Source organism: Nostoc sp. DSM 114160 (assembly GCF_053470305.1).
The window spans coordinates 3,488,102-3,603,444 of sequence record NZ_JBPFGO010000001.1 but is presented as its reverse complement, the minus strand read 5'-3'; the positions used below and the strand labels follow the sequence as shown (position 1 = coordinate 3,603,444).

82 protein-coding genes and 7 pseudogenes (2 of these 89 running past the window's edge) are annotated in these 115,343 nt (G+C 41.3%); 46 read left to right on the top strand and 43 right to left on the bottom strand.

The features are described 5' to 3' along the window. The 3 genes from NSTCB13_RS15885 to NSTCB13_RS15875 form a co-directional block, all read right to left on the bottom strand. Positions 1–668: the start of a KR domain-containing protein gene (locus NSTCB13_RS15885; RefSeq protein WP_448272934.1), read on the bottom strand. It extends 1,822 nt beyond the left edge of the window; the window shows 668 of its 2,490 coding nt (coding positions 1–668); the start codon lies at positions 666–668; its stop codon lies beyond the left edge, outside the window. Further along, positions 595–2,175 carry an AMP-binding protein gene (locus tag NSTCB13_RS15880; protein ID WP_448272933.1) on the bottom strand — a complete coding sequence of 527 codons (1,581 nt, stop codon included), beginning with the start codon at positions 2,173–2,175 and terminating at the stop codon, positions 595–597. Before NSTCB13_RS15880 ends, NSTCB13_RS15885 begins: the two co-directional genes overlap by 74 nt. 212 nt (positions 2,176–2,387) lie before the next feature. Beyond that, complete coding sequence (locus tag NSTCB13_RS15875) at positions 2,388–2,528, bottom strand: hypothetical protein (protein ID WP_448265463.1); 141 nt, start codon at positions 2,526–2,528, stop codon at positions 2,388–2,390. An 852-nt stretch (positions 2,529–3,380) separates the two neighbouring features. On the opposite strand from NSTCB13_RS15875, the gene NSTCB13_RS15870 reads away from it, so the two are divergent. The 21 genes and pseudogenes from NSTCB13_RS15870 (at position 3,381) to NSTCB13_RS15770 (ending at position 42,588) form a co-directional block, all read left to right on the top strand. Further along, the gene (locus tag NSTCB13_RS15870; RefSeq protein ID WP_448272932.1) at positions 3,381–5,507 is read left to right on the top strand and encodes a patatin-like phospholipase family protein; all 2,127 of its coding nucleotides are present in this window, start codon (positions 3,381–3,383) and stop codon (positions 5,505–5,507) included. A 287-nt stretch (positions 5,508–5,794) separates the two neighbouring features. Beyond that, complete coding sequence (locus tag NSTCB13_RS15865; protein ID WP_445627746.1) at positions 5,795–6,190, top strand: hypothetical protein; 396 nt, start codon at positions 5,795–5,797, stop codon at positions 6,188–6,190. Between the two features lie 266 nt (positions 6,191–6,456). Further along, complete coding sequence (locus NSTCB13_RS15860) at positions 6,457–10,686, top strand: SDR family NAD(P)-dependent oxidoreductase (protein WP_448272931.1); 4,230 nt, start codon at positions 6,457–6,459, stop codon at positions 10,684–10,686. Next, a pseudogene (locus NSTCB13_RS15855) lies at positions 10,687–15,584 on the top strand (amino acid adenylation domain-containing protein). A gap of 143 nt (positions 15,585–15,727) precedes the next feature. Further along, positions 15,728–16,336, top strand: a complete 609-nt coding sequence (locus NSTCB13_RS15850) for a LysR family transcriptional regulator (RefSeq protein ID WP_445627749.1) — start codon at positions 15,728–15,730, stop codon at positions 16,334–16,336. Beyond that, on the top strand, positions 16,329–17,027 hold the full coding sequence (locus tag NSTCB13_RS15845) for a cupin domain-containing protein (protein WP_445627750.1): 699 nt from the start codon (positions 16,329–16,331) through the stop codon (positions 17,025–17,027). Before NSTCB13_RS15850 ends, NSTCB13_RS15845 begins: the two co-directional genes overlap by 8 nt. A gap of 10 nt (positions 17,028–17,037) precedes the next feature. After that, positions 17,038–17,832 (top strand): SDR family oxidoreductase, encoded by a 795-nt coding sequence (locus NSTCB13_RS15840; RefSeq protein WP_448272929.1) that lies wholly within the window; start codon positions 17,038–17,040, stop codon positions 17,830–17,832. A 229-nt stretch (positions 17,833–18,061) separates the two neighbouring features. Continuing rightward, positions 18,062–21,505, top strand: coding sequence for a non-ribosomal peptide synthetase (locus NSTCB13_RS15835; protein WP_448272928.1), 3,444 nt, complete (start codon positions 18,062–18,064; stop codon positions 21,503–21,505). Next, the gene (locus NSTCB13_RS15830; RefSeq protein WP_448272927.1) at positions 21,435–23,033 is read left to right on the top strand and encodes a condensation domain-containing protein; all 1,599 of its coding nucleotides are present in this window, start codon (positions 21,435–21,437) and stop codon (positions 23,031–23,033) included. The genes NSTCB13_RS15835 and NSTCB13_RS15830 overlap by 71 nt, the downstream gene beginning before the upstream one ends. 505 nt (positions 23,034–23,538) lie before the next feature. After that, complete coding sequence (locus NSTCB13_RS15825) at positions 23,539–24,705, top strand: aldo/keto reductase (RefSeq protein WP_448273217.1); 1,167 nt, start codon at positions 23,539–23,541, stop codon at positions 24,703–24,705. 22 nt (positions 24,706–24,727) lie between these two features. After that, on the top strand, positions 24,728–26,521 hold the full coding sequence (locus NSTCB13_RS15820) for an ABC transporter substrate-binding protein (protein ID WP_448272926.1): 1,794 nt from the start codon (positions 24,728–24,730) through the stop codon (positions 26,519–26,521). Positions 26,522–26,537: 16 nt separating this feature from the next. Then, positions 26,538–27,473 (top strand): isopenicillin N synthase family dioxygenase, encoded by a 936-nt coding sequence (locus NSTCB13_RS15815; RefSeq protein ID WP_445627754.1) that lies wholly within the window; start codon positions 26,538–26,540, stop codon positions 27,471–27,473. Between the two features lie 71 nt (positions 27,474–27,544). Next, complete coding sequence (locus NSTCB13_RS15810; protein WP_448272924.1) at positions 27,545–29,170, top strand: glycosyltransferase family 39 protein; 1,626 nt, start codon at positions 27,545–27,547, stop codon at positions 29,168–29,170. 53 nt (positions 29,171–29,223) lie between these two features. Continuing rightward, positions 29,224–29,718: a GtrA family protein gene (locus NSTCB13_RS15805; RefSeq protein ID WP_448272923.1), complete on the top strand. Its 495-nt coding sequence runs from the start codon at positions 29,224–29,226 to the stop codon at positions 29,716–29,718. Positions 29,719–29,727: 9 nt separating this feature from the next. Continuing rightward, positions 29,728–30,867: a hypothetical protein gene (locus tag NSTCB13_RS15800; RefSeq protein WP_448265450.1), complete on the top strand. Its 1,140-nt coding sequence runs from the start codon at positions 29,728–29,730 to the stop codon at positions 30,865–30,867. Between the two features lie 234 nt (positions 30,868–31,101). Next, the gene (locus tag NSTCB13_RS15795; protein ID WP_448265449.1) at positions 31,102–32,433 is read left to right on the top strand and encodes an MBOAT family O-acyltransferase; all 1,332 of its coding nucleotides are present in this window, start codon (positions 31,102–31,104) and stop codon (positions 32,431–32,433) included. Positions 32,434–32,550: 117 nt separating this feature from the next. Next, complete coding sequence (locus tag NSTCB13_RS15790) at positions 32,551–37,176, top strand: amino acid adenylation domain-containing protein (protein WP_448272922.1); 4,626 nt, start codon at positions 32,551–32,553, stop codon at positions 37,174–37,176. 105 nt (positions 37,177–37,281) lie between these two features. Next, positions 37,282–38,034: an MFS transporter gene (locus tag NSTCB13_RS15785; RefSeq protein WP_448272921.1), complete on the top strand. Its 753-nt coding sequence runs from the start codon at positions 37,282–37,284 to the stop codon at positions 38,032–38,034. A gap of 19 nt (positions 38,035–38,053) precedes the next feature. After that, positions 38,054–38,677 (top strand): hypothetical protein, encoded by a 624-nt coding sequence (locus tag NSTCB13_RS15780; protein WP_448272920.1) that lies wholly within the window; start codon positions 38,054–38,056, stop codon positions 38,675–38,677. A gap of 188 nt (positions 38,678–38,865) precedes the next feature. Further along, positions 38,866–40,875, top strand: a complete 2,010-nt coding sequence (locus tag NSTCB13_RS15775; protein ID WP_448272918.1) for an ABC transporter ATP-binding protein/permease — start codon at positions 38,866–38,868, stop codon at positions 40,873–40,875. A gap of 30 nt (positions 40,876–40,905) precedes the next feature. Further along, positions 40,906–42,588, top strand: coding sequence for a GUN4 domain-containing protein (locus tag NSTCB13_RS15770; RefSeq protein ID WP_448272916.1), 1,683 nt, complete (start codon positions 40,906–40,908; stop codon positions 42,586–42,588). A 303-nt stretch (positions 42,589–42,891) separates the two neighbouring features. Here NSTCB13_RS15770 and NSTCB13_RS15765 read toward each other — a convergent pair whose 3' ends face one another. Further along, the gene (locus tag NSTCB13_RS15765) at positions 42,892–43,320 is read right to left on the bottom strand and encodes a hypothetical protein (protein WP_292777668.1); all 429 of its coding nucleotides are present in this window, start codon (positions 43,318–43,320) and stop codon (positions 42,892–42,894) included. A gap of 360 nt (positions 43,321–43,680) precedes the next feature. Here NSTCB13_RS15765 and psbQ point away from each other — a divergent pair, with 360 nt between their 5' ends. The 4 genes from psbQ to hemJ all read left to right on the top strand — a co-directional run bounded on the left by psbQ (position 43,681) and on the right by hemJ (position 47,444). Then, positions 43,681–44,136, top strand: a complete 456-nt coding sequence (gene psbQ / locus NSTCB13_RS15760; RefSeq protein WP_448265444.1) for a photosystem II protein PsbQ — start codon at positions 43,681–43,683, stop codon at positions 44,134–44,136. 81 nt (positions 44,137–44,217) lie between these two features. Next, on the top strand, positions 44,218–45,321 hold the full coding sequence (locus tag NSTCB13_RS15755; RefSeq protein ID WP_448272914.1) for an NAD(P)/FAD-dependent oxidoreductase: 1,104 nt from the start codon (positions 44,218–44,220) through the stop codon (positions 45,319–45,321). A gap of 221 nt (positions 45,322–45,542) precedes the next feature. Continuing rightward, positions 45,543–46,394 (top strand): alpha/beta fold hydrolase, encoded by an 852-nt coding sequence (locus NSTCB13_RS15750; RefSeq protein WP_445627765.1) that lies wholly within the window; start codon positions 45,543–45,545, stop codon positions 46,392–46,394. A gap of 468 nt (positions 46,395–46,862) precedes the next feature. Then, positions 46,863–47,444 carry a protoporphyrinogen oxidase HemJ gene (gene hemJ, locus NSTCB13_RS15745; RefSeq protein ID WP_448265441.1) on the top strand — a complete coding sequence of 194 codons (582 nt, stop codon included), beginning with the start codon at positions 46,863–46,865 and terminating at the stop codon, positions 47,442–47,444. A gap of 265 nt (positions 47,445–47,709) precedes the next feature. On the opposite strand, the gene NSTCB13_RS15740 is transcribed toward hemJ, so the two are convergent. Further along, a complete protein-coding gene (locus NSTCB13_RS15740; RefSeq protein WP_448272912.1) occupies positions 47,710–48,603 on the bottom strand; it encodes a peptidoglycan-binding domain-containing protein in 894 nt (297 codons plus the stop codon). Between the two features lie 367 nt (positions 48,604–48,970). On the opposite strand from NSTCB13_RS15740, the gene NSTCB13_RS15735 reads away from it, so the two are divergent. Together NSTCB13_RS15735 and NSTCB13_RS15730 are read left to right on the top strand one after the other, a co-directional pair. Next, a complete protein-coding gene (locus tag NSTCB13_RS15735; protein ID WP_448272911.1) occupies positions 48,971–49,531 on the top strand; it encodes a leucine-rich repeat domain-containing protein in 561 nt (186 codons plus the stop codon). Further along, positions 49,488–52,043 (top strand): COR domain-containing protein, encoded by a 2,556-nt coding sequence (locus NSTCB13_RS15730; RefSeq protein WP_448272909.1) that lies wholly within the window; start codon positions 49,488–49,490, stop codon positions 52,041–52,043. Before NSTCB13_RS15735 ends, NSTCB13_RS15730 begins: the two co-directional genes overlap by 44 nt. A gap of 84 nt (positions 52,044–52,127) precedes the next feature. On the opposite strand, the gene NSTCB13_RS15725 is transcribed toward NSTCB13_RS15730, so the two are convergent. The 7 genes and pseudogenes from NSTCB13_RS15725 to NSTCB13_RS15695 all read right to left on the bottom strand — a co-directional run bounded on the left by NSTCB13_RS15725 (position 52,128) and on the right by NSTCB13_RS15695 (position 58,175). Next, the gene (locus NSTCB13_RS15725) at positions 52,128–52,445 is read right to left on the bottom strand and encodes a hypothetical protein (protein ID WP_448272907.1); all 318 of its coding nucleotides are present in this window, start codon (positions 52,443–52,445) and stop codon (positions 52,128–52,130) included. Positions 52,446–52,483: 38 nt separating this feature from the next. Beyond that, positions 52,484–52,900: a retroviral-like aspartic protease gene (locus tag NSTCB13_RS15720; RefSeq protein ID WP_448272905.1), complete on the bottom strand. Its 417-nt coding sequence runs from the start codon at positions 52,898–52,900 to the stop codon at positions 52,484–52,486. Further along, positions 52,893–53,111 (bottom strand): hypothetical protein, encoded by a 219-nt coding sequence (locus NSTCB13_RS15715; protein ID WP_448272903.1) that lies wholly within the window; start codon positions 53,109–53,111, stop codon positions 52,893–52,895. The genes NSTCB13_RS15720 and NSTCB13_RS15715 overlap by 8 nt, the downstream gene beginning before the upstream one ends. 304 nt (positions 53,112–53,415) lie before the next feature. Beyond that, positions 53,416–55,128, bottom strand: a complete 1,713-nt coding sequence (locus NSTCB13_RS15710) for an NAD+ synthase (RefSeq protein ID WP_448273216.1) — start codon at positions 55,126–55,128, stop codon at positions 53,416–53,418. Between the two features lie 127 nt (positions 55,129–55,255). Next, positions 55,256–56,003, bottom strand: a pseudogene (locus NSTCB13_RS15705) (NUDIX hydrolase). Continuing rightward, positions 55,964–56,563 (bottom strand): nicotinate-nucleotide adenylyltransferase, encoded by a 600-nt coding sequence (locus NSTCB13_RS15700; RefSeq protein WP_445627771.1) that lies wholly within the window; start codon positions 56,561–56,563, stop codon positions 55,964–55,966. Before NSTCB13_RS15700 ends, NSTCB13_RS15705 begins: the two are co-directional and overlap by 40 nt. A 201-nt stretch (positions 56,564–56,764) precedes the next feature. After that, positions 56,765–58,175 (bottom strand): annotated as a pseudogene (locus tag NSTCB13_RS15695) (nicotinate phosphoribosyltransferase). 454 nt (positions 58,176–58,629) lie between these two features. Between NSTCB13_RS15695 and NSTCB13_RS15690 the strand changes: the two are divergent. After that, positions 58,630–58,782, top strand: a complete 153-nt coding sequence (locus tag NSTCB13_RS15690; RefSeq protein WP_194041182.1) for a hypothetical protein — start codon at positions 58,630–58,632, stop codon at positions 58,780–58,782. A gap of 814 nt (positions 58,783–59,596) precedes the next feature. Here the strand turns inward: NSTCB13_RS15690 and NSTCB13_RS15685 are convergent. From NSTCB13_RS15685 to NSTCB13_RS15660, 6 genes and pseudogenes are all read right to left on the bottom strand, one after another. Continuing rightward, on the bottom strand, positions 59,597–59,758 hold the full coding sequence (locus tag NSTCB13_RS15685) for a hypothetical protein (protein WP_448272901.1): 162 nt from the start codon (positions 59,756–59,758) through the stop codon (positions 59,597–59,599). A 226-nt stretch (positions 59,759–59,984) separates the two neighbouring features. Then, entirely contained in the window at positions 59,985–61,439 is a 1,455-nt protein-coding gene (locus tag NSTCB13_RS15680) for a trehalase family glycosidase (RefSeq protein WP_448272899.1), read from the bottom strand. A 233-nt stretch (positions 61,440–61,672) separates the two neighbouring features. Further along, on the bottom strand, positions 61,673–64,471 hold the full coding sequence (gene treY, locus NSTCB13_RS15675; protein WP_448272897.1) for a malto-oligosyltrehalose synthase: 2,799 nt from the start codon (positions 64,469–64,471) through the stop codon (positions 61,673–61,675). A gap of 532 nt (positions 64,472–65,003) precedes the next feature. Beyond that, positions 65,004–66,852 (bottom strand): annotated as a pseudogene (gene treZ / locus NSTCB13_RS15670) (malto-oligosyltrehalose trehalohydrolase). A 14-nt stretch (positions 66,853–66,866) separates the two neighbouring features. Then, complete coding sequence (locus tag NSTCB13_RS15665; RefSeq protein WP_445627777.1) at positions 66,867–67,049, bottom strand: hypothetical protein; 183 nt, start codon at positions 67,047–67,049, stop codon at positions 66,867–66,869. 207 nt (positions 67,050–67,256) lie between these two features. Then, positions 67,257–67,664 (bottom strand): thiol-disulfide oxidoreductase DCC family protein, encoded by a 408-nt coding sequence (locus NSTCB13_RS15660; RefSeq protein WP_445627778.1) that lies wholly within the window; start codon positions 67,662–67,664, stop codon positions 67,257–67,259. A gap of 526 nt (positions 67,665–68,190) precedes the next feature. Here NSTCB13_RS15660 and NSTCB13_RS15655 point away from each other — a divergent pair. From NSTCB13_RS15655 to NSTCB13_RS15630, 6 genes are all read left to right on the top strand, one after another. After that, positions 68,191–68,715, top strand: a complete 525-nt coding sequence (locus NSTCB13_RS15655) for a calcium-binding protein (RefSeq protein WP_448272896.1) — start codon at positions 68,191–68,193, stop codon at positions 68,713–68,715. A 384-nt stretch (positions 68,716–69,099) separates the two neighbouring features. Continuing rightward, the gene (locus NSTCB13_RS15650) at positions 69,100–70,149 is read left to right on the top strand and encodes an aldo/keto reductase (RefSeq protein ID WP_448272895.1); all 1,050 of its coding nucleotides are present in this window, start codon (positions 69,100–69,102) and stop codon (positions 70,147–70,149) included. 116 nt (positions 70,150–70,265) lie between these two features. Further along, positions 70,266–70,838 (top strand): DNA starvation/stationary phase protection protein Dps, encoded by a 573-nt coding sequence (dps, locus tag NSTCB13_RS15645; RefSeq protein WP_445627781.1) that lies wholly within the window; start codon positions 70,266–70,268, stop codon positions 70,836–70,838. A gap of 564 nt (positions 70,839–71,402) precedes the next feature. Next, complete coding sequence (locus NSTCB13_RS15640; RefSeq protein ID WP_448272894.1) at positions 71,403–72,119, top strand: pirin family protein; 717 nt, start codon at positions 71,403–71,405, stop codon at positions 72,117–72,119. Positions 72,120–72,378: 259 nt separating this feature from the next. Then, complete coding sequence (locus NSTCB13_RS15635; protein ID WP_322638385.1) at positions 72,379–73,083, top strand: mobilization protein; 705 nt, start codon at positions 72,379–72,381, stop codon at positions 73,081–73,083. Between the two features lie 155 nt (positions 73,084–73,238). Continuing rightward, the gene (locus NSTCB13_RS15630) at positions 73,239–73,961 is read left to right on the top strand and encodes a class I SAM-dependent methyltransferase (protein ID WP_448272893.1); all 723 of its coding nucleotides are present in this window, start codon (positions 73,239–73,241) and stop codon (positions 73,959–73,961) included. A gap of 8 nt (positions 73,962–73,969) precedes the next feature. Here the strand turns inward: NSTCB13_RS15630 and NSTCB13_RS15625 are convergent, their stop codons facing one another. From NSTCB13_RS15625 to NSTCB13_RS15615, 3 genes are all read right to left on the bottom strand, one after another. Next, on the bottom strand, positions 73,970–74,398 hold the full coding sequence (locus NSTCB13_RS15625; RefSeq protein WP_322698679.1) for a YidH family protein: 429 nt from the start codon (positions 74,396–74,398) through the stop codon (positions 73,970–73,972). Between the two features lie 321 nt (positions 74,399–74,719). Then, positions 74,720–75,382 carry a hypothetical protein gene (locus NSTCB13_RS15620; RefSeq protein WP_448272892.1) on the bottom strand — a complete coding sequence of 221 codons (663 nt, stop codon included), beginning with the start codon at positions 75,380–75,382 and terminating at the stop codon, positions 74,720–74,722. A gap of 80 nt (positions 75,383–75,462) precedes the next feature. After that, positions 75,463–76,173: a cadmium resistance transporter gene (locus tag NSTCB13_RS15615; protein ID WP_448272891.1), complete on the bottom strand. Its 711-nt coding sequence runs from the start codon at positions 76,171–76,173 to the stop codon at positions 75,463–75,465. A 325-nt stretch (positions 76,174–76,498) separates the two neighbouring features. Between NSTCB13_RS15615 and NSTCB13_RS15610 the strand changes: the two genes are divergently transcribed. Next, a complete protein-coding gene (locus NSTCB13_RS15610; RefSeq protein ID WP_448272890.1) occupies positions 76,499–77,485 on the top strand; it encodes a LysR substrate-binding domain-containing protein in 987 nt (328 codons plus the stop codon). A 162-nt stretch (positions 77,486–77,647) separates the two neighbouring features. Here the strand turns inward: NSTCB13_RS15610 and NSTCB13_RS15605 are convergent, their stop codons facing one another. From NSTCB13_RS15605 to NSTCB13_RS15595, 3 genes are all read right to left on the bottom strand, one after another. After that, positions 77,648–78,016 (bottom strand): pentapeptide repeat-containing protein, encoded by a 369-nt coding sequence (locus tag NSTCB13_RS15605; RefSeq protein WP_322714827.1) that lies wholly within the window; start codon positions 78,014–78,016, stop codon positions 77,648–77,650. Continuing rightward, on the bottom strand, positions 78,006–78,320 hold the full coding sequence (locus NSTCB13_RS15600) for a hypothetical protein (protein WP_448272889.1): 315 nt from the start codon (positions 78,318–78,320) through the stop codon (positions 78,006–78,008). The genes NSTCB13_RS15605 and NSTCB13_RS15600 overlap by 11 nt, the downstream gene beginning before the upstream one ends. A 213-nt stretch (positions 78,321–78,533) precedes the next feature. Next, on the bottom strand, positions 78,534–79,064 hold the full coding sequence (locus tag NSTCB13_RS15595; RefSeq protein ID WP_334935277.1) for a hypothetical protein: 531 nt from the start codon (positions 79,062–79,064) through the stop codon (positions 78,534–78,536). A 425-nt stretch (positions 79,065–79,489) separates the two neighbouring features. On the opposite strand from NSTCB13_RS15595, the gene NSTCB13_RS15590 reads away from it, so the two are divergent. From NSTCB13_RS15590 to NSTCB13_RS15575, 4 genes are all read left to right on the top strand, one after another. Next, the gene (locus tag NSTCB13_RS15590) at positions 79,490–83,113 is read left to right on the top strand and encodes a WD40 domain-containing protein (RefSeq protein ID WP_448265423.1); all 3,624 of its coding nucleotides are present in this window, start codon (positions 79,490–79,492) and stop codon (positions 83,111–83,113) included. A gap of 200 nt (positions 83,114–83,313) precedes the next feature. After that, positions 83,314–84,291 (top strand): ABC transporter substrate-binding protein, encoded by a 978-nt coding sequence (locus NSTCB13_RS15585; RefSeq protein ID WP_448265422.1) that lies wholly within the window; start codon positions 83,314–83,316, stop codon positions 84,289–84,291. Positions 84,292–84,300: 9 nt separating this feature from the next. Next, a complete protein-coding gene (locus NSTCB13_RS15580; RefSeq protein ID WP_448265421.1) occupies positions 84,301–86,964 on the top strand; it encodes an ATP-binding protein in 2,664 nt (887 codons plus the stop codon). Further along, positions 86,954–88,321 (top strand): diguanylate cyclase domain-containing protein, encoded by a 1,368-nt coding sequence (locus NSTCB13_RS15575; protein ID WP_448272888.1) that lies wholly within the window; start codon positions 86,954–86,956, stop codon positions 88,319–88,321. Before NSTCB13_RS15580 ends, NSTCB13_RS15575 begins: the two co-directional genes overlap by 11 nt. 70 nt (positions 88,322–88,391) lie before the next feature. Here NSTCB13_RS15575 and NSTCB13_RS15570 read toward each other — a convergent pair whose 3' ends face one another. Together NSTCB13_RS15570 and aat are read right to left on the bottom strand one after the other, a co-directional pair. Then, positions 88,392–88,865: a hypothetical protein gene (locus tag NSTCB13_RS15570; RefSeq protein WP_448272887.1), complete on the bottom strand. Its 474-nt coding sequence runs from the start codon at positions 88,863–88,865 to the stop codon at positions 88,392–88,394. Positions 88,866–89,053: 188 nt separating this feature from the next. Next, positions 89,054–89,629, bottom strand: a complete 576-nt coding sequence (aat, locus tag NSTCB13_RS15565) for a leucyl/phenylalanyl-tRNA--protein transferase (protein WP_448272886.1) — start codon at positions 89,627–89,629, stop codon at positions 89,054–89,056. A 104-nt stretch (positions 89,630–89,733) separates the two neighbouring features. Here aat and NSTCB13_RS15560 point away from each other — a divergent pair, with 104 nt between their 5' ends. Continuing rightward, complete coding sequence (locus tag NSTCB13_RS15560) at positions 89,734–90,063, top strand: hypothetical protein (protein ID WP_012410384.1); 330 nt, start codon at positions 89,734–89,736, stop codon at positions 90,061–90,063. A gap of 99 nt (positions 90,064–90,162) precedes the next feature. Here NSTCB13_RS15560 and rpsN read toward each other — a convergent pair whose 3' ends face one another. The 6 genes and pseudogenes from rpsN to NSTCB13_RS15530 form a co-directional block, all read right to left on the bottom strand. After that, the gene (gene rpsN / locus NSTCB13_RS15555) at positions 90,163–90,465 is read right to left on the bottom strand and encodes a 30S ribosomal protein S14 (RefSeq protein ID WP_335037693.1); all 303 of its coding nucleotides are present in this window, start codon (positions 90,463–90,465) and stop codon (positions 90,163–90,165) included. Positions 90,466–90,541: 76 nt separating this feature from the next. Next, positions 90,542–91,232: pseudogene (nth, locus tag NSTCB13_RS15550) on the bottom strand (endonuclease III). After that, a pseudogene (gene rseP / locus NSTCB13_RS15545) lies at positions 91,208–92,309 on the bottom strand (RIP metalloprotease RseP). The pseudogenes nth and rseP overlap by 25 nt, the downstream one beginning before the upstream one ends. A gap of 311 nt (positions 92,310–92,620) precedes the next feature. Then, positions 92,621–93,901, bottom strand: coding sequence for a serine--tRNA ligase (serS, locus tag NSTCB13_RS15540; protein WP_448272885.1), 1,281 nt, complete (start codon positions 93,899–93,901; stop codon positions 92,621–92,623). 193 nt (positions 93,902–94,094) lie between these two features. Next, complete coding sequence (locus NSTCB13_RS15535; protein ID WP_448272883.1) at positions 94,095–94,424, bottom strand: hypothetical protein; 330 nt, start codon at positions 94,422–94,424, stop codon at positions 94,095–94,097. Positions 94,425–94,650: 226 nt separating this feature from the next. After that, positions 94,651–95,229, bottom strand: a complete 579-nt coding sequence (locus tag NSTCB13_RS15530) for a DUF3611 family protein (RefSeq protein WP_448272881.1) — start codon at positions 95,227–95,229, stop codon at positions 94,651–94,653. Positions 95,230–95,826: 597 nt separating this feature from the next. On the opposite strand from NSTCB13_RS15530, the gene NSTCB13_RS15525 reads away from it, so the two are divergent. Both NSTCB13_RS15525 and NSTCB13_RS15520 read left to right on the top strand, forming a co-directional pair. After that, a complete protein-coding gene (locus tag NSTCB13_RS15525) occupies positions 95,827–96,174 on the top strand; it encodes a PadR family transcriptional regulator (protein WP_445627801.1) in 348 nt (115 codons plus the stop codon). A gap of 52 nt (positions 96,175–96,226) precedes the next feature. Further along, complete coding sequence (locus NSTCB13_RS15520; RefSeq protein WP_322698287.1) at positions 96,227–96,757, top strand: cofactor assembly of complex C subunit B; 531 nt, start codon at positions 96,227–96,229, stop codon at positions 96,755–96,757. Between the two features lie 448 nt (positions 96,758–97,205). On the opposite strand, the gene NSTCB13_RS15515 is transcribed toward NSTCB13_RS15520, so the two are convergent. Beyond that, positions 97,206–97,523, bottom strand: coding sequence for a DUF3155 domain-containing protein (locus NSTCB13_RS15515; protein WP_041566316.1), 318 nt, complete (start codon positions 97,521–97,523; stop codon positions 97,206–97,208). A gap of 287 nt (positions 97,524–97,810) precedes the next feature. Here NSTCB13_RS15515 and NSTCB13_RS15510 point away from each other — a divergent pair, with 287 nt between their 5' ends. Next, a complete protein-coding gene (locus NSTCB13_RS15510; protein WP_445627802.1) occupies positions 97,811–99,166 on the top strand; it encodes a GAF domain-containing sensor histidine kinase in 1,356 nt (451 codons plus the stop codon). A gap of 39 nt (positions 99,167–99,205) precedes the next feature. Here the strand turns inward: NSTCB13_RS15510 and NSTCB13_RS15505 are convergent, their stop codons facing one another. From NSTCB13_RS15505 to NSTCB13_RS15495, 3 genes are all read right to left on the bottom strand, one after another. Next, complete coding sequence (locus NSTCB13_RS15505) at positions 99,206–100,093, bottom strand: aldo/keto reductase family oxidoreductase (protein ID WP_448265415.1); 888 nt, start codon at positions 100,091–100,093, stop codon at positions 99,206–99,208. Between the two features lie 125 nt (positions 100,094–100,218). Continuing rightward, entirely contained in the window at positions 100,219–101,043 is an 825-nt protein-coding gene (locus NSTCB13_RS15500) for an SDR family oxidoreductase (protein ID WP_448265414.1), read from the bottom strand. 7 nt (positions 101,044–101,050) lie between these two features. Then, positions 101,051–102,016 carry a quinone oxidoreductase family protein gene (locus NSTCB13_RS15495; RefSeq protein WP_448272880.1) on the bottom strand — a complete coding sequence of 322 codons (966 nt, stop codon included), beginning with the start codon at positions 102,014–102,016 and terminating at the stop codon, positions 101,051–101,053. A 411-nt stretch (positions 102,017–102,427) separates the two neighbouring features. On the opposite strand from NSTCB13_RS15495, the gene NSTCB13_RS15490 reads away from it, so the two are divergent. Further along, a complete protein-coding gene (locus NSTCB13_RS15490) occupies positions 102,428–103,348 on the top strand; it encodes an AraC family transcriptional regulator (protein WP_448272879.1) in 921 nt (306 codons plus the stop codon). A 318-nt stretch (positions 103,349–103,666) separates the two neighbouring features. Here the strand turns inward: NSTCB13_RS15490 and NSTCB13_RS15485 are convergent, their stop codons facing one another. The 6 genes and pseudogenes from NSTCB13_RS15485 to NSTCB13_RS15460 all read right to left on the bottom strand — a co-directional run bounded on the left by NSTCB13_RS15485 (position 103,667) and on the right by NSTCB13_RS15460 (position 111,122). Beyond that, entirely contained in the window at positions 103,667–104,908 is a 1,242-nt protein-coding gene (locus NSTCB13_RS15485; RefSeq protein WP_445627807.1) for an S-layer homology domain-containing protein, read from the bottom strand. Positions 104,909–105,467: 559 nt separating this feature from the next. After that, positions 105,468–106,097, bottom strand: a pseudogene (locus tag NSTCB13_RS15480) (S-layer homology domain-containing protein); the annotation flags it as partial. A 1,643-nt stretch (positions 106,098–107,740) separates the two neighbouring features. After that, a complete protein-coding gene (locus NSTCB13_RS15475; protein ID WP_448265412.1) occupies positions 107,741–108,454 on the bottom strand; it encodes a conjugal transfer protein TrbI in 714 nt (237 codons plus the stop codon). Positions 108,455–108,554: 100 nt separating this feature from the next. Further along, on the bottom strand, positions 108,555–108,698 hold the full coding sequence (locus NSTCB13_RS15470) for a hypothetical protein (RefSeq protein ID WP_448272878.1): 144 nt from the start codon (positions 108,696–108,698) through the stop codon (positions 108,555–108,557). Between the two features lie 157 nt (positions 108,699–108,855). Beyond that, positions 108,856–110,586 carry an NACHT domain-containing protein gene (locus NSTCB13_RS15465; RefSeq protein WP_448265409.1) on the bottom strand — a complete coding sequence of 577 codons (1,731 nt, stop codon included), beginning with the start codon at positions 110,584–110,586 and terminating at the stop codon, positions 108,856–108,858. A 116-nt stretch (positions 110,587–110,702) separates the two neighbouring features. Then, on the bottom strand, positions 110,703–111,122 hold the full coding sequence (locus NSTCB13_RS15460) for a hypothetical protein (RefSeq protein WP_448272876.1): 420 nt from the start codon (positions 111,120–111,122) through the stop codon (positions 110,703–110,705). A 162-nt stretch (positions 111,123–111,284) separates the two neighbouring features. Here NSTCB13_RS15460 and NSTCB13_RS15455 point away from each other — a divergent pair, with 162 nt between their 5' ends. Together NSTCB13_RS15455 and sbcC are read left to right on the top strand one after the other, a co-directional pair. Further along, complete coding sequence (locus NSTCB13_RS15455) at positions 111,285–111,479, top strand: hypothetical protein (RefSeq protein WP_448272874.1); 195 nt, start codon at positions 111,285–111,287, stop codon at positions 111,477–111,479. Positions 111,480–111,821: 342 nt separating this feature from the next. After that, entirely contained in the window at positions 111,822–114,848 is a 3,027-nt protein-coding gene (gene sbcC, locus NSTCB13_RS15450) for an exonuclease subunit SbcC (RefSeq protein WP_448272873.1), read from the top strand. A gap of 11 nt (positions 114,849–114,859) precedes the next feature. Here sbcC and NSTCB13_RS15445 read toward each other — a convergent pair whose 3' ends face one another. Then, positions 114,860–115,343 carry the 3' portion of a peptidoglycan-binding protein gene (locus tag NSTCB13_RS15445; protein ID WP_445627814.1) on the bottom strand. The gene runs 938 nt beyond the window's last position, so 484 of the gene's 1,422 nt are visible here — the last part of the coding sequence; its start codon lies off the right edge, out of view; it ends in the stop codon at positions 114,860–114,862.

Sequence of the window (115,343 nt, the reverse complement as noted above, 5' to 3'; positions counted from 1 at the left end):
ACAAACATCTTGCTTAATTGGGTGCGCTGAATCTTGCCAATAGCAGTCTTGGGTATCATCTCCTTTTTCAGAGGAATGATGTAATTTGGATTAACCCCAACATTTTTAACAACTGCTCCACGAATCTTCTTTATTAGTTCTTTTAACAAGGTCTGCTCGGAAATAGCAGAATTAAAAAAGATTGCTAATCCATCTGCGTTTTGCCCAGAGAATCGCACGGCACAAGCAGCCGTATAAGATATCTCTACACCCTCAACTTCTTCAACTACTGATTCAATTTCATGGCTGTAATAGTTGATGCCATTGATAATAATGTCATCTTTATCTCTGCCAGTCAGCACGATTCGTCCTGACTGTAAATAGCCGATATCTCCAGTATTAAACCATCCATCTTCGGTAAAAGCTTCGCGGTTGCGCTCTGGATTTTGATAGTAACCTCTTGTTACTGAAAGTCCTTTAACTTGGAATCTCCCAATCGCCCCTTCGGGAACGATTTGATTATTATCGTCAGTAATGCGAATTGATGCTCCCGGAATCGGCGGTCCAAGTTCTACAAATGACATATCATCTGATGAAGTTTCTAAAGAAAAACCATCAGACCCAAGTAATTCCTGAGCAAGTCTCAGACATCCCAAAGGCTGGATGAATGGCGTTAGGTGGTAAACCATGTTGTTGGAGGAGCTTAAGAAAACTACGTGCTGTTTTCGGTACGATTTGCTCTCCAGCGTTCACGAGAAAGCGCATAGAAGATAAATCCCATGACTGCTGATTTATTTCACTAGCGCGTTCGTTAAGTAAGGAAAAAGCGAAGTTTGGGGCCCAAGAAATTGACGCTTGGTGGCGTTGAATCAATTCCAACCAACGAATGGGATTTTGCAGTATATATTCTGTAGATGCATGGATTTGCTTGCAACCTAAATCAACTGCCATCAGTCCCAGAAATACAATTGCACCCACATGCTCTAATGGCATCCAGTTCAAAACAATTTCATCACTGAAAAAATTGTTCATTTGGGCTGTGCCAGCCGTCATACTTAAGAGATTGCGATGAGTTAACATCACACCTTTAGGAAAACCAGTACTACCTGAAGTAAGTAATAGTAGTGCTAAATCATCTTGGTCACTTTGATGAATATTTCTATCTGGTTGGTTTTGGCGTAAGTTATCTACTGTCTCAACTGGAAAATTTTCGATATTTAAAAGTGCTGGTAACTCCCGAAGGCTTTGAACTAATTTTGAGCTTGTCAGAACAATAGGTTGCTCTAACATCTGCCAAGCATTGTGTAATTTGTTAACAGCGCTGTTAAGTTGCTCGTAGGCAGGTGCGATAGAAACTGGTACGGGAATAAAACCGCCTAATATACAACCCCAAAACGCAGGTATGAAATCTTGACTGAGATCGATTTGAAATATTACTTTATCTAATGGTTTTAAACCTAGCTTTCTTAAACCAGCTAATATCTTTTGAGCATCTAATAGTAAATCTTTATAAGATTGAATAATTTCACAACCATCGGCTTGAATATAAACTAATTCTTTGTCTGGAAATTGAATAGCTGTTTTTTGCAGTGCTTCCCAAAGAAGTTTTGGAGCATTTTCTTCTTGTTTTAGTTCTTTGCCATGACTAACAGCTAGTTTGTTATTAGCAAAATCCTGATTGATAGTTGAACGAGAAAATTGAGGTGTAACTAAAGTATTGTTTTCTTCACCTGTGAGAGTTTTCCAATCATTTAGCAAGTCTGATATACGTAGCGATCGCTGCTGCTTGAGATGTTCTTGAACTACTACTGCTACTTGCTTAACTTCAGGTAATAACTGAATTTGCTCTGACCATTGCTGTATAAGATTTGTATCCCTTACTTCTAAATCATTTAAGACAGTTTCATCTATCTGTCCCGATGGAGTTAATGGTAAAGTGGAGACTGGCACAATCGCCTTCGGTATTAATTCGCTAGACAGAATTGTTTGCAAATAAGATAGCAATTGTTCTGGTACAAATAATCCTGATGGAACTACATAAGCAATTAAATCTTGTTTTGAATTTTCTGTCTGCCTCTCTATTACTACACAATCGTCAACAGCCAAACTCGACTTAATAGCATCTTCTACTTCTCTATATGGAAAAATTTTATTATTTGAATTTACTAAAAGCTGACTATGATTATCTAACTGCATTAGCTTGTATATCCTTTTTAAAGTCCGCTCTTCAATAATTAACATTACCTAACTAAACTTCTGCTAAAAGTGGGTTGACATTAGGTAACAGCTAGCCCTCAAAATCATTTCTTAACAATTTCAATTTTTTTTCATCTCTACGTCTTCAGCATTAATCCTTAATCAGCTAAGTCTATTGTAATCAGCAAATCTTTAATTTCTTTAAAGACCAATTAAACAAATTCAGTTTTGTTAGGTTCTTGATAAATATCTTTAACAACAGCTTCAAGTCCATATTCTGCTACAGCATCCCCTTCAACCGTTATTAAACCAAATAGCCCAATACCTCCGACGATATTAAATGGATTTCCCAATGGTATAAGAATAGCTGCAACCGCAGCAGAATTACCCTCGATCTAACTGATGATTTTACTCTTTTTTGATAAAAACTAATTTATAGGACTCATATTTGATTGCGTGAAAAAACTCAGTACACCTCTAACTTTTCTCTCCTGTTAAAAGTTCCCTCTCGATCGCGCTTGCGCCTCTCTAGGAGAGGCTTCTCTTTCAGAGATGCTAACGCGAACGCCAACGCGCACCACGCAAATAATTTCAGAAATAAAAGCAGATTTTTATATCGTTGAAACAAACTTACTTTCTTGAAAGTAACATACTGAAAATTTCAGTTAAAGAATCATCTCATTTTTCTCAATAAAATGCAACAGCATTTCAAACAATTCGTTGAAGACAGTTAAGACAGTTAAGACAGTTAAGACAGTTAAGACAGCAATCGTCAACAATTTATGTTGTTCGCCAAGATTTAAAGCAGAATAATTCTATAAATTTAAGTAAATATTTAAATAAATATCTTGACTTAAAAATCCAAATAAACTATGTTTTTGATACAATGAACATAAATTTTGAATATTTGAGCAATAATTAAAAAAATTGCAATGAATTATAATTTTAAATAAGTTATAAGTTGAGAAAGGTTTAGTAATATTATTTAATAGTTGCCAAGATTTGAATTGGAAAAATCTTAATGGTAAGTGAGATATGGGAACTAATAGGGAGCGCAGCCATACTGGTATAATCAGTCGTAGAGAGTGCGACGATGGACGATGATAGCAATCTGAGTACACCCCATTATTCAAGCGATCGCCATAAATTTTAATCGTCACTAAGGACTTTCTTCAGTTCTACTCTTATTTGGAGATTAAAATATCGTGACAACACAGGTATATAGCCAATCAGTTATAACATTTGATGGTCAAGATGATTATATAAATTTTGGCAGGAATGATATTGGTGGTGTTTTTGCTGAGGGTAGTTCAGCCTTTACGATTTCTGGATGGATTAATCCTCAAGAACTAAAAAATCAAGCCACTACATACGGAACGCACAATGTTTTTTTTGCGCGTTCCTCAGACCGATATAGTGATAACTTTGAGTTTGGCATCAATGAATCAGGAAACTTAGATATATATATTGATGAGAAGGTTGAGAAGGTTATCAGAACCTTTGGCAATGGAGAATTAACTGTCGGACAATGGCACTTCTTTGCTATTGTTTTTAATCGGGGTCAACTGACTATACACCTTGATGAGCATGAATATTTTGGCTATTTGACAGGTGACTCTTTAAACAAAGCAACTAGTCCTGTAACTCTGGGCGCGACTTTACACAACAGTATATACTTCACAGGTCAATTAGCTAACATTAGCGTCTGGAATTATCCCTGTCCGCCAGTGGAAATCCAAACACACCGCTCTGGGCCTCTAATCGGCAATGAACAAGGATTAGTTGCTTATTGGATGTTAAATGAAGGAGAAGGATCGACCGTCAAAGACCAGACTGAAAATACTCATAATGGAACTTTGCATGGTAATCCCAGTTGGGGTTTAGCACAAATTCCATTTGGAATTACCCAATCATCGAACCAGAGCCAGACAACAAGCAATTCCCCAGAAGAGAACCAGTCAGTTGCAGAGGTTTTCTCCACTGAACTAACTGCTGTTGGCCAAGCTGACTCGCAGCAATCCATTGAAGTTTCCCCAGATGTAGAAAACGACGTTCTTGCAACTCCCACTCCCGTAGCCTCGACTACAGGAAAGGGAAAAAAAGGGTCAAAGAAGCAGAGTGAAAATACCAACATTCAAACTTCCCAGCCAAAGCAAGAGGAGAAAGTCGAAATAGTTCAAGCAACTGAAAGTCAAGTTCCAACCGATATCCAACAGCCCAAAAGATCACAAAAATTAACTCAGGAGCGATCGCAAAAAACTATGATTACTACAGCCAATCCTAGATATAAAATTCTTTCCATTGATGGAGGCGGTATTCGAGGCATTATCCCAGCGCTAATATTAGCAGAAATTGAAAAGCGCACACAAAAACCGATTTTTAGTTTATTCGACTTAATTGCAGGCACTTCAACCGGAGGAATTCTGGCACTAGGATTGACTAAACCCCAATTAAGTTTAGATCCATCTATATCTGAAAGTGAGCCACAAGCTCAGTACAGTGCTGAACAGATGGTTAAATTATATGTCGAATATGGGGCTGAGATATTTTACGAGCCATTTTTTGAACATCTGCTCGGCCCTCTTGAAGATATGTTTACTCAGCCCAAATATGCGTCTGATGGCAGAGAGGAAATTATCAACAAATATTTTGGTAATACCCCTCTAGAAAATAATCTTAAAGAAGTTTTCGTCACTAGCTACGATATCGAACAGCGAATTCCAATATTCTTTACCAACAAAATCGAAAAACAACAGATAGAATCTAAAAAGTTTCGGAAGGTGAGTGTCGGTTTTACACTCAAAGATGCGGCAATGGCAACTAGTGCGACACCTACTTATTTTCCTCCCTATCGAGTTGCGACTTCTCATAATCCTAGTGGCTTTTATAATTTAGTAGATGGAGGATTGGTTGCTAATAATCCAGCAAGCTTGGCGATTACAGAAGCGAAAATCAGTAGACAAACTCAAAGAACAGCGCTACATACCAACGATATCTTATTAGTTTCCTTGGGTACAGGTTCACTGACGAGTGTCTACAAGTATAACGATGTCAAAAATTGGGGACAATTGCAATGGGTAAAACCTCTTTTAAACATTGTTATGGACGGTGGTAGTGAAGTTGTAGCCGGAGAATTAGAACACTTATTTGAGTCTACTGAAAAAGAAATCAGAGGCTCTTATTATAGATTTCAAACATTCCTCACAGGTGAGTTAGAAGACATAGATAATGTCAAATCAGAAAATATTCGTCAGCTACAAACTATAGCCCATCGACTGATTACAGAAAGAAGTCAACAAATCGATGAGTTATGTAGTATTTTGTCAGCCTAAAAAACAGGCAGGGGACGAGGAGATGAGGGAGACAAGGGGACAAGGGAGACAAGGGAGACAAGGGGGACAAGGGGACAAGGGAGACAAGGGAGACAAGGAGATAAATAAAACTCCTAACTCCTAACTCTTAACTCCTAACTCCTAACTCCTCACTCAGCACTCAATTTTGTACAAGGAAAAATTAGTCACCATCTCGATCAAGTACTAAGCTAGCAAGTAAGGGTGAATAAATTCTATTACCCTTAATCAAGATTTAACCAAGAATGTAAGGATTTAAGGTAATTCCAATGGATGAAGTCGTTAAAAAAATCGCTGCTTTGGGTCTTCCTGGCATACTTTTGGTAATTGCAGTTTCTGCATCAGGTTTGGCGGGTGGTTACGGCGTTGTAGCTGCCCTGGCGGGGTTGGGAGGCCCGTTTGGCATCATCGGCGGTCTAGGTGTGCTTGGTTTGACAACACTTGTAGGGGAAGCTATAGCGGGATTTGGAATTGAAGCAGTTCTCAAGAACATTTATACAGAACGTCGTAAAACCGAATCTGTGAGATATCTCCTCAAAGAAATTAAAGATTTACCGATTACAGAGGATCTAAAACTCAAACTAAAAAATGAACTGAACCCAACAATCACTGAGAATTTTGAAGATGTTCAGCCGCCAAAAACAATTGAAATCGTCGAGGAATAATTTTACTGTTACATTTGTTGAGACTACCAACAAAATGTTACTAAATTAAGTGCGATCGCGCTTAATTACTCTCAAATAATAAAATGGCCTCTGAGTCCGACTTCTATCGGATTAAACCCTCAAAGGCCATTATTCAAAATCATGCAATGCAGCCTGAAAATATATTTAAACAGGAACAGATTAAAACCTAAAAACTTGTTCTGCACTAATTCATTCAATTTATAGTTTTTAACCACCACTTGTATACAGTATGGGTTGATAATCAAATGAATTTTTCAGAAAAAAAAAGTTTAGATTTAGAGAAAATACAGCAAATTAAAAATGATTTTGAATTAGTTTTATTGGATAAAACTTCAATAAACGAATGTACAGTAATTATTAAAAAAATATTTTCCCTAGAAGTCATACTATATATTGTTTCAAGTTCAAATATTTCACTAGAACAAATTCGCTCTTATCTTCAAGATATATGCGATGAAGCATTACTACCAAGAGCTTTGGTATCAGTGTCTCATCTACCTTTAACTGCCACAGGAGATGTAGACGAATTAGCTTTGAGCAACATTCCTGTTATTGATGAAATTTTAATTGAGCGAGTAGAAAACCAACTTAATTTTGATCGCAGAATCGAACAGGCAGTGATAGTAGTGCAGGAGTTGAGAAAGCAGATCCCCTCACTCCATTTGTCAGATTTGCTCCCAGATTGGCAAAACAAAAATGCAATTGTTAACTTTTCCCCAGTTCCCAAAGACTCCCAACCCAGTACACAACAACATTTCTTTGAACTAAAACCACTTGCCATCAGCTACGGTGGTATTCTCCCTGACGATCCCAATGCACCTATTACCTTACCCGAAGTTTTGCAAAGAACTGCTCAACAGGCTACAGGTGGGGAAATTATTTACCTGTTGCCCGATGGAACAGAACTACGCCAATCCTACGCTGAGTTACTTGAAGTTGCAAAGCGAATTCTTACTGGTTTGAGAAAATTGGGACTCAAGCCAAAAAACAAAGTTATATTGCAAATGGAACTTAATTGTGACATTATTCCTACCTTTTGGGGCTGCCTACTGGGAGGCTTTGTACCCGTAATCATGGAAGTGTCACCAACTTATAGAGAATCAAACAAGGTGGTGGATAAGCTTTGTCATATTTGGCAGTTCTTAGATAGTCCAGTCATCTTAACTACGGAAGCTCTCAAACAAGAGGTAGAATTACTATCGCAATGGCTACCAGAAGAACGCCTAAAAATAGACACGATTGAAGCATTAAAAGACAACACTGCCAGCACACAATATCACCAGAGTCAACCAGATGAAGTAGCTCTTTTTAACTTAACTTCTGGTAGTACAGGAATTCCAAAATGCGTTCAATTGACTCATCAAAATCTCATTGCTCGCGCCAGAGGGGCCAATAAACTTAATCAACACGAGCCAGAAGATGTAATTTTGAATTGGCTACCGTTCGATCACATTGGCAGCATTTCCGACTGGCATATTCGTGGTGTAGAAATCGGTTGTACCCTAGTTTACGCACAAAAAGAATATATCTTAGGTCGCATCCTCAACTGGTTAGATTTAATCCATAAATACCGGATTACTCATAGCTGGGCCTCCAATTTTGCTTATGCCATAGTTAATGACTCTTTTAAACAAGAACCAGAACAAAACTGGAACTTATCTTGCGTAAAATTCCTACTAACAGCTGGTGAAGCAGTATCCAGTAAAGCTGTGGAGGATTTTCAAGAAAATTTAGTGACTTACGGACTCAAAGCAACGGCAATTAGACCAGCTTTTGGGATGGCAGAGATGGGTTCAGGGATTACATATTATCAGCCGCACCAAGAAGCACCTTTGTTGTTCCATAGGGTAGACAAATCTAGATTGCAAAGTACTATTAAACGAGTAGAAATAGACCATCTAAATCATCATATTTTTACTGATTTAGGTTCAGTTATTCCGGGAATTACCATTCGCATAGTAGATAATAACAACTCTGTATTAAAAGAAGACACCATAGGTCGTTTGCAAGTCAAAGGTGATGCAGTTTCTCCAGGATATTACAACAACCACGATGCCAACAGTCAATCATTTTTAAAAGAGGGCTGGTTTGATACTGGAGATTTAGGATTCATTGCCAACGGACAATTGGTGGTTACTGGTCGCGCGAAAGAAACTATTATCATCAATGGAGCTAACTACTACAGTCATGAAATTGAAGCAGTAGTTGAAGAAATTGGCGAAATTGAAGTGTCTTACACCGCCGCTTGTGCAGTCTGCGATGCTGATGATACAACGGAGAAACTAGCCATTTTCTTTAATTCGCCAATTACAGAAGACCAAAAACTATTAGAACTACTAACTAAAATTCGGCAGGCAGTCGTCAGTAAAATCGGGTTGAATCCTGATTATTTAATTTTATTACCTAAAGAAGATATACCCAAAACTGTTATTGGTAAAATCCAGCGATCGCAACTTCGCAATCGCTTTGGTGCAGGTGAGTTTAACCACATTATCAAACAAATTGATATATTACTAAATAATACTAATACTATTCCTGACTGGTTCTATCAAAAAGTCTGGCGACGTAAGAAAGCCAAGCTTCTAAAAGCTTTACCTCAAGGTTGTCTAACTATAGTCTTCCTCGACGAGTTAGGATTGGGGACATTTGTTTGTCAGCAATTAGAACAGCAAAACCTGCCATATTTGTGTGTTTCACCCGGCTCTGATTTTGCTAAAAAAAGTTCCCATCACTTCTTTTTAACTCCTGGAAATGCAGAGCATTATCAGCTCTTACTTGACACAATCAAGGCAGAGAAACAGACCATTGGTCAGATTCTCCATCTGTGGAATTATCAAGAGTATAGCGGAGAAATCAAAAGCCTAGCAGCTCTGGAAAAAGCGCAAGAACAGGGAATCTACAGTTTGTTATTTCTTGTCCAAGCCATAGCAAAAACTCAAATCCCAGATTTACAGTTATTGTTTGTTTCTAGCTATACCCAGTCTACGCAGCCAACAGACAAGATTGCTTATGAAAAATCTCCAGTTCTCGGTGTCATTAAAACTATTCCTCAAGAAATACCCTGGTTAAATTGCCGTCACATAGATTTGACACCAAATTTAATACAGGCAGATGGTAACTATGTTTTACAAGAACTCCAGGTTTTATCAAAAGACCAAGAGGTTGCTTACCGGGATGGAGAACGTTTAATTGCAGGTTTAGAAAAAGTTAATCTGCAAAAAAAAGCAAAGCAAGAACTTCCCTTAAAAGTGGGGGGAATGTATCTGATAAGTGGTGGGCTTGGAGGTGTTGCGGTTGAAACTGCTAAATATCTAATTCAGTTTTTTAATGCCAAATTATTATTAGTAGGTCGGACTCGTTTATCAAATGTCTCATTAGAAAAAGTCAAGGTTTATCAGGAATTAAAGCAGCTTGGCTCCGTGATTTATGAAGCAGTGGATATCTGCGACTTTCAAGCCGTGCAACAAGTGGTGGAAAAAGCCAAGGCTAACTGGGGATGCCAACTAGATGGCGTGATTCATCTGGCGGGAACTTATCACGAACAAATGCTAGTGAATGAAACACCACAGAGTTTAGCTGCAATTTTGCAACCTAAAGTGTTAGGCACTTGGGTGCTACATCAGGTACTTAAGAAGCAAGGACAGGGGATTTTCATTAGCTTTTCTTCTTTAGCAAGTTTCTTTGGTGGAGCGACAATTTCGGCTTATGCTGCTGCTAACAATTTTTTGGAAAGCTTTAATCAATATCAACGTTTTATTGGTGGGTTGCACAGCTATTGCTTTGCTTGGACAAATTGGCGTGATACAGGAATCAATAAAGGTTATCAGAGGCAAGAAATCACCCGCGCTCAAGGCTATTATGAGATGAGTTTGCAACAAGGATTATATTCCTTTTTGGCTGGTTTATATCACGACCAAGCCCAACTAATAGTCGGTTTAGATGGCAGCAATCCCAAAATTCGCCGTTTCACCTCTGAGTTTCCAGAATTACAGAAATTAACTGCCTATTTCACTACGAGTAACGGTTCTATCGTACCAGAGTTATCAGATTTGATGGTACGCGATCGCTTCGGAACAACCGTTAACTGTGACTTCGTGCAACTATCGCAAATGCCCCTCACCGCTAATGGTGAAATCAATCGAGAATTATTGACTAAGGGTATAACTCAAAAAGCGATCGCTCCCCGAAACGAAACGGAACGGCAAATAGCTCAAATCTGGCAAGAAATTTTAAAAATACCCCAGATTAGTGTTTACGACAACTTCTTTCAACTGGGAGGAAATTCTTTGCTAGCCTTCCAAGTCATTTCTCGCTTGCGCGAGGCTTTTTCTGTTGAATTGTCGCCAAATCGTTTTTTTGCATCCCCAACTGTAGCTGGTTTGGGAGAAAGTCTTGAGGCGCTGCTAACTGTCGTCAGCAAGTGGAATGTAGCTATTGATGACGCAGAAGAAGAATATGAGGGAGGCGTATTATAAATGACAACAATAGAATTTGTATCTTATTTAAATAGTTTAGGCATAAAAATTTGGTTGGAAGGCGACCAGTTAAACTATCGCGCTCCCAAGCAAGTGATGAACCCAGACCTGAAAAACCAACTGCTAGAGCGAAAATCAGAAATCCTGGCTTTTCTAGAAGAAGCTAAGACTGCAACAGACTCCTCCTTTGAACCAATACCATCTATGCAGCGTTCTGAGGAGTTGCCCTTATCCTTTGCCCAGCAGAGAATGTGGTTTCTCTATCAATTAGAGAGTCAAAGCCCATTTTATAATGAGAGTTGCCAGCTACGCCTTCAAGGTGTACTCAACACAGAAGCTCTTGAGCAGAGTATCAACGAAATCATCCGTCGTCACGAAATTCTGCGAACAACATTTCCAGCAGTAGATGGAAAACCTTTGCAGGTAATTTCTCCCAGCTTGGCGATCGCCATGCCAGTTCTAGACTTGCAAGGTTTAGAAGCATCAGAGGTACAACAGATTGTCAAAAAAGAAGCTGGCCAACCTTTTGATTTGAGTAATGGCCCTTTGTTGCGAATCGCTTTACTACGACTGGGGCCAGAGTCCCATATCCTGGTATTGACTATGCACCACATCATCACGGATGGCTGGTCAATGGGGATATTCATCAAAGAGTTGTCCAACCTCTACCGAGCTTTTACTCTTAGTTCCCCTTTGCTCCTTTCTGAGTTGCCTATCCAGTATGCTGATTTTGCAGTTTGGCAGCGACAGTGGTTAACTGAGTCAGTTCAAAAACAACAACTGAATTACTGGAAGCAACAGTTAGCTGGTGCTACACCCTTATTAGAACTACCCACAGACAAACCGCGTCCCCCCGTTCAGACTTTTTGTGGTGCTACCAAAGAATTTCAAATTGACCAGAATTTGAGCAAGCAAATCAAAACCTTCAGCCAACAGTCAGGAGCTACCTTATTTCATACCTTACTGGCGGCTTTTGTAGTTTTAATGTTTCGTTACAGTGGTCAGGATGATATCTGCATCGGTAGCGCGATCGCCAACCGCAACCGTAAAGATATAGAACCATTGATTGGCTTTTTTGTCAATACATTGGTACTGCGTCACCGGATTGAGGGAAATCCTAGTTTTTATGAGTTTCTCTCTCAAGCGCGACAAGTTGCAACCTCTGCTTACAGTCATCAGGATGTTCCTTTTGAACAAGTAGTAGAAGCGTTGCAACCAGAACGATCTCTGAGCTACAATCCCCTTTTCCAGGTGATGTTTGTCTTAGAGAATTTCTCGTTAGATACATTAGAGTTGCCTAATCTTACCTTGACTCCCCAACTGGTAAAAAGGGAGACATCTCAGTTTGATTTGAGCTTGGCAGTTTGGCAGACAAAAGCAGGATTGATGGGTTCGTGGGAATATAACAGCGACCTCTTTGAGCCAGATACCATTGCGAGGATGACAAGTCATTTCCAGACTTTGTTAGCAGCGATTATTGCTAATCCCAATCAACCTATTGCTGAGTTACCACTACTGACTGAGTGCGAACGTCATCAGTTGCTAGTGGAATGGAATGATACTTATACGCCTTATCCTGACAGCAAATGCATCCATCAGTTGTTTGAGGAGCAGGTTGAAAAAACGCCAAATGCATTAGCTGTGGGTCTATGAGGACGAGTCTCTGACATACCAACAGTTGAACCTCCGCGCCAATCAGTTGGCGCATCATCTGCAATCTTTAGGTGTTGGTGCAGAAGTACTGGTGGGAATTTGTGTTGAGCGTTCGCCCTTAATGATAGTAGGATTGCTGGGCATTCTCAAGGCTGGTGGGGCTTATGTACCGCTTGACCCAGCATATCCCCAAGAGCGGTTGGCGTTTATGCTAGAAGATGCCCAAGTTAAAGTACTGTTGACCCAGGAAAGCTTGGTCGCAACGCTACCGTCACATCAAGCGCAGGTGATTTGTCTGGATAGCGACACAGCAATCTTCAGCACCAGTGTAGAGAATTTACTCCACACAGCAACAACTGACAATCTGGCTTATGTGATTTACACTTCCGGTTCCACTGGCAAACCCAAAGGAGTGCAAATTGAACATCGAGGATTGTTAAATCTCGTCTTTTGGCATCAACAAGCTTTTGCAGTGTCGCCGCTTGACCGAGCAACACAAATTGCGGGAGTCGCATTTGACGCTTGTGGTTGGGAAATCTGGCCTTATCTGACTGCTGGAGCTAGCATTCACTTTCCCAATGATGAAACCCGGCTTTACCCTGAGCAACTACGAGATTGGTTGTTGTCAAAGGCAATAACCATTAGTTTCCTACCGACACCAATGGCCGAGAAAATTCTATCATTAAATTGGCCGGCGAATGCTGCTTTGCGGACTTTACTCACAGGTGGGGATCAACTTCATCAATATCCTTCGGCTGCTCATCCCTTTAAGGTGGTGAATAATTACGGCCCAACAGAGAATACTGTAGTCACAACATCTGGTACTGTTCCTAAAAGCCAACAAGACTATATACCACCTGCGATTGGGGGGGCGATCGCTAATACTCAAGTTTATATACTCGATTCCCTGTTGCAGCCTGTACCCATTGGTGTGACTGGAGAATTGTACATCGGTGGTGAGAGCTTGGCACGAGGCTACCTCCACCGTCCCGACTTGACGGCTGAAAGATTCATTCGTAATCCTTTCCAAAGAGGCAGAGGGGCAGGGGAGCAGGGAGCAGGGAGCAGGGGAGAAATAAAAGAGCGGCTTTATCGAACAGGCGATTTGGTTCGCTACCAAGCCGATGGCAATATAGAATTCTTGGGTCGCATTGATAACCAAGTTAAAATTCGTGGCTTTCGCATTGAACTTTCGGAAATTGAAGCGGCTTTGACTCAACACCCACAGGTACGCGATGCTGTTGTGCTTGCCAGAGAAGATAAACCTAGTATTAAGAGTTTGGCAGCATATATCATCCCAGAATTGACACAGCCAACCAGTAATGAGCTACGTCTGTTTCTCAAGTCAAAGCTCCCCAGTTACATGGTACCTGCATCCTTCACAGTTCTAGAAGCTTTGCCGATTACCCCCAACGGCAAAGTAGACCGTCGTGCATTACCAGTACCAGAGTTCGAGTTCGATGAATCTACTGGCTTTGTCTCCCCCCACACCCATACTCAAGAAGTCTTGGCAAAGATTTGGCGGGATGTTTTGGTACTTAAACAAGTCGGTATCCACGACAATTTCTTTGAATTGGGCGGGGATTCCATCATTAGTATGCAAATTATTGCTAAAGCTAATCAAGCCGGACTCAAGCTGACTCCGAAACAACTTTTTCAACACCAAACAATTGCTGAATTAGCTGCTGTTGCTGGTACAATTAACTTGGTTCAATCAGAACAAAGTTTAGTTACAGGGGTTGTCCCTCTAACACCGATTCAGCACTGGTTCTTTGGGCAAAATCTGCCGGAACCTCATCACTTTAACCAATCCTTCCTGCTAGAAGTTCCCGCAAATTTGCAACCGGAGTTATTAAAGCAGGCACTACAAAAATTACTGTACCATCACGATGCTTTACGCCTGCGGTTTGTGCAGCAGGAGGGGCAATGGCAGCAGTACAACAGTGATGTGAGCGATGGCGTATCGTTGGGTATTGCAGATTTGTCTGATCTGCCCCAAGCAGAACAGTTAAGGACAATAGAAGCAAGGGCAGACGCAGCACAAAGGACGCTGAACTTAGCAGATGGGCCGCTAATGCGGGTCGTTCTATTTCATTTAGGCAATTCTCCCGGACGTTTACTCATCGTCATCCATCACTTGGCTGTAGATGGGATCTCGTGGCGAATATTGTTAGAAGATTTATCTGGAGCATACAAACAATTAGAAACTGGCAAAAGTATCCAACTACCTGCAAAAACAACTTCCTTTAAGGATTGGGCAATTCGATTGCAGGATTATGCCCGCTCTCAAGAATACTCACAGCTAGATTACTGGCTGGACTCAATGCAGTTGCCAATTGCTCTTTTACCGTTGGATTATGCTGCTGTTGCCCAAGATAATACTGTAGCTTCCAGTCGGATTGTATCTGTATACCTGAGTGGAGAACAGACTCGCGCTCTATTACAGGATGTCCCTGGAGCTTACAATACTCAAATTAACGATGTGCTATTGACCGCGTTGGTGCAAACTTTCACTCGTTGGACGGGTTCTCACTCTTTATTGATTGACTTAGAAGGGTCATGGACGAGAGGACTTGTTTGAGGATGTGGACTTGTCTCGTACTGTAGGCTGGTTTACTAGTATATTCCCTGTGCTGTTAAAACTTGAGGATCGTTTCGATACCGGAGAGGTTCTCAAGTCGGTCAAAGAGCAACTGCGAAGTATTCCTAACCGGGGTATTGATTATGGCATCTGGCGCTATCTTAGGCTGGATGAGAGCGATCGCAGTGAAAAAGCAGGGGGCAGGGGGCAGGGAGCAGGGGAGCAGGGGAGCAGGGGAGCAGGGGAGCAGGGGAGCAGAGGAGCAGGGAGCAGGGGAGAAAAACTACCTATACCAGTCCTACCCCGAGCTGAGGTGAGCTTTAACTACTTGGGTCAATTTGACCAAACGCAGTTAGCAACCCTTGGCTGGAAATATGCTCAAGAGTCTTGCGGTTCCATTCACAGCCCTAAAGGACAACGCCGCCATTTGTTAACAGTGAATGGATTAGTCGTTGAAGGCAGGCTGAAACTGGAATGGCAATATAGCGAGCATTTCCATAGCCGGGCCACTGTAGAAAATCTGGCTAATGAGTATATAGAAACCTTAGAAACTATTATTGCCCACTGTTTATCCCCAGAGGCAGGTGGCTATACTCCTTCAGATTTCCCAGAAGTTGAGTTTAGCCAAGAAGCTTTGGACGAACTGCTAGCAGAAATTAATTAAAAATAAAGTCGTCTACATTTAAAACCAAATTTCTGTTTTAACAAGGTTTTCTGCAAATAAACTAAATTCTTGGAGGTGATTTATAACAAAGCTACTAATGACTCGCTACTAAAAAATATCATGATGATTACTCAGGAAAAACTATGCTGGAATTTCAGATTGAATTTAAACCTCGTATCCCTCCTGCCAAAAATTTAGTCATAGGTACTTTGGGGCCTGCTGCTACTAGTAGTGATTATGCTGCTAAACATATAACTAACCATCTGACTTCAGAACAAGTAACTGTATCAACTCAGTTATTTGATACTTTTACAGATGTTAGAGAAGCTTTGCTGCAAGACAAGGTGAATTTGGCTTTAGTTCCTCATGCTTACGACCGGATTAATGAGTTTTATATGGAGCCAAGTTTTGATTTAGGTTTCATTTTTATATATCCTACTCCAGTTTATGGATTGGCTAAGAAAAAAAATACAGAGGTAGTTTTCAACGGTTCTAGAATTGTTACTCATCCTGCTCCTTTACCTTTGTTGACAGAACTCTTGCCAGATTCTCAAGATCGAACACAAATACAAGTGGATTTGTCTCCTTCTACCAGCGATTCAGCAATTCAAGTAATGCAGGGTTTAGCTGATTTGGCTATTACTAATGAGAATGCTGTTAAAGCCTACGATTTAGAGTTTATTTCAACCTACGGAAATATCCAGATGAGTTGGTCAATTTTCCAGAAAAAATTAGCAGAAAATTATGTCTAAATATTTTCCTCAGCCAAAAACCATCAAAATTAATTCAGATGTAGAGTTAATTGCATTTCAATGTCAAGATACAGTTGTGCAATTAGTTTCTATTCCAGCAGGGGCTACGTTTGAATTACATCGGCATCCTGAAAGTCAAATTGGAATGCAAATAAAAGGGCGTTTAGAAATAAATATTAATGGTACTAAAGAAATTCTTGAACCCCTTGAGCAAGTTTATGTGGCAGGTTCTAATGTTCTTCATGGTTCTATAAACCCTTTCTCCGAAACAGCATTAGCATTTGATGTGAAACGCATCACTCATTCTGAGGAAGCTGAGGAAGCTATTTTGAAAGTTTCACCAACTCCAGATGAAATTACAGGTTTTGAGTGCCAGTCTGTTGTTGGTTCTTGGTTTAAAATTATTATTACTAAAATTCCTCCCAAAGGGATAATACCAATTCGCCAGTCTGCTAGTGAAACAATGGGAATAATTCTTAACGGTCAGTTGAGAATGATGGTGGAAGAACAACAGCAGCAGTTAGAATCTAATAGTGTTTATTATGCTCCGGCTGATGTTCTTTATGGAGGATATAATCTCTGTGACGAAATAGTATTTTTGGTTGAAATTTCAATTAAACCTCCCTCTCTTCTCTCAGTACAAGATACTGTTTCCAAGACATATATGGCGCGATCGCTAACTACTTCGTAAGGGAACAATCATGGATTTAGGATTAACACAGAAAGTAGCTTTAGTGACAGGAGCAAGTGCTGGTATAGGTTATAGCGTTGCCCAAAAGCTGGCAGCAGAAGGTTGTCAGTTAATAATTTGTGGGAGAAATTATGAGCGGTTAGAACAAGCTTATCAAGGTTTGGTTGGTTCTCAAGTTAAAATTATCCCGATTTGTGCTGATGTGCAAAATGCAAGTGATTCTCAAAAGTTAGTCCAAGAAGCTATCAGCCAGGTTGGCAAAATTGATATCTTAGTTAATAATTCCGAAGGGGCTAGTTTTTCTAATGAAGCAGTAGAAAATTTATCTGATGAAGATTGGATAACTGTGTTTGAAGGTAAGTTAATGGGCTATATTCGCATGACGAATTTAGTGCTACCGACAATGAAAAATCAGCGATGGGGGCGCATTATCAATATTGTTGGAACATCAGGAAAAGAACCTTCTAGTCGTCTTGTGAAATCGGGAGTGGCGAATGCTGGATTAATCAACTTTACTAAAACTGTTGCTTCGCAAGTTGCTAAGTGGAATGTTTTAGTTACCTGTGTCAATCCTGGTCTGATTGATACTCCAAGGCATAGAGAATATTTAGAAGTATTTGCCCAAGAGGAAGGTCGGACGGTTGATTCGATAATAGAAGGAACGAATAAGATGATTCCTCTTGGTCGTCGCGGTATTTCTAGTGAGGTTGCTAATTTGGTTGCTTTTCTAGCGTCAGAATGTGCTAGCTATATTACGGGTGTTACTATTCCGATAGATGGCGGATTATCAACGTCTGCTTTTTAAGAGATTGGGTAAGTTTTTAGTTTATATAAGTTCTATTTGATTTATGAAAATTACTTTTTTTCAACGAACCGCAGAGTCCCAGAAGTTCTTAATACATTGCTAAGAAAAATGGGCAAACCTCTGCGTACCTTTGCGCTTTACTCTGCGCCCCTCTGCGTTAAAAAACATTGATTCTGTACCTCAGTTAAATGGGAATTCCAATAACATAATTAATATCATATAAAAAACAATGGTAGTTGCACAAAAACAAAGTAAAAATAAAGATATTGAATCTATTTATCCCCTTTCACCTACGCAAGAGGGGATACTCTTTCATACTCTCTATGAGTCGGAATCGACAATCTATTTTGAGCAGTTTCAATTAACTATTCATGGCAATTTAGATTCAGGTATATTTGAACGAGCTTGGCAACTGTTGGTAGAGCGACATTCGGCTTTGCGGACTCTTTTTGTTTGGAAGAATCGCAAACAATCAGTTCAGGTGGTGCGTAAACAAGTGAATTTGCCTTGGTCTATTTTAGACTGGCGAATGTTTCCTCAGCAAGAGCAAGAAATACGTCTCAATTCTTTCTTAGATTCAGATAAAAAACAAGGTTTTGAACTTGACAAAGCTCCATTAATGCGCTTTGCTTTAATCCGAGTAGCCGATGAAACTTATGAGTTTGTTTGGAGTTTTCATCACCTATTAGTTGATGGCTGGAGTTGGCCGATTATCTTCAAAGAATTGTTTGCTTTATATGAGTCAATTCAGAACGGTCAACAGTTATATTTAGCTCCCAGTCGTCCTTACCGAGATTATATTAATTGGTTGCAACAGCAAGATTTAGCTGAAGCGAAGGCATTCTGGCAACAAAATCTTGAGGGGTTTACTGCACCTACGCCTTTAATAGTTGAACGATCGCTAGGGCAGAGTTCTCACCAACAGCAAAATATTGAGGTGCGATCGCAACATCTATCAGCCGAGACGACAACTACCTTAAAATCTTTTGCCCAACAACATCATCTCACACTTGCCACCTTGGTACAAGCAGCTTGGGGGCTGTTACTAAGTCGTTATAGTGGTGAGTCTGATGTAGTTTTTGGCACTACTGTATCTGGCCGCCCACCTACTTTATCTGGTGTGGAGTCGATGGTGGGATTGTTCATTAATACATTACCCGCACGGGTGAAAATCCCGGATACAACCGATTTGTTAACCTGGCTGCGGTTGTTGCAACAAGAATATATAGAACGAGAGCAATATTCATACACCCCACTGGTAGATATTCAAGGCGTAAGTGAAATTCCTCGCACTCAACTTTTGTTTGAAAGCCTGGTTGTATTTGAAAACTATCCTGTAAATGTAACATTGCAGCAACTCCCTGGAAACTTAAGCATTGGGGAACTACAAGACAGAGGACAAACCAATTATCCTCTCACACTGCTGGCAATTCCTGGCGAGGAAATGACTGTAAAAATTTACTACGATCGCCAACGCTTTGATGCAAACATTATCGATCGCATGGCTGGTCATTTCCTTACTCTGTTGCAGGGAATTACCGCTAATCCTCATCGCACCCCAGGCGAGTTACCGATACTGACTCCAAGAGAGCAAGATTTGCTTTTAGTACAGTGGAATGCTACCTCAGCAGCGCATCCCATCAATCGTTGCATCCATCAATTATTTGAGGAGCAAGTTGAAAGAACACCCCAAGCTTTGGCAGTGGTATATGAAAATCAACGATTGACTTATCAGGAGTTAAATCAGCAAGCCAATAAAATCGCCCACTACTTGCAACGCTTCGGTGTGAAACCAGATGTCCCAGTGGGTATTTGTGTGGAGCGATCGCTAGCAGCTGCTAGCGCTATTTTAGGAACTCTCAAGGCTGGAGGAGTTTGCGTTCCCCTCGATCCTACTTATCCATCAGAGCGTTTAGCCTTCATGCTCAACGATTCTCAAACACCAGTCATCTTAACTCAAACACATTTGCAGTCATTATTTAATGGCAACTTGGCTCATCGTCTAATTGTGTTAGATGAAGATGAAGACGAAATCGCCAAAGAATCTGAGAGTAATCTGCAAGTTGAGGTAGGAGTTGATAATTTAGCCTATATCATATATACCTCCGGCTCTACTGGCACTCCTAAAGGCACTCTTGTTACCCAGCGATCGCTCGCCAATTTAGTAGCACACCATCAGGCAAAAATGGCTACAGGTATTGGTGTGCTTCAGTTTGCTTCCCTGAGTTTTGATGTCAGCTATCACGAAATATCCGTGGCGTGGGGCTTGGGAGGCACGCTGTATATGATTTCTGAATGCGATCGCAAAGATTTAGATAAATTAATTCATTTACTTGCTAATAACCCAATTGGTAAAGTTTTTCTGCCAGTTAGCCTTTGGCAGCAATTAGCAGAAATATACGGAGAGCAAGAACATCTATTTCAGAATATTCGGGAAGCGATCGCTTGTGGCGAACAACTCCAAATTACTCAGCCTACGATCGAGCTGTTTAAGCGTCTGGAAAATTGTACACTCTACAATTTCTATGGCCCTACAGAAGCAGACTTAGTGACAGCTTATACTTTTAGCCAAAACCCAGATGAATGGCCGATTTATCCGCCCATTGGTAAAGCTGCTGTCAACGTGCAAGTTTATTTATTAGACAACAATCTGCAACCCGTGCCGATTGGTGTGGCTGGGGAACTCTACGTGAGTGGTGATGGTTTGGCTCGTGGCTACCTCAACCGTGCAGATTTGACGAATCAAAAATTTCTCCCCAATCCGTTTACCGATTTTGGATTGCCGATTTTAGATTTTAGATTGAGGGACACAAGTGAAAATTTCCAATCTGCTGAAAGTTCTGAGAATCCAAAATCCAAAATCCAAAATCTAAAATCAAGTTGTTTGTACAAAACTGGGGACTTAGCCCAATATCTACCAGATGGGAATATCGAGTTTTTGGGACGGATAGATGATTTAGTAAAAATTCGGGGCTTTCGCGTTGAACTGGGAGAAGTTGAAGCCGTTCTGAGCAAACATCCTCAAATTAACCAAGCAGTAGCAAAAGTGTATGGGGAAAGTGCCAGGGAAAAATATTTAGTCGCTTACTTTGTCCCCATTGTGGGAGAGACAATCACAGTCGAACAACTGCGGACTTTTTTAACTAAGCAATTGCCAGATTATATGATTCCATCGGCTTTTGTCGAAATGGAATCATTCCCGCTCACACCCAATGGTAAGGTAAACCGTCGCGCTCTCCCAGAACCAACAACCAGCCGACCGGAATTAAGTCAAACTTTTGTTGAACCGCGTACTCCCACCGAAGAAATTTTGGCTGGGATTTGGAGAGATGTTTTAGGGTTAGAACGAGTTGGTATTTACGATAACTTCTTTGATTTGGGGGGACATTCTTTACTGGCAACTCAGGTGATTGCTTTAACGCGCAAAGCATTTGGGATAGAATTACCACTGTTAAGTTTGTTTGAGTCTCCGGCGATCGCACCTTTAGCCGAAAAAATTGCTACAGCTAAAGCCCCAGACCGGCAGGAGTTAGCTCTAAAACGACTTCCTCCCCAAAACGAGCCAATACCAATTTCTTTAACCCAGCTAGAGTTGTGGTTTTTTGACCAATTCTATCCAGGCAATTCCATCTATAACCTGCCTTTGGGTCTATCGCATCACAGGTGCGCTTAACGAGAAAGCATTAGAGGAGAGTTTAAGAGAAATTGTCCGGCGACATGAGACATTGCGATCGACTTTTCAGGTTAAGAATGGCCAAGTCGTCTATGCTGTTATTAACGAGCCTGTCTTTGACTTTTCAGTAATCGATCTCCGGCACATCAGCGAAACTGAGCGCGAAGCTCAAGCTACACAACAGGCTGAACAGGAAATTAAGCATCCTTTCGATTTGGCACGAGGCCCTTTATTACGCAGCAAGCTTTGGCGTTTGGATGAACAAGAGTATCTATTCGTTGCCGTCACCCACCATATCGTTGCTGATGGTTGGTCTTTTAGTGTCCTAACCCAAGAACTAGCAAAGGTTTACGAAGCCTTTTGTGAGGGTAAGCCGTCGCCGTTGACTGAGTTACCGATTAAATATACCGACTTTGCTCAATGGCAGAGGCAGTGGTTACAAGGAGAAGTCTTAGAGTCTCAGCTTCAGTTTTGGCAAAAGCATTTAGGCACTAGTCCGCCAATATTGAAGCTACCATGCGTTAGCGAAGCTGGCCGTAGGCATCGCCCACGTCCACCAGTGCGAACCTTCAAGGGTTCGAGTCAATCAGTATTTCTCTCAAAAAAATTAACCGAAGCGCTGAAGGCACTGAGTCAACAGGAAGGCGTAACCCTGTTTATGACATTGTTGGCAGCATTCCAGACATTACTCTTCTCTTATACAAGACAGGAAAATATCATTGTCAGCAGCGCCTTGGCAAATCGCACCAAAGTAGAAACTGAAGGACTGATTGGTTTCTTTGTCAATTTACTGCCATTTTGTACCAATTTAGGAGGAAATCCCAGCTTCCGAGAACTACTTAGCCGAGTGCGCGAGGTAGCCTTGGGTGTTTACGCTCATCAAGAAATGCCCCTGATTAAGCTAATAGAAGAACTCCAACCAGTCAGAGATCCCAGTTACACATTAATAAATCAAGTAATGTTTGTCTTTCAAAATACTCCAGAGGATAATTTACAATTTGCAAATCTTACTTTGAAAGAGCAGTTGATTGCTAGAGATACAAAAGATACCGCAGAGTTTGATTTAGAGTTAACGCTCGAAGAAACATCAACAGGTATTGAAGGTCTGCTTGTATACAGAACCGATTTATTTGAAGCTGCCACTATTACCAAGATGGTCGATAATTTTCAGACTTTACTGGAAAAAATAACGACCAATTATAACCAGCGTTTAACTGAACTTATCTTAATATCTGAACCCCCAAGTTTGCCCACTCAAACTGTTGTTTCTCCAATATCGAGGGATTTTGTTACACCTCAAAATTCTATCGAAGAAGTTGTATTAGCTATCTGGAAAGAAATTTTAGGGATAGATCGGATTAGCACTCAAGACAACTTTTTTGAACTGGGAGGACATTCTGCTCAAGCTCTTGAAGTTATCTGCAAACTACAGTCAGCTTTGCAAGTCGAACTACCGTTGATTTACTTGTTTGAAAAACCTACTGTATTTCAGCTAGCAGCAGCCATCCAATATCAATTAAATAGTTAAGGAATTTCATTTCCATGTAGGGTGTGTTGTCGCATAGCGCAACGCACCGTCAACAATCCAAGGTGCGTTAGCCTACGCATAACACACCCTACGTCTGGAAGTACTTTAAACTTCGATTTATTCTTGCCTACTTATCTAATATTTAAACTGCTCTGTCCAAGCAAATCTTAATTTAGAGATGAAAAACATGGAACTTACAAAAAATAATCAAATAATTGAAAATACCAAACATAGTATTAGGGAAGTTACTCAAATATCTAACGAATAACTTCGTATATTGCATGAAATTCCTACATTTAGAACGATTGTTCAAACATTCGTTGTCAGAGCATCATCTATACCCAAGTATGCCACCGTCTAACTACTCCAAGATACATGAGTTAATTCAAGATCGCCTTCAGTATATTGAAAAATCATACTTGATGTTTCATCTCAAAGTAATGCAGGGCTTGATTTCGGCAAAAAGTCATTAATGAATCGCTTTTTTAATCAAAACACATTTATGATGCAATATCGTAGATTCGGGCGTACAGAATTGCCAATGCCAGTCTTTTCCTGTGGCGGAATGCGCTACGTCTATACTGAGTATAAGGAGCTGACTCAAGAACAAATTCCCGATGAAAATCAGCAGAATTTAGAAGCCACTATTCGCCGTTCTTTAGAAGTTGGCATTAATCACATCGAAACTGCCCGAATGTATGGAACTTCTGAGATGCAATTAGGAGCTATTTTACCTAAATTGCCTCGAGAAAAAATTATTGTCCAGACTAAGGTTACTCCTACATCTGACTCTGAAGACTTCCGCCATTTATGTGAGAAATCTTTGGCTTTATTAAAGCTAGATTACATTGACTTATTAACACTGCATGGCATTAATAATTATCAACATCTTGAAGATAGCATTCGTCTCAATGGCTGTCTTGATGTAGCGCAACAGTTGCAAGCTCAGGGTAAGGTAAAGTTTATTGGTTTTTCTACCCACGCTCCAACAGACTTAATTATCAAAACCATTGAAACCAATCAATTTGATTATGTCAATCTCCACTGGTACTACATTAATCAATTCAATTGGCCCGCCATTGAAGCCGCCACACGTCATGATATGGGTGTATTTATCATTAGCCCATCAGATAAAGGTGGTATGCTTTATAAGCCTCCACAAAAGTTATTAGACTTGTGCTATCCTCTTAGCCCGATGGTGTTTAACGATCTGTTTTGTTTGAGCCATCCGCAAGTACATACTCTCAGCTTGGGCGCATCTAAACCATCAGATTTTGACGAACACTTGAAGGTTATAGAACTTTTAGAACGAGCAGATGAAATTTTACCACCAATTTTAAACCGTTTAGAGAAAGCAGCGATCGCCACATTAGGACAAGACTGGTATTGCACTTGGCACACTGGTTTACCCAGATATCCCCAAACCCCTGGTGAGATTAATATTCCAGTTATTTTATGGTTGCGAAATTTAGCGATCGCTTTTGATATGTTTGAATATGCTACAAGGCGTTACAACCACTTAAATACTGCCGATCCTTGGTTCCCTGGCTTGACAGCAGAAAAAGTTAGACAATTCGATCTAAGTGATTGTTTGCGTCATAGTCCCCATGCTGACAAAATACCAGCTTTATTAGAAGATGCTCATAGGTTGTTATCTCAACCTAGTCAATAAGAAATTGCGGAGTGGTTTCACGATGTCGCATTCTAAGTTATTAAAAAATCATCAAAAATATACTTTAATTCGTCATCGTTGGCTAGTAATTTTGCTGGCTTTTATAACTGCGATCGCCATAATTATCTATCATCAAATTACCTCAAAAATCCCAGCAATACCAACATCTGAAATTATTGTCCCTTTCCCAACTGAACCGACAACTTTCAATCCAGCTTTAATCGTAGAATCGGCTTATATTTTAAACTATACTTATGAAGGGCTAGTTAAAGAAAATGCTCGTGGAGAAATTGAACCCGATCTAGCTAAATCTTGGCAAACTTCCAAGGATAATAAACAAGTAATTTACACCCTCAGAAAAGGGCTAAAATGGTCAGATGGAAAACCACTAACGGCTGAAGATGTCGTTTTTACCTACAATGAAATTTACCGTAATCCAGACATTCCTACTTACGCCAAAGACTTCTTTATAATTGGGCAAAATCGTACCTTCCCTACTGTACGAAAGCTTGATAATTTGCGAGTAGAATTTACATTACCTGAACCATTTGCTCCATTTATTCGGGCTACAAAATTAGAAATTTTACCAGCCCATATTTTTCGGGAAAGCGTCAAAACAAAAAGCCAAGAAGGCATACCCAAATTTATGTCAATTTGGGGAACTGATACTCCCCCAAAAAATATTATTGTCAACGGCCCTTATACAATAGAATCTTATACTCCGAGCCAGCGAATAATTTTCCGCAAAAATCCTTATTACTGGCGTAAAGATACTCAAGGCAACTCACAACCTTATATTGAGCGCGTGATTGGACAAATTATTCCTAATCAAGATACTTCTTTAATCCAATTTCGTTCTGGAGGATTGGATTACATCAACGTCAATACTGATTATTTTTCATTATTAAAACATGAAGAAAGTAAAGGAAAGTTTACTATCTATAATGGCGGTCTTTTTATTGGGTCAACTGCTATTACTTTTAATCTCAATCAAGGTAGTAGGAATGGTCAAGCATTGGTCGATCCTATAAAGTCTCGTTGGTTCAATACAGTGGAATTTAGACAAGCAGTTGCCTATGGAATTGATCGACAACAAATACTCAACAATATCTATAAGGGATTGGGTAAACTGCAAAATTCGCCGATTGCTGTACAGAGCAAGTATTATTATCCTGTTCAAACTGTCTACGAATACAATCTTCAAAAAGCGAAAAAATTACTTCTAAAAGCAGGTTTTAAATACAACAATCAAGGTCAGCTATTAGACGAGCAAGGCAATATTGTCCGCTTTAGCCTAATGACGAATAGTACCAATAATGCATTGCAGGCGATGGGAGTACACATAAAACAAAATTTGAGTAACCTTGGCATAACTGTTGATTTTAATCCTGTAGCTGCTAGCATTTTCATCAATAAATTGACTCAAACTTTTGATTGGGAGTGTCAATTACTTGAGGTTGCTGTCGGTCAAGAACCAAATGATTGGGCTAATGTTTGGTTGCCTGAAGCTGGTTGGCACTTTTTTAATCAAGAATCTCAAGCAGGACAAACGCCGATAATAGGGCGACAGGTTGCAGATTGGGAACGAAAAATTGGTAATTTATACATTCAAGCAGCCTCCGAAGTGGATGAAGCAAAGCGTAAAGCTATGTATGTAGAAACTCAACAAATTACTCAGGAGTATCTGCCATTTATTTATCTAGTTAACCCTTTATCAATGGTGGCAGTACGAAATCGTATCCAAGGTATTGAACACTCTGCCCTACTAGGAACATTTTGGAACACTTACAACTTGAAACTGACTGAGATTAACTAAAGAGGATATCGTTTGTATGCAAATTCCTATCATTGATTTCAATCCTTTTCTTATAGGTGACTTAACCGCAAAAGAAGCTGTCGCTGCACAAATTTCTCTTGCTATTCATGAGGTCGGATGTTTCTACCTCAAAAATTATGGTATTCCTAATACTCTAATTGCTCAAGTTTTTTCACAAACCGAGTGCTTTTTTGCACTACCGGAGCATGAAAAAGAACAAATATCTTTCTTTCCAGATCGGAATCTTCGCGGATATCATAATTTTAAAAAGAGTGAAGATAAACATAATGCCAATGAGCTAATGACTGAAGGCTTTCATTTTGGGAAAGAAATTACTCCTGATGAAGTTGGTGCGATTGAAGATCCTTTTTTTGAACCGAATAAATGGCCTAAAAATCCAACTCAGTTTCGTGAAGTGATGATAGAATTTTTCATGGGTTGTCACGAAAGCGCCCTGAAAGTATTCCAAGCTTTGGCTATTTCCCTGAGAATTCCAGAAAATTACTTTACAAATTTATATTCAGAGCAGAATCACGGCATAGTTTTACATCACTACCCATCGATATATCATCCTCCAGAACTAGGAAAAGTTTATCTGGCAGAACATACCGACATCGGAACGCTGACATTTTTATTTCAAGATTCTGAAGGATTAGAAGTATATACAAATGCTGGGGAATGGGTTGTAGCGCCCTTCATTCCTGATGCAATTATCGTATTGGTGGCAGATTTAATGCAGCGATGGACGAACGATAAATTTGGCGCTACACGACATCGAGTTATAGTTCCAACTCAATCTCACAGTGCTAAACAAAGGTACTCATGCGCCTTTTTTACAGGCCCTAATTACGATGCTCAAATTAAGTCCATTCAGACTTGCTTAGATATAGATGAAGTTCCTAAGTATCCACCAATTCTTGCACAGGAATATTTTAAACAGCCAAAAGGGTAATTCGTAATGACGCTTTTGCGTCGCTAACATAATTCGTAATTAATACATTACTTTAAAAAGGGTTGATCCAATTGCTAGCAAAGTCAAATCCTCCAACTTGGTTAAAAATTTTGGTAATTAGCCTGATTGGGTTAGGTATTTTCTTTCGCTTTACCCATTTAGGGCAAAAAGTGTATTGGTACGATGAAATTGCTACATCGCTGGCAATATCTGGTCATACGCTAGCTGAGGTTAAACAAGAAGTTTTTAGCAATTGGGGTAATAATCAAGGCATAATTCCTGCCATCACTTTAGACAAATATCAACACATTAACCCAGATCGATCTGTGGCTGATACAGTTCGCTACTTAATAACTTCAGACCCGCAACATCCACCTTTGTATTATGTAATGGTGAGATTGTGGGCGCAAGTCTTTGGGGATTTTCCGGCGGGAGTTAGGAGTTTATCAGCAGTAATCAGTTTGTTGATATTTCCTAGTGTGTATTGGTTGTGTTTAGAGTTATTTGAATCACCACTAGTAGGGTGGGTGGGAATGGCTGTGATGGGGATTTCTCCCTTGCAGGTTTTCTTTGCCCAAGATGCACGAGAATACGGTTTGTGGATGGTGATGATCCTAGTATCAAGTGCTGCTTTGTTGCGAGCTATTTGCCGAGAAAGTTTCTCTACCTGGGCTGTGTATGCTCTCACCCTAGCCTTGGGATTCTATACCCATTTATTAACAGTAATGGTTGCGATCGCTCATGGGATTTATGTAGTTATTAGGCAAAAGTTTCGCTTTCACAAAACCTTGCGTAATTATTTACTGAGTTCAATAGCAGCTTGCTTAATGTTTTTACCCTGGCTAACGGTGCTGATTACCAAAGCTGACACAGCAACAAATCTTTTGTCATGGATAACATTTAAAACCGATAGTCCTTTTGACCTGATTGGAATTTGGCTCAGTCGGATTAGCCGAATATTTTTTGATTTTAATTTGGCTTCTGATGATGCTTGGGTCAATAATTTGCCTGCGGAAAGTCCTTTGTTTTATAGTATTCCTACAATAATAGCCAGTTTATTGTTGATTATTTACATTATCATTTTCTTGAAAAATCACTTATCAAATAACACTAGTTTATTTATTGCTTTATTAGGGGGATTTCCCGGTTTAACATTGCTTTTATACGACCTAATTTTTGGAGGAATTCGCTCCATTTATTTTCGCTATCAGTTACCCTTATACCTCAGCATCCAAATTGCTGTAATCTATATTTTAGCTTTCCAGCTTTTTTTAGCAAAGAACTGGCAGAAAAATCTTTGGCAAATTATGACGATGGGATTACTCATCTCTGGGCTAGTTTCTGATGTTAGATTTTTTCAGACTGAAACTTGGTGGTCACAAATTGGTGGCAAGAATTTGCTAGCAATGAGTCAACTTATTAATCAATCTAATAGTATTTTATTGGTAAGTAGTAAAAATGATTATAACTTGGGAGTTATCCTCACCTTAAGTCATAACTTAAAGCCAAAAGTTGGCTTACTTACAATCCAAAATGACCAGTTACCAATAATTCCTCAATATTACAATCCTATTTTCTTTGTTGACGATCTGGAAAATAGTTTAGCTCATCAGCTTGAGAAGGATAAAACTAACTCCCTGAAATTAGTCTATCCGCTTGAAGGGTTTTGGCAACTCGAGAAAAATCAGAAGACGTGAATATTTCTGATTGTAGCAGCCTCGATAAAAAATATTAAGTGAGTAAAAATTGAATGAATAAATTTATTAACTACTTTAATATTAGCTTCTTGAGAGATAAAGTCCAATTAGTTGTTTCTTCAACGCTCATAAGTCGTTTTTTTCGCTTTGCTGTAGTCGGTTTTAGTGGGGTAATTGTAGACTTGGGAGCATTTTATTTTTTACATAGCTCATTATGTTTGGCGTTAACTCTGAGTGCAATGCTTTCCACAGAAATAGCAATTATTAATAATTTTCTGTGGAATGATTTATGGACGTTTGGTGATGTGTCTTTTCAACAAAAATTAAATTTAAAGTTTCAACGTTTTGTCAAGTTTAATCTAATTTGTTTGGTTGGGCTGATTTTCAATAGCCTAATTGTAAATTGGCTATTTTATCAATTCCACGTGAATGAATACATAGCTAAATTGGTAGCGATCGCTTGTGTGACACTTTGGAATTTCTGGCTCAACCTGAAGATGAACTGGCAATTAACAAAGGCAGAAGTAGATGTAGTTGTAGATATCTAAGGAACAATCATGTTAAAACCACTAGTTATGTTTGGTTATAGTTTAATTTTTATAACTACTATATTTTTTTCTTCTGGATGCTTGAATCTCGTTTTACCCTATTACAAGACTATCCAGAACCTTGGTGAAATCAGTGTTAAATGGCAATATTTGACTGAACACAAAGATGATTATGACGCTATTTTTCTAGGGCCAAGTACTACCTACTTTGGGGTGATCCCGAAATTGTTTGATGAATACATGACGACACAGGGTAAAAGTGTAAAATCTTTCAACTTTGGTATTGCAGGTGCAAATGTATCAGAACTAGATTTTTATTTACAAAAAATTCTGGCTTTAGAACCAGCAAACTTAAAGTGGATATTTCTCGATTGTTCAGTTGACTTATTTACCAACATTGGCTCTACTTCCGTTCAAGAGATATACTGGCATACTCCTCGGAAAACACTAGAAAATTTCCAATTAATTTTGGAATCATCAATCGATAGCTGGCAAGCAAAAGTTCCATATATATACGCTAACTTTCAAAGCTTTATCTACCGATGGCTAGGAATTGGTCAACTTTCTACTTTCTGGCAGGAAAGAATATTAAATTTAGATTTATCAATTTCAGATCCATTAGCAAAAGTATCTGAGGATAGGCTCATACAAGAATCTGGATATTACGCAATAGATTGGCAAAAAAAAGCTGATAAATGGAAAACTATGTTTAGAGCAAATGGTTTGGATACTTATCAAAAAAATCTCAAAAATGAACAAGCAAAATTAGCAAATTTCAATTCAGAAAATGTATTTAACGATCCATCTACAATATATGGAGCGAAAATGATGAAGAATATTGCTTCTCGGATCGAACAACAGCAGCAAGTTAACAAAAAGAAAATGGAAGCTATATTTTTCATTCCTCCAATTCTCGAAACTGATTCCAACCCATCTGCTATTTACAGAGCGTATAAATCGGGATATATCGAGAATCTATTTGCTTTTAATAATCCTAATAATTTTACTAATTTATATGAACTAGATCGCAGAATTGATAGCGCACATCTCAATCATCAAGGCGCTGAAGAATTCACACTTTTACTGGCATCAGAATTTAGCCAATATTTGAAAAATTCTGGAGAAAAACTTATTAGTGGTAGACTTTAAATATCTAGTTTTTATTACCTAATCACTAATTACATATAAATAAATATGGTATTCACAGAATTTCGGTTTATATTTTTCTTCCTGATTGTTTTCTGCATTTATTGGGCTTTGCAGAAACACAATCATCGGAAATTGTGGCTGCTAGTCTGTAGTTATATTTTCTATAGTGCTTGGGATTGGCGCTTCCTTTTTTTGCTCTTGCTATCGACAGTTATTGATTACTTTGTCGGTTTAATGCTATCTAGACCACAGGTTAGTGATTTGCAAGCAAAAGCGATCGCCTCACTTGAGGTAGTAGAAAAAAAAGAAACTACAAGTTTTTGGAATTGGGATGGCTTGCTAAATAAACCACAAAATCAGCAACAACGTCAAGCATGGTTGATACTTAGTTTAGTAGCAAATCTCGGAATATTAGGATTTTTTAAATACTATAATTTCTTCACCGATTCTGCTGCCAACTTATTAGCTTTTTTGGGCTTACCCCTGAGTCTTAAAACCCTTAATATTATTTTGCCAGCAGGGATTAGTTTTTACACATTTCAAACTCTGAGTTATTCCCTGGATATTTATCTAGGTAAACTCAAACCTGTAAGAAATTTTTGGGATTTTTCTCTATTTGTAACTTTTTTTCCTCAACTGGTTGCAGGGCCTATTGTCCGTGCATCTACCTTTTTACCGCAACTGCTAACCCCAAAAAACTTAAGCGAGGTTGATTTTAGAGGATGTTTAATGCTTTTTTTCGTAGGGTATTTTAAGAAAGCCTGCATTTCCGATAATCTTTCGCCTGTAGTAGAACAGTATTTCACGAATCCAGAAAATTATACTTTCTTGAGTTGTTGGATTGGTGTTATTTCTTTCGTCATCCAGATATACTGCGATTTTTCTGGTTATTCTGATATGGCGATCGCTTCAGCCGGTTTACTTGGATACAAACTACCTCTGAACTTTAATTTCCCCTATCTTTCCAATAATATCACTGAGTTGTGGCAACGTTGGCACATCACTCTTTACAGTTGGTTGCGAGATTATGTTTATATTCCTTTAATGAGAAAACGACCAAAAGCTGAACGCACAGAAATGTTTGGCTATAGAAATATTCTCACTTTGATGCTTTTATCAGGACTCTGGCATGGGGCTGCTTGGCATTTTGTAGTTTGGGGTGGATTAAATGGCATCGCCTTAGTTGTTCACAGGCAATGGTCATCTCGGATCGCTCCCTATAAGGAATTAGTACCACTGAGAAAGATGCTAGGTATTCCCCTAACATTCTATTGGTTTTGTGCCTCTGTCATTTTCTTTCGGAGTAACGATCTCAGCAGTGCTGTACAAATAGAAAAATCCTTTTTATTCTTTAATTCTCTTGGTTATGAAAATCTAAATATCCAAATTGCATGGATTTTTGTACCTTTAATTATCCTCCACTGGGCGGCTTATAAGGGTTGGTTTGCTGATTGGTGGCGTAAAATTCCTAGTTGGAGTTTTGCTGTTTTATTTGGGGTGTTGGTTTCAACAATATTTCGGCTGACAGCAATTAATCCTCAACCCTTTGTCTACTTTCAGTTTTAGTGTGCGATCGCTCAATGCGCATAAATTTAGCGTAGGAAATCAAATGTTATATGGCGAAGAATAAAAATTGGATAAAGAGGTGTACCTATCTTTTAAAAAATAAAATAATAGCCCTATATGAGCAAGCTGGAAATAATTAAAAATAAAAATATTGAATCTATTTACCCTCTTTCTCCTATGCAGGAGGGTATGCTTTTTCATACTTTGTATGAGCCGGAATCAGGAGTATATCTTGAGCAGTTTTGTCTCACGCTCTCTGGAAATCTAGATATTACAGTGCTTCAACAGGCTTGTGTGCGAGTAGTGAAGCGTCACCCAGTTTTGCGTACTCTTGTGGTTTGGGAAAAGCAGGAAAAGCCTCTTCAGGTAGTATGTAAACAAGTAGAGTTACCTTGGCAAAACTATGATTGGCGTTCCTTATCTGCAAAAGAACAACAAGAGCGCCTAGAAACTTTCTTACAAGCAGATCGAGTCCAAGGTTTTGTTCTTGACAAAGCTCCACTTATGCGATTTAACTTAATTCAAATCGCTGATGATATTTACGAATTTGTCTGGAGCTTTCATCACTTGCTAATTGATGGCTGGAGTTGGCCGATTCTCTGCAAAGAGGTTTTTACTTTTTACAATGCTTTACTTAAAGGCAAATATTTATATTTAAATACTCCTCGTCCTTACCAAAATTACATAAATTGGTTACAACAACAAGATTTGAGAGCAGCAGAAGCTTTTTGGCGGCAACAACTCCAAGGATTTACTAGCCCTATCCGTTTGCTACTAAATCGGGGTGAGGTGCAAAATTCTCCACAAGTAAAAACCTACCACGAGCTGCACTGCTGTTTATCGTTGCCCATAACTGCTGCTTTACAGTCCCAAGCACAGCAATATCATCTGACAGTTTCAACTTTCGTACAAGCAGCTTGGGCAATTTTACTCAGTCGCTACACTGATGAGTCTGAGGTAGTATTTGGCGCAACTGTCTCCGGCCGTCCTCCCACTTTATCGGGGGTGGAATCGATGGTGGGACTATTCATTAATACTCTACCAGTTAGGGTGAAAATCCCAACAGCGACTCCTTTATGGCAATGGCTGAGGCAATTGCAGACTCAACAGGTAGAGCGATCGCAGTATTCTTGGTGTCCCTTAGTCAAAATTCAGGCTATTAGTGAAATTACCCAAGAATTACCTTTATTTGAAAGCATCGTGGTGTTTGAAAACTATCCACAAGATACGTCTTTCTCAAATCCAGGTCAAAGCATCCAGATTACTAAACGGCGAGTCATTGAACAAACTAATTATCCGCTCACAGTCATCGCTGTACCGGGACAAGAGTTATCCCTACGCATTCTTTATGATGGTAGCCGCTTTGACGAGGAAACGATTAACCGGATGATGGGGCATCTCGTGACTTTGTTAGAGGGTATGGTCGCTAATATCGAGCAGACAGTGAGTGAAATACCTATGCTAACTGCTGCCGAGCAGCAACAACTTTTAGTATGGAATGATACCCAAACAGATTATCCTCACAAATGTATCGCTCGGTTGTTTGAAGAACAGGTAGAACGAACACCGGATGCAGTCGCCGTTTCATTCCAATCCCAACAACTGACTTACCAGCAGTTAAATTGTCAGGCTAACAAGTTAGCACACCATCTCCAAAAACTTGGGGTAGGGCCAGAAGTGCGGGTAGGGATTTGCGTTGAGCGTTCTTTATCGATGGTAATAGGACTGTTGGCAATCCTCAAAGCTGGTGGTGCTTACGTACCCTTAGATCCGCGATCGCCCCAAGAACGCTTAAATTATATGTTGAGTGATTCTCAAGCGTCGGTATTGCTGACAGATTCATCAATTGCCTTATCTGGGCAACCATTAACAGTAGTTTGCTTAGATACATCGGATTTGTGCCAAAACAGTCAGGAGAATCCTGTTAGTGGAGTGACACCAGAGAACTTGGCTTATGTCATGTATACTTCTGGTTCTACAGGCAAACCCAAAGGTGTAGCCATGAGTCACCGTTCTCTGGTAAACCTTTTATCTTGGCAAATGGACGAAAGTGCTTGCAGTTGTGCCAAAACTTTGCAATTTGCTTCCATCAGTTTCGATGTCTCTTTTCAAGAAATTTTCTCTACCTGGTGTAGCGGCGGAACCTTAGTTTTAATCGCCGAAGAAGTACAGAAGGATGGGTTTGCATTATTACAGTTAATTGCTAAAGCAAAGGTGGAAAGACTATTTTTGCCCTTTGTCGCCCTTCAGCAATTAGCCCATGCTGCCTCTATTACTCAATCCTATCCTGCATCTTTGCGTCAGATTATGACAGCAGGAGAACAGTTACATATTACCCCTGTTTTAGTCAACTTTTTTAGAGAGCTTCCTGGTTGTACGCTACAAAATCAGTATGGCCCAACGGAGAGCCATGTAGTAACAAGTTTTACCTTAAAAGATGTGGCAAGCAGTTGGTCGCCACTTCCGCCTATTGGTCGTCCCATTGCCAACACGCAAATTTACATCCTCGATCGCCATCTGCAACCATTACCAATTGGAATTGTTGGAGAACTGTATATTGGCGGCGTGGCGATCGCCAGAAGTTATATTAATTCCCCAGAATTGACTGCTGAGAAATTCATTGACAAGGATGGGAATCGTTTGTATAAAACAGGCGATCGCGCTCGCTATTTACCTGATGGCAACATCGAATTTCTCGGTCGTATTGACAATCAAGTAAAGGTGCGGGGTTTTCGCATTGAATTGGGGGAAATTGAAACCGTACTCGCCGCGCACCCCCAGGTAAAAGAAGCAGTAGTTCTTGCTATTGACCAACCAGGAAACAAGCGTCTCGTTGCCTACATTGTCCCCAAACAGCATCTAGACACTAGCGAACTGCTTTGTTACCTCAAACAAAAGCTACCCGAATATATGTTGCCTTCTGCTTTTGTCAAGTTGCTGGATGTACCTCTAACCCCCAGTGGTAAAATAGAACGCCGTGCTTTACCAGCACCTACGAGTCGGGAAACACGTAACATTTCTACAGACTTGATTCCACCCCGTACTGCAACTGAAGAAGTTTTGACAGCAATCTGGAGTGATGTTTTAGGACTAGAAAAAGTTGGTATCCACGACAACTTCTTTGCATTAGGTGGGCATTCCTTATCAGCAATGCAAGTCATTGCGCGTTTGCGAGAAACTTTCAAAGTAGAGTTACCTATAAGCTGTCTGTTTGATTACCCGACAGTAGTTGAGCTAGAGCAGCAGATTTCAGAATACCGCCAAAAAGAGGCAGGGGAGCAGGGGAGCAGGGGGGCAGGGGAGCAGGGGAGAAATAATCTTCTCTCTCATCCTCTTCTGCCCTCTTGTCAAAATGAGTTGACTCCTTCTCTCAAACCAGTACCCCGAAACACAAAGGAGTTGCCAATCTCTTTGACTCAGCTTGAGTTTTGGATATTAGCTCAATTAAATCCGGGCATTCCCATCTATAATATTCCACTGGCTTATCGCTTGACGGGTTTACTCAACGTCAATGCCCTGGCGCAAAGCCTCGTAGAAATTGTGCGTCGTCACGAAACTCTGCGAACTACTTTTACTATTACGGATAGACAAGTTGTTCAGAGAATTATTCAGGAGCCTATCCTACCATTTTCAGTGATAGATTTGCGAAAACTTTCTCAATCTAAAACTGAGCGAAAGGCTTTGGCTCAAAGATTTGTAACTGAGGAAAAAAACCAGGCTTTCGATTTAGAACAAAGCCCATTGTTACGCATCAAACTGTTGCGGCTCTCTGATGCCGAGCATTTACTCATAGTAACTATCCATCATCTGGTTTTTGATGGTTGGTCTGTGGGTGTGTTTTTACAGGAGCTAACAAAATTATACGCAGCATTTTGTCATGGTCAGCCCTCACCACTTCCCGATTTACCCATTCAATATGCTGACTTTGCCCATTGGCAACAGCAGTGGGTTACTCGTCCGGCTTTCGTGTCTGAGCTTGACTATTGGAAACAGCAACTAGGCAATAGTACACTTTTACTAGAGTTACCTAGCAATCGCCCACGCTTGCCAGTACGAACTTTTCAAGGTGCAAGTCAAACTTTCATTATTTCTAAAAGCCTAACAAATGCTCTTAAACATTTGAGCCAACAGCACAATGTAACTCTATTCGTAACTCTATTAACAGCCTTCAAAATAGTGCTGTTCTATTACACCGGACAGTCAGATATTATCGTGGGCGTTCCTTTTGCCAATCGCCAGCAAGTAGAAACTAAAGGGCTTATTGGATGCTTTATTAACACACTACCAATACGTACATATCTGGGTGGCGATCCAAGTCTGAGTGAGTTGCTATATCAGGTGCGTGGCTGTTTTTTAGCAGCCTGCGATCGCCAGCAAATTCCCTTCGTGAAGTTAGTAGAAGCACTACAGCCAAAACGAGAACCAAGCCACTCTTTGCTATATCAAGTGATGTTTAACTTCTTGCCTCCATCAGATTTAAAACTGACAAATTTAACTGTTCATCCCTGGTCGATTGAAACTAATACAGCAGAATTTGATTGGGATATTTATCTTCAACAAACAACATTAGGAAGTGTTGAAGGGAAATGGTGCTACAAAATCGATTTGTTTGATGCTACTACTATTAGCCGTGCAGTCACTCAGTTTCTAGTGTTGCTTGAGCTGCTAATTAAGAATCCTGAATGCCGCCTGAGTGACCTTTGTTTACTATTTCAAAAGCATAATTCTCAATGCCGTGCGTAATTCGTAATTCGTAATGACGCTCCTGCGTCGCTACCGCTGCGCTAACGTAATTCGTAATTCGTAATTCCAAGATTTGAACAGTAAAAAGCTAGAAAATACCAGATTATGATGTCAAACGTACAGATGATAGAAAAAACAAAACTGACTGCTTTGCGAGAAATGCGGCTGTTTCTCGTTGTTTGGATAGGACAGTTAATTGCCCTAATTGGTTCGAGTACCACTGCTTTTGCCTTAGACATTTGGGTTTACAATCGCACTGGCTCAGTCACCCAGTTTGCTTTCATCTCCCTGTTTAATACTTTACCGCTAATCTTAATTTCCCCGATAGCTGGGCCTTTAGTAGATAGGTGGGATCGCCGAAAGACGATGATTTTCGCTGATGTTTTGGCGTGTTTGGGAACGATCGCGATCGGCGTTTTATTTGTCATGGGTCGATTGGAAGTCTGGCATATTTACTTAGCTAATACCTTTACTGCTGTTTTCATGGCTTTTCACATGCCAGCTTATACAGCATCAACAGTCTTACTTGTGCCAAAACAGCACCTCAATCGTGCTAACGGTCTGATGAGTCTGATGTATGGCATTTCCATAATCATTGCACCAACTCTCGGAGGTGTTCTACTAAGCATTGTTCATTTCCAAGGGATTATTTTGCTTCACGTAACCAGTGTGTCTATCGCTGTTGTCTCCTTGATGCTGGTTCGGTTCCCCGAAGTCAACACAAGTGTTGTTACAACTGCAAAAAGTTCATTTCTCAGTGAAGCAACTTACGGATTTACATATTTGACCGCTCGACCCCGGACTGCTGGGACTAATTTTATTCTCAGCTTGCAGTCTTTATCTTGTGGGAGGTATTAATGTCATTACTGTTCCGCTAGTGTTGAATTTCGTTTCAGTAAGCGTTCTGGGAACTATTCTTTCGCTATTTGGCATTGCTATTCTAGCAGGCGGCTTGCTCGTGAGTATCTGGGGAGGACTAGAACGCAACATCTATGCAATATACGGGTGTATGCTGTTAAATGGTGTGTTTATTATCGCCGCCGGTTTGCAACCCTCTCTTGTCATCTTCACTGTTAGCATCTTCTTATTCTCTTTGACACAACCAATCATTTCCAGTTCCACGCAAGCTGTCATGCAAAAAAAAGTAGAACCTAATGTGCAAGGTAGAGTTTTTGCGATCAAAGGCGCGATTGAAGCGGCTGCTTTACCTCTAGGCTACATCACGATTGGGCCTTTAGCTGAGAAGGTTTTTGAACCCTTAATGGCTACTGATGGTTATTTGGCGGGAAGCATCGGACAAATCATCGGTGTTGGGTCTGGTCGTGGTATGGGACTTCTACTGATTATTATGGGAGTCTTAACCATTTTAGAAACCTCTCTTGCTTACTTGTACCCTCGCTTACGGTTTGTGGAAGATGAACTTCCTAATGTTAGTAATGCAGTTGCGATGGCTACTGATACAGCTTCTAGCAAGAGTGACGTAGTTTCTTTGGTATCCTAAATTTGGCATTGCATAGCGATCGTTGATTATTTTATTTTTTTAATTATCTATTTTGAAAAATAGATAATTATTAATTTTTTTCATAAACTGCCAAAGTTTTGTATCTAGATTCAACATCAAATCCTGTATTGTTTACTTTTAAATTTTTCTGTCTTTCAATTAAAAAAATGTTCAGTTTATTTTAGAATATGCAAACCAAAGTTTCAAACGATCCTTCTCCTCCGACCTTTAATAAATTTTGGGATAAGGTAAGAGCGATCGCCGGCCCTTACTGGTATCCAACAGAGTCCAAAGAAAGAGTATTTTCAGACGTAATTCGGACATGGGGGATGCTCATTCTCCTAATTTTATTAATAATCACGCTGGTTGGCGTAACTGCCTTTAATAGCTTCGTGACTCGCTACATAACCGATGTAATCGAAGAGAAAGATTATCCTAACTTTATTAAGACAATAGTGATTTTCGCTGCTGCTCTTGTTTGCATAACACTCTTAAACGGATTTTCTAAATTTGTCAGACAAAAAATCGCTATTGATTGGTATAAATGGTTAAATAATCACATATTATCAAAATATTTGAGCAATCGTGCCTATTATAAAATTAATTTTATATCTGATGTTGATAACCCAGATCAACGAATATCCCAAGAAATTGAACCTATTACTAGTGATGCTCTGAATTTTTCGGCTATTTGTCTAGAAAAAGTGCTGGAAATGACGGTTTTCTTAGTAATTCTTTGGTCAATTTCCCAATTTATCGCCACTGTTCTGGTTGTTTACACAGTCATTGGTAATTTGATTGCTATTTACTTAGCTCAACAATTAAATAAAATTAATCAACAAGAACTAGAAGTGAAAGCAGAATACAATTATTGTTTAACTCATGTTCGCGATCACACGGAATCGATAGCTTTTTTTCAGGGAGAAAACCAAGAATCTAATATAATTCAACGAAGATTTAGTAACCTCCTAAAAAATTTCGAGCGCAAGATTAATTGGGAGAGAAATCAAGAATTTTTTGACGGAGGATATAAGGCTGCTATCCAAATCTTTCCATATTTAGTACTTGCACCTATATATATGAGTGGTCAAGCTGATTTCGGAGAAGTTGTTCAAGCCAGTATAGCTTGTAATCAGTTTGCCAATGCTCTAGCAACATTGATTAGTGAATTTGGAAATTCTGGACGATTTTCTAGTTATGTTGAGCGGTTATCTGAGTTTTCAAATGCATTAGAAGCAGTTAGCAAACAACCAGAAAATGTCAGTACAATTAAAACAATAGAAGAGAATCAGTTTGCTTTTGAAAATGTCACTTTACAAACGCCAAACTATGAACAGGTAATTGTTGAAGATTTATCACTTTCTGTTCAACCAGGCGAAGGTTTATTAATTATAGGGCCAAGTGGTCGAGGTAAAAGTTCTTTATTGAGAGCGATCGCAGGTTTGTGGAATGCGGGAACTGGTCGTTTAATGCGACCTCCCTTAGACGAAGTTTTATTCTTACCCCAACGTCCTTATATCATCTTAGGAACTTTGCGCGAACAGTTAATATATCCTAATACAAATCGTCAACTGACCGACGCCAAACTCAAAGACATTTTGCAACAAGTAAACCTGCAAAATTTATTAAGTCGAGTTGAAGGTTTTGATAGTGAAGTTCCTTGGGAAAATATATTGTCCCTGGGAGAACAACAACGTTTGGCTTTCGCACGATTATTAGTTACTAACCCTAGCTTCACTATTTTAGATGAAGCAACAAGCGCTTTAGATTTGAATAATGAAGGTAATTTATATCAACAATTACAAAAGACAAAAACAACGTTTATTAGTGTCGGACATCGAGAAAGTTTGTTTAATTATCATCAATGGGTTCTGGAACTTTCACAAGACTCCAGTTGGCAACTTTTAACTGTGCAGGATTATCGGCTGCAAAAAGCAAAAGAAATTATCACTAATTCTCCCGAAAACACTAAAAATACGATAGATGTTTTAACTGATAACATCCAAAGTCAACCAGAAATATCGACGGATATTAGCACAATTGTAGGACTTTCTCATCAAGAAATTCAGACATTAACAGACTCCAAGATTAACACTATTAGAAGCAAGGCTAGCCTTGGTAAGTCCATTACTACCAAGGATGGCTTTACCTATCGCTATGACAAAGACCCGAAGGTGTTGAAATGGGTAAGAACTTAAGAACTATTAAGATTTTTGAAAATTAAGGTCATGTTTACTAAACAGCAAAGACAACTAATTACTTACGAAACTATTTCAATCTACGAACGAACTTATCAATTACCCATTCTCAAAAATAGCGGTGTAAAAACGGTTCAAAAAACAATTAGAGAACGTCAAAGGTTAATTAAAGAAGGTGTTCGATATCATCATCAGCTTGGAGGAATAATTAAGCGAAAAGAAAAAATTAGCCAGGGAGAGATTTTTAATGAAATTCAATTATTTATTGAAGACTACAATCATATCATTGATTTTCTAAAAATTTACAAAGATACTTATCACAATTTTTTATTAAACCTTACTAACGACTTGAAGAAGTTATTCAAACAAAAATATTTAGCAATAAAAACTTTAGAAGATGAAAGAAGCAAATTAGAGCTAAAAAATTATAAAAACCCCCAAATACTTAATGAGCTAAGATGGGATAAAGAAGAAAACTTTAAAGCATTTTTATTATTAAGCAATGCTTATTTTTTGATGTTAGAAAAAATTAGCTTGCTTGGTGAAGGAATTAAAAAACTTGCAGAAGATATAAAAAAACAAAAAGAAATTGTTCAGCAAATAGTTGAGGATTTAGACACCTATCAAGAGCTTTATGAATATCAAAGTAAAGCTTATAAAATTCGTCAAGAAATAGCAAAAATTGCCCAGACAGCAATCAATTTTGAGAATTCTTTACAAGATTACTTTAGTCCCTTTCAATCTTTAATCGATGACTTCGTAAAAATAGATGAATATTTTTACGCAACTGTCGGAGATATTAAAAATTTAGGAGATAATATTTTAAAGTATCAATCAAATTTATTTAACCTTGAAGAAGCCAAGGTCATTTCTGAAAGTTTTCTCGATTTTATGGTGACAAGTTATGATAAAAAAACTAGATTAAAAGATGCTTTTATTGAAGCTAAACTATTAGATTGGCAAAGCTATAATTTAGATTCGAGCGAAAATTTTGTTTTTTTAGACAAGGGTATTGATTTAATATCTAACTATATATCTAAGCAACTTACCGATCAAAGAAAAATGCTAGGCATAGCAGAAGTAGATTTTGTCTCTACAGTGTCTCTATCTACTGTTGAAAAAACAGGGTTGATGGAACTGACTGATAACAATCTTACATTGACAAAAGAATTTTTCAGTAATAAAGATATTGATTATAGCCAATTGCAAAATCTCCTCTCACAGCATAAGTGGAAAGAAGCTGACATTGAAACAGCTAAATTAATGCTAAAAGCCATGAAAAAGAATTATTGGAATGAAGTTTATAAGGAAGATATTGATAACTTTTGTTGTCAAGACATCTATACCATTGATGAACTTTGGGAACAATATAGTTATGGTTATTTCGGTTTCAGTGTTCAGCAAACTATCTGGAGTGAAATGGGTGGTCAAGTAGATTATGAAACAGAAAAGAGACTAGGCGATCGCCTTGGTTGGCGAAAAGAGGGAAACTGGTTAGACTATGAGCAACTAACTTTTAAATTGTCCCCCATGACACCGATGGGACACTTACCAGCCAAATGGTTACACTACGATCGACATAGCTCTGACTTATCTTTATCATCTACAGAACACCTTTCAATGGGAGCCTGGCGGGTAAAATCTTGGTTAGTTTGGCAGATGCATTTATTCTTTTCTCGTACAAAAATTTGTAGTTCTTTAAAGATAATTTGAGAAGATATTTAGTAATTATAGAATTATGTTTTAAGTGTAGATTTTGTGAGGATACATATTTTCAAAATAGGTAATAGCAACTTTGGCCAATGCCTTAACCGCAGCAGAACTAATTACAGGTTGAACAAGTCCGATACTAGGAATAAATCCTGCGCGCTTTATGGATTTTTAACTCGGAATTGGATTTGGGGAAAAGGTTACTGGGTTTAGGTTAAAGGTTTTTTATTTCCCCTTTCCCCTTCTCTTTTCCCCAAAACCCGACAAGTATTGCAACAACTCCTAGTTGTGCTGTCATTGTTGATTTTATTCACTCGGTTTATTAAAAACTTCTAAAATCTGTCGGCAAATCTGCTTGAGCTTTTCCTCGATTTCACTAGAAGGCGAAGATGCACCGACAACACTCCAGTTTTCTACCGTAGAAAGTCGCCACGCCTCACCGCGATGATCGAATCCAGCCACCTCCACGCCGATCGCACGCCGGGAATTATTGATGGGATCTTGATAAAATCGGATTTGAATTAAAATACTGCGACTTCGCCAAGATTTGCTAATACCAGGAAAGTGAAAGCCAATATCTATAGAATCTGGATCGACTAACTCCCTAGTTTCCGGGTCATTTTTCCAGGGTTTGAGATCGGATTTGGCATCAGGAAACTCGAATTTGAACAAATTAACTACCGTGGCAATGTTGCTGGCGAGTTCAAGGTTTGTTGCCTGTTCAGCTGCGTTCACTAAAAAACACTCCTATATTGCGTCGGCATCTTCAAGGATGTGAAGACAGAAAAACCGCCAGAAGGCTTATATTATTGGTGTTTCAGCTTATCAAGACCTTTGAGATTTAGCAACTCTAAATCATATTTTCCTAACAATCCTCGTTACTAACAGAAGCAAAAAATCGCTTCTTGTTGGGACTGCCTAACACCTATTAAGTAATTGTACTTAAAAATTACTCCAAAGCAGATGAAACTCTGTTCTTTGGAAAAAATATCAAGATTTTCTGCAAAATCCTTGGCTGACAAGAACGATTAACTCCGCTAGCGATCTAAAATGACACTGTTAATCGGTAAACCAAAAAGCAATTAAGTTCAATATATGGTGCGTCAACGCTCGATTTTTTCATTTTTCCTAGTACTATTGGCCACATTCCTGATTAGTTGTGGTGGCCCTGGTGTTGCGGTGGCACCTCCGACTTACACAGCAGTACAACTTGAAAAAATTCAGGCTTATGTTCCTGAAATTCAGGCTGTGCGCGATCGCTCACAAGAGTTGACAACCTTGATTAAAAGAGGTGATTGGATCAATGTGCGTAACTTTATACATGGCCCCATAACAGAAGCAAGGCTGAATCTGACTTATGTCACTTCCAACCTTCTACCCAAAGACCAACCCAAAGCACGTCAAATAACGCGAGATTTGTTTAACGACCTAGTTAAACTTGATAAAGCTACTAGTGCTGGCAATCCTCTAGTTGCCTTGAATCAATCCCAAGCTGCTTTTGCAGAGATTGACAAATTCCTCGAGCTGCTTCCGAAAACAGAAGAAAGTTAGGAGTTAGGAGTTAAGAGTTAGGAGTTAGGAGTTAAGAATTTTTAACTTCTCACTTCTAACTCCTCACTTGAAACACAAGTTATGAATGTAGTTATTATCGGTTGTGGTGTAGTTGGAGCTGCGATCGCTTACGAACTGAGTCTAGTAAAAGGGCTGAAAATTACAGTTTGCGATCGCCAACCACCAGCACAAGCTTCCACAGGCGCTGCACTTGGCGTTTTGATGGGCGCAATCAGCCAAAAAATCAAGGGCAAGGCTTGGCAGATGCGGCAAACTAGCATCCAACGCTATGAAACCTTGATTCCTGAACTAGAAGCTTTAACAGGTCGCAAAATTCCTTTTAATCGTCAGGGAATTCTGATGCTTTTATCTGATTCCTCCCTAGAGGGGATGTCAGCATGGGAAAAGTTAGCAGAAATTCGCCACTCTCAAGGCTGGAATTTAGAAATTTGGGACACGGCTAAACTCCAGAATATCTGTCCTCAAATTAATAATGAAAAAATTACTGGTGCTGTCTATTCTCCGCAAGACCGCCAGCTCGATCCAACTGCCCTTACCTTAGCTTTAGTTGAAGCTGCCCAGCAAAATGGTGTAACTTTCAAATTTGGCGTGACTGTTTTAGATGCCCCAACCTCAACACCGGAATTTTGCCATCAACTTGACACTACAGAAGGAAAAATAATCGCTGATTGGTTTGTAATTGCAGCAGGGTTAGGTTCAACCCCACTAACAGCAAAATTAAATCAGATAATTGATATCCGCCCCGTACTTGGGCAAGCATTGCAAATGCGTGTGGAGCATCCATTAGGAAATCCCGACTTCCAGCCAGCGATAACGGGTAACGATGTCCATATTGTTCCTGTGGGCGGTGGAGATTATTGGATAGGCGCAACAGTGGAATTTCCCAGCAATGGCGATGAGATACCGCCAAATCAAGAACTGCTGGAATCTATTAAAGAACAAGCGATCGCATTTTGTCCAGAATTAGCTACAGCAACTATTCTCCGCACTTGGTCGGGGTTACGTCCCCGCCCTGAAGGTCGCCCCGCCCCAGTTATTGGTAAGCTACCAGGGTTTAGTAACGTCCTCCTAGCTACCGGACACTATCGCAACGGCGTTTTACTAGCACCCGCTACAGCTTATGCGATTCGTGAGATGATTATTCCTCAAGGAGTGGGGAGATGAGGGGGTAGGGAGCAGGGGAGAAATCAATTCAAAATTCAAAATTCAAAATTCAAAATTCAAACATTTTAGAACTTCTGCCTCACTTCGACTACGCTCAGTGACCACCTGCCTCCTCTTTTCCAATGACAAATGACAAATGACAAATGACCAATGACAAATGACAAATGACAAATGACCAATGACAAATGACAAATGACAAATGACAAATATAGGAAAATAGCGTGTCAATAACAGAACATAAAATCAATGTAGATTCACTGGAATGGTTTTATCGGGAATCTTTACCAATCGGCAGAAGTGATTTAGCGCCTGTGTTGTTGCTACACGGCTTAGTTTCGCAAAGTTACAGTTGGCGTCATATTATACCTGCTTTGGCGAATCAGGGAACAAGAGCGATCGCTCCAGATTGGATTGGTTACGGCTTTTCTGCCAAACCAGAAAAACGAGATTTTGCTTACACTCCCGATGCTTTTATCACAGCTTTAGAAGGATTTATTAAAGCCATAGAACTTGAACATTTTTCTTTAGTTGTCCAAGGTTTTTTAGGTTCTGTAGGACTACAATATGCTTTGCGTCATCCAGAACAAATTGCCAATTTAGCTATTTTAAATACACCAATTTCAACTGCTGCTAAATTACCCTGGAAAATTAAACAAATGGGTTTACCTTTAGCAGGTGAAGTCATGACTCAAGACCCCTTATTAGTCGATCGGACGCTAGAAGGCGGAAGCCGTTATCGCATAGGAGATAAGGATTTAGATGTTTATCGAAAACCATTTTTAACTGCTTCTTCGTCTGGTCGAAGTCTCTTAGCAAGTATTCGCAATTTACAGCTTGATTCAGCCATGACCGAAATACAAACTGGCTTTAAAGAATGGCAACAACCAATTCTGATTCAATGGGGTATGATTGACCCTTGGCTATCTGTAGATATTGCTGAAAACTTTGCCAATTCCGTACCAAATACCGAATTAATAAAACTTAATAATGTCGGACATTATCCTCAAGAACACTACCACGAGACGATTTTGCAAGACCTTTTACCCTTTGTGCGTCGTAAAGATGCTCATTGACAATAGACCTCTTGCAAAAGTAACTTTTGCAAGAGGTGGGAAAAGGGGAAAGGTTAAAGGGGAAAGGTTTTTTTATTCCTTTTCCCTTTCCCCCTTACCCTTTTCCCTACAAATGCCAAGAAGTCTAATATATAGCAATCCTATTTGATTTGTGAGAATTTTGGTGTTGACTGTCCTAAGTCAATTGGTCATTTGTCCTTGGTTTTGTCTTACGAAAGATTTAGGATTGCTATAGCTTTGGCAAAAATGGATATTATAAAAATGAATGTCAAAATTCAGGAGTCAGAATTAATTAGTAGAGGATGCAAAATCATCATTGTAGTCCACTAAATAGAAGATTGAGTGGCAGAATTCAAATGTTATTTCTTGTTAAAAGTCCATCCTTTTTCAGGTGCAATATTCTGAATTCTGAATTCTGGCTTCTGACTACTTTGTTATTACCATTACAAGTAAAGGAAATTATGATTCATGGCTTATTCATGGTTTAAAGCCTTTCATATTGTCGGATTTGTAGTTTGGTTTGCTGGTTTATTCTACTTAGTACGTCTTTTTATCTATCACGTTGAAGCAAACCTTGAACCTGAACCAGCACGAACGATACTGAAAAATCAGTATCAAATTATGGAAAAGCGCCTTTACTCTATCATCACTAACCCAGGAATGTTTGTGACCATCGCAATGGCCATCGGTTTATTAACCACTGAACCGGACGTTTTAAAAGAGGGTTGGTTGCATATCAAACTGCTGTTTGTGGCGCTTTTAATTGGCTATCATCATTACTGCGCTCGGCTGATGAAGAAATTAGCAGTAGATGAATGTCGCTGGAATAGTCAGCAATTACGTGCTTTAAATGAAGCGCCTACAGTTATGTTAGTAGCGATCGTTTTGTTGGCTGTGTTTAAGAATAATCTACCTACAGATATGGCTGCTTGGGCTATTTTCGCCATGATTATCTTGATGGCTGTCACTATTCAACTTTACGCCAAAAAACGCAGGCAGGATAAAGAGAAATTGACGGCACAGATAGGAAAACCACAAGAACAAAGTTAGATAAAGTAGGGGCGCACAGATGTTATAGGTGTCAACTTAAGGTGAAGGCTTCCTAGAACAAGCTTTCAGAGATTGTCTCGTTATCTCGTTCCCAGTCGGAGACTGGGAATGCCTATGTGAGGCTTCGCCTCAAGACTAGCGGCAGAGTCGCAATAGAATAGCATTTCCAGCCTCTAGGCTGGAAACGAGGTTTTAAGCGGGTTTGCGCTTAAGTTGACACTAATGCACAGATGTGGGCCCCTACTATTACTCATCCTGGAAACGTTTACAGTAAATCATCCCCAGGAATCACGGTAGTGTAAAAAATATATTTGCGATTAGCGACATAACGGCGGTCTTGTTTAACAATCGCCATAAACTCTCTATGTCCCTCACGGCTACGTCCCACTAAACAACCTGCGCTAGCAAGGCGAATATCATTCCTGGGGAAATCAAAGCCGTAGTGTTGATTTACATAAAAATTATCACCTGTATCAAGTTTGTCGCCAGTCCGTTTAAAATCTTGGTTGAAATCTCTACAAACAGTGATATCTCCAACTTGCACTAATGCTTCATGAGGCTCGGCTGTACCGTGAGTACCCACAGCCCAAGCTTTGTATTGTCCAAACTGAATCCTAGCTGCTCCTTTGGGATTCATCGGATTGTAAGTGTAGTACTTCCCTGGTTCTGTAGTAGCTTCCCAGTGATCTACGATTTTGGGAACACCATTTACTACTTCGATCACAATCCGGCGATCGTTAAATTCATTAGGTGTATCACTGTTGAGAGTCCAGTCTCCATTGATACCCTCTACATAAACAATGTTGTATTCTTTGGGATTGGTAAATACTTGATAACCTTTGGCTAACATATATTTCACAATCTTACTGGCGATGTCGTTGCCTAGTTTTAAGGGGGGTTGAGGAAGATCGTCTATTTTAGTTTCAATTAGTTTCTTGGCTGTGACTGCTCCTAAAAAACCACTTTCTTCAGTCTTGGTTAATTCTTGAAATTTTTTGAGAGATATCACAGAAACAGGGCCAAATTTACCATCGGCTGGAGGTTCCAGCAAACTTAAACCAATTAACAATATCTGAATCTGACGAGCCAAGTCTGCATCTTCTGCGATCGCATCAAATGACCATTTCTCATCTTTTCCCAAGAAATCTTGTAGTTTCATTATGCACCTGCTTTCATTTACTGAGTTCTAAGTATAAACATCATTTTTTTAATTGATGTTGTTTGAAACTATACTCTTAACTAAAATATGATGTCACAATTTTTACTATTAATTTATGATTAAGCACACAAAAATTCACAGATATTACACTGAAGAAAAAACTATTTATTGGCGACATATATTAAATTTTTTTTCGAGTTCAGAGGTTGAATGGTGAACGATTTCGTAGGGGCACAGGAGTCTGCGATCGCACGCACATTGCCTGAATGCAATCCTTAATACAGGCTACATTATTAATTAACTCAATTTCTCTGCTGCGCGTCCAAGCAGCAACTCGTCGTCAGGCATCGCCTCTGTAAAACCCGAAATGACTAACGAAGAACTGCTGCAAATTATTGAACAAGCTGCCAGAGATAAGGTGACAAAATTAGACCTTTCTGACAAAGGCTTAACAACACTGCCACCGGAAATTGGCCGACTCACCAACCTGCAATCCCTCCACCTCTACAACAATCAACTGAGCAGTCTGCCACCGGAAATTGTCCAACTCACCAACCTGCAATCCCTCTACCTCAGCAGTAATCAACTGAGCAGTCTGCCACCGGAAATTGTCCAACTCACCAACCTGCAATCCCTCAACCTCAGCTTCAATCAATTGAGCAGTCTGCCACCGGAATTTGGCCAACTCACCAACCTGCAATCCCTCAACCTCAGCTTCAATCAACTGAGCAGTCTGCCACCGGAAATTGTCCAACTCACCAACCTGCAATCCCTCAACCTCAGCTTCAATCAACTGAGCAGTCTGCCACCGGAAATTGTCCAACTCACCAACCTGCAATCCCTCAACCTCAGCAGTACTCAACTGAGCAGTCTGCCACCGGAATTTGGCCAACTCACCAACCTGCAATCCCTCGACCCTGGGCAGTAATCAACTGAGCAGTCTGCCACCGGAAATTGTCCAACTCACCAACCTGCAATTCCTCAACCTGGGCAGTAATCAACTGAGCAGTCTGCCACCGGAAATTGTCCAACTCACCAACCTGCAATTCCTCGACCTGGGCAGTAATCAACTGAGCAGTCTGCCACCGGAATTTGGCCAACTCACCAACCTGCAAACCCTCTACCTCAGCAATAATCAACTGAGCAGTCTGCCAAGGGAAATCAGGCAACTGTCAAACCTGAAAAAGCTGGATCTTCGTAGAAATCCAGTCCCCATTCCACCAGAGATTTTGGGGCCGAAGGAATTATATGAAGATCCAGGCGATGTGAATGAAATTCTCGATTTCTATTTCCGGGTACAAGACGCAACCGAAACAGAACCCTTCTACGAAGCAAAATTATTGATTGTTGGCGAAGGAGGAGCCGGTAAAACCTCTTTAGCCAAGAAAATCAGCGATGAAACCTACGAACTCCAGCCAGATGAGCAATCAACCGCAGGCATTGAAGTCATCCGGTGGCAGTTTACACAGCCAAATGGCAAAGATTTCCGCGTCAACATCTGGGATTTTGGCGGTCAGGAAATCTACCACCAAACCCATCAGTTTTTCCTCAGCAAGCGTTCTCTCTATGCCTTAGTTGCCGACACTCGCAAAGAAAACACCGATTTTTACTGGTGGTTGAAGGTTATTGAACTCTTGAGCGATAAAAGCCCAGTTTTTATCATCAAAAACGAAAAACAAGACCGTCAGTGCGAAGTCGATGGGGGGCAGTTACGAGGAAAATTTAGCAATCTGGAGAAAATACTGGCAACCAATTTAGATACTAATCGCGGTTTAGCAGAGATTAAAGACGCTATTCAGCTAAACATCAGCAATCTTGACCATGTTGGTACACCTCTACCAAAACTCTGGGTAAGAGTCAGAGCCGCTCTAGAGAACGATTCCCGAAATTACATCAGCTTTGATGAATACTGTAACCTTTGCCGAGTCAATAATTTAACTGACCGTAAAGATATGCTGCGCTTGAGTAGCTATTTACATGACCTCGGCGTTTGCCTCCACTTTCAAGACGATTCTACACTTAAACACTACGTCATCCTCAAACCGGAATGGGGTACAACTGCCGTTTACAAAGTTTTGGACAGTCAAACTGTCAAACAAAAGCAAGGTCGTTTTACTAAGGAAAACCTCAAAGATATTTGGGAAGACGGCGAATATGCAGATATGCAAGATGAACTCTTGCAATTAATGATGCGGTTCAAGCTTTGCTACAAAATTCCCGGTCGCGATGAAATTTATATTGCCCCGGAATTACTTTCCATTGAAAAAGCTGATTATACCTGGGACGATCGCAACAACCTAATCCTGCGCTACACCTATACATTCATGCCCAAAGGCATCCTCACCCGCTTTATTGTTGAGATGCACGCTTTGATTGAACAGCCAAAACTCGTTTGGAAAAACGGTGTTGTTATCAACGAATACCAAAGTCGTGCTGAAATCATTGAAAACTACAATCAAGGGGAGATTAAAATCCGTGTAGCCGGAAATCGTACAAAAGAATTGATGGCAGTCATCATCCATCAACTCGAAGAAATCCACAACTCTTATGAACGTTTGCAATATCAAACCCTAGTTCCTTGTAACTGCGAAACTTGTAAAAATCTGCCCACCCCTTATTCCTATTCTCTGAAAAAACTCAACAAACGTTTGAACGCTGGTCGTTACCAGATTGAGTGCGAAAACAGCTATGAAATGGTAGATGTCCGTAGGTTAATTGATGATGTCATGTTTCAAGCCATTAAAGTAGATGGGGAATATAATCCCCAAGTGGCACAGTTACAAAGCGAACTGGAGCAAGAGAAAAATGAATCATTGACGCATCGTTTACGAGATAGTGAAGAAGAACAAAAACAGATCGTGAATAGTCAATCTGCAATGAAATTCGAGAAGGAAATTTTCATCTCTTATGCTTGGGGTGGAGAAAGTGAGCAATTTGTCAATCAACTGGATGAGACTTTTCAGGCAAAAGGAATCAAAATCATCCGCGATAAACGCGATTTGGGCTACAAAGGACTAATCAAAGCCTTTATGGAAAGGATTGGACGCGGTAAATGTGCGATCGCAGTTATTAGTGATAAGTATTTAAAGTCGCCCAATTGTATGTTTGAGCTAGTGCAAATTGCTAAAAATGGTGAATTTTATAATCGAATTTTCCCGATTGTGTTAGCCGATGCCCAAATTTATAAACCTGTTGCAAGACTTAAATATATTAAACATTGGGAAGACGAAATTAGAGAATTGGACGAAGGGATGAGAGAAGTTGGTGCAGCTAATTTGCAGGGATTTCGTGAAGAAATTGACCAATACACCGAGATTCGCAACACGATCGCCGAACTCACCAACCTGCTAAAAGATATGAACACGCTCACCCCTGATATTCACAGCGAATCAGACTTTGAGGAGTTGTTGAATGCGATCGCACAGCGTTTATATGAGTAAAAATAACCTATTGACTAAGCTCAGAGGTCGAGCAATGTCTCTGACAAGCTAGACTTACGCCCTTTTAACTAGACAATTTATGTTCTAAGGTGCAAGCTTTAAGTTCAAAAGTAGAATGATCGGGGTTAAAAGCGCAACTTCGAGGATAAAAGGTGCAACTTCGAGGATAAAAGGCGCAACTTCGAGGATAAAAGGCGCAACTTCGAGGATAAAAGGCGCAACTTCGAGGATAAAAGGTGCAACTTCGAGGCTTAAAGGTGCAACTTCGAGGCTTAAAGGTGCAACTTCGAGGCTTAAAGGCGCAACTTCGAGGATAAAAGGTGAAGCGATGCCTGCGGCGGGCTGCGCCAACGCTCTTTTAACTCGACAATTGGTGTTAAAAGGTGCAATCTCCGAGTTCAAAGGTGGAATGATGAAGCTTTGAGGTGGAGCGATCGGATTTACGACTTAGAAGACAGTTCAAACGCCATCTGCGAACGATAAAAACAGACATCAAATTCTAAGAAAAAATTCATGCGTCCTAAAAGTAACGGCACGTAATCCGTGAGACTCCAAGCAAATACCAATCGAACTGGTTCAAAGCTGGCTATTTTAGCAGATAGAATTAACCCTTTTGCTTCAACTGGTGCAAGGTTTCCAGCCAGTTGTACTGAGGTTGTTAATTCTTCCCAAGATACCCCTAACTGAATACCTAGACTGTAAGGTAAAACATTAATACTAGCTCCAGTATCCAATAAACCTGAAACGTTGACGACAGAATTTTTGTAGCTTAACGTCAAAGGTAATATTGGTACTGCATCGATATCCCCGAACACATCACGACTTTCAACGAAGGGAAATCTTTGTGAATTAAGCATCGTTTACCTGTCTGTCTTCTTCTAGCAGTGCGCCTAGTTTATTAGCAGCTTCATGAGAATTATAGGGAGACCACAGATGATAAGTGACTCCTGGCTGTAACGACAATGTTTCTTCTTCAGTCGCTAGTTCTTGAACTAAAAACTGCATGACCTTGAGTTTATCTGCACGAGATAGCTTGTGCAAGGTTGGGAATAAATCTGCTGCGCTCATATCAAATTGAAGTTAAAAAAGATTTTACTATGCAAAACCTATCCCTCTCCGCATCGGAGAAGGACAGACTTTAATAAAAGTTTAAGGCAGGGGGTTTGATAACTAAATTACTCGATTTGTCGATGAGTATTTTGTCCATCACAACAAACTAAGGTTAACGTGAGTTCGATGAACCTCTCCCCAACCCCTCTCCGAGGCGGAGAGGGGCAGAAATATTCTTAGTTTCCAACGAAAAAATTAGGGTTTCAAAGCCTCTCTCCCTGTGGGGGAGAGGTTTGGAGAGGGGTTTTTAGAGCCGTCGAACTCACGTTAAGGTTAGTGTAGCTGTGGTTTTAGTCTGGTAAGCATTTTTGATACCAACCCAGTTACTAGCAATTGGCATTCGCCAACCGGTTCCAAAGGCGCGATCGGTGATTTTTAAGCCGGGGGGTGCTTGTCGCCGTTTAAATTCAGCCCGCGCCACCATTTGAATTACTCGGTTTACAATTACCGGATCGTGACCGGCTGCAACAATTTGTGCTGCTGATTGGTGGTTGTGAATCAGGCGTTGCAAAATATCGTCCAAAATTTCGTAAGGCGGTAGAGAGTCTCGATCGACTTGGCCTGGTTTGAGTTCGGCGCTGGGTGCTTTAATCAAAACGTTTTTTGGAATAATTTCATTATTGCGATTTAACCAATGGCAAAGTGAATACACACGAGTTTTAGGAACATCTGCAATTACTGCTAACCCGCCATTCATATCGCCGTAGAGTGTACAGTAACCAACTGCCATTTCTGACTTGTTACCGGTAGATAAAAGCAGATAGCCAAATTTATTAGCGATCGCCATTAATAAATTACCGCGAATCCGTGATTGGATATTCTCTTCAGCCAGTCCAAACTCAGTACCCGCAAACAAATCATCTAAAGTGCGATCGAAGCCTTGCATTAACTCGCCAATTGGTAAAAGATGAGTCTTAATCCCCAAATTTTCGGCTAATGCTTCAGCATCACTGATGGAATGCTCAGAACTGTAAGGGGAAGGCATGAGAACACCGAGGACATTTTCTTTACCAAGTGCAGCCGTGGCGATCGCAGCTACGATTGCCGAGTCAATTCCGCCACTTAAACCCAATACTACTTTAGAAAAGCGGCACTTACGAGCGTAATCTCGTACTCCCAAAACCAAAGCTTGCCAAATTTCTTCATCTTCCGATTCATACATTGGTTCTACAGAACCCAACTGCAAATCACGCCCCGTTTCATCAAATTCTACTACTACTAAATCAGTGTCAAAACCACGAGCGCGACACATAATTTCACCTTGACGATTTAAGGCAAAACTATGTCCATCAAAAATTAGATCGTCATTTCCGCCAACCTGATTAGCGTAAATCATTGGTTGTTGAAAACGTATTGCACTATGCTTGAGCATGATTTCACGAAACTGCTGCTTTCCAGCCGTGTAGGGCGAAGCAGACAAATTTACAGTCAAATCTACACCCAAAATTGCTAAGTCAGCAATCGGGTTCACTGCATAAGTACGTTTGCCCCAGAATTCCTCATCGTTCCATAAATCTTCGCAAATAGTTACGCCAATATGGATATTATCGAGAATGAAATAATTAGCTTGCAAGCCTTCTTCAAAATAGCGACGTTCATCAAAGACATCGTAAGTAGGTAAAAGTCGCTTGTGAAAAACTTGCTTGACTGTGCCATTCTCTAATAAAGCCATGCTGTTAAATAAACTTTTACCGCCACTAATATCTGCTTTGATATTAGGTTCAACAGTTCCTACCAACACAGCTAAATTTGGTGGTAAATCCTGAGCCAAATTTTGTAAAGTGATGCCCATCGCTTCCACAAAACTAGGATTTAGTAATAAATCTCTTGGTGGATAGCCACACAGAGAAAGTTCTGGGGTCAACAACAAACGCGCACCGCTAGATGCTGCTCGTTGTGCCGCCTCCAAGATTTTTTGGGCATTTAAAAGCAAATCACCAATTGTCGGATTAATTTGAGCGATCGCAATTTTCATATTATTTGTCATTTTTCATTTGTCCCCTTGTCTCCTTGTCCCCTTGTCTCCTTGTCCCCTTGTCCCCTTGTCCCCTTGTCTCCTTGTCCCCTTGTCCCCTTGTCTCCTTGTCCCACGTAGCGGTTGGTTAAATAAATACCAAGGGTTTATCTTTTAAGGGAGCAAAAGCTTCAGCGTCAAACTTATACAAGCTAGCCGGACGACCGGCACCCCGTGATACCTTAATTCCGGTATCGCATAAAAAACCTAACTTGAGTAGACGCGCTCTAAAATTAGAATAATCGGAAAAGTTATCACCTAAAACTGTGGCGTATAACTGATATAAATCATTCAAGGTGAACATTTCTGGTAAGACTTCAAAAGCCACTGGGCTATACTCTAATTTATTTCGTAACCGCCTATGTCCATAAGCCAAAATTTCGTTATGGTCAAAAGCTAATTGCGGCACTTGTTTTACCGGATACCAAGCGATGCCAGTCATGCGATCGGCAATCAATTCGGCTTCTTCAAATCGCACTAGGGCAAAGTAACTAACTGATAAATAACGCACACCATAACTATCAGTTGCTTCCCGTGGATCGCGATTCGGCCCGCCAAATGTATACAGTTGTTCTAAATAGAGATTGTTGACCTTAATTTTCTCCGCCATAATGCGATAAGCGGCATCTTCTAAAGACTCTCCTGGACGTACCAAAGTACCGGGAAGACTCCAATGATTTAAAAATGGTTCTTGCTGCCGCATTACTAGTAGAACTAACAGCCGATTTTGTACAGTGTCTACAGAAAAAATTACATTATCAACACCAACCTTGAAATCGGCCAAAGGTTGTTGGGTCTAACGGAGTTGGTATCTTTTTTGGTGAACGTCCTGGCATTCGTACAAATGCTCTCGATTAATATAGGCAACTACAGGAGCTGTGAGGGCTTGAGGATCTCTATGTTCGCGGTACGCTGTTGAGGAAACATCTAGACCGGTCAGACTAGCGATCGCAATTTTCCCTCCCAGCTTTTGCACTACCTCTGAACTAGATTCATCTATTGCATATCCGGGTCGCGGTACAATCAGTAGTTGCACTTCCTGTAACAAATCTTCAATGCGATACCAACGTGGTAGCTGACTCAGTAAATCTGAACCAATAATCAACGTCAATTGGGCGTCTTCACCCCAAGCAAGCTTGGCTTTTTCCACTGTTTCCAGCGTTCTGAAACTACTCAATTTTTGTTCCAAAGCAATATTGTGCCGTGGTGCGTCTATATTCGCAATCAACAGTTGCAGCATTGCCGCCCGGTGTTCTAAGGGTGTTTGATGAGACTTAAATGGATTATCTGCTGCCCAAACCGCTACCCAATCATAACGCTCAGACAACCAACTCAGAATTTCTTGATGTCCAGCAGTTGGTGGATCGGCACTAGTTCCAAACAAAGCAACTCTCATAATAATTCGTAATTCGTAGTGACACTCAATGACTATTTATCCAATGGATGTTTCACAATCCAAAATCGTTCGACTGAGCGACTTGCCTTGAGTTTCGACTGCGCTCAACTACCGCGAAGTCGAAAGGAGCCGAAGTCTAAAATCTAAAATCTAAAATCGAAAATGGTATTACCTCTGTGTTCTCTGTGCCTCTGCGGTAGCCTACGGCAAGCTGCTGGTGCGTCTACGTTTCTTAGTTTCTTCAGTCAACACCCGTAACCCCTCAGAAATTTCCACCTGCACCGAGACAGGATCGTGCAAAGACCGTGTTTGTTGTGGCAAACTGGCAACTGAGGCAGCAGTACGCTGACGAATTGTTGTCAACGACTCCAACGGCTGCACCCGTTCACCTTCTTGCACTACCAACTGCAACAAAGGTTGTTCTTCTAAAGCAATTTCACCTAAGAGTCCCAATCTGTCTGCTTTTACCTTATCTCCCGTAAACGAGCGAAAAATCTGCTTGCGCCCTGGATAAGTAACTTTACTACTCGATTGCTTCATGACTGGGATGCCATCAATGTCTACAAGTTTATAAACTCCATTGACAGGCGAACCTGTAACTAGTCGTGTTCCCAGTCCGTAACCATCAATTTCGGCCCCAGCAGCTTTTAATCTGGCAATTTCCCACTCGTCTATGTCGCCACTAGCAAAAATTGGCACACCGGGAAGGAGCGATCGCACCTGTTTTGATAAGGTAACTAAATCTCCTGAGTCTAATCTCACTCCTGTTAATTGCATTTCCCCGGAATTTACTTTTTCGGCCAAGCGCTGGGCAGCAACAATGGTATCGTAAGTATCAATTAGTAATGGCGCACCCGGAAAATAGCGATGAAATGCACTAAAAGCTTGTTCTTCAGTGCCCTCTATTGCTGACAATGCCATCACTAAGGCGTGTGCCATCGTACCACTTGGCTGTTGTCCCAGTTGTAGCGCTGCTAACACATTGGAAGTGGAATCTAACCCACCCGCCAACGCCGCCCGCGCCGCCCACAAAGACCCTTGGGGACTAAATGCTCGTCTGGTGCCAAATTCTAAAAGTGTTGCTGATTCCCCTGCTACATCCCGCAATCGGGCTGCTTTTGTGGCAATCAAAGTCTGGTAATTAATCGTATTCAGCAGGTAAGTTTCTACTAGTTGCGCTTGCCAAAGGGGTGCTTCCACCCGCAACAGTGGTTGATTGGCAAACACGGCTGTCCCTTCTGGTACTGCCCAAACATCACCCGTGAACTTTCCCTCAGCTAAAAGCGACCCAAAAGCGATCGCCTGCGCGAGCAAAAATCCCCGTTGCCTGTAATGCCGCAATTTGCGCCGAACTAAAGCGGATTTTGGCTAAATATTCCAATGCCTGCGTCAGCCCCATCGCAATCAAATAACCAAAACCCTCTGGCAACCTTCTGACAGACAATTCAAAGCTTGCCCGTCGTTGTTCTATACCTTCGCCTGTGTAACAAGCTGCCATCGTCAACTGGTAAAGGTCGGTCAGCAAGCTGTAGTCATCGGCAGAAAGGTTCAGTTCCTGGTTCTGCTGGCTTTGCTGTTTATATACATAGTCCAAATCTGGCAAAGTTGTCATGCAAGAGCTTCCTTACAAGATGCTTCTTTTATTTATGGTAATATTTACCATAAATAATGTCAACTCCCTGGAAGTATATTGTCTGAGATTTCCGTATAACAATAGATTTGTCGGTAGCTTAATAATAAATTCATCAAATAATTAATATTTTTTAATAGTAATGGCTTGCAATAATGTTAATTAAATCGGGCGGCTAATCAAGGGAAATAATATCCTGTCAGAGAAAGTTTGTTTTACTTCGCTCTTTTCCCAAATGGGTTGAAAGAAACAACTATGTTACAATTAGAATCGAAGAGAAAAGTTTTACTTTTTGACAAGCTAAAGTATTGCAAAGTTATCTGAATAAACATTGCATATATTCTCAATATATTGAGAATATGAGCAAGGCTTGAGTATTAGGATTAGAGTATAAGCATCACCATTAAAGCGACTCAAAAAGAAGGAGTCCAATATTATGGATATTTCCAAAATCATTGCGAACATAACCCAGTATATTTCTGAAGCTGCAATGCGGATTTTTGGCCCTACGGATGATGCTTATCCTGCTGTTGGCGTACAACCTTTTACAGGTGAGCCTTACGACGAAGATAGAGATGATAATTGGTAGATGCCGATCGGGTATTCAAAAACAATACAGGAGTTAAAATTCAGAATTCAGGCGAGGACAATTACCGGAGAATTCAGGCAAACCATATAATAGAAAACTAGTAAATTGTAGATTTAGCTCCGTACTTAAACCTCTTTATTCAAAAGTAGTGGCGTATTGCAATACGCCACTATTCCAATTGTTCTGCATTCTGGCTCCTGATAAATAGATATCTTGCAAAAATTATATAGCAATCAAAGTTTTAGTCTTAGTATGCGTTCAAAATTCAAGCCGTAAAGATTTGTTGTACCGTTAGTTGCATTAATTTTATTTATTTTCATATTTAGAGGGGAAAATGAATAAGATTTATTTTTGGAAAAGTTATTTTGCCTTGACTTTTAAATTTTTAGTACATATAGCTCCTGCTGCACACTTAGTTACTTTACTTGGACTGCTGCTCGGAGTACATCAAACGGCATCTGCTACGACGATTACGTTTGAGAAAGCATCTGTAGGGACACTATCAACCTATACTGAATCTGGTTTTACAACTTCGGTAGTTTCTGGGCCTTGGGTTGCAATTGACTCATACGGGAAGCCAGCTCCCTTCATAGAGTTTACGAATGAGGCTGGGTCAGAACCCGCTGGCTGCGACAATTCAAATTACAAACGATGACTCCACGTTTAAATTCAACTCAGTCGATCTTTACTCCAGCGTGACACCAATCCCTTATGTAATAACGGGATTGTTGAATTCAACGCCAGTATTTTCTTTTGAAGGTACGGTTCCAAACACTTTTGGTGATTTTCAAACTGTGGTCAACTCGAACTCGAATTACTTAATCGACAGCCTGACAATCTCTCTAACTAACCCAGCAGCACCGTGTTGCTCTAATCCTATGGGGCTTGATAATATTACTGTGACACCCATTTCCCCTACTTCAGTTCCAGAGCCAAATAGTTCTCTATTTTTTTTACTGGGACTTCCAGTTGTCACTTGGCTTCGTCGAGCGACATCTGACTCCTCGCTCAACAATCCGTAATGAGTTCATAGCGATCGCACTCACCGTAATGGCTAATAAATTCATCAACGGTTAGAACTTTTGAGGCTGATTGAACCATTGTGATTATTCTCAAAAATCGTAGAGTGTACGTAAGTCCTAATATAATTCAACCCACCTACTTAAAATAAAGGCGTGAGGAAAAAACTCACGCTTTTTTATTTAAACTTTTCGATCGGCGATTGCTAAGAGTTCCAGAATCGCTCCATTTGTCCAGCCGAAACCAACTTCGTTAGAACTATATCCAAAGCAGATTTCGTCGGAAACATTGGCAGAACAGCGTTCAACATCATATTTCTCAACTAGGGTATCGTGACGCTCAAATTCTTTAACTGCCATAGCGAGAAATTTGTTGGCAATGCGATCGCCTTCTGTATGATACCCATAACGGTGAAGTCCAAGGACTGCAACTAATGTCAATGGGGCCCAGCCAAGGGGAGCATCCCACTGATTGCCGGTGACACGAGTACTGGTAAAAATTCCGCCTGGGGCTTCAAACAAAGAGAGATTTTCTACGACGCGTTTGGCTTGAGTTGGAGAAGCAATTCCCAGCCAGAGAGGATAAAACGTGGTAGCAAATTCGTAGCGGCGGCGTTTTCCATTCTGGAAATGATAGTCTAAATATAATCCTTGTTCTTCATCCCAAAGAAATTGATCGATCCGATCGCGGCGGATATCTGCGCGATTGCTCCATTTTTGTTCCAATTGTTCGTTCCCCAGAATACGCTTAATTTGCGCCATGTCTTGTTCAACCTGATACAGCAAACTGTTGAGGCACACCGGAGCGTAGTGGAGGATATCAGCACTGAAGGGGCCAAATCGGTTGGTGATATCAAAACCAGATTCGCGCATGGTGCGATCGCTTTTGTAAAATAGCTTGGTCAGTTCGTCAGTTTCCTGGTTGTAATAAAGACTAACGTCATAATCCTCAACTTCAAAAGTTTTATAGTACTCTTTGACGCGATCGTAGTGGCTTTTTCCCTCTTCATCCCGCTCGGAAAACAAAACTTCTGGCGCCGGGCCCTCCCCAAAGGCGTAGAATCTGGATAAGCCGGTTGCAGCATTCAGATGGGGCGGTACTACCCAATAATAGTAAAACTGCTCTAACAAGGGTACGGTTGCCCTCAACCACTCCTCATCCTGGGTGTACTCGAATAACGCCAAAACCATCATACTCAGGACAGGGGGCTGCGATCGCGACAGCATATAAGTCCGGTTGGCGTTGAGAATAATGCCGTAATGTTGTACTTGGTATAACAATTGATCGACTTGACTTTGTGCTAGCTCCAATTCTCCATCGTGCAAAAGTCCTAGTAATATAAAGTAGCTGTCCCAGCCATACATTTCGTTGAAGCGACCACCTGGTACGACATAAGGCCCTGGTAAGTATAGTAACCCATGCTGTTTAATCGCTTCTGCTTCTGCTGGCAAAGTGCGAATTTCTAGCTGTTGCATATCTTTCGGAGATAGCGAGCGCTCTAACACAGTCTGAATGTTGGGACAATCTTCGGAAGGGGAAATGTAAACAATCCAGGGAGTTTCTCTTTTGTGGTCTAGTTTGGTATCCTTGGCAGATTGTAATAAGTGTTCGTGCGATCGCGTTAAAGTTTTCCACATTTTTTTGATGTGGAGGCGCACAGCTTCAATCTGCGCGGTGGGTCAGTGCTGGTGGAGTGGTCATAATTACAGAATTTTTTTTAACGCAAAAAAGAGGCAGCGCGGTCTTCTCCCAAAGGGAGAGGCTAACGCCAAAGGGGTTTCCCCCATGAACGACTGCCGTCACCAAAGGAAACGCAGAGGAACGCTGAGGTTTTACAGGGTTCTCTCTGCGTGGGACAAGATTTTTGTTTTTACTCCGCAGTGGTAATTAAGAGGGCAACTGGGAAATGAGTTAGGGCTGTTGCGATTGATAGGGTTTCTGTAGCTTGTAAGGGTTGCTGAGTTAGGACGTTTTTCCAAGTGGGGGAAGTTCCAGGGGGTAGTTGCAGGTGCGTATCTTGCCAAACTGACTCGCCCAAGGGATTGTCTCCTGGCTGGATGAGGCTGGTTAAAAACCGGGGCGCGATCGCGATCGCTGTTTGATTCCCCTCCCGCCGTGCAAAGGCGATAATATGATTGGCGTAGGTTCCCTGAACTTCTAACGGTAAATAATCGCCGTCCTGGAATAATGAGACATAGTTTGTTCTGGCTTGGAGTAATTGAGCCGTTAAAAACAGTTTGATTCTGCCGTCTGTTTTGTCCTTTAGTAACTCCTGAATTAGTCCCAAAATGTCTGTTTTTGCCTGTTCGCGGATAGCGCTTAAGTAAGTACGTCGCTGTTCAAAATCTACGGGACGGCGATTGTCTGGATCGACTAAACTCAGTTCCCAAAGTTCCGTTCCCTGGTATAAATCGGGTACGCCGGGTACGGTAATCTTCAGTAAAGTTTGGGAAAGGGAATTGAATATCCCATAGTCGGCAATTCGCTGTTGAAATGGACGAAAAGCTTCTAGAAATTCCCCAGATATCGCAGGATCGAGTACTTTCCCAATGAAGGAGGTACAAGCTTCTTCATACTGGCTATCAGGTCGTAACCAGGCTGTATGCACCTTCGCTTCTCGTATTGCTTTTATTATATAGTCTTTCACTCGTTCCACAAAGGATGCATGTTCGTGTTCGGCAAAGGGAAACGCCCCTACTAGGGTTTGATAGAGAAAATACTCGTCGTTGCGATCGGGCATCGCAAACCCGTGGCGATGGCTACGATGTCCTCGATTCATGGCACTCCAGGTATTTACCTGCCGATCCCATTCATCGGGGATTTCTGAGAGGACATTCAACCTTGCCCGCACATCTTCGCCGCGCTTGGTGTCGTGGGTGGCGGTGGTGTTCATTGTGTGAGGCCAGGTTGCTTGATGCTGTTTGTTAAAAGCATGAAATTTGGCTAATTCGATGCCAAAATGACCGGGATTTCCGCCGACTTCATTCAGCGACAGCAACCGATTGTAAACATATAATGTGGTGTCTTCTACGCCTTTGGCCATTAGCGGCCCGCTGTATTGCTGCATTCGCAAGACAAAATATATCCACTGTTCGCGTTCTGTTTGAGTCAAAGAATTATCAAATTCTAGCAGCATTAACTTTTCAATAAAAGTCAGTTCGTTCTGCAACAGAGGGGTTTGTTCTTTGGCTCGATCGATTACTTCTTGAATGGTAGCGCGATCGCTTTCTCCAATTCCATCGGGTGTAATGTACGTGCGGTAAATCGGGAACAGTGTCAAAACTTCGGCGATCGCTCTTTTTAATCCATTCAGTGTAAAATCATTGCCATAGCGATATTTGCTGGAAACGTTCTTTAACAAAAGAGCCAAATTGTCAATATCACCTGCTAAATTCTTTTCCAAAATCAGGTGCTTTTTATCCTTCACTACCGAGGCATAATCTGCTCTGGAACTAATAAAGTTTTGGTAAATTTTATCGAAGGCTGATTCATTTTCTGTTTGACAAAATACGCCATTTACATAGTTAAGAAAGTCATATCCAGATGTTCCTTGAATCTGCCAGTTTTCCGGCAACTCTTCGGTCAGTTCTAAAATCTTCTCGACGGTGATATAAACATCTCCCATCTTTTCTTGCAGTCTTTCGAGATACTGGATTGGGTTATAAAGTCCATCAATATGGTCAATCCGTAAACCAGTAAATTTGCCTTCTTCAACTAGTTTCTGAATTAGGCTGTGGGTATTATTAAAAACCCGCACTTCTTCAACTTTAACGGAAATCAGTTCATTAACAGTAAAGAAACGGCGGTAATTCATTTCTTCCGCCCCCACCTTCCAGAAGGCAAGACGGTAAAATTGATCCTTGAGTAAATCATCTAGGAGGTTAAAGCTTTCGGAATTACCGGGTTCTCCGTTGAATGTTTGGATATTTTCGTCAATAAACTCGCGGATGGTATCGTTTGTGGTGTAGAGTTCCCAAACCAATCCTTTAATAAATGCGATTTGGTCTTGTCGCTGTTTTCCCGCAACTTCTGAGGGTACATTTTTGAGAATGTAGAGAATCCCCAATAACTTAATAAAATCGGGATGATTGCGTCCCAGTGTCCGGGTGAGTTTACCTAAATTATAGGTGATAACTTTTGTGTAAGATTCTAACCGCAGTGGCAATTTTAAGCTGTAATAATTGACGGTTAAACCGTTTTGTTCGTATTGCAGTTGAATGTGTCCGTTTTCCAGGGATGTACCATAGAAATCTCCCAGCAGAGGAGCCAGAATTCGCTCTTGGCGATCGCCAAAAGGAGCATTCCAAGAAAGGTCGAAGTAATCGGTATAGCTGGAATCTGGGCCGTGTTCCAATACGTCCATCAAGTAATCGTTTTCGCTGCTATAAGCCATGTGGTTGGGCACAATATCTTGTAACCAGCCCATACCAAGGGATTGAACTTCAGCAACTAATGCATCAAAAGACTCATTAGTTCCCAGTTCTGGGTTAAGTTGAGTGGCATCTACTATATCGTAACCGTGCGTACTCCCGGATCTGGCTTTGAAAATGGGGGAAGCATATAAATCGGAAATACCTAAATCTGCTAGATAAGCTGCGATCGCTTTAGCGTTGTCAAAGCCAAACTGAGGTGTAAACTGAATTCGATAAGTGGCGGTGGGAATTCGCATATTTTTTTAGTAGGAAGTAAGGGGGATAAGGAAGATGAGGTTTTGAGGGTAAACGCTGAACCTTTTAGAGAATGTTTGAAAAGTCCTCTTCTCGGTAACAAAAGGGTATTACCCCCCTTAATCCCCCCGATGTATTGGGGGGAAACAAGAAAATCTAGTTCCCTCCCCTTTACAAGGGGAGGGTTAGGGTGGGGTAAATTTTAAGGGGGTTAGGGGAGATCAATAAGTCCTTAACATCCACAGCCAACCATTATTCAAACATTAAGCCTTTTAGCTCGAACATTAAGCCTTATTGCTCGAACATTAAGCCTTATTGTTTGAACCTTAAGCCTTATTGTTTGAACATTAAGCCTTATTGCTCGAACATTAAGCCTTATTGTTTGAACCTTAAGCCTTATTGTTTGAACATTAGCCTTATTGCTCGAACATTAAGCCTTATTGCTCGAACATTAAGCCTTATTGTTTGAACCTTAAGCCTTGTTGCTCAAACATTAAGCCTTATTGTTTGAACTTTAAGTTCTAACTCTCTGCCTCATCCTTTTTCATAGAGTACTAGACTAGTAGGTTGCAATTTCACTTCTTGTCCCACAGACAAATGTTCAGCAGCTTCAGAACCATGCCCAGACCATGAGGTATCAGCAGAGTCCAACAATTTATTAGCATTATGCTCAAACGGCAGAGTCACTGTCACTGGAGACGAATTGAAATTCATCACAAATATTATTTCACTCGATTCGCACCAACGCCGCACGATGACGATCTCTTTCTCTTCATCGCTAGTTGCTTCGATGAAATTGCGGTCTTGGTTGAGCAGGGCTGGATGTGTCTTCCGTAAATTAATTAACTGGCGATACCAATCCCAGAGAACTTTGTGCTTACCTTGATTGCGTAATTCCCAATTAAGTTTAGACTTGAGGAAAGTTTCTGCCGATTCTGGATCTGGGGGATCGTCTGCATAGTGAAATGCTTCAAATTCTTCTTTGCGTCCGGCTCGAACTGCTTGAATCAAATCGGGATCGGAGTGACTGACAAAGTAAATGAAGGGTGCAGTTTCGCCGTATTCCTCTCCCATGAATAACAGGGGTAAGTTAGGTGACAACAACACAGCACCAGCGGCTAACTTTAATCCTTCAAAAGAGATCCTCTGGGAGAGGCGTTCTCCTTTCATTTGATTGCCGATTTGATCGTGATTCTGAATGCAGACTGTAAATTGTGACAAAGGGCGATCGCGGCAAGATAAGCCATGAAATCGTTTGCGATCGGGCGAGTATTTCCAATCGTAGACAAAAGTATCGCTATAAGCTTTTGCTAAATCAGCACATTTCCCAAAATCGTGATAATATCCTTGGCGATCGCCTGTCAACAGTACGTGCAATGAATGGTGAAAATCATCACTCCACTGAGCATCGAGTCCATATCCACCCAATTCTGCTGGACGAATTATTCGCGGATTATTCAAGTCACTTTCGGCAATTAGATGGCGTTTCCATCTTTGTCCTTGTTGTGAGAAATGATGAACTGCTTCCGCCAATTCCCATAAAAAATGCTTGGCTCCCAAGTCATAAATTGCTTGAATGGCATCCAGCCGCAATGCATCAATGTGGAATTCGCCCAACCAGTAAAGAGCATTTTCGATAAAATAATTTCGCACACCCTGACTATGGGCATCGTCGAAATTCATTGCTTCGCCCCACGGCGTTTTATAGGTTTTAGTAAAGTAGGGCGCGAACTGACCCCATATAGTTGCCTTCCGGCCCAAAGTGGTTATACACCACATCCAGCACAACGGCGATGTTATTTTGGTGACAAGCATTTACCAATTGCTTGAGTTCGGCTGGACTACCGTAGGAATTTTGGACAGCATAAGGATAAACGCCATCATAGCCCCAGTTGCGGTATGCGAGAGTTGCCTCAATATGAGTATCTCCCGGAACCTGGGAGATGGGCATGATTTCAATGGCGTTAATTCCCAGTTCCCGCAGTTCTGGTAAACGGGGAATGATGGCGGTGAAAGTTCCTTCCGGCGTGAATGTCCCAACGTGAACTTCATAGAAAATCATCGACTCTACAGGAATACCCGTCCATCCTTCATCAGTCCACTCAAAAAAAGGATCGACAATTTGCGACGGGCCATGTACCCCTTCCGGTTGATACTGCGACGCCGGATCGGCAAAGTTGTCTTGGCCATTCAAGACATAGCGATAAAGCGTACCCGGATACACATCGTTGACTTTCGTGTGCCAGTATCCCTCTGATTGAGGCTTGAGAGGAATTAACTGCTCTTCTGGCGTCAAAATTTTTACCGTGACGCTATCTAATAGCGGAGACCAAACTGTGAATTCACACTCTCCGTTACCCAAGTAGTTTGCACCAATTTTCACGCAGTATCCTCCCGTCAGTTCAGTTTGTTGTGCCGAATTGTGGCGCGATGGCGTACCCACCCGCTGTAGGCGATCGCAAATGTCATTGATTGCACAATGTTTACAAAGACGCCAGATAGCATAATGGTTGGTCTAGCAGACTTTTTGCTAGCATCTGGAGGCGGATTTTTGAATAAAATAATTCTGTCTAATGACAAATAAAGAGACAGGGCAATACAGTTTTGTTAAGGTTTTTTGATGAAAATTCTAGATCGCAAAACCGATTATTGTAGAGACGGCGATTCATCGCGTCTCTTGCCTTAACCAACAGTATTGAGAGGCAAGAGGCAGGAGGTAGGAATTTTTAAAACCACGCAGGGGGGGTAAAGCTTCGTGTCACTGCGGTTTTTAACGGCCTATTTAACTTAAGTTGGCTTGCAGCTACCATCTACACAGTACGATGATTGATATGTATTGGAACGTTTACCAAATATGGTGTAGCGGTTATCGCGGATTTGCTCGTAAAAGCGATCGCCTGCCCATTTCATCCCCGGTAATGCTCGATAAGCGTCTACAAATATACTTCCTGCTGGCAATAACCGCCCAATTTCTTCAGCTGCGTTACTGCCTTGCCAACGTCTTTGAGGGTTATTGCCATCAATTAAAATCATCCCCTGTTCGCAATCTTGGGCTGAAATTCCCCACTGTAAAAGTGTCTGCTCATCTTGCATGGGACTGTAGCGAAATAGTTTTCCTTGGTCTAAGGTTTCTAGCGATCGCACTAGGGTAACGCAGAGATTACAATTCCCGTCGTAGATTACGTAGTAATTCATAAAAATAATGGCTCTTTGGCAATTGAATTGTCGGATGTGTCTAAAACACAACTTTGGTATTCTAGCTTAGAAAACCGTAGGGATCGCTCTTACCTCACCGAACCAGTCTCCAGTTCAAATATGCATAATGTCGTCTAGCTTAAGTTGTAAATTTAGCAAAACATTAGAATAAATAGTATCTTTTAAGCAATATTGTTGTTGGCAAACACCGTTAACAAACAGCAAAGGTTGGTTATTTGCGATTACCGATAAACATCACGATGCATTTGTACAGCATAAAAGTCCTACAATCATAGTTTCCAAACAAGGACTATAGAATGTTTCTATATAAATTACTCTCACCACAAAAAATAATTAGCATTCTTATTTTTTTACAAAAGAATCTTGTGTATTGATTCCTGTTTAATATATAGTCTTTTTTCGTACATACATTAGCACAAGAAAATACTGGATGCTTGCGACATGTAAGTATATCCTTAATTGTCAGACTTTGTATCTTAAAACACCAATTACCTAATAAACAAGTATGGCTAATATCACTGGAACCCCTCTAAACGATGTTCTTAACGCTACTATTGGCGACGATGTAATCAATGGACTGAATGGAAATGACCGCTTAATAGGGAATGCTGGAGTCAATACTCTGAACGGTGGTTCAGGTGATGACAACCTTGATGGTAGAGATGGTAATGATATTCTAATTGGCGGATTAGGTAGAGATACCTTAGTTGGTGGAGCAGGAGCTGATATCTTCCGTTACAACAGTGCTTTAGAGGGTGGCGATATTATCAATGACTTAAACGCATCTCAAGGTGATAAAATCCAAGTTTCTGCATCTGGATTCGGAGGTGGACTCGTAGTAGGGCAATTACAACGTTCTCAATTAACTCTCGGTAGTGCTTTCACCAACCCTAACCAACGCTTTAGAGTTGACACCAGTAGCTCGATTCTATTCTTCGACAAAGATGGTAGCGGTTCGCAATTTGGCTTTGTCGAAATTGCTAGAATAAACGGCGTTAAAGGTCCTCAAATTATCGAAGTAATCGCCTAGAAAATTTTGGATTTTAGATTGTAGGGTCGGGTGTCGTAGCTAAATGGACTATGGCACCATTAGCAGACATCAAAAAACTCAGAAGCCGAGTTTCGTAAATTTAAAAATCTAGTTATGGAAACATATTCAGGTTGCATTTTATTATATTATTAAAACAACAGTATATTTAATAATTTATTTTTGTAGGTTAGGGAACGCTAAAACTCAACTACACATTTTTCTTGTTTAGCCTTGATCGAGTAGTATTGCAAAGCGATCGCCGCATTTAAATAGCACGACAATATAAATACTAAAAGGCTTGTCCTCAAACATCGCCCCCGATTTCCAGTTATCATGCCTTTGTAATGGTATTTGCTTAGTTTTTTCATTAATGAGAAAATATTCATGAGATACAAACTCTTAGGCAAAAGCGGGTTAAGAGTCTCTGAACTCTCCTTGGGAACCATGACCTTTGGTGAAGATTGGGGTTGGGGTGCATCTGTTGACGAAAGTCGGAAAATCTTTGATAGCTATGCAGAAGCAGGGGGAAATTTCATTGACACCGCCAACGGTTACACCGATGGTAGCAGTGAAAAAATTGTTGGCGAGTTGATTGCTAAAGAACGCGAACGCTTTGTAGTTGCGACAAAATATTCCTTTCCCTTGCGGATGAACGATCAAAAGGGCGACCCTAACGCCAGTGGAAACCATCGCAAGAATTTAATTCAGTCTTTAGAAGGTAGTCTCAAACGCCTGAATACCGATTACATTGATTTATTCTGGTTGCACGCTTGGGATTTCACAACACCGATTGAAGAAGTCTTGCGATCGCTTGATGATGTAGTCCGTCAAGGTAAAGTACTTTACATCGGCATTTCTGACACACCCGCTTGGATCGTTTCCCAAGCAAATACCATAGCCCATTATCAAGGATGGACGCAGTTTGTCGCCTTGCAAATTGAGTATAGTTTAATTCAGCGAACACCAGAACGGGACTTGATTCCGATGGCTAAAGCCTTCGATTTAGCAGTAACACCGTGGTCGCCTTTGGGTGGTGGTGTGTTGACAGGTAAATATAATCGGTCTCCTCAAGGAGGCGCTGAACAAGGACGACTCGAAACTTTGGGCGGAGGGATTTCTGAGAAGAATTTAGCGATCGCTGAAGTTGTTAGTCAAGTTGCGGCAGAAATTGGCCATACACCTTCACAGGTAGCATTAGCTTGGTTACGCGCTCAAAGTGGTGTGATTATTCCGATCGTTGGCGCACGTAAGTTAACGCAGTTTCAAGATAACTTAGCTTCAATAGAAGTTACACTTTCGCCAGAACATCTGCAACGGTTAGATGAAGTGAGTCAAATTGAAGTGGGTTTTCCCCATGACTTTTTGCAGAATGACGTAATTCGCGATCGCCTTTTCGGTGGTACATTCAATACCATAGAAAACCATCGTATTTAACTAATAGTCATAAACAGTAACATATTCAGGCATTAATTCAATCTATCGTCAGAGAGTTTCGCCAAGCCTTGCAATTCTGTAAAGTTGGATTTAAAAGGCATTAACAACGTAGAATCATGAGCGACAACAGCATTACATCACGTTTGTACCCCACCCGTATTGACATTCCCGCTGAAGCGCGAGTGCAAATTGTGGTACTTCTCAACCAAAGCTTGGCAGCTACTTCGGATCTAAAAACCCAAGCAAAGCAAGCGCATTGGAATGTAAAAGGAACTGACTTCTATCAGCTACACTTATTATTTGATGAAATTGCTGGGGAATTAGAAGAGTTCATCGATTTAATTGCTGAACGCGTCACAGCTTTAGGTGGATATGCTTTTGGAACAGTCCGCGCCGCAGCTAGTAATTCCATCCTGCCAGAATACCCCTTAGATATTTTGGATGGCAAAGATCATGTGACAGCCTTAGCAGATCGCTTTGCATCTTATGCTAAACACCTGCGGGATGCGATCGATAAAACTGATGAATTGGGCGATCTCGATACCGCTGACCTTTACACCGAAATTTCTCGCACCATTGACAAACGACTCTGGTTCTTAGAAGCTCATCTGCAAGTAGCAGAAATTAAAGCAGAGAATGGCACAGCGGGTACTACTAAAACTCAAAAGATCCCTGCTACTGTCAAATAAGCACTTTTGAGAGACACTTGATTTACTAATAGGGTGCATTAGACTAAAGTTTAATGCACCCTATTGGCGTGACACAGCTAAAACGTTGCAAAAAAATTTATAGGTTGTGTTGAGGAATGAAACCCAACACTCCGATCAATGTTAGGTTTCGCTACATTTAATACACTATTTTATTTTTGCAAAAAAAATTGTAGGTTGGGTTGAGGAACGAAACCCAACACTCCGATCAATGTTGGGTTTCGCGTTGCTCAACCCAACCTACATTTAATGCTACTAGTAACTTTTTAGAAAAGTAGTCTTTATTAAATCTAATAGTATCTTTTTGGTAAGTACGTCACTTTTAAGTGCGTACTTTTCATTTATATGTATATACTTTACTATTGAAATAGTTCAAAACCAGGTGACAAAATTCACAAATATCTTCGACAAGTAATACATCAAGATTAATGCTTCAACTTGAAGAAGTTATTAGGTTACTGAAAATTTATCCTAATTCCATTCCTAACTCTTGTACAGACGCGATTCATCGCGTCTCTAAATACTCATTAAGAACGAGGTAAATATATGTCTCAAAATACAATTACCCACTTAATTCACGATCGCAATTCCCGTGGTCACGCCAAAATGGGCTGGCTCGATAGTTATCACACATTTTCTTTCGGTAGTTTTTACGATCCCAACCGTATGGGATTTCGCTCTCTGCGCGTAATTAACGACGATCGCATCGCCCCTGGTGCTGGATTCCCTACCCACAGCCATCGTGACATGGAAATCCTCACATACGTCTTAGAAGGTGCTGTAGAGCATAAAGACAGCTTGGGTACTGGCTCGGTGATTCGCCCCGGTGATGCCCAAATTATGAGTGCTGGAACTGGAATCAGCCACAGTGAATTTAATCCCTCCCCAGACGAACCACTACACTTATTACAAATCTGGATTCTTCCCGATCGAGAAGGAATAACGCCAAGATACGAACAAAAAGCTTTTCCTCTCGAAGAAAAGCGCGGTAAACTCCGCTTAATTGCTGCTAAAGATGGGCGCGATGGTGCTGTGACAATTCACCAAGACGTTGATTTATACACATCTGTCTTAGAGGATGGCGATGTTGTTAATTATCAAGTCAAAAGCGATCGCTATGCTTGGTTACAAGTAGCCAAAGGTATAGTTAACCTAAATGGTGAAGAACTTAGAGCCGGTGATGGCGTACAAATTAACGGCGAAGAACAGCTAGAAATTAGCACCAACATCGGCGGCGAAATCTTGCTTTTCGATTTGGGCTAATATTACAGCTAAAAGGGCGGTTAGAAACCACATCTAAACAAAACCTGCTTCCGCAGGTTATAACAAGGGGCTTAAGCCCCTTGTTTTGTTTTAGTCCGCGCAGACGGACTTCGCCTGTGTAAAATGAGACTGTTGGAATATATCCAAATCACGATTATACTTTCTCATAAAACCACCAAAATACTTGGGGGCAATGGCCAAAAAGTTCTTAGTTTGGGAAAGATATATCAGAATTTAATAACTATTAGAGGTGGCTGTAATGCCGACAATTCATTTTGTGGATGGTGAAAAAGGCGGGGTAGGAAAGTCTCTCTTTGCCAGAACAATGATTCAGTATTGTCTGGATAAGAGAATCCCATTTGTACCAGTAGAGACCGATAGATCGAATCCAGATGTCGCAGGGGTATATAAGGAAATATGTAAATATGCTGTGTTTAGTGAGAATGAACGACAGGCAAATAAGGCAGATAGAATATTTGAGTGGGCGATAGAGAAGCCAGTAATTGTGAATTTAGCCGCACAATCGCATAGAGCAGTACAAGGGTGGATTGAATCTAATCAATTACTTGAACTAGGAAGTTCGCAGGGAGTTCTCTTTTGCAAATGGTTTGTATCGACAGGAGGATACGACAGCATCAACCTGTTTGCTCAGTCAGTGAATACTTACGGTGATAAAATCCCTCATATTCTGGTGAGGAATTTAGGGCTGTGTGATGATTGGGAGCATCTAGAGTCAGATTCCAACTATCAAAACATAGTAAATAAATATCAGATAAAAGTTATAGATTTTCCGAAGTTAGCATACAGAGAAAGAAACATAATTGACCAAAATCGCCTGACTTTTGCAGAGGCTAGAGAATATAAAGAATTTGGGATAATTGGAAAACAGAGAATAGTGAATTTTCTGAAGCTTGCTTATGGTGCTTTTGAGAAAGTAGGTATCTGGTATGAAAAAGTTGAGTAACTGTCATTAGTCATTGGTCATTAGTCATTAGTGCCTATGACTTTGGACAAACTTTAGCAGGAGATTGGATGGGGGTGCGATGGCGTACCCACCCGCCGTAGGCGATCGCTTGGCGAATTTGACTACAATCCTTAGAAAGAGTAGCAAAAACCTAAATGTCTAAAAAGTCCGATTCTCAGTTCCAAAATCTCTTTAGTTCACCCAAATCAACCAACTGGGACGAAAGATTAGCCCAAATAGCCTATCGCTTTAACCGAGAATATCAACGTGAAACCTTTGAACTCCCAGCAGAAGTACAAGCGATGCCGATATTCCGTGAGTGGATTGCTGGGAGTTTCTCAGGAAGAATTGCTTCCCCTTTTTGGGAAATTGCTAAACCTCAAAAAAATCAACACTGTATAGATATTGGCTGTGGAATCAGCTTTTTAATCTATCCTTGGCGGGATTGGCAAGCATTTTTTCATGGGCAAGAAATCAGTAATGTGGCACGCGATACCCTAAATTCTCGCGGACCGCAGTTGAATTCTAAGCTGTTCAAAGGGGTTGAGTTGGGAGCAGCTCATCAGTTAAACTATCCATCAGAGCAATTTGACCTGGCGATCGCCACCGGATTTAGCTGCTATTTTCCCCTCGAATATTGGGATGCTGTACTAGCAGAAGTCAAGCGGGTGTTAAAACCAGGCGGACATTTTGTATTTGACGTTCTCAATCCAGAACAGCCTTTAGCGGAAGATTGGGCAGTTCTGGAAACCTATTTAGGGGCTGAGGTGTTTTTAGAGTCTTTGGCTAAGTGGGAAAAAACGATTAAGACCGCTGGTGCTAAAGTCGTGACGCATAAATCAGGGGAATTATTCGAGGTGTATAAGGTGCGATTTTAAAAATCTTATTACTCAGGGATAAGTGGACTCATTGGATCTAAGGAAGTTGTAAAAACAAAATAGATTACCCCAGTGCCGAGAATCATCACAGCGAGACTGAACAGCAACACCCACCGATCTGTTGGTTCGTAAGTATCCTCTTCGATATCACGACGGACAGCAAAATAATGTACTGTTGAGAGCCACACCGTGATTAAACCCACCAGCGAGAAGACTAAACCTAACTTCCAGCCGTTGCCAGGACGGGGTACTAAAGGTACTTGGAAGGCACGCAAACGCACAATGACGACACCAAAACCTAAAAGAGCGATTCCTGTCCTCATCCAAGCGAGGTAGGTACGCTCATTTGCCAAGTGATCTCGGATTCTGGACGGATTCAGTCGTCCTGGCTTTTTTTTATCTTTTTCTTCTTCTGTAGGTTTCAATTTTAACTGCATCAATAACACCCTTATCCCCAAAGCGGCTCTTATCAAAAAAATGCGAAGGTAGTAGAAAATCTCTTTCCAGATGACTTGCACCCAGCACAATAGTTGCGCTCTTGAAATATGCCTGTTGTGATTGTACATTTTTTCCAAAATTTATTTTAATGCAGATATCGAAATAAAACAAGCCTAAAATTGAGGATAGATAAATTCAAAAAAAAATAGCCAAGATCAAAGAGATGTTTCACCAGTGTTTGTCCTGTTTTTCTCTGATTTTGGCTGTTACCCTATTTAAATTCAGAACAATCATTCAAAAATAAACTATGCAGTTCTATTTCAAGACTGATTGCTAGGCGCATTAGGAACTCGTGTATTTATGAGATCCTGCGATATATCTGGGATAAACCAGTTAGCCTCTTTGCTGTTTAAAACTTTTACAGTCGGGACATTCAATTCAATCGCAGCAGTATCTGGATTCCTCTTAATTATCAACTGAGTTCCATCAAGGATCTTCAGAGCAGCAGCTCCTCTCAATTCTTCACCTTGCCCATTAGGACTAGAAGTGAAATTTTCTACTTGGACATCATTCGGTAGATAGATGCCATCACAATCCCAGTTATTTTTAGTGGATTGACCATCCCCTAGAAAATATAGACCATTCTCGTATACGGCATCTTCATCTTCATCATCATTTGGTCTTTTACCGTATACCGCTATGGTATTACCTGTTTGGTTGTTGCATTGACCCCAATTGATTCCCGTCTCTAAAGCATATTTTTGCAGTGTTAATTCCTCGGTTCTTTTTTTAATTTCTTCTGGTGTCAAACCTTCAACTTGAGTTTGGGCATCTTTTGTCTGAGAGAGTTGCTTAAGAGCTTTGGTGACTTCGATGTAATCGGGGTTTTTACTAAATTTTGGTCTATCAGCAAAAGAAGGTTGAGCAAAGGCTAGATTAGCGACAATCATTAAGACAATTAGCAGAGATTTCCAGATTTTCATGTTTTGATTCCTGTTGATGGGTAAGATGTTTCCCAGTTTAGAATTAATTTTGCTCAGAAAATTGATGATACACCTCTTTATTAGACACTTAATTTTTCTTGTTCTTCACTCGAAGGCTGAGTCGTGAAACCTAAAATTAATGAGAATATATAACTAGAAACTACGGACAAAAGAGTCCAGGTAACATTTTCCGTGACAATAAACACGCCCAAACCAATCAATATACAAGGGACAAAAGTATTGCCATTTTCAGTTAAAAAGTTGGCGATCGCAGGCAAGTAGGTTAACTTGTAAGCGGTATAACACCATACACCCACTAGTCCAAAAAATACACTTATAATCACCAGCAGACTATCTAATTCTGAGTTGGCAAACAAAGGCACGTAGACGCTGATATTATCACTGCCATTAGCAAAGGCGATCGCGGCTACATTGCAAGTTTGCGGAGAAACAAAACTCCTAACTATAGAGGGACAAGACGGTTCGGTTTCTTCTTCAGCTTCCTCAGATGAATCCTCTTCGCGTTTTAGTAAACTGCTCACACCAATGATTATTGGCATAAAACCAAGTAGTCTAATCCAGTCCTGCGGTATGATTAGTCCACCGAAGAAACCAGGAAGACTAGCAACGATCAACGCTGCAAAACCGAGATACTGACCAGCAAGGATGTGACGACTGCGAAACGTTTTACTTATTTGTGAAAAAAACAACGTCAGAATGACAATATCATCAATGTTGGTGGCAGTGAATGCAGTAATCCCTGTGGTAATTGCAGTTACTAAATCGTTCATTTGTGGAAGTCCTTATGTTCATGCTTGGGCATGGGGCATGGGGCGTTAAGAGTTCTGTTAGCGGAAGCAGGGCGTTGAGCCAGTGCTGAGTTAGGAGTAGAGACGCGATTAATCGCGTCTGTACAAGAGTTGGGAGTTAAAAGTTTTGTTTACCCCTTGTCCCCCTTGTCCCCTTGTCCCCCTCTCTACTTGGCCGTTTGATTCCGTGCCGAAGCTTTGATTTATACTTTAGTCAAACTAACCGATAGAATCAAATGCTTTTATTTGTCAAAATGATAAATGAAAGTGATTAAATTTTTGACACCAAGTCTTAGGGATACGACCAATGGCAGGAATGACGCTTGAGCAGCTAAAAATATTTCTGGCTGTGGCGCAGAACTTACACTTCACTCGCGCAGCAGAGGAGCTTTATATTACACAACCTGCTGTCAGTGCAGCGATCCACAACTTAGAGCAAGAATACGGAGTGAAACTATTCCATCGGATTGGTCGCCATATCGAAATTGCTGAAGCGGGTAAATTACTGCAAGTGGAAGCGCAGAAAATTCTCGATCAAGTTTCCTTGACAGAAAGGGGGTTGCGAGAATTGAACAATCTGCAAAGAGGTGAATTGAAATTAGGGTCGAGTCTGACCATTGGTAACTACTGGCTACCAAGTAAGATTAGTGAGTTTAAAAGCCAATATCCTGGTATCCAGATTGACTGTACCCTTGCCAATGCAGAAACGATTTGTGTCGGTACAGCAATGGGACAGTTTGATTTAGGTTTGGTGGAAGGTGACGTGAAGCCAGCGCTTCAGAATACTCTAGAGTATGAAATAGTGGGAAGCGATCGCTTACAAATTGTAGTCGGTCAAAAACACCCTTGGTTTGAGTGGGGAGAAATTGATTTAAGCCAATTAACTCAAACTCCTTGGGTAATGCGGGTGCCAGAATCTGGTACACAACAAAGGTTTGAAGAAGCGTTGCAAAATTGGGGGATCAACCTCAGCGAACTGAATGTAATTTTAGTGTTCACCAGTGGTGAGATGGCAAAAGCCGCAATTGAAAATGGCGTAGGCGCAACTGGAATTTCTGAACTGATGGTAAAAAAAGAAATCCAGCTAGGAACTCTGCGGGCAATTCGAGTTATTGATAATAGAGAAGGCAACAGTGCGATGACTACGGCAGACTACGCCTACGCAGAAATAGTTCGACCTTTTTTCAAAATCAAGCATCGTCAGCGTTTTCAAACTGCTCTTTCCAAAGTCTTTGAACAAATGTTGATATCGTCTATGTCGGATAATTCACATCAACATGTATCAGTTATTTAAAGAAGATTGGGGATTGGGCACAAGAGGCAGAGAGGCAGAGATGCAGAGGGGTAGAGGAGAAAAACTTACTGTAACTGCTCCCCTGCTCCCCTGCTCCCCATCTCCCCTGCTCCCCTGGTTACTGAGCGTAGTCGAAGTATGCCCCTCTGCCCCCAATCTCCTTCACACCTTCCGCATATTTCTACTAATCGGGTCAAAACCTCTAGAAAACCGCGTACTTTCATCATAGTAAGCGCCAGTCAGATTAGCTCCATACAACTTGGCATAGTTGAGTTTTGCTCCTCGAAGATTTGCTTCATTCAGATTGGCACCGCTCAAATTAGCTCTGGTCAAATTCGCTTTGGCTAAATTAGTTCTACTCAAATCTGCTCCCCAGAGTTTAGCTTTAGCTAAGTTAGCTCCACTCAAGTCAGATCCCCATAAATTAATTCCTGGCAAATCGGCTCCAATCAGCTTATCCCGACTCAAGTTGACGGCTGGAAAATATCTTTCTCCTGCGGCAAAACGCCTTTTTAATTCTTCAGCATTCATGCGTAGCGTTCACCTTCTTTAGCAATACAGAAGTTATTTGTTCCCATTCCTGGCTTAGTTCTCCTGAAAATACTGGTTGACCACTGCGTTGATACCAGAAATGGGCATTGTTCAAATCGCCTTCTTTGCGATGCAGGTAAGCATGAACCCAGGCACTGTCAGCATCGCTGGCATCTGTAACTATTTCATGAGCTTTGTTCCAATCACCTTTGTTGTCATACCACATTGCTTGCAGCCCTTTTGGTAGTGTCTGAGGACATAGGCGTTGCTTTTCGATCAATCGCAGAAATTCCTCTGTATTCACGATCGCCACCTAACAAAAATCAAACTTCTATCTCTAAGATACTCCTCAGCTTAAGGCTAAGGGGCAGAGGGGCAGGGGAGCAGGGGAGTAGGGGAGACAAGGAGACAAGGGAGACAAGGGGGACAAGGGGAAATTATTGAACAAGTCTCTCCCAAGTCTCCCCCCTCTTCCTTGTCTACCTTGTCTCTTCTCCATGCCCAATGCCCTTCACATCTACTTAACTGGAATAACTTCAAACTGGAAAGTACCGATCAAACGGTTATCAATATAGACTTCTATTCTATGCTTACCAACTGGATCGCCAGGGGCGATTGTCCAAAAATTCTCAATTACACCTTCGGGAGCCGACTGTGTGCGTCGTGTTACAGATGTCTTGCCGTCTGCTGATATTGAGAAATCTTCGCCATTATCTGTACCCCAAGTTTCTGGAGGTTTTGGTAAATACAAGACTTCACGCCATTTCACTTCACCTTGGTAGTTTTTGAGTTTAATCCGCCATCCGTAGGTGTTTCCTTCCTGAAGTGGCACTCTTGTTGTCTGGAAAATGGTAACGTTTCCTTTGGAGTCAACTCTCTTCAGACCAAACTCGGTGTTACTGACAGTAATCTGTTTTGCATTCGTTGGCGCCGGAGATGATATGGCATTTTCTACCAAAACAGAAGTAGCGTTGATTGGCTTAGAACCGATGACCCCAGATATTAGCCAAAAAGCAGCTAGCACAGCAGTAGTAGTCCAAATTCTCATTAGTATGGTTTTCCTATCAGACTTTTGGTACTTATTCAAGTAATCTGCCATGTTTTCCGGGTCGAGGTTAGCGATGGTTAGACAAAGACGAAATTGCTTTCAGAAATTTGGCATACCCATTCCTCACCGTCTTACTCTACAAGACACTTCACGAACGGGATAGTGTGGCATGGATATAGTATTCTAAATCCTGAATTCTGAATTTTGACTCCTTCTTTAACGTGAGTTCGACGAGTGCTATTTTGACCTCTCCCCCAGCCCCTCTCCTACCAGGAGAGGGGAGCAAAAACCCTCCTTACTCGTTACTCCTCCCTCTCCCAAGGGGAGACGCAACGCGTTCGCCTTTTAGGAGAGGGAGGCCGGGAGGGAAAGGTCTGTCGAACTCACGTTTCTTTATTTCCTCCTTTTCTAATCACACTTTGCACATGAGATACCAAGTTGGCGGTAGCCTCCACAGTGACGATCCCACTTATGTTGTGCGTCAAGCAGACGAAAAACTTTATACCAGTTTAAAAGGTGGCGATTTTTGCTACGTCTTCAACTCTCGCCAAATGGGTAAATCATCCCTACTACAGCGAATAAGTCGTCGTCTCAAGTCAGAAGGCTATAAATGTGTTTACTTAGACGTGACGCAATTGGGTAGCGAGGATACCACATCAGCACAATGGTATAAAGGAATCATTGTCAGCATATTCTACGGGTTAAATCTGGCAGAATACGTCAACTTTAAGCAATGGTGGAATATGCAAACAGGTCTTTCTCCTGTACAAAAACTACACCAGTTTGTTGAGGAAGTATTGTTGCCAAATGTCAAGAGCGATTCTGAAGGAGGCGGCGAAGCTAAAGGCATTTTCATTTTAATTGATGAAATTGATAGTTTGCTGAGTTTGAATTTTCCGGTCAATGACTTTTTTGCCTGGATTCGTCATTGCTACAATCAGCAGGCACACGATCCGAGGTTTCAACGCCTGGGATTTGCATTGTTTGGAGTCGCCAGTCCATCTGATTTAATTGCAGACAAACGTCGGACACCTTTTAACATTGGGACAGCTATTGAGTTATACGGCTTTCGATTGCATGAAGCTAGCCCATTGCTAAATGGGTTAAAAGGAGCAATTGAGCGACCAGAAGTTGTGCTGCAAGAGGTGATCTATTGGACAGGTGGACAACCGTTTCTCACTCAAAAACTCTGTCAATTAATTCTTCAAACTGCCTTAAAGACATCAGAGCGGAAAATTTTCCTACCCCCAAAAACTGAGGCCTATTGGGTAGAAGAATTGGTGCGATCGCAGATTATCCAACACTGGGAATCACAAGATGAACCCGAACACCTGCGCACGATTCGCGATCGCTTGCTTTTCAACCAACAACAAACTGGACGGTTGCTGAGTCTTTATCAGCAGGTATTGCAAGCCGAGGAAATAGAGGACGAGGGAAAATGGGGATGGGAGGACGCAAATAATGAAGACACTAGCGACTCTTGGCGTTCCCAGTCTTTGCGTCCTCTTTTATCTCCCGTGGCTGCTGATGATAGCCGAGAACAGACGGAGCTTTTACTATCAGGATTGGTCGAGAAGTACAACGGCTATCTCAGAATTAAAAATCCCATCTACCGGAATATTTTCAATACTGAATGGGTGTTAAAGCAGTTAGACAATCTGCGCCCTTATTCACAGCCATTCAATGCTTGGGTAGCATCGAGCTTTCAAGATGAGTCACGCCTGCTGCGGGGTAATGCTTTACAAGAGGTTTTGGACTGGACTCAGCGTAAAAGTCTTAGCGATTTGGACTATCGATTTTTAGCAGCTAGCCAAGAATTGGAACGTCGGGAAGTCCAGCAAAAAATGGAAGTAGAACGGCTCAAAGAAATTGAAGCGCGATTGGCGAGCGAACAAAAGAGCGCTCGGCTTCAGCGACGACTCCTATTAGGGGTAAGTTTGGCCCTACTAGCAGTTATTGTCTTGGGGTTCACAACACTCTACGCCGATCGCCAAGCATCACTGAGTGAGGTACGGGCGATCGCAGCTGCTTCTAATGGTAGTTTTAATTCCAATCAACGCTTAGATGCACTGGTACAAGCAATCCGAGCCAGACAGGAATTTCAACGGCTCGATCTGCAAAATTTGGTAGATGCCAATGCTCTGGATCTCCAAACCCGCAAAGTATTAGAACAAGCTGTCTACGGTGCTGATGAATTCAATCACTTGTCGGGGCATCAAGGGATTGTCTTGGGCGTTGATTTTAGCTCTGATGGTCAGTGGATTGTCTCATCTAGCATCGATCGCACAGTCAAGCTATGGAAGCGGGATGGAACACTGGTGAGAACGCTACCACATACTGCAACCATACAAAGCGTCCGCTTTAGCCCGGATAGCCGGCGGATAGTCGCTGCCGGCATTGATGGCACTATCCGTCTTTGGACGATCGATGGTAAATTGTCAACCATTTTCAAAGGGCATACATCTGCGGTGTGGCGAGTTGCCTTTAGCCCAGATGGACAAACGATCGCTTCTGCCAGTGGCGATTTTAGCGTCAAGCTTTGGCAACTAGATGGCACTTTAATCAGAACTCTTAAACATCAGCGTGGTGTGTGGGGAATTGCCTTCAGCCCCGATGGTCAAACCTTGGCTTCTTCTATGGTAGGCGGCAAGAATCAGCTTTGGCGATTGGATGGAACGCTACTCAAAACATTCACAGCTGGAAGCGCAACTATTTGGAGTGTTGCTTTTAGCCCTGATGGACAAACTTTAGTATCTGGCGGTGCAGATAAGATAGTGCGACTGTGGAATCGAGAAGGCACTCTGCTGAGAAGTTTTAAAGGGCATACTGCTGAAATATTTGGTGTAGCCTTTAGCCCTGATGGGCAGACTATTGCTTCCGGCGGTTCTGATAAAACCGTTAAACTCTGGCGAATAGATGGTACTTTATTAAGAACTTTGCAGGGGCATACCTCAAATATTCAAACCATCGCCTTCAGTCCTGATGGAGAAACTCTCGCCTCTGCCAGTCACGACAACACCATCAAACTCTGGAGAGTCAACTCACCCTTAATAAAGTTACTCAATGGCCATCAAGAAATGGTCTGGCGGGTGGCATTTAGCCCTGATGGGCAACGGCTAGCTTCTGTTGCTGGCAAAGAAGTCAAACTCTGGAGACGCGATGGTTCTCTCGCCAAAACTATTGTTGAAGAAGATTCTCGAATGCTTAGTCTCGACTTTAGCCCCGATGGTCGAACTTTAGCGATCGTTGGTTCTAAAGGTGTTGTGAGACTGTGGCAACTAGACAGCAATCAGCGAACCATTCTGGAAGGGCCAGGTATCGGTCTTTTGGGTGTTAGCTACAATCCTGATGGCAATCGATTAGTGACTGTGGGTTTTGATTACAAGCTGAGACTCTGGCAACGCGGCTCCAATGGAGAGTTTCAACTCCAACAAATTATTCAGGCGCATACAGGGCGAATTTGGGACATTGTTTATAGTCCAGATGGGCAGTTTATCGCCTCTGCTAGTGCTGATGGCACTATCAAACTGTGGACTTCAGAAAATAGCGAACGCCTGTTAGAGAAACCCGATCGCACCTTAGAAGGGCATAAGAGTGAAGTTTTTGGGGTTGCCATTAGCCCGAATAGTCAATTGATTGCCTCTACAGGTGGGGATGGTAGTCTGCGACTTTGGAAACGTGATGGCACTCTGGTGAGGAGCTTTGATGGTAAAAGTATTGGCTTAACGAGGGTAGCATTCAGTCCAGACGGTCAAATGCTAGCAGCCGCAGGTTTTGACAATACGATCAAAGTCTGGAAAATTGATGGTACTTTACTCGTCACCCTGAATGGACATACTTCTAATGTCGGCAGTGTTGCCTTTAGCCCCGATGGCAAAACCCTTGCCTCTGGCGGAGATGACCAACTTGTGATTCTGTGGGATTTAGAACAAATTCTCCATCTCAACCTACTGAAATACAGTTGTGATTGGGTACGGGATTATTTAAAGACTAATATAACAGTGGAAAAGAGCGATCGCTCTCTTTGCAATTACAGCCTTTTTCATTGATTTGAACCATAATACCTTGTTGGGGCGGCTGCAAAACAATATCTGTGAATCAAATTATCGCGCCGCTTTGAAGCAATTCCAACAACCAAAACTCCTTTAATACAATCACCGACTAAATTTACACGGCAATTTAAATTTGAACAATTAGTTTGTTTAGCGGAATCTTTGATTAACAATAATTAAAAAACATCAAAAATTCTATGCTTAAACTACTCAGATCCATTAGCATTTTCCTCGTTACCGCCTGTTTACTACTTGCTTGTAATACTTCCGCACCAACTGAAGTCAAACGTCCGCCATTGAAAGTGGTCTTTGCATCTTTTGTTGGAGAGCTTCCAGGCATCATTGCTCAAGAAAAAGGATTCTTCAAAGACCAAGGGGTAGATGTGGAACTAATTCATAAACAATATACCCAATTGGAACAAGCAAACTTCAATGCGGGTAAGTATGATGGGATTACATCGTCTTTGGGAAATTTTATCATCTGGAGTGGCATAAATCCAGATATACAAGGCGCGATCGTGATAGATGAATCAATAGGAGCAGATGTGGTAGTTGCCAAATCAAAAATAAAAACTGTAGCTGACTTGAAAGGTAAAAAGCTGGGTGCAAATCTAGGCGGTTTTAGCGAAGTTTTCGTGACTGAAATGTTGAAAACTGCCAATTTAACCAGTGATGATGTGAGCTTAGTTCAATTAGAGGCTTCAGAAATTCCTCAACGCCTGAAAAATAATACGATTCAAGCCGGACACACTTGGCAACCTTATCTCTCTGAAGCGATGAAATTAGGGGGAAATATTCTATTTACTAGCAAGCAAACCCCTGGCTTGATTTTAGATTTGATTATCTTTCGCGGTGAGACAATCCGCGATCGCCCCGAAGATATTAGTGCATTTGTGCGCGGATGGCTGCAAGCCTCGACCTACTGGAAAGCAAATGTTGAAGAAGGAAAAGCTATCGTCAGCAAAGCATTAAAAATTCCGCTCGATACTCTCTCTCTAGAGGGAATAAATCTAACTGATTTAGGTGAAAATCAAAAATATTTTCAATCTAGCAACCCTAAATCCATTTATCAAACTGCCAAGATATATGCAGACTTTTTTATTCGCTCTGGAAACCTGACGCGTATTCCTGAACTAAAAAGTTTGTTTAATTCTTCCTTCTTGAATCCTCCCTAGTTTGAAGCTATGCAGCACTCTTTTTTGGGCGGCATCCGTACAAAGTTAATCGCCTCGTTTCTCGTTGTTGCTTTGATTCCGTTGCTGTTATTGGCATTTGTCAACAAACAGACAACTGAAAAAGCACTAACTGACAACGCCCGACAGGCCCTATCTGCGGCGGCTAACGAAACCGCTAACAGAATAGATGCCTTTATTGATGGAAATCTCAATGCCGTGCGCACAGAGGCGATTTTACCAGGTTTGGCACGCTACCTCAGCCTAACTCCAAAACAGCGAGACGACAGCCCCGAAATGCAATTGGCGACAGAAACATTAATCCGTCTCAGTCGCAAAGATATGCTCAATATTCTCTCTTATGCTTTGCTCGACTTAAACGGGAAAAATGTATTAGATACACGTACACTAAATATTGGCAAAGATGAATCAGTTCAAGATTATTTTAAAACACCGCTAAAAACTGGTTTCTCCTTTGTTTCTAGCATGAAGCGATCGCCAACAATTCCCGATCTGATTACCCTCTTTTTTAGCAGTCCGGTTCGCAATGCCAAGGGAGATATATTGGGTATATTGCGTGTTTCGTATAATGCGACTGTTGTTCAGCAGTTAGTAACTCGACAAACTGAACGAGCTGGGGAAAAATCTTTTGCGATTCTTTTAGATGACAATAATATTTATCTGGCACATAGTACTGCACCAGAACTACTTTTTAAATCAATTGTGCCTCTACCTGATGATGTTGTAACTAAACTGCAACAGGAAGGTCGTTTGCCTAATTCTTCTGTCAAAGAATTGGCAACTAATGAGTCCGAACTTAAACAAGCATTGGATAATAAACAGTCGTATTTAATTGCATCTTTGTCAGCAACAGGCGATCGGGTTAATCTAATTGCGATCGCTCGTTTGCAATATAAACCTTGGTCTGTGTTGTTTGCCCGACCCCTTGCCGTTGCCCTAGCACCTGTAGAAAAGCAAATTCGTGACGCAATTTTTCTATTTGCATTTATTGCTGGAATCGTGACAATCATTGCTTTTGTCATCGGACAACTGCTAACAAAGCCAATAATTTCTCTTACCAATATAGTTTCCCAGTTTACCGCAGGTAACTTAGATATTCGTGCCAAAAATAAATCAAAAGACGAAATAGGTCAACTGGCAAAATCGTTTAATAATATGGCACTTCAATTACAAACATCTTTGGAAACCTTGGAACAACGGGTACAGGAGAGAACAGCAGAGTTAGCGATTGCTAAAGAAAAAGCTGAAGTCGCAAATCAAGCTAAAAGTTTATTTATTGCGAATATGAGTCACGAATTGCGATCGCCCCTCAATGCTATTCTAGGTTTTTCTCAGTTAATGTTACGCGCTAAAAACTTGCCTGCCGAGCATTATGAGAATGCTGGGATCATTTATCACAGTGGTGATTATTTACTCACACTTATTAATAATATTCTCGATTTATCAAAAATAGAAGCGGGTCAAACTACTCTTAACCCTAGAGACTTTGACCTGTATCGCTTGCTAGATGATTTAGAAGATATGCTACATTTACAGGCAAGTAATCAAGGCTTAAATTTAATATTTCAACGTAGTGATAATGTCCCATGTTACATTTGCACAGATGAGTTAAAACTCCGGCAAGTATTAATTAATTTGATTGGTAATGCCATTAAGTTTACTCAAAAAGGAACAGTTAGTTTAACAGTAAATAATAGTAGTGAAGAATTCACAGATATTTTAACTCTTGATTTTAAAGTCTGTGATACAGGAGTGGGGATTGCAGCCGCAGAATTACCCAAACTATTTAATGCTTTTGCTCAAGCACAAGCCGGAAAAGAATCCCAAGAAGGAACGGGTTTAGGTTTAGCAATTAGTCACAAGTTTATTCAGTTAATGGGAGGAGATATTTCTGTTGAAAGTAAATTGGGAGTTGGGACAACTTTTAAATTTTATATTCAAGCAAAGTTAGGTCAACCAACCAATAAAAATATTTTAGAAGTACATCCAAAAGTATTGGAACTTGTACCAGGACAACCTATATATAAACTATTAATAGTAGATGATAAACCGATTAATCGCAAATTATTAATTAAACTTTTACAACCGTTAGGGTTTGAGATGAAAGAAGCTAGTAATGGCAAAGAAGCGATCGCTATTTGGAATGAATGGGAACCCCACCTGATTTGGATGGATATGCGAATGCCTGTCATGGACGGTTACGAAGCTACAAAATATATTAAGTCCACTACAAAGGGGAATGCTACAGCTATAATTGCTCTAACGGCAAGTGTTTTAGAAGAAGAAAAAGCGATCGTCCTTTCAGCCGGATGTGATGACTTTCTCCGCAAACCTTTTGCAGAACATACAATTTTTGACACACTAGCCAAACATCTGGGTGTCAAATATATATTTGCTGAAAATAATTATTCAAATTTGGAATATACAGAAAAAAATCCTTTAACATCCAAAAATCTAATTTGTATGTCTCAAGAATGGATTAATCAATTCTATGAAGCTGCATTAGAAGCAAATACTAATCGTGTCATAGAATTAATTAGAGATGTTCCTAAAACAGAAACTTTTTTAATTCAATCTTTAACAAAACTTGCTCGTCAATTTGAATTTGAGGAATTAGTTGATTTAGCCGAACCCCTGAGAAGCAATGAATCTTAATTCTGATAAAGAAAATAAAGGTAATATTCTCCTAGTAGACGACAGTCCCAAAAATTTACATTTGTTAAGTGATACTCTAGTCAAACTCGGCTACACTGTTCGTAGTGTCACAAGTGGAAGGATGGCACTAAAAACAGTAAAGGCAAAGCAACCAGACATCATTCTTTTAGATATTAAGATGCCAGAAATGGATGGCTATCAAGTGTGTAGAACTTTAAAAGCTGATGAAGTTTTACGCACCATTCCTGTTATTTTTATTAGTGCTTTAGATGATGTGTTCGATAAAGTGACAGCCTTTGAGTCAGGGGGCATAGACTACATCACTAAACCCTTTCAGATGGAAGAAGTTGTAGCGCGTCTAGAAAATCAGTTAACCATTCAACGCCAGCAACGGCTTCTAGAAAAAGAAAATATTAAGCGTAGGGAAACAGAAGAGATACTGTATCATTCCAGGGCAATGCTAGCCAGTATTTTGAATAGTTCGCTAGATGGTATTGCCGCTATGCAAGCTGTCCGCAACCCTGTAACAGGAGACATTGAAGATTTCCGTTGCTTAGTGATCAATCCTGTCATTGCTAGAGCCTTCGGAAGCAAATGTGAAGAGATGATTGGCAAATTAGTACTAAAAAAACTCTTAGCCTATCTAGAACCAGAACTCTTTAATCAATTCGTTAATCTTGTCGAAACGGGGGAAGCTTTAAAACGAGATTTTTACTATCCATTAGGCAATTCTTGCTGGTATCACTTTGTTGCAGTCAAACTAAATGATGGTTTTGCTATTACCATACGCGACATCACTGGACGTAAACAAATTGAATTAGCTCTTCAAGATGCAAATCAGAAACTAGAACAACTGGCAAATTTAGATAGCTTAACTCAAGTGGCTAACCGTCGTTGCTTTGATGCACGACTGAAAGCAGAATGGAAACGCCTTGCACGAGAACAACAACCCCTGTCACTGATTATGTTTGACGTTGATAAATTCAAACTTTACAACGATTACTATGGTCATCTTGCAGGCGATGATTGTTTAATGAGGATAGCGCAAACAGTGCAACAGACAATTCATCGTCCTGCTGATTTAGTGGCACGTTATGGTGGAGAAGAATTTTTGGTACTCTTGCCCAATACTGACTTAACGGGAGCGCTCAAAGTAGCACAAAGTATTCAGCAAGCAATTCATGCTCTGGCTATTCCCCATGTACAGTCTGATGTCAAAAATATTATCACCGTTAGTTTAGGAATTACCTCTCGCATACCTATTTGGAACATCAGGCCAGACACACTCATTGCTTCAGCAGATAAAGCACTGTACAATGCCAAACGAAATGGGCGCGATCGCTATTGTAATGATTGACACGTTTTTTATAGCAATACCTTCATTTCCACCATTATTACATCAGTAACAATTACATCCAGCTTTTCTTTTAAAATAACGCAGGGTCTACTATTTCAATGCTGAATCGACCATGCTTGAATACCACATTATACCATTCCTCGTCATCCATCTCGTTATAGTGTAGGTAGCCATCGCGGAATGCACAAACACGTTTAGGTTCAAGAAGTAATAATTCCCAAAATGCCTTGGCAATACGTTCATAAACCTTAGTTGATGAATCGTCTGGATAAAAACGCAGTCCAGCACGAAGGTTGTAATCTTCACAGATGAATGGGTATGCTATCCAGTCTCCATTTGACCCTAGCTCACAAGCCACAAACATTTGCTCGATGAGTGCATACTTGTAGTCTGGAATAGACAAGCCGATCAAAATATTAGAACCAAATATGGCTGGAATTCTAGCCCGTACCCACACTGCATTAACTGATTTTCCAAATAGATCGTGGCATCTCTGTAAAATACTTGGAGGTTGTCCCTCAATGTAGTCCGAAAGAGGAAACATTGGATCTTCTCCAACCCTTTGATATGAGATAATTTCTAGTTCGCTACCCAAGTCACCCAATAGCGCAATAAAAACAAACCCACCATGCTGGGCACATTTCCCAAGAATCTGATGAAACCATCCATGTTTGATAACAATGGAAACCATTAATCAAACTAATTCTTCAATATTAATAATCTTGTCATTATTTATACTAACTTACAAGTACATTGCAACGCTTGCTCAAGTAAAGATTGATATTCTTCATCTTCAACCCGATAAGCGCCAAACCTCTTCAAATGGGGATTCATCATTTGGGCATCAAAAAACACAAATTTTCTCTGACGCAATCTTTCCACCAACTTAACCATCGCCACCTTTGAGCCTTCGGGAATGCGGTAAAACATCGACTCGCCAATAAAAGCCCCACCAATCACAATTCCTAAAATTCCCCCAGCTAATTCGTCACCTTGCCAAGTTTCAAAACTATAAGCATAACCACTCTGGTAAAGTAGCCAGTAAATCTTTTCCAGTTCCGGTGAAATCCAAGTTGTCTCTCTATTAGCACAGCCAGCCACCACAGCTTGGAAGTCCCGATTAATCGCCACAGTAAACCGTTCTTGATTCAGAACACGCTGTAAAGACTTGGGGTAACGAAACCGTTCATCCAAAGGAATAAAAGTTCGATCGCGACTTCCGTACCAATTCAAGCGATCGCGCTCATCAGCCATGAGAAAATAGCCTTGTGCATAACCCTCAACAATAGCCGCGATATCATATTCCATAAATAAATATAAAAAAAATACTCTTAGAAACGCAATTTGATGCTAAAAAATCAACCTCAGCGTTCCTCTGCGTTTCCCTTTGCGTCCCTCTGCGTTTAAAAAAAATGACTCAACCAATTCCACCCATCACCCTACCACCGCCCGAAAACCCCCTACTCGAAGGTGAATGGTTACGAGAACGCTTACAACGGTGGCTAGATACAGAATTTATCCCCGAAGCAGTAAACCAAAATATTGCCCAACGAGCCGCACAGATTTTTGTGCGTCAACGGATGGAAGGAGAAAATGACCTTGGTTCTCTGGTAATTGCCATTGTCACAGAGATGCAGTCCTATGATTTTTCCAATAGCTTCTATGGAGAGTTTGCGATCGCTAACGCCGTCAGCGATCTACTCTTAGAAAGTCTGGGAATTGATAAGTGTTGTGGTCAATAATATTTTGTCATTTGTCCTTTGTCATTAATCCTTTGTTATTTACCAATGACCATTGTACAGACGCGATTAATCGCGTCTCTACTGACTAATGACTCTTAACTACCAACTAGACTTAACAACTCCAGGTAAAAGGCCTTCATGCGCCCATTCTCGTAGTACGTTCCGAGACAACCCAAAATCGCGGTAAACTCCTCTAGAACGACCAGTCAACCAGCAACGGTTGCGGTGGCGGGTGGGCGCACTATTCCGGGGTAGCTGTTGAATCTTCCGGTGGATTTCTAGTTTATCCAAAGGAGATGCTGCACTTTTGAACTCTTCTAAGAGAGCTTCCCGCTTGTCAGCATACTTTTCGATCAACTTGGTGCGCTTTTTCTCGCGCTCAATCATGCTCTTTTTTGCCATATATTCTCTAACTTATTTGAAGACACCGTTTTCCATTCTACAGTCTCTCCATCAATTCTGGGGTTACTTGTGTCGCTTATCCTACAACCACTGGCTTATTTGCAGCCGGACATAAATCGGCAAGCTCACAAGCAACGCAGACAGGAGAGCGGGCTTTACAAATAGCACGACCGTGATAAATCAGCCGAATTGACCAATTTTCCCAATCAGACTGAGGCAATAAATCCATTAAATCTTGCTCAATCCGAACGGGGGTCTGTATGTTCAGTTAAACCCAAGCGTTCGCACAGGCGCTTGACGTGAGTATCTACTGTCACGCCAGCATTAATGCCATAACCATGAGCTAGGACTACATTTGCTGTCTTGCGCGCCACACCTGGAAGCTTTAATAATTGCTCCATTTGGTTGGGGACAACAGAGTTAAACTCAGTGACAATCATCCGACAGGCGGCTTGAATGTTCTTGGCTTTATTGCGATAAAACCCTGTTGAACGCACCAAACTTTCTAATTCTACTAAGTCAGCGATCGCTAAACTCGCTGCATCAGGAAACCGAGTAAATAATGCTGGTGTCACTTTATTCACCCGCTCATCAGTACACTGAGCAGAGAGAATCGTTGCCACCAACAATTGTACTGGCGTTGAGTAGTTCAAAGAGCAAGTAGCATCTGGATAAAGACGCTTCAGCCGAGCTAAAATTTCTATCGCTCGTTGCTTTTTAGATAAAGATTTGCGGGTAATGCTCACTGGAACAATTTTTGTACCCATTCCAATTGGCTAGTTAATTGGGTGGTTTCTTTGACGATCAGAAAAATTCCTAAGCCTAAGAGTAACACCAAACCGGTTTGCATTACACTTTCTTGAATTCGGGCGGGTACTGGCTTACCGCGTAAACCTTCAATCACCAGAAAAGCGAGTTGTCCGCCATCCAAAGCTGGTAAAGGCAAAATATTGATAATAGCCAAGTTAATGCTGATAATTGCCGCAAAAGACAACAGATTTGCGCTATTATCATCAGCTAATTTTGCCCCGATTTTGACAATATTAACTGGGCCAGAAACTTGTCCAGCAGTTTGTTGAAAGTTGGTAATTAACTGCCCAAAACCGCTGAGTGTCCCAACAAATAATTGTTGAAACCTGTTAGCAGCAAGACCAAAAATTTCAAAAGGACTATTAGGACGGCGATAAATTGCTGTAGCATTCGGACTGAGTGCCACACCAACTACGCCTTTGCCATCGGCTCCCAGTTTCGGCGTTAATTTCAGGGTTTGTTGTTGTTTTTCCCGCAGAATTTTCAGTTCGATTTGCTGATTGGGGTGAGTTTGAATTTCTTTGGTCAGCAAAGGAGTTGATTTGTCAGAAGCCGGGAGTTCTCGACCGTTAACAGCCAGAATAATATCTCCTTCCCGAATTCCTGCTTGGTAGGCAACAGATTCTTGATTAACAGGCTGGACAATTACACCAGCTTGATAAGTTAATTCTTTGGGAATGCCGACGATACCCAATTGCAGAGCCAACACCAAGTAGGCAAATATTAAATTTGCGATCACTCCAGCACTGATGACAATCGCTCGGTCTAAAACTGGACGGTTACGCAGCAGATTTGCGTCATTGGGTGGAACATCGCTATCGGGGGTCATCATCGGGAAAGCCCACAAAGCCGCCCAAGGGAAAAGCGCGGACAGCATATTCGGTTTGCGAACCTTGGTACTTTAAAAGAACTGGGCCAAAACCCAGAGAAAAACGGTTAACGAGAATGCCTTGAGAACGTGCTGCAACAAAATGTCCCAACTCGTGTACCAAGATCAAAACAGCCAAGACTGCGATCGCTGCTAAAACTGACATAGAGTAAATTGTGAAGATATTAAGCTATAGTTATCTCCATTCTAATTGGGCATTGGGCATTGGGCATTGGGGAGGCAGTGCGGTCTTCTCCCAAAGGGAGAGGCTAGCGCCAAGGGGTCTCCCCAAGTGGAGAAGGCAGTGCGGTCTTCTCCCAAGGGGAGACGCCAAGGGCGATGGGGTCTCCCCAAGTGGAGCAACTGCCGTCAACTGCCGTCATTGGTCATTGGTCACTTGTACTGAGCGTAGTCGAAGTATTGGTCATTAGTCATTAGTTTTTAACAAAGGACAAAGGACAAATGACTAATGACAAATTATAAAACTTCACGTCCCAAGTAAGGTTGCAACACTTCTGGTATCTTGACTGTTCCATCGGGTTGTTGATAATTCTCCAAAATTGCTGCCATCGTCCTTCCCACCGCCAAACCCGAACCATTGAGGGTATGTACGAACTGAGTGCCTTTCTTCCCCGCCTCTTTGAAGCGAATATCAGCCCGTCGCGCCTGGAAATCTATAGTATTGGAACAGCTAGAAATTTCGCGGTATTTGCCAGAAGAAGGCAACCAAACCTCTAAATCATAAGTTTTGGTAGCGGCAAATCCCAAATCTCCAGTACTTAAATTTACGACTCGGTAAGGCAACCGCAACGCCTGTAAAATTGCTTCTGCATTCCCTACCAATTTTTCCAGTTCATCAAAAGACGTACTAGGTTCGACAAACTTCACCATTTCCACCTTGTTAAATTGATGCAGGCGAATTAATCCCCGCATATCGCGCCCATAACTACCAGCTTCGCGGCGAAAACAGGGAGTAAAGGCACAGTGGTAAATAGGCAAATCTTCAGCAGCGAGAATTTCACCCCGATAAAGATTTGTAACTGGAACTTCCGCTGTCGGAATCAGCCACAAGTCATCATCAGCGCATTTAAAGCTTTCTTCCGCAAATTTGGGTAATTGACCGGTCGCCGTCAAAGACTCAGTATTAACTAACAGCGGTGGACTGACTTCCACATACCCAGCTTGAGTATGGAGAGTCAGCATAAATTGAATTAATGCCCTCTCCAATGCTGCACCAGCGCCTATTAATGTCACAAAGCGACTTTGGGCAACTTTTACAGCTCGTTCAACATTGAGAATACCCAGCTTTTCGCCAATTTCCCAGTGAGGCAGAATATGCGGATTTTGGGGAATGTACTCATCACCCCAACGGCGCACTTCTACGTTATCTTCCTCATTCTTTCCAAGGGGTGTAGAGTCACTTGGCAAGTTGGGAAGTGCCAACACAAGTTGAGCAATTTCAGCTTTCAGGTCTTTTTCTTGGGGTTCCAGTTGACTCAACGTCGCTTTGACAGAGTTACCTTCATCCCGCAAAGCTTGAATTTCTGGGTCTTGAGGATTGATCCCAGATTTTATCTTCTGCCCAACAATTTTACCAATTTCGTTGCTACGAGCTTGGAGTTGACTACGCGTCCCCTCAAGTTCCCGTTGTTGCCGATCTAACAGTAATATCGGTTCGATGTCGTATTTACCACTACGACTATTCAATCTTTCTTGAACTAATTGGGGATTTTCCCGTATTTGCTTGATATCCAGCACAGATTTTTCTCAGTTTTTAACCTAAAATCTTCCTGTCAATACAGTTAACACATAAGCATTTAGCATATAGTAATTTTGCTTTGCTGTAACTGCAAAAACAAAGTTTATTAGAAAAATCAGTTTCAATCTCTGAGCAAGATTTTACCCTAGCATGATTGCCAGGGCTAAGAAACCATATAATGCATTAAACCAATCATGAATTCGTATTTTGAGTCACTGTCGTTTCAGAAACCTGAGCAAGACTCTGATCGTTACCATTATTGTTATCAACGGCTGCAAACGTCCTTTGAGTGATATTCGGTGGTTCCTTATCGTCTCTAGTTTGTCCAGGTGAAGGTAACCAGTATGCAAGCACACCTGATAAACCACCCCAGTAAAGCGCAATATTCTTGTCGTCCTGTTGTGACGAGCCTGATGAGGCAAGCTTGAAAATGCACAGCCCCAACACGATGCTACTAAAGAAAACCTGTACGCCAAATCTCCATACGTCTTGATTAAATTTCTGTGCTGGTTGATTTCTCATGGTGTCAAATTGATTTTTCATGGTATCAGACTTCTAAAAAAGGTACATATTATCCCTGTGCTAGTTTTGGCATCACCTACTACTACAGCTTGGTAAAATTCATAATTACGTGTACTAGTAAGATGTTTTTCAAGGATTATGTAGTTGTCTTCACACCCAGTTTTGTCTGTTTCGGAAAAATTATGGTTAACTTCTTTAGACTTTTGAAAACTCAGCACTCATATTATTAGGGTCGGTTAATGCGATTGAGTAACCAAAGTGACGCCACCAGCCCTGCAAAGTGGGCTGAGACGGTGTTGGTGTTTGCCTGTACTACAAGCATATCTAGACCGCTAATAATCCGTGTAGGGTCAAAAAATTGGGTAGTTATCGCTTGTGGAGATATGGAGCGTGCTACCAGTGTTCCCACGATCGCCTGCGCCCCCAAAAGAGTCACTAGGGTTCCTCCTAAATTCACCCACACACCTAAGCGTAATACTTGCACAGTCTCGCTTTTCCGAGGGCGGTTGCTGGGATTGGAGGATTCCAATTGCTTGCCAATTCTCGTGTAACGGTAAGCTAAATAAATCCCCCCACCTAAAACAACCAGTCCACAAATTGCTAAAAATACGCCAAAGCCAGTCCCAGGATTATTACTAGGGCTGCCAGTTCTTTGATTAAAGATGGCGAACAGCAGCACAATTATGCTAGAAACAACACCTAGTACTAGCTGAATCCAGAAGCTAATCCAACCTGTAAGGCGAAAAGTTTGGGCAATTGCCCTAAGAGTTGAGGAAGATGATGGGGCATTGGGAGTTTGTGACATAGCGATCGCTAATATGCTGGGTGCAAGATATAAGGAAGGCGAGGAGGAGAGGACGAAGGGAGTTTAGCGCCTTCTTTGATAAATTTACTATCACACTTGTCAAATAAGACAAGAAATTCTGCGATCGAGGAAATCATAAATGGTTACTACTTAAGTATGTCTACAGACGTAGCACTTCGATCTCAGATATATTCCATAGCTTAAGATTTTAGAATTTGCATTGGGAAAATCACTGTAAAACAAAGTGTTTATTAAGCTTTACAGACAAAATAGCATTTTACCTGTAAAATTTCTTCGATGGCATTTTATTGCTTAAGCAGCTCGGCATCAGTTAACACCAAGATACTGAGTCTTTCACTGTCTGTTCGCTCCTCACCACACCGTATCGAGCTTGAGTGGGGGTACATTGTTTTGTGCCCCTAAAACTCGTAAACTCGCCCCACAACTTCACAGGCGTGGGTAATTGTTTGATGTTTACCCTTTGGAAATCTCGTCTAAGTAGCTTTATATGTATTACTCGCGTAGTAGTAGCACTGTATACTGTCTACAAGGATTGTAGACTTTACCCTAAGGCATTTTTTTAGCCATTCACTAACCATGAAACTTGAGGATATATATCAATTTTTTGAGAATCCTCCGCCAACTTACCTTTGTCAGGAACTAGCAGTTTGTTACATACTGTCTGTTTTATTACAAGGTGAATCCTACGGAACCGAGTTGATTGAGCAATTAGAAACTGAGTATCCCGTCTATCGGCTTTCAGATACCGTACTTTATAGTGCAATCAAATTTCTAGAAGACCAAAAGGCAATCACTGGATATTGGAAGAAACTCGAAGGACGGGGGCGCCCCAGGCGGATGTACCAAGTTTCTCCCGAATGGCAAGTTCAAGCTCAGGATTTAGCTTTTCAATGGCTTAACTACATCAACGGGAGGAAAAAGTAACGAATCATTGATAATGAATAAGTCTCCTCCAGTCAAACACTAACAATTAGTTATGGATACTGCTATTTTGCCATCTACCTTCCTGCTAACCTTGTTGTTATCGGTTGGGCTGTTTTTCTTTATTCGTGCCTCGACTAAAGACCGCACAGAAATAGCCCACCTAGTATCTGAGCAAGATGAAGCTGTTTTAATGTCTCAATTAAAAGAGTATTTTCGATCGCGGTCTTACCGAGTGGCAGCGGTAGACCGAGAACAAAATCAGGTAATTTTTGAAGGTAATGTTCGTCCCAGCTGGTTCTTAGCCATATTTCTCACTTTACTGGCAGCGATTGGGATTGTTTGTCTATCTCTGGTTGCATCCCTGCTTTTTCCTAGCCTGAGTACCCTTGTTCTGGCGATGGTACTGCTGTCGCCTTTAAGTGGTCTATTTTATTGGAAAAAATCTGGAAGACTTGAGAAGGTATCGCTCAAAGTAGAAACAACTCAGAGCGAACAAACCTCCTCAAGTAAGATTGCTGTAGTTGCCCATCGAGATGAACTGGGCGAGTTGCAAAGGACTCTACAGCTCAAGCCTGGGAAATAGTTGATTTTTGCGACCATCTCTTAACTATGATATGCAGACTTGTGACCTAACCTACTATGCAGGCAATGGAAAGTAGTCAGGAGAAAATCAAGACTGCTGCTTTGCCAGTTTTCCCCACGACTTTGGTCGTGGGGAAAAAATTTAAATTCATTAACTTAAATTCATTGACAGAGCAAACTTTAACCATCTACGGCATAAGAGCGCAACTTCACTCTTCTTTTTAGAGGCACTTGGCTCTATACCCATTCTCTTCTGCGTCATCAAAGTAGTATCAATCCATGCAATCTAGCGTGGCTTGAAACAGGTTCACTTTCCAACTACCTGGATTAGATTTACTGGCAAATCAGCTACAAACTAAAAAAAAATTAAATTTTGCATAAACTTAGCAATTTTGCCAGTTAATAGTAGTCAGGAGCCACATTCAATGCTCAAGATGACCATCTATGGTTCACCGACTAGCTAAAGCAAGAGGTTCTTGACCTGGTGAAGGTTCCAACACCCTCAAACTAGGAAACAAGAAATGATTTTCCTCTACGTATTGAGCACCAAACAGTCCCTTTTCTGCCCAGAAATAACGATCTGTAGTGTGTTCATTTCGCTTTACAAGTAGCAACGCTGGTGGCAAAATTCCTTCAGCTTGAATGAATCTTCTTGCTGCTGTCACAGGCTTTTCTTCGCCACTTTCGATGCTATATTGAGGCACGTGTTCCAAAATACGCCGTCCTTCCTGACGACGACGACTCTTCCTTTTGCGTCTCCTTGCCAATATACTGTCCTCCTCTTTCAAGCTATAGATTGTAGTGATAGCTACAAAATCCGTCGTCATTATATAGGTTCTAGTTTAGAATATCAATAGTTTTTAACCTTTTAATATAAGAAAGTTAATATCTTTGAAACATAGAGAAAAGCAAATTACCTAAGAATATAATTTCCTAGTACAAACCATCTCTTTTGAAGATTTTAGTTAAGCTTGATGAAATGAGTGAGGTAAAAATTAAGTATCCTCTCTTACATCATGCCTCAAAATCTATAATCTTGAGCAAAAGCTAAAAAATGTTAATGTCTGCCAGTTCTGATTTTCTTGCTCTGTGTCGAGAGCAAATAGCGCTACTAACCCAAGGGCTAGGAGCAACTTTAAGTATTGTGTACTTAACACAAGAATTGGTAGATACTCCTTCTGGCGATGCCAAACTGATTCCTGTGGTGATTTACCCGGAAACAGCATTATTGCTGCCAGGAGAGGAAACTATTGAAGCGACGGCATACAAGCAACTTCAAGTTGGAAATGCATTTATATTACCCAATCATCAAAGAAGGTTATTGACAGCAGGTTCAGAACCTCCAACTTCGTCACGAGAGTCTGAGATACCAGATGCGTCTCAACCCGATCTCAAAGAGGAATACCTACTTAGTGGCAACCAAATTGTTTTACCTTTGATTTATGAGGGTGTGATGATGGGGTTATTAGTGACAGGTAGGAAAGACCGGCTATGGAATGAACACGAACAAAGTCAGATTCAACGGATAGCCCAAACATTAGCGATCGCTTGTATTTTAGATCAGCGGCGAGCATGGTTTGAGCAACAGTTGCGCGAGCAACAAATTCTTCAAGAAAAACAGCGGGATTTGCTAGATAACCTGTTGCATCAGTTTCGTAACCCATTAACGGCGTTACGGACTTTTGGCAAACTGTTATTGAAACGACTACGACCAGCAGATGCTAACCGGGATGTGGCAAATAGTATTGTCAGAGAAAGCGATCGCCTTAAAGAATTACTGCAACAATTTGAACAAGTAATTGACTTGACAGAGGCAGATTTAGCACCACTACATCTACCGGAAGATGGAGTATTTGTAGAAGCAACTATTCAAAAATCCGCTAAACCGCCGCTATTATTGCCGGGAACGGGAGATAAAGCAGTTGACTGCTCCCTAGCAGATATATTAGAACCATTATTAATATCAGCCAAAGCGATCGCCCAAGAGCGAAAGCTAAAACTAATAACTGAAATTCAAGAGAATTCATCCCTAGTACGTGCTAATGTCAAAGCATTACGAGAGGTGTTAACTAATATTATTGATAATGCTTTGAAATACACTCCCAGTGGTGGCAAAATTTTGATTCAAGCAGGGCAAAAAAAAGCTCATTTTCAGGGAATAGTTATTAGTGATAACGGGCCCGGCATTCCACCCCAGGATTTAGAACATCTTGGAGAACGGCATTATCGCGGTGTACAAGCGCAAACAGAAATCCCTGGCACAGGTTTGGGGTTAGCGATCGCTAAACAACTAATAGAGCAAATGCAGGGCGAAATTGAGGTTTTCAGCCCTGCAATCAACTCTAAATTCACTTCACCAAATGCGCCGGGAACTACATTTATTATTTGGTTGCCGGAAGTTGAGAATTAGTCTATTGAAAACAAGTTATCCCGTTTTCCTTTAATATTTTTACTGAACCGCAGTTGTAGCGATCGCGTCGAGATGTGCGATCGTTTGCGGTGAAAGTTGCAGGTCTGCCGCTTTGATGTTTTCGTGCAGATGACTAATGGATGACGTTCCGGGAATTAACAAGATGTTCGGCGATCTCTGAAGCAGCCATGCCAAGGCGACCTGCATCGGTGTGGCTCCAAGTGATGCTGCGACAGCATCGAGGGCTGATGATTGCAACGGATTGAACCCACCCAGCGGGAAGAACGGCACATAAGCAATTCCCTGCTTTGCGAGGTCGTCAATGAAAGCGTCATCTTCCCGGTGCGCTACGTTGTACTGATTCTGCACGCAGACGATTTCTGCGATCGTTTGCGCCTCTGCCAACTGCGTAGGTGTGACATTGCTCAAACCGAGGTGACGAATTAATCCCTGCTCCTTAAGTTCGGCTAAGGTCGTTAGCGGCTCTGCAAGAGAACCCTCCGATGGCCCGTGAACGTTACCCATCAAGCGGAGATTGACAACATCGATCGCATCGAGTCCGAGGTTACGCAAGTTGTCGTGAATCGCCTCGGTCAGCTCCTGCGGCGACATCGCGGGAACCCACGATCCATCTTCAGGACGACGCGCTCCCACCTTAGTGACGATCGCTAAATCTTCCGGGTAGGGATGCAGTGCTTGTCTGATAATTTGATTCGTGATGTGAGGTCCGTAGAAGTCGCTGGTATCGATATGATTAATGCCAAGGGCGATCGCTTCGCGCAAAACAGCAACGGCTGCATCCACATCTCGCGGCGCACCCATTACATTCGGACCCGCGAGTTGCATGGCACCATAACCTATGCGCTTCACTGTGATTGAAGTGTTCGGCAACGTAAAAGTGCCGCCAAGGTTCGTTTGCTCGGACATATTGCTACTTTCTCCAAAAATTTTTTAGTGATTTAATGAAAGCAATTTTGAGAGTCCATTTCTCATTGATGTTGCTGCGTGCGATCGAAGCCCTCTCCTGGCGATCGATAGATTCCTATCGCTTGTCATTGTTCGTTGCGGCTCGCGAATATTTGCTCATACTCACCGTTCCTTTCAGCAAAGCGATATGCTTTGACACGATTAACAAGGATTTCACCGTGGGGCGGGTTGGGAGTGCTGAGAATCTGCATCACTTCAGCAATAAAGTCAGCCAATGGCATTGCAGCAGGATCGGTCGCCTGACTAGCCCCGCCAAACTCCGTCTGTACATAGGGTGGGGCAAGTTCAAGAACCTCCACGGAGGTTTCCCGAAGTTGAACGCGGAGCGACTGCAACCAAGAGTGCAGAAAAGCCTTGCTCGCGCAATAAGTCGGATATGGACTGATGGGAACGAAAGCCAAGCCAGAGGTGGTGGTGATAATCGTTGAATGCGGTTGCTGTTTGAGAGTCGGGAGGAGTGCTGCCGTCAGGTGAAGTACACCGACAACATTAGTCTGAATTATAGACTGCATCACGGAGAAATCGATCGGATCTGAGGTGAGGTCTTCCGTCTTACCAATTCCGGCATTGTTGATTAGAACATTGAGTTTAGGGAACTGCTCTCGAATGCGGGAAGCAAAGGCTTCGATGTCCGCCGGATCTTGAACGTCAAGTTGAATCCCGTGCATACCGGAGTGAGCGGCGGTGATTTCGTCGAGAAGATGTTGACGGCGACCCGCGATAATAACTTGATTACCGCGTTGATAGAAAGCCTCGGCAAGCCCACGACCGATGCCGCTTGTGCCGCCAGTAATGAGGATGGTGTTGTCCGTGAGATTCATAGGTATATTTTCCTGGAAAGATGTCAAAATTTGTTGAAAGTTAAGTTGTTGTAAAAGCTGAAAATTCAATCAGCGCTTATTCGCCGCTCACACGCAACACGATTTTGCCCAGATAGTGCTGTTTCATCGCATCCTGCGCTTGTGCCGCCTCTGACAGCGCAAATGTCTGCGCGATGTGAACTTGAAACTCACCGATACCGATCAATCGGTTAAGTTCGTCTAACAATATCGGGTCGGCGAAGCCATTTGCCTTCTTGAGTTCCACCCCGTCGGGCGCTTTGGGTTCGGGCATCACGCCATTAGGAAAGGAGACGATCCCACCCTGACGCACTAAACTCAGCGTAGATTGAACTGTATCGCCGCCCACCAGCACCAGCGCCGCATCGAAGCCATCGGGTGCAAAAGTGCGGGCGCGTTGGGCAATGTCGTCGCTGTGTCCGTCTACTGCTTCATCGGCACCCAATTGTTTAGCCAAAGCTACACCGTCTGCACCCGATGCGATCGCGAAAACGTTTGCCCCCATACGTTTAGCCAGTTGCAGCGCGACGTGACCGACGCCACCACTCGCGCCCCATAGCATTAATTTGGTTTCGCTGCTTATCCCCAGCGCCTGCAAATTGTTTAGCGCTGTTATACCAGCAATGGGTAGCCCGCCTGCCATCAGCATATCGAGACCATCGGGCATCAGCGCGACCGTTTTCTCAGATACGACGACGTATTGGGCATAGCTACCGCCTTTGTCATTCATGAAGCTTTGGGCGTAAACGCGATCGCCAACAGCAAAACGCTCAACCCCGTCGCCAATGGCAACGATCGTGCCTGCACATTCGCCGCCTAGCACACGCGGAAAGTGGACTTCGTTATACACCAGATCGCCTTCACGCTCCATTGCGTCCCAGATGCCAACTCCGGCGGTCTCAATGCAAATCAAAACTTCGCCTGCATCTACCATAGGCACGGGTAAGGTGTGCAAAGTCAGCTTGTCAGCATGACCGAACTCATCCACAGCCATTGCTTTCATTTGTTGGGGAGTATTTTGCATAAATAGGTTCTTCTGCTTATTGCTTCAGTTGTGATTGAGGAGTTCAAAGGCGTAAAACTTTTCAAAAGACTTCTTGCAAAAGTCGGGATAAGGGGCGGGGGAAAGGTTTATTATTTTTCCTTTCCCCTTTAACCTTTTCCCTTTTCCCACCTCTTGCAAAAGTTCTTTTTGCAAGAGGTCTAAAGTTTGTTTGGACGGATTGCCATTTCCTCCAAGAAGTTTTTAATTTCAGAAAAGAAATGCGGCATCGTTCTTCGGACTCTCTAAGGTCTTGCTTGAGATACTTTCATCCTACGAATTCGATTCAGCGTTTCCAATGCCTAAAACTCTTCGATCCTTGCCTAATTCTCCAGCATGGATCGCTTGAAGACATTCTATAATCGTGTAGGGCATTGAATGAGTCGAGGTACCATGACTTTCGTTATCCCCAATTCTGAGGTAGTTGCAGATCGGTGCGAAGCCCTGGCGACATTAGTGGCGCGGCACACCGAACCCAATAACAACCTTGTCTATCCAACTGCGATCGCATCATTGAGCTTTTCGCGATCGAATGCGTCATCTGCCATCATTTACCAGGATTATGAACCGCGTCTGGCCATTCTCGTTCAAGGCAAGAAAAACATAGTGCTGGGAGAGGAAACGTATCCCTATGAGATCGGGCAATGTCTTGTTGTCTCAGTCGATCTCCCCATCGGTGGGTGTATTGTTGAGGCGACAAGCGATCGGCCGTATTTGGGATTAAAGCTGACCCTAGACCCAATGCAACTTTGTGAAATGGCTGCTCAAATGAATTTTAGTTCGGCGAAGAAAGAGAACTCCGTCCGAGGCTTATTTGTGAGCAACGCCGATCCCACGTTGCTTGACTGTGCCCTTCGCCTCACTAAGCTCTTAGATACGCCACAGGATATTCCCATGCTGGCACCGATGATGATTCGGGAACTCTACTACCGTCTGCTGATCGGGGAACAAAGTGAAGCTGTGCGTCAAATTGCTACCTCTGGCAGCAGTATGCAGCGAATTGCTGAAGCGATCAAACGGATTAAGTCTAAGTTTACTCAGCCGATGCGAGTCGAGGACTTAGCAAAGCAGGTGAGAATGTCTACTTCATCGTTTCATCAGCACTTCAAACAAGTGACCTCAATGAGTCCACTTCAATATCAAAAGCAGTTAAGACTGTTAGAAGCTCGTCGCTTGATGCTGACGGAAGATTGTGATGCAACCTCTGCTGCTTATCAGGTCGGGTACGAAAGTCCTTCACAGTTCAGCCGGGAATATTCACGCCTGTTCGGTGCGCCACCGATGCGAGACATCGAACGATTACGAACGGCTTGACCGAATAATTACTAATTCGTAATTCGTAATACTTTTATTCTTTCCTCAATCAAAACTTTTCAGTCTACTAAAAGTACCAATCATTGAAATTATTTTTTTAATAATATCTATAAAATTAGTTTTGTCTCACCTCTATAGCGCTATTATCACTCTCATAAATTAATAAACAACGGCATAAAAAACTTGCTTAACTTAAATTTAGTTTCAGGAATTTTCTAAAAGTTTTTAGTTTGATAAAAAAACTAGCGTAAGTACTATATACATACAATATATAGTACTTACGCTATTCTTTCAATTCGGCTTTAAATGTACTAATGACTATCTTAATGAAACCAACAAGTTTTGATTGATGGTCATTTGTAAATCAGTATTTGGGTCAATGGCGATTAAGTCAACACTATTCTTGCCGAAGAACAGACCAACCAACGCACCGATACCAGCACCACCCAAGACTTCTTCTGTGGCAATAGCGCGATCGCCTGTGACAGCAGATACCGCAGTTGCCGCACCTGCGCCCAATACAGTATCCTTGATAATTGAACCAAGACTAGTACCCTTCTTGACGGTTTCAGTTTTGGTAATCACGTCAGAACTAGCATTAAGCTGATACTCTTGACCATTGGTCAAAACTAGTTTCTCGGCAACGAATTGAGAACCGCCTGTAGCAGGTTTGAGTTGACCAACAACTTGGCTCCCAGCAGGAATGACTACAGCTCCGTCTTGCGTTACCACGTTTTGGGATACTGTCAATGTCAAAGGCGATGTTTCATCCTTTGTAACGAGAATTTTTTCTGCCTTGTCATACTTCACAGGAATAGTAGTCCCTTGAGCAATTGTCACTGATGTAGGTGTTGGGGTAGTAGATCCGACAGCCACAACATAAGGCGAGTTAATTGCTGAGGCTTGATTAGAACTAACCAATGCTTGGTAGATAAAAGCTGCTACCTGGGCGCGAGTAGCGGTTGCAGTTGGATTCAGGAAGTTCACATTCGGATAGTTCACCACAATTTTCCTTTCAGTTGCTGCGGCGATCGGGCTACGGGCATAGCTAGCGATGTTAGAGGCATCGTTGAAGTATTGCAGAGTGCTTTCGGTATTACCGCTAGGAGTATATTCCAAACCGTTAGCGAGAGAAACTAAAACCTGTTCGCGGGGAATAGCTTGATTAGGCTCAAAGCGATTACCGGGATAACCAGATAAGAAACCAATGGTATAAGCTTGCTGGATTGCACTGGATGCCCAATAGTTGCTGGGTACATCAGCAAAATTGATTGCTGGCCGTTGCTGTGCTTTTTGGAAAGCTTTGTTAACCATCGCAGCAAATTGAGCGCGTGTCACCGGTTCTTCTGGGCGGAAACTACCATCAGGAAATCCGGCAATTACACCTCGCTGTGACAATTGTTGAATAAATTGTGCTGCCCAATAGTTAGATGAAACATCAGAAAAACTCGTTTGAGCTAAAGATGGTGAAGCTGTAATGAAAGGCGCTACAGTACCGACTGTGACGCTTAAAGCCATGAATGCAGCTGTTCTAGATTGCCAACGATTTAAGTTAAACATTATTTTTTTGCTCCAGTTCTATTATTTTTTTTACTGTTAATTAGTTAGACATTTACTAAAGTACAAGGTTCCTAATTTTTCTGCTTTTTGTCAAAACCATTACTTTAGTCATGCAGTCATCATTAAAACATCTATGCCAAACGAACTAGCTAATAGAACGTGAGTTCGATGAACCTCTCCCCAACCCCTCTCCGAGACAGAGAGGGGCAGAAATATTCTTAGTTGACAACGAAAAAATTAGGGTTTCAAAGCCTCTCGAAGAGTGAGAGAGGGGAATGTAAATGGGATTTTTAGAGCCGTCAAACTCATGTTAATAGAAGTAATATCATCACACTATTCTCTATTAGCAGATTTCCAAAAATATAGATACGGAGTGAGACGATCTAGAGAAATAATAGTTGCTGTTAAATACACAATTTTATAGTTAAAAGTGAAGGCGATCGCACACTCTAGTTAAAGTAGCGATCGCCTATTAAATAACTATCTAAATCAACAGATTCTAATTGTGACTGATACAGGTGTTGAAGTAGTAGATCCGAAGTTAATTGCTGACTCTTAACACAACATAAGGCGAGTTAATTGCTGGGGCTTGATTAGAACTAACCAATGCTTGGTAGATAAAAGCTGCTACCTGGGCGCGAGTGGCGGTTGCAGTTGGATTCAGGGATTTCACGTTCGGATAGTTCACCACAATTTGCTTTTGGGCTGCTGCGGCGATCGGGCTACGGGCATAGTTAGCGATGTTAGAGGCATCGTTGAAGTATTTCAGAGTGCTTTCGGCATTGCCACTGGGACTATATTTCAGACCGTTAGCGAGGGAAACCAAAACCTGCTCGCGGGGAATAGCTTGATTAGGCTCAAAGCGATTTCCAGGATAACCAGATAAGAAACCAATAGTATAAGCTTGCCCAATCGCACTAGATGCCCAATAGTTACTAGGTACATCAGTAAAATTGATTGCCTGCCGTTGCTGGGCTTTTGGGAAAGCTTTGTCGATCATCGCGGCAAATTGAGCGCGTGTCACCGGTTCTTCAGGGCGGAAGCTACCATCAGGAAATCCAGCAATTACACCTTGCTGAGACAATTGTTGAATAAATTGTGCCGCCCAATAGTTAGATGAAACATCAGAAAAAGCAGTTTGAGTTGAAGATAGCGAGGAGCATCCCACTACGATCTGATTGCCTTGCAAAGGATAATTCACTGGATCGCAAACAAAACCTGCCGAATTAGCCTGTATAACAGTCCGCGTTGACGGATTTTGTTTCTCTAACTCTGATTTCAAATTGTCAGAGATTTTTTCGAGAGTGGGATGCTTACTTAAAAACTCTGAGTCTGCAACAATATCGTGAGGCCCCTTAGCAGTTATCTTAGTGCTATTGAGATAGATATTATAATCATAAACAACGTTTTTGTTTTTAGTGTTGTTATTAATATTTTTGTCAGGAAAAGCATAGAGAATGTTCCTGAGAATTCTGACATCGGATGAGGTATGAGCAAATATTTGCCCTCCATTAATTTCTGGACTCTGATTATTTAAAAAAGCTGTGTTATTTACAATATCAACATGGTCGCTAAAAAATGCATGAATCCCTGAACCACCATTATTAAATGTAAGATTGTTTTTAACTAAAGTACGTCCTTTATATGCGCCCAATTTTGAATTGTCTTGATTTCTTGTACTATCGATAATAATGCCATTACCGTCTGTGATCTTTCCAACTGCAATCCAAGGGATGTACATACGATTGTTGTAGGTCTTGTTGTTGGTAACAAACATCTTGTATCCCTGGTTGTTATCAGAATTCCAATTATTCAACATCGAAATGCCACTGCAACCATAAACGCTGTACCAGGCATTATTAAATACCACATTATTATCTATTGTCACATAGTCTGCTTGAATTGCTGAAATACCTGCTCCTCCACAGTCATGCACTTTGTTGTTCAAAATACGGATGTGATGAACATGACCATTCGTTCGACCATCAATGTTGATACAGTTTCCATTCGTCAGTGGGTTTTGTTTGTTAGTCTTCTGACTCATCGCATAATCAAGGGTTATATTGGGATTGTTTCCCATAACCTCTAACCCGTTGATCTCGATATACGAAGCTTTATTTGAAATCGTGATACCATTCCATGTATTGTGCTGAATTTTTGGGAAATGCCCAGGATATGCTTTATACCTAATCCATGCATTTGCAGTTCCAGAACGTATAATATTTACTACACTCCCAGCTTTGCCTGTATTTGTGTATACTCCGTTCATTATCAATACTGTATCGCCAGGGTTCGTAAGGTCTGCTGCCTTTTGAATTGTTTTAAAGGCAGATGAAGTAGAAAGTCCGCTATTATTGTCGTTTCCACTACCACTAACATAGTATGTTTTCGGTGTTGAATTAGCGCTGATTAGCTCACCGCTAGATAGACTAACTTCCTTGTTAGTGGATACCTGACTGGCGTTTTCAACTAAAGATACTTTTATATTGTCTCCCGGAACCAAAAGACTTAATACTACGGGAATTGCAAGATATGTGCCTAAATTTAAACCTTGAATTACCATAAGAAAAAGCTCCTCGATCGCTACTACTTAATAAAAGTATCAGGATATTCCATAATTTTGAATACTCTTTTAGATACAGAATACAATAAAGCTAATTTTTAAATAAGTATTACAATAAATATCGATATCTATCGAGACGATGCAGAGGTGAAATAGTTGCTGTTCAAGAGAATTTTTTAGGGTTAAAAATAAAGGCGATCGCACACTCTAGTTAAAGTGGCGATCGCATATAAGGGATAATTAAATTCACAACTTGAATGAAGTTAAATTTAGTAGCGGGATTGTGGTACTAAATTCAAGTTAGAATTCAGTGTGAGCCTTAAATCCTGTTCAGGTCTGAGGACAAAAGCATCTCTTTCTTTGTTCCGCAAAAGCACACTCGCACCCGCACCCGCAGCCGCACCGAGAACAGGTTTTAAATCGTCAATTCTGCGATTACCAGTAATTAGTGAACCTAAAACACCAGCACCCCCACCAATAGCTGCGTCAGTTAAAACCTGACTGGTGTTGGGCCCCTGTTTAACTCTTTGAGTTGTGGTGTATGTCCGAGAACTTGCGTTAATTGACTGACGTTGACCATTAGAAAATTCTAATTCTTGAGCGACAAACCTTACGCCTTTTCCTTGGTTATCATTTCTATCTCTGGAATAACCATCTAAATCAACAGGTTCTAGCCGTCCATTTATTTTAGTACCAGCAGGAATTAAGACATTTCTATTTCTATCGATAATGTCATTGGCAATTCTCAAGGTTAGAGATTTACTTTCTCCTGGAGCAATAGTAATTGTCTCTTTTTCGTAGGTTACAGGAAGGTTAACTCCAGAAGGAATAGTAACGTTTCCGTATTGCCCAATTCTGTCTTGGTTAATTCTATATTGTGCATTAGCAGGAGTCAAGCTCAATAGGGGACTAATGACGGTTGTAGTAACCGCCATTGCGATAAATGCAACAGTACCAGATTTCCATTGATGTATGCGAGTCATAAGAGGGTTATCCTTTGTATATGTGATGTATTTAATGACGAGGATTCACTGAGTTTGTTTCTGACTGTTTGGGAACCTGTCTGTAGGCGTATACAAGTACTTATTCTGATGGGAAGTTTTTGCGATCGCACAGACGTAAACCGTCATAGACATCGCTTCTCAGAATTTGTATTCTGCTAATGTGCGTTACTAAAATTAAAGATGAAAGGTTTGCACGACGTAAATGAGTATCATTTTGTTCCAAAATGCTGTTTTATTACTCATGTCCACATATTTAAGCCATTGAATAGAGGCGAATGGGTTGACTGTGAACTCTTACTTCCATTCTAGATTTATTTGCGAATATTGGTGAAATATTTTCGTTTTTTTAACGAATAATTCACTATCTATTATATGGGTATTTATGATTGCTGTTGGCGCTGTTTAATCTCTGCGATCGGTAATAGTAAAGTATCTTCTATTTGCTGTCGGACTTCACGGCTGACATAACAATCGCTATTTAGGAAAGATATCAGTAACAAATTAGCATTGTGGTACTGGTTTAGTAACTCCTTCTGCCGTTCGCTAAACTGCCAATTATGACCAACATTACGATGTTTAATTATTACTGCTCTTAATTCCTCTCTCCAAGCTTGCATATCATCTAACCACCATTTCTGAGATTTTTTCCAGTCTTTTCCGTCTGGTAGTTGCTCTTGAAGTTGTTGCAGTGAATACTTGAGTTCTGAGTTAAGGGTTCTGGAAAGAAGTTGAGAGAGATTGAGATCGAGAGAGAGGTTGACTGGTCGACATAGCTCAAAGTCGAGGTCAAGGTCAAAGTTGAGAGGAAGGAAGACTTCGAGAGATCGGGAGAGGGAAACAACTCGGGAAAAGGAGAAGGCTCGAAAGAATGAGAGAGAAAAGTAAAAAGCTCTAACTGTTGCTGGTTTGTAAGAAACCTCAACGGAAATAGATTTCTCTCTTACCCATATAAGAAACTGTTGCAACTTTTGCTCATCAGCCAGACTCGCATCAATTTTCTTTTTTATACACAGCAATAATCGATCTGCACTTGGTGACATTCCAACAGCTAGCAAAAAGACTTCTCGCCAACGTTTCTCGGTCATGTGGCTAACAAGATTTTGTAGCGCCTCTTCTGATGACTGTCTGACAACCACAAATTCTCTAGCAGTGAAATACTCGTGAAATGTAAGGTGACAAAAAGAGTAAATATTTTTTGCCCTGGCTACAACAAGTCCATGATGATGCTCAATTGAATGCAAAACTTGCTCGCTATCAAATTGCAATGCTTCCTCATCAGTATTAGCACCAGGTAAATTGCGGATATATTCTGTAATGTATTGTTCTGCTATTTTTTGTTTAAAGAAATAGTCACCTAACTCAAAGGTAGCCAGAGCAATTTTACTGAGTAAATCTTCTTTACGTTGGACTGACAGCTTTTTATAAACTTGATCGCGCTGAATTCCCCGCTTTGCATCCCATTTTTTTAATAGCGTATCTATTCCTTCTTTGTATAGCTCAGAACGATTTGCTGGAAAATCTCCTGACTCTTCAAATGCTAAACATAACAGTGTTAGTAGGAGCGGACTTATAGCGAGTTCTTGAATTCGGTTATTGTCTTTGAGGAGTTTAATAAAAGTCTTTGATTTTATAGCTTTATTCTTAAACCAATTATTTGCAAAATTAGCAATTTGCTCATCGTCAAAATCAGCAACTTCAACCTCCGTAAACTTTTCAAAAGTATACTCACGTGCTGCAATCCGGCAAGTCATTACAAAGTGATTGTTTGGGAAACGGTCAGAAAACTCACGAATTTCCTTTAATATACGGCTGTTATCTTCTTCTCTAACCTCATCTAAGCCATCGAGTAAAAGTAATACTTTACCGTGAGTTATCACATTTTGAATAGACGTGATAAATTGCGTCTCTAAAATGTTACTTGTTGCAGAAACGTGATTTACGGCATTTTCACTGATGTATTCCAACAATCCAGGTTGATTTAAGGCTTCAGCGAAGTCTTTGAGTGTGATAAAAATTGGCACGCAATTACTCTGAAATTTAGCTTCAATACACTGAATTGCCAAATACTTCAAAAACGTAGTTTTACCTGCTCCTGGCTTACCCAAAATCATCAACTTAGGATATTTTTCTACCGCCTCTAGCCCTGGTACTCGTTTTTGAGTAATTCTGCCCAGTCCAAAGCGGTCAAAATCTTGGCTTTTACACTGTTGTAATAATTCATCAATGCCTAACCGCCGCTGTCCCCAGTGATTTTTTCCAAAATATTAACGCTGGTGTAAATGTCATTCAAGCCAATGGGTTGAGTCATATCTAGCACTCGCATTGTGCCGCAACGTTCTTGAATGATGGGTTTTATCTTTTCGCGTACCCCTTGCACGATCGCATCAATATCAATACTGTTATGCTGATTTACCTCTGGTTCACTGGCTGGTTCAGTAACTAGTTCTTCCCACTCTAAATCTAGCCTGTCGCAAATCTGGACAAAAAGATTGCGGTCAACAGGTTTACCTGTAAAGAACTTTCCAATCGGCTGGCGAGTTACTTGTAAATCTTCAGCTAATGCTTTTTGAGTTAAGGAACAGCGAATTAAAGCTCTTTTTGCTTTTTGGATACCTTCTGGAGAACAGGAAAGCGATCGCCCGGACATAAGCTAACCATTACACTTTTGCTGATTCTAACTGCCAATTCTCCAATTCATGCTCATCGCATACACAAGTCACTCATATCTCAAACCTGTATTTAAGCCTAGAACAAACACTCACCTGTCAAAGTATGGATGTAGTGATTCTAACAATTTGGGAGGGAGTCTATGTTATCCAAGAAATTTCCTTCAAGAGATGAAGTGCTAGCTGTTGCAACGCTGATTATGGTAATTGGTTCTCTCACTCTCGCAGTTATCGATGAAAAAAGTCGCCCTCCATTTCTAGATTTAACCAAATTTGCTGTCGGTACATATATTGGATTGTTGATACCTCGGTCAAGGCCAAGCGATCGCGATGTCTAAGACAGACTACGCCTACGCAACTAAATGACAAATTCGATAAGAAAGATCCCCGACTTCGTAAAAGTTGTCGGGGATCTGTGACTTCCAATTCTCACAAATCAAATAAGAATGTTTTCTTCTCAGTCAACAGAAAAAAATAACGAAAAGCCTCCAGAAGAGTTTCATTTTTCTCCGAAGACAGCAAAACTTTTTCATGCAACAAGAAAAATTGACTCAGAAAATTGTAAATTTTTGTAAAATTGATGTCTTCAAGACTAGAAACCTGATATCTAGATAGCTAAACTAACAAACAGTGCATCTGTACTGTTAATAATTAAAAGTAGATGTGGCGCTATAGCCTGAATGATCCCAGTACAACTTATCCTCAAAAACTTCCTTAGTTACCGTAATGCAACTTTAGATTTTGGCGGTTTGCATACGGCTTGTATTTCGGGTTCCAATGGTGCGGGTAAATCTTCTCTTTTAGAAGCAATCACTTGGGCAATTTGGGGTGAAAGCCGCGCCACTGCTGAAGATGATGTCATCTATTCTGGTGCGAAAGAAGTTCGGGTTGATTTTACTTTCAAAAGTAACCAGCAAAAATATCGGGTGATTCGTACCCGAATTCGGGGAGGTACTAGCGTCCTGGAATTTCAAATAGAAATACCATCTGGGTTTCGCTCACTCACTTGCAAAGGGGTAAGAGCAACCCAAGATTTGATTTTAGAACATATTAAGCTCGATTACGATACTTTTATTAATTCTGCCTACTTACGTCAAGGTCGTGCAGATGAATTCATGCTCAAGCGTCCCACAGAACGCAAAGAAATTTTAGCAGAGTTGTTGAAACTCAATCAGTACGATGATTTGGAAGAACGAGCAAAGGAATCTTCTCGTCAGTTCAAAGCCCAGGCAGTAGAGTTAGAGCGTTCTTTGGAGTCGATAAAAATTCAGCTGCAACAACGCCAGATCACCCAAGCGCAAAGAGTGGAGTTAGAAGCCGAACTCAACCAACTGCAACAGGTGCAAGCTTTTGATAATATTCAATTACAAAGTTTGCAAGTTGTCCAGCACCAGCGCCAAAATTGGGAACAACAACTCAGCTTTATAAAGCAGCAATACCAAAATCTTACCCAAGATTGCGATCGCCTCCAACAAGAACAATCAGCTATTGGCTCTCAGCTAGCAGATTTAGAAAAAATATTACACCAAGAAGCTGAAATTAAAGCCGGATACGCCCAATATCAAAGTCTCCAATCTCAAGAAGAAGCCTTTGCTGTCAAATTTGAAGAACATACCCGCGCCCAACAAAATCGCCAACAAAAGCAACAACAGCTTACCAAAGAAATTCACGAAATCGAACGGCAACTGCAACAAGCCCAAGCGCAGTTAGAAGCTTTGCAGCAACAAGAGCGAGATATTCAACAAACTCTGACTAAATCAGGTGAAGTCGAAGCTGCTTTGTCACAACTAGCCGCAGCCCGCCATCATGTTACTCGTTTAGATGAATTGCAAATGCAAGTGACTCCCTTGTTGCAACAACGAGCAACTTTACAAAGCCAACTCGATCGCACTCATGCTGGTTTAGTAGCGCGACTCGAACAACTGCAAAGTACTGAGAACCAATTGCAACGCCAGCACAGTCGCCAACCGCAACTGCAACAAGCGGTGATGGATGTGGCAATTCAGATTGAGGAACTGGAGAAAAAGCGGGTTTATCTGCAACGAGTCCAAGAAAAAGGGCAAGAAAGGCGGCATTTTATCGAACGTTTGCAAGCTCACCAACGAGACTATGAAAAACTGCTGGGAGAATTAGAGCAGAAATTGCAAATGCTGCAAAATCCTGAAGCACTTTGTCCATTATGCGAGCGTCCTTTAGACGAACATCACTGGAGTAGGGTGGTGGAAAAAACCCAAAGTGAGTTAGAAGATACTCAAGGGCAGTTTTGGGTAGTACGGGAACAATTAGCTGTGTCTGACAAAGAAATTCAGACACTCAGACAGGAATATCGCGATATATCCCAACAATTGACGGGCTACGATGGTTTACGCGAACAACGGGGACAGTTAGCAGCGCAGTTAGAAGCGACAACTGATGTGCAAGAACAGTTACAACAAATTGCTGCTGAAAAACAGCATTTAGAGCGATCGCTCCAAGCAGGTGATTACGCTCCCGATAAACAAGCGGAACTCCGGCAGCTAGACCAATATCTGCAACAAGTTAATTATAATGAGCAAGATCATGCCCTCGCTCGGAGCGAAGTTGAGCGGTGGCGATGGGCAGAAATTAAACTCCAGCAAATAAAAGATGCAACTAAGCGACAAGCGCAACTATTAGCCCGAAAACCAGAATTACAATCTCAAATTGCCCAATTACAAGCCAAAATCCAGCAAGAGCAGATTGATTCTGAATGTGCTAAACAAATCGCGGCTCTTGAGCGTCACATTACTGAAATTGGCTACAGTTCTGAGCAGCACAATAATCTGCGTATGGCTGCCAAGAAAGCTCAATCTTGGCATTTGCGGTATCAACACTTGCTATCAGCCCAGCAGCAGTATCCGCAACTCCAGACGAGATTGCAAGAGTTAGAAGAGTCCAGAAGCGCCAGAGTCACGGAGCGCCAAAAACTCGGCAGCCAAATCGAAAGTATTATCCAGCAACTACAAGCAACAGCTAATCCATCTGCCCAAATTCAAGCTTTAGAACAGCAGCTAGCAATCCGCAGACGGCAACTCGACGAGCAAATAGCGAAGTTGGGGCGTTTAGAACAGCTGGCGCATCAACTGGAAATGCTGCAAATTCAGTACGAACAACAGCAGCAGCAATTACAATCTTGCAAGCAGGAATATCGTGTTTATCAGGAATTAGCGCAAGCTTTTGGTAAAAATGGTATCCAAGCATTGATGATTGAGAACGTGTTGCCGCAACTGGAAGCCGAGACAAATCAACTACTTTCGCGGCTGAGTGGCAATCAGTTTCATGTACAATTTATTACACAAAAAGCTGGGCGTAGTGCTAAATCAACCAAAAAAAATGCCAAGCTAATAGACACCTTAGATATTTTAATCGCCGATTCTAGAGGAACGCGAGCTTACGAAACTTACTCTGGTGGAGAAGCTTTTAGAATTAACTTTGCCATCCGTTTGGCTTTGGCGAAATTATTAGCGCAACGGGCGGGGGCGGCGTTGCAATTGTTAATTGTGGATGAAGGTTTTGGTACACAGGATGCCGAAGGATGCGATCGCTTGATTGCCGCGATTAATGCGATCGCTTCCGATTTCGCCTGCATCCTCACTGTTACCCATATGCCCCACCTCAAAGAAGCCTTCCAAGCCAGGATTGAAGTGAATAAAACTCAAGAAGGTTCGCAGTTGAGTTTATCAATTTAATTACGAATTAGTTAATTGTATTTTACCCGTGCATCCAGACCTAACGAGCGGAGCTTTTTCGTTAGCGTTTCTGCTTGGGCGCGATCGCTAAATGCTCCAGCATTCACATAATCCCCTAAATTGGATTGCTCCGCGACAGCATTGGGTATATATTGTTGTACTTTACTCAGAGTATCATTACTGGAAATTGGAATTATTACTCTGTAAGGATTATTAGCAACTAATGTGTTGCCATTGGTAACAGGTACTACATTGTCATTGGCAGGAGGTAATGCATAGGGATTAGTGTTAGCTAATACATAGTTATTATTCTCAGTATAATTGCCCCCAGTTGAACCATTTAACCCCAATGCTTCCCAAGTTTGCCAATCTACATTTCCAGTAGAACTAATTCGAGAATATTGCTGGAATGCAATCACAGATTGTCTAGTGTAATCGTTGAAAAGTCCATCAGGATTAGTATTAGAGAAACCCAACTGCGCCAAACGCTCTTGA

What these genes read in the sequence shown, in the direction of transcription:
- NSTCB13_RS15740 (WP_448272912.1), bottom strand. Translation starts at nt 48,603, where the DNA reads ATGAAACTACAAGATTTCTTGGGAAAAGATGAGAAATGGTCATTTGAT.
- NSTCB13_RS15485 (WP_445627807.1), bottom strand. Translation starts at nt 104,908, where the DNA reads ATGTTTAACTTAAATCGTTGGCAATCTAGAACAGCTGCATTCATGGCT.
- NSTCB13_RS15655 (WP_448272896.1), top strand. Translation starts at nt 68,191, where the DNA reads ATGGCTAATATCACTGGAACCCCTCTAAACGATGTTCTTAACGCTACT.
- NSTCB13_RS15635 (WP_322638385.1), top strand. Translation starts at nt 72,379, where the DNA reads ATGCCGACAATTCATTTTGTGGATGGTGAAAAAGGCGGGGTAGGAAAG.
- hemJ (WP_448265441.1), top strand. Translation starts at nt 46,863, where the DNA reads ATGGCTTATTCATGGTTTAAAGCCTTTCATATTGTCGGATTTGTAGTT.
- NSTCB13_RS15495 (WP_448272880.1), bottom strand. Translation starts at nt 102,016, where the DNA reads ATGCAAAATACTCCCCAACAAATGAAAGCAATGGCTGTGGATGAGTTC.
- NSTCB13_RS15820 (WP_448272926.1), top strand. Translation starts at nt 24,728, where the DNA reads ATGTCGCATTCTAAGTTATTAAAAAATCATCAAAAATATACTTTAATT.
- NSTCB13_RS15560 (WP_012410384.1), top strand. Translation starts at nt 89,734, where the DNA reads ATGACTCAACCAATTCCACCCATCACCCTACCACCGCCCGAAAACCCC.
- NSTCB13_RS15815 (WP_445627754.1), top strand. Translation starts at nt 26,538, where the DNA reads ATGCAAATTCCTATCATTGATTTCAATCCTTTTCTTATAGGTGACTTA.
- NSTCB13_RS15575 (WP_448272888.1), top strand. Translation starts at nt 86,954, where the DNA reads ATGAATCTTAATTCTGATAAAGAAAATAAAGGTAATATTCTCCTAGTA.
- NSTCB13_RS15525 (WP_445627801.1), top strand. Translation starts at nt 95,827, where the DNA reads ATGAAACTTGAGGATATATATCAATTTTTTGAGAATCCTCCGCCAACT.
- rpsN (WP_335037693.1), bottom strand. Translation starts at nt 90,465, where the DNA reads ATGGCAAAAAAGAGCATGATTGAGCGCGAGAAAAAGCGCACCAAGTTG.
- NSTCB13_RS15615 (WP_448272891.1), bottom strand. Translation starts at nt 76,173, where the DNA reads ATGAACGATTTAGTAACTGCAATTACCACAGGGATTACTGCATTCACT.
- NSTCB13_RS15690 (WP_194041182.1), top strand. Translation starts at nt 58,630, where the DNA reads ATGGATATTTCCAAAATCATTGCGAACATAACCCAGTATATTTCTGAA.
- NSTCB13_RS15650 (WP_448272895.1), top strand. Translation starts at nt 69,100, where the DNA reads ATGAGATACAAACTCTTAGGCAAAAGCGGGTTAAGAGTCTCTGAACTC.
- NSTCB13_RS15860 (WP_448272931.1), top strand. Translation starts at nt 6,457, where the DNA reads ATGAATTTTTCAGAAAAAAAAAGTTTAGATTTAGAGAAAATACAGCAA.
- NSTCB13_RS15535 (WP_448272883.1), bottom strand. Translation starts at nt 94,424, where the DNA reads ATGAGAAATCAACCAGCACAGAAATTTAATCAAGACGTATGGAGATTT.
- aat (WP_448272886.1), bottom strand. Translation starts at nt 89,629, where the DNA reads ATGGAATATGATATCGCGGCTATTGTTGAGGGTTATGCACAAGGCTAT.
- NSTCB13_RS15630 (WP_448272893.1), top strand. Translation starts at nt 73,239, where the DNA reads ATGTCTAAAAAGTCCGATTCTCAGTTCCAAAATCTCTTTAGTTCACCC.
- NSTCB13_RS15625 (WP_322698679.1), bottom strand. Translation starts at nt 74,398, where the DNA reads ATGCAGTTAAAATTGAAACCTACAGAAGAAGAAAAAGATAAAAAAAAG.
- treY (WP_448272897.1), bottom strand. Translation starts at nt 64,471, where the DNA reads ATGCGAATTCCCACCGCCACTTATCGAATTCAGTTTACACCTCAGTTT.
- NSTCB13_RS15795 (WP_448265449.1), top strand. Translation starts at nt 31,102, where the DNA reads ATGCTATCTAGACCACAGGTTAGTGATTTGCAAGCAAAAGCGATCGCC.
- NSTCB13_RS15585 (WP_448265422.1), top strand. Translation starts at nt 83,314, where the DNA reads ATGCTTAAACTACTCAGATCCATTAGCATTTTCCTCGTTACCGCCTGT.
- NSTCB13_RS15835 (WP_448272928.1), top strand. Translation starts at nt 18,062, where the DNA reads ATGGTAGTTGCACAAAAACAAAGTAAAAATAAAGATATTGAATCTATT.
- NSTCB13_RS15570 (WP_448272887.1), bottom strand. Translation starts at nt 88,865, where the DNA reads ATGTTTCCTCTTTCGGACTACATTGAGGGACAACCTCCAAGTATTTTA.
- NSTCB13_RS15620 (WP_448272892.1), bottom strand. Translation starts at nt 75,382, where the DNA reads ATGAAAATCTGGAAATCTCTGCTAATTGTCTTAATGATTGTCGCTAAT.
- sbcC (WP_448272873.1), top strand. Translation starts at nt 111,822, where the DNA reads ATGATCCCAGTACAACTTATCCTCAAAAACTTCCTTAGTTACCGTAAT.
- NSTCB13_RS15510 (WP_445627802.1), top strand. Translation starts at nt 97,811, where the DNA reads ATGTTAATGTCTGCCAGTTCTGATTTTCTTGCTCTGTGTCGAGAGCAA.
- NSTCB13_RS15715 (WP_448272903.1), bottom strand. Translation starts at nt 53,111, where the DNA reads ATGAGCGCAGCAGATTTATTCCCAACCTTGCACAAGCTATCTCGTGCA.
- NSTCB13_RS15490 (WP_448272879.1), top strand. Translation starts at nt 102,428, where the DNA reads ATGACTTTCGTTATCCCCAATTCTGAGGTAGTTGCAGATCGGTGCGAA.
- NSTCB13_RS15845 (WP_445627750.1), top strand. Translation starts at nt 16,329, where the DNA reads ATGTCTAAATATTTTCCTCAGCCAAAAACCATCAAAATTAATTCAGAT.
- NSTCB13_RS15720 (WP_448272905.1), bottom strand. Translation starts at nt 52,900, where the DNA reads ATGCTTAATTCACAAAGATTTCCCTTCGTTGAAAGTCGTGATGTGTTC.
- NSTCB13_RS15640 (WP_448272894.1), top strand. Translation starts at nt 71,403, where the DNA reads ATGTCTCAAAATACAATTACCCACTTAATTCACGATCGCAATTCCCGT.
- NSTCB13_RS15455 (WP_448272874.1), top strand. Translation starts at nt 111,285, where the DNA reads ATGTTATCCAAGAAATTTCCTTCAAGAGATGAAGTGCTAGCTGTTGCA.
- NSTCB13_RS15660 (WP_445627778.1), bottom strand. Translation starts at nt 67,664, where the DNA reads ATGAATTACTACGTAATCTACGACGGGAATTGTAATCTCTGCGTTACC.
- NSTCB13_RS15590 (WP_448265423.1), top strand. Translation starts at nt 79,490, where the DNA reads ATGAGATACCAAGTTGGCGGTAGCCTCCACAGTGACGATCCCACTTAT.
- NSTCB13_RS15850 (WP_445627749.1), top strand. Translation starts at nt 15,728, where the DNA reads ATGCTGGAATTTCAGATTGAATTTAAACCTCGTATCCCTCCTGCCAAA.
- NSTCB13_RS15775 (WP_448272918.1), top strand. Translation starts at nt 38,866, where the DNA reads ATGCAAACCAAAGTTTCAAACGATCCTTCTCCTCCGACCTTTAATAAA.
- NSTCB13_RS15530 (WP_448272881.1), bottom strand. Translation starts at nt 95,229, where the DNA reads ATGTCACAAACTCCCAATGCCCCATCATCTTCCTCAACTCTTAGGGCA.
- NSTCB13_RS15790 (WP_448272922.1), top strand. Translation starts at nt 32,551, where the DNA reads ATGAGCAAGCTGGAAATAATTAAAAATAAAAATATTGAATCTATTTAC.
- NSTCB13_RS15475 (WP_448265412.1), bottom strand. Translation starts at nt 108,454, where the DNA reads ATGACTCGCATACATCAATGGAAATCTGGTACTGTTGCATTTATCGCA.
- NSTCB13_RS15755 (WP_448272914.1), top strand. Translation starts at nt 44,218, where the DNA reads ATGAATGTAGTTATTATCGGTTGTGGTGTAGTTGGAGCTGCGATCGCT.
- NSTCB13_RS15785 (WP_448272921.1), top strand. Translation starts at nt 37,282, where the DNA reads ATGATGTCAAACGTACAGATGATAGAAAAAACAAAACTGACTGCTTTG.
- NSTCB13_RS15460 (WP_448272876.1), bottom strand. Translation starts at nt 111,122, where the DNA reads ATGTCCGGGCGATCGCTTTCCTGTTCTCCAGAAGGTATCCAAAAAGCA.
- NSTCB13_RS15595 (WP_334935277.1), bottom strand. Translation starts at nt 79,064, where the DNA reads ATGAGAATTTGGACTACTACTGCTGTGCTAGCTGCTTTTTGGCTAATA.
- dps (WP_445627781.1), top strand. Translation starts at nt 70,266, where the DNA reads ATGAGCGACAACAGCATTACATCACGTTTGTACCCCACCCGTATTGAC.
- NSTCB13_RS15865 (WP_445627746.1), top strand. Translation starts at nt 5,795, where the DNA reads ATGGATGAAGTCGTTAAAAAAATCGCTGCTTTGGGTCTTCCTGGCATA.
- NSTCB13_RS15805 (WP_448272923.1), top strand. Translation starts at nt 29,224, where the DNA reads ATGAATAAATTTATTAACTACTTTAATATTAGCTTCTTGAGAGATAAA.
- NSTCB13_RS15605 (WP_322714827.1), bottom strand. Translation starts at nt 78,016, where the DNA reads ATGAATGCTGAAGAATTAAAAAGGCGTTTTGCCGCAGGAGAAAGATAT.
- NSTCB13_RS15505 (WP_448265415.1), bottom strand. Translation starts at nt 100,093, where the DNA reads ATGTCCGAGCAAACGAACCTTGGCGGCACTTTTACGTTGCCGAACACT.
- NSTCB13_RS15840 (WP_448272929.1), top strand. Translation starts at nt 17,038, where the DNA reads ATGGATTTAGGATTAACACAGAAAGTAGCTTTAGTGACAGGAGCAAGT.
- NSTCB13_RS15770 (WP_448272916.1), top strand. Translation starts at nt 40,906, where the DNA reads ATGTTTACTAAACAGCAAAGACAACTAATTACTTACGAAACTATTTCA.
- NSTCB13_RS15465 (WP_448265409.1), bottom strand. Translation starts at nt 110,586, where the DNA reads ATGATTTTGGGTAAGCCAGGAGCAGGTAAAACTACGTTTTTGAAGTAT.
- NSTCB13_RS15880 (WP_448272933.1), bottom strand. Translation starts at nt 2,175, where the DNA reads ATGCAGTTAGATAATCATAGTCAGCTTTTAGTAAATTCAAATAATAAA.
- NSTCB13_RS15520 (WP_322698287.1), top strand. Translation starts at nt 96,227, where the DNA reads ATGGATACTGCTATTTTGCCATCTACCTTCCTGCTAACCTTGTTGTTA.
- NSTCB13_RS15580 (WP_448265421.1), top strand. Translation starts at nt 84,301, where the DNA reads ATGCAGCACTCTTTTTTGGGCGGCATCCGTACAAAGTTAATCGCCTCG.
- NSTCB13_RS15825 (WP_448273217.1), top strand. Translation starts at nt 23,539, where the DNA reads ATGCAATATCGTAGATTCGGGCGTACAGAATTGCCAATGCCAGTCTTT.
- NSTCB13_RS15710 (WP_448273216.1), bottom strand. Translation starts at nt 55,128, where the DNA reads ATGAAAATTGCGATCGCTCAAATTAATCCGACAATTGGTGATTTGCTT.
- NSTCB13_RS15700 (WP_445627771.1), bottom strand. Translation starts at nt 56,563, where the DNA reads ATGAGAGTTGCTTTGTTTGGAACTAGTGCCGATCCACCAACTGCTGGA.
- NSTCB13_RS15680 (WP_448272899.1), bottom strand. Translation starts at nt 61,439, where the DNA reads ATGTGGAAAACTTTAACGCGATCGCACGAACACTTATTACAATCTGCC.
- NSTCB13_RS15735 (WP_448272911.1), top strand. Translation starts at nt 48,971, where the DNA reads ATGACTAACGAAGAACTGCTGCAAATTATTGAACAAGCTGCCAGAGAT.
- NSTCB13_RS15800 (WP_448265450.1), top strand. Translation starts at nt 29,728, where the DNA reads ATGTTAAAACCACTAGTTATGTTTGGTTATAGTTTAATTTTTATAACT.
- NSTCB13_RS15610 (WP_448272890.1), top strand. Translation starts at nt 76,499, where the DNA reads ATGGCAGGAATGACGCTTGAGCAGCTAAAAATATTTCTGGCTGTGGCG.
- psbQ (WP_448265444.1), top strand. Translation starts at nt 43,681, where the DNA reads ATGGTGCGTCAACGCTCGATTTTTTCATTTTTCCTAGTACTATTGGCC.